Here is a 96,798-nt window from a genome sequence, read left to right as displayed (position 1 = left end):
CGGAAAAAAGAGAATTGCTCCGCAATTCTCACGGAATCCACTCCGTGAATTCCATAAAAAGCGCGGCTAGTGGGATGGGGCTGTCCCGGGTCAGGAAATCTCGAAACTGCGTCAGAATGCCTGCCACCAAGCTCACTGAAACAGCATCACCATACCACCCGGGTAAAAGGCGGTGGTCCCCTTTCCCAACTGGGAAAGGGGACCACCTATTTCCTGTTACGTGCTGAGCAATGTGCGGCCGACCGAGCGGAGCAGGGCGTCATAGCCCCGCCACAGGCAGCGCGGAGGGAATGCCACGAACACTGCCGACAGGCTACCCCAGCAGCCAGACCGGGAATCACAGAACAGGCGTAGGGCGAGACGGCATGTGAGAGGGCCTGAGGACCAGGCGGACGGGTCCAGCCCTCCCCCACCTTCCACGGGCCGACAGGCCCCGCACAGCCCCACACCCGGCCAGCGCGGCGGCCCCGCCGACGCGCAACAGACTCCAGGCGGCCCCACCCCGAGGCCGCCACCGCCACCCGCCCCGCCCCATTCCTCACCTCCCTTCAAAAAGCGCGGGTCAAGTGGCAGCAGAGGGGATGTCAGACCCCCGGACCACGCACAAGACGCCCCCTGATCAGGGGCGTTCAGAGAGCCGGCCCATGGACCCCCGCAACCTCTACCGCAACCTCTAGCGCAACACCCTGGCGCAACCTCTATCGCAACTTCTAGCGCAACACGGGGCGCAACAGTGGGCCGTGGGGTAGTTGCCCCAGGGCAGATCTGCTGTATTATGGAACATGTCAGGAAGGTGGCTCCCTCCCCGACACCGCCGAACGTTCGTCAACAGAAAGGCGTACGCGTGGAAATCGTCATCGTTAACGGCAAGGTGACGCCGGAGACTGCGAAGATCAACACTCCTCAGGCTGAGAAGGCTCGTGGGATCGCGAATTTCCTCCCTCGGCCGGAGCTGCTCCGAGACGCAGTGATCGTGCACGACCAGGACGAGAAGACCACGTCGATTCGCTTCGACACCGCAGCCGGTCCGGTCCGGGTTCTTCTGCCGGTCGCCCAGGGCTTCGAGTTCCACATCATCCACGAAAGCGACACCGGGCCCCGCATTCTCGGAACCTTCCGGGGCGCATCCCTTCCGGTGCGATCCGTCGCATTCCGCATCAGTGAATTCCTGCGGACGCGCGGACTGAAGTAAGCGGCAGTTTCGGGGGCCCGGTCCACCGGGCCCCCGAGCAAAGCCCAGCACCCACACCGATCGGAGGGACAGTCACTGTGAGCATGACGAGCATTGAGCCCGCCCACCGCGCCGCTCCGGCGAACGAGAGCGAGCGAGAGCAGATGGAGGCCGCTTTCCGGGCCGCCCTGGAACGACTCCCCCAGAACACCGGTTTCCCGCACGCCGTGCGCGAGCTGGCCCGGCCCCTGTTCGAGGTGGGATGGATTTCGGGCGTGCGGACCGGACACACCGGGCCCGCGCTGGCCGACGTGCCGTTGCCACCCCACACGTTCAACTCAGCCCTGTCCAAGCTGTGCGCTGTCATGGACGCGGAGGCCGGCCCCAGTGTCGGACAGCTGGTCAGCTACCACGGATCGCAGGAGCGCGCCCATGGGCGGTACTGGGTCACGCGGATTGAGCGCGAACTCGACCGCCGAGGGCGGGAGTCTGTGTACTACCGCCTCAGTGACTACCGGGACGGGGTGTTCGTCACCGCGCTGAGCGGGGTGCACGCGTGGAGCGTCACGGCACTGCCCCAGCACTGGCAGCGGGACACCCCGTGAGCAACTGTCACGTGTGCGACAACGGACGCATGCTGTGTGTCCGGGATCGAAAGCCTCTGTCCGTCGACGAACTCTCGCGCGTGCCTGACTGCGGCATTCTGACCGAGAGCGAGGTATGGGCGCTGCATGAGGCCTACGAGAAGCCCGAGGTGTTCGACGGGGATTGGTAGGCCCCGGAGGGTGGGGCGCGCCGGAGTTTTAATCGGTTGCCCCACTCTCAGAATTAGGTATTATGGAACCAGTTCGGAAGGGTTGGCCCCCTACCGGACCCGCCGAAGAGTTCGTCACCAGAAGGGAAGCCCCAAGTGGCTCACGAGATCGAGCAGTTCACCGACGGCACCGCCGCTTTCGCGTCCGCCAACACGAGCGCGTGGCACAAGCTGGGCACCGTCACCGACGGCGCGATGACCGCCGAGGAGGCCATGCGCATCGCGTCTCTGTCCGGGTGGAACGTGCGTCTTCTGCCCCTGACCGCGACCGAGATCACGACCGACGGAACCACGCCGCTGGAGGTGCCGCAGCACTTTGCGACCGCGCGCACGCACCCGAAGACCGGCCGCACGCAGACGCTCGGGGTGGTCGGCAGCGACTACCACCCCGTGCAGAACGAGGAGCACGCCGAGTTCCTCAACCTGCTGGCCGACGAGTCCGGCGCGCACTTCGAGACCGCCGGATCGCTCAAGGACGGCCGTCAGGTGTTCCTGACCATGAAGATGCCGCAGACCTTCACGATCGGCGGAAGTGACGACGTCGATCTGTACATCGCGGCGTTCAACAGCCACGACGGAGGCAGCGCGTTCCGCATCGTGGTGACGCCGGTCCGGGTGGTGTGCGCGAACACTATGCGCGCGGCCATCCACGGGGCCCGTTCCTCGTTCGTGGTGCGGCACACCGCCGGGGCCAAGGCCCGCATCGCGCAGGCCCGTTCCGCCCTCGGTCTGACGTTCCGGTACGCCGAGGAGTTCGAGCAGGCCGCCCAGCGCATGATCGATGCCGAGATGACGCTCAGCGAGCTGAAGTCGGTGGTGGACGAGCTGTGGCCGGTCAAGGACAGCGACCACGCCCGCGCCAAGACGAACCAGCGCCAGCGGTGGGGGGCGATTTCGAATCTGTTCGCGCACGCCGACACCCAGGCCGGTATCCGAGGCACACGGTGGGCCGGGTACAACGCGCTCACCGAGTACGCCAACCACGTCGCCCCGACCCGGGGCAGGACCGACGCCGAGAAGGCGGACGCCCGCGCCGAGCGGGTGATCAGCGGAGCGGCGAACGACCTCATGGAGAAGGCCTTCGCCCTCACCACCGTCTGACCCCCTGAACGCCGGGCGGGCACCAACTTCCCCCACGGGTGCCCGCCCGGCCCCCACCGGCCAGCACGTGGCCGAACCCGGCGCACAGGCGCCCAGGCGATCCCCGCCGGCCCCAGGCCGCGTCACGACAGCACGTCGCAGCTGCGAAGCAGCCCGCGCGCGAAGGGCACGCCGCCCGCCCCGCGCTAAGTGACGGGCGGACACCCGCCGACTACGCCGCCCACCGCCCTGCGGAAGGCTTTTCATGCGCATCCCGAAGTGGAAGATCAAAGGTGTCACCGACGACTTCACCGAGTGCGGCTGTTGCGGCCGCCGAGGACTCAAGCGCACCGTCGCGCTGATGCCGCTGGACGCCGACGAGAACGAGGACGGCACCGCCGAAGACGTCGCGTACTACGGCACGTCGTGCGCCGCGACCGCGCTGGGCTGGACCCAGAGCAAGGTGACCGACACCGCGCGCGCAGCCCAGGCGAAGCGGGAGCAACGCGACGCGTACGCGCGCATGATGATCAGCCTCTACGCCCCGGTGGAGTTCGCCCCCGTCCGCGAGAAGGCCCGGCTGTTCTACGGCCGCAACCGCAGCTTGCGGGACACGGGCGTGAAGGCGACTGAGGAAGTCGCGAAGCTGCTGGCCAACGCCCGCGCAACGCTGGCCGACACGACGACCGGCCCGGCCCGTCCGTCGCGGATCGAGGACTTCCGCCGCTACCTCGTGATCTTCAGCAGCGATCAGCAGATTCACCGTGTGCTGCACGTGCCGGACGACGAGGGCAAGCGCCAGGAGCAGGCCACCGCCGCCGCACGCCGCGCCAAGGAGATCCGGGGCAGCGTCCTGGTCGTGGCCGCCCTGGACGGCGAGGCCGCGCGCGACGTCGCGTACTCCCACCGTCTCGCCCCCGAGTGGATCGAGAAGGCCTGGCAGGACGCCCATGTCTGAGACCGCCCCCGCGCCCCTCTTGTTCATCGGTAGCCACGTCACCTACCACGGCAGCATCGCTGAGATGCACGACCGCCCCTTGTATCTCCTGCCGTGCATGTGGTTCGGACACTGCGACGCATGCTGGGAGCAGGACGACGCGTTCGGCGAGCGCCATCCGCAGGAGCGGGATCACTTCATGGTGGTCGACCTGGCCACGGACCGCCGTCTGCACCATGCCCACCGGGCGCACCTGACGCCGATCCCGCACGAGTGGCCCGAAGACGCCGTTGAGGTCAGCATCAACGGCTACCGGTACGCCGCCGCCTACACCACGGCAGGCGGGAGCGGCCGGGCCCGGACGGTGCACTTCTACACCGCCGAGGACTTCATGGGGCGCACGTGGTGCCACTTCCGGGAGCCCGCGCCCGACATCCGCCACCTGGACGAGCAGGGCCGCCGCCGTCCCGTCATCTGACCGAGTCCCGCGCGCCACCGCGCGCGGGACCCCGCCCGCCGCGCGCAGCCGGCCTCCCACCCCGTCGCCCCGCTGGAGTCACCGTGACCAACCCGCACCCCGACCAGAGCGCCCGCGCAGACCGCCGCACCCTGCCCTACCCCGGAGACGAAGCGATCACCGCCGCCCGCCACCGCGCGCACCAGGCATTCGCCCAGCTCTTCACCGCCCTCGGTGCCGGACGTCACCGCCTCACCTACGCCGCATTGGACGTCGACGGCCGGTACGCCCTGGCCAGCGCCACCGTCGACGTCACGACCGCCCCCGCCTGGCACCTGGACGCCGACCCGGACGAGTTCGCCGCCATCGAGGCCGCCGTGACGGCCGCCTTGGAGGGCAGCTGCACCGTCCTGGCCACCCTGATCGTGCAGACCGACCAGGAACCGAGCCCCACCGTCTGCGGATGGCGCATCGAGCGCGGATGGCTGCACGGCATGAACCCCGTCACCGTGTACGCCGCCGTACGGCCGTGCGCGAACAGCTCGACGCCCATTGCCAGCGTGTACCCCGCGCCGTCCCTGCCGGACCCGTCCGTCACGGGCTGAAGTCACCGGCCCAGCCCCGGGGCCGGGCCACACCCCCTGCCAACTCCCCGTTCCCGTAAGCCCGTGAGGAGACGCTTCGTGATCACCTTTGCCACCCCGTCCGCGCCGTCCCGTCCGAGGCGGACCCCGCCGGAGCCGTGCACTACAGCCTCACCGGTGCCGCCAGCGGAACCGTCCACGTGACCGCGACCAGCAGCCCCGCCCAGTGGGACCAATTCGACGCCGTCCGGGCCACACTCGGATCCGCCAGCGCACGGGAACGGCCCGCCGAGCCGCTGGTACGCATCCGCGGACGCGCCTACCAGGGCACCACGGTCAGGGTGCTGGCCTACTCCGCCGACGTGCCCTGGGGGTGGCACGACCCGATGTCCCTGGTCGACACCGACGACCGCCCCGCGCCCGAGCAGGCCAGCCGGACGCTCACCGCCATCCTGCGCGCGTGCGCCGGCGACTACGCCGCGCGCAGCGACTTCCCCAGCCTCCAGCACGCGGCCCGTCGCCACGACACCCCGCAGCTTCTGACGTGGCTCGACGCGATGATCTCGCACGCGGAACGGACGCAGGCCCGCTGGCTGGAGGAGGCCGAGGCCCACCGGGTCCAGGCCGCCCAAAGTCTCGCCGCCTGGTGGACGCTGGCCCGCTGGCTCGCCAACCGCCCGCACCCCGTCCTCGCGCTGCTGCTGGCACCGGGCCGCGAGAGCCTGGCCCACCGCGCCGCATACCTGCCGAAGTGGGCCGAGATCAGCAGGCACGCAGCCGACGAGGAGGGCCGCCGACTGACGCTCTTCCGGTCGGAGTACGAGGCACTGGCACGGCCCACCGCCGCGCCGGAGAGCGCAGAGCGCGCGTACTTCGTGGTCGGTCAGTGGACGGGTGGGGGCGACGTCGACATCTGGCACGTGGAGGAGGCCCCCGCCGATCCGGGCGAACGCGCCGACGTCCACGAGCAGCACCAGGAGGACGCCGAGGAGACCTTCGGCAGCGTCAACGTCGTGTACGCCGCCAGCCCGCAGGCCGCAGCCGACCAGGCCCGCAGGCTGGCACGCGAGACCAGCGAACGCCTCCACCGCGAGCGCACCCGCTCGTAGAAGACACCGAGACCGGACGAGTGGGGCAACCCCAAGGAAAAGCAGTTGCCTCATCCTTTGATTTCAGTATTATGGAACATGTCGCGACGCCGTTCGAAGGAGGCACCACGTTGGCATCGTTCGATCACGCCACCCCGGAACGCTGCGCCCAGCTCGGCCGCGCCCTCACCGTCGCCGGCCTCACCTGGAGCGACAACGGCCGCCAGGACGATCCCCAGTACCTGGACTACACCGTCACCGACCCGCACGGCCGCACGTGGCGGATCAGCCCCGCCACCAACTTCCAGATCGCCCCGTCCAGCCCAGGGCGGATCTGGGAGGCCAGCTGTTCAGAGCTGATGACGACCACCCCGATCCTGTCCGCCCGCCAGGTGGCAGAGCGCATCAAGGACGCCCCGGCATGAGCAGCCCACCGCCGCCGTTTCGGCCCGAGGACTTCGAAGAACCGTGCGAGACCTGTCTCGCACCGCCCGGGCAGCTCTGCCTCGCCTGGTGCGACACCGGCTACACCGCCGACGACGCCCGCCACGACGCCGAACGCCGCGCCCAGGACTCGTCATCCGCAGACGCCCACCGCCGATGGTGACCGTGACGTGACCTTTGGTCGGGGCTCATGGTCGCCCCTGCGAGGTGTTCTTGAGCGTTTCGCCCTCCCCCCACCCCGCCACGGAAAGACCCGCCGAAAGGAAATGCAGTGACGCGACCCATCTGGACGTGCCGGGACTGCGACACCAACAACGCGCGCACAGCGGACCGATGCACTGTCTGTGACCACCCACGCCCCGTATCGCGCGTGCGCGGAGCCCGCCTCTCTCGCGTAATTCGAAGCCGCGATCTGTCCTGAGCCCTGCCGTCCCGTCCGAAGGAGACCCCCATGGAACTGTCTGACCCCGCCGGCATTGAGCCCCTCGCGCACGGGATCGCCGAGCAGCTCGGCGCCCATCACTCCACGCTAGACGGCGAATCCGACCGTGCCCGGATCGTCTTCGCAGACGGCCGTGTCTGGGAACTCGTCCCCAACCGCCCCCGGACCCGGATCACCGTCACCGCGGTTCTGCCGGAGCAGGCCGCCGTGCACGGTATCGAGGTCAAACCGATCACGGTCACCGCGCAGCCCCGCCCGCGGCCCAGCGAGACCCAGACCAAGGCCACCGCCCGGCACACGGCCGACCACATCCGGCGGCGGCTGCTGCCCGCGCACACCGCCGCCCTGGCCGAGCTGAGCAAGCTCACCGCCCCGCAGCCGGCCACGCTCCAGCGCGCCGACGCCGCCCTGGCCCGGTTCCTCGACCGCCCCCAGGGCGGAGTGGCGATGTCCGAGCAGCCGGTGCGCCGCCCGCTGGGGCTGAGTGCCAGGTGTGCCGTCGCCTGGTGGCACACGCTCGACGGGCCCTCCCGCGCCGTGGCACCGTTCATGGCCGACGCCCTGCGCCGGGCCGGACTGGCGACAACGGAGCCGCACGGCAGCGGCTACGTGTTCTTCGCCGAGCCCCCGGCCAAGGAGAGCGGCACGCGGTTCCGGATCGCCCCTGCTGCCCGGGGCCAAGGGTGGGACCTGGTCGACGAGTTCACCGGCGCCTGCCTGCGCACGTACGACGACCAGGAGTGGGCCCAGGGGATCGCCGAGAACAAGAACAGAGTGGCGGACGCCGCCCAGCGCGCCGCTGTTGCGTCCCTGGACCTGCCCGGACTGTCGGAAGACCTGGTCTAAGAGGAGCAATGGCGAGCCGTGGCCGTGGAGTTGGCCACCGCCGGGCACATGCCCTATGGCCTGAGCGACGTCGACTACACGCAGACCCCGGGATTCCACATCTACCCCAGCGTGGAGCCGGGCACGGCCAAGGTGGCGCGGCTGCTGGAGCCCTGGGGGCGATCCGGCCCGGAGCCCGCTTCGAGGCCCCCGAACGCGAAGTCGAGCGCTACGACAGGGACATGGAGGCCTACGCACGGCTCCTGGACAGCCCGGGGCGAACGGCGGCCGTCAGGCTGGACGGCATCCAGGTCGCGTTCAGCGAACCGCCGACCAGGATCTGACCTGCATGGTTCAGAGTGGGGCAGCGCCGTGAAAATCGGTTGCCCCACACCCCAGATTCAGTATTATGGAACTCGTTAGAGCGGCATGAGCGAGGAGACTCCCAATGGACCTGCACGACGCGGCCGCACTGCTCACCACCCGCGCCCAGAGCGCCTACACGCTCCAGCGCGAGGCCGGCGCCGCCCTCACTCTGGGGACCCAGGGTCAGCCCCGGCGGCTGGCTCGGCTCGCCCACCGGGCAGAACGCGCCGTAGAACTGGCTGTGTTGTGGGACGGGGTCCTGCTGGAGGCCCACGGCACCGACCAGCGCGACCTTTTCCCGCTCGCCGACCCCGCGCGCCTGGTCGGCGCCGCCCGCACGTTGCGGGCCCTCACCCACGGCGGCATCACCCGCGCGTACGACCTCGCCTGCTACGACCCCACCTGTCCGGAGTTCCGCGCCTCCATCCCCGAGAGCCCGGCGCAGCACTGGGCGGCACGGCTCTTCCTCCTGCACACCAACCTGGTCGACCACTTGCCCGGCGCGCCGACCGCCACCGCCGTCCTCGCCGAGCTGCACACCCGCCTCACCGACGCACCGGCCGGAGCCGCAGCCGTCCTGGACGTGGTCACCGCCCTGCGCGAGCGCCTCGACGACGGGCCCGCGGCCGCCCGCGACATCCCCTGCCGCGCGGGCGAGATCCTCATCCGCGCTCTGGGACTGGCCGCCTTCCACGGAAGCAGCCTCACCAGCAGCGGAGGCAGCCGCACCGCCGTTGTCGTCCCCCTGGTCGATGACTGGACGATCCGCATCGACGACGAGGGCTCCGCCGACCACCCGGAGGAGGACCACGGCAGCGGCCGGGGCAGCGCGGGATGGACCGCCCGTCTGCGCGACCCGGACGGTGACGCGACCGATGTACTCCGCCGCCCCTCCTCCGACACAGCACGCGAGTGTCTCGCCGACAGCGCAGCCTGCGTCCGTCAGCTGACGCAGTGGCGTGCCGCGAGCCAGGCCAAGGGCCCTGTCCAGGGCTGACCCCGCCGTCCGCCACGCAGGAGACCACCCACCGGCCCCGCTCACGAGAGGACTTCCGCCGTGCCCCAGTCAGCCGCCCCGCTGGAGACAGCAGACCTGTCGGCGCTCGCCGACCGTCAGCAGACGTGGTTCGCCACCCGGCGCGGTCCGGTGGCCGTGCGCAGGTACGCCCGCTGCTCAGACTTCGCACGGGCCGCCGTGCGCTCCGGCAGCGGCCGGGACCGCGCCGCGCTGCTGACGCTGTACCCCGAGGCGTACCCGCTCGCGCCGGCCTGGCTGGCCGCCGTCGCCGAGGCCGCACCGGAGACGGCCGACCACCGTCGCCCGTCCGCCTCCATGGTCTCGGTACGGCTGCTCGCGCGGATGACGCCGGATCATCGCAACGGCATCCCCCGGCAGTCCGACGGGTCTGTCGGCTGGAGCGTGCCCGGTGCGTCCGCACGGATCTGGCCGGACGGCCGGATCGAGCTGCGCAGCACCACCGGGGCGGAGCTTGCCGGTCTACTGGAGGGCTCCGAGTGGGATCACTTCCGGGTGGCCGCCGTGGCGGACGCGGGCCTGCGGCTGCTGTGTGCTCCCGAGGCCCGGCACCTGACCAGCGTCGGCCAGCCGTCCGGCTGGTTCCGGCCGTCCGACCGGGGCCTGACCGGAGGAGGCCGGGAGCGCAAGGGCGGTCAGGTGTACGACGCCGCCACCGTGGCGCGCTGCTCCTGCGGCTGGAGCGTGACCGTCCCGTCGCAGCTGGGCGCCCGCGCGATGGCCGAGCAGCACCGCCGCGAGGCCACTGCCGGCGAGGCCGGGTAACTCCCCACGCCCGACGTGCGCATACCCGTACCCCGGGCCGGACCATGAAAGAGGTTCCGCCATGTCCCCCTCCGCGAAGTCTGCGCCACCCGCGCCGGCCCCCAGACCTAATCACGACCGCAGGTGCGTCGACTGCGGTGTGCCCTGCACCGAGCAGGCGACGTCCATCCCCCGCCTCCAGGGCGGAACGCGCGCCGTGTACGCCTGCTCCGTACACGCGGCCCGGCGCCGACAGGCGTCCTGACCTGCCATGTGGCGCAGAGGCAGCACTGAGAAATTCAGTTGCCCCACACCAACCATTAAGTATTATGGAACATGTCGAGTAGCTCCCTCCCGTCACCGCTGAAAGTCCGTCAACCCGCGCAAGGAGGCCAGACATGGCCACAGCGACCGAGTCCACCACCACCGACCAGGCGGCCGATGCCGTCCCCGTCGACACCGGCGAAGCGGGCCTGACCGCCGTCCTGCTCGACCCGGCCACGATCGTCCGCGACGACTGCAACGCCCGCGAGCACGACACCGAGCCCGACGAGGACCTGATCAACTCCGTCAAGGCCGTCGGCGTCCAGGACCCGGTCAGCGTCCGCCCCCGCCCGGACGGCACCTACGGCGCGTTCAAGGGCTGGCGGCGCACCCAAGCCGCGCAGCTCGCCAACGCCACCGCCGAGGCCGAGGGCCACACCGCGCGGCAGATCAAGGCGTTCATCCGCTCTGACCTGGTCAGCCGGGACGCGTGGACACGGTTCCTGTCCCTGATCGAGAACCACCAGCGCGAGGGCATGTCGGCCAAGGACACCCTCAAGGCAGCCGAACTGTCCCTGATCGGGATGGACGAGGTCGAGCAGAAGGCCGCCGCGAGCGCCCTGGGACTCAAGCGCGGCACCGGCAAACGGCTCGGCCGCGCCCAGCGGCTCGACGACGCCACCCTGCGCCGCGCGTCGGCCGGGGGTATGGACCTGGAGCAGATGGCCACGCTCGCCGAGGTCGCCGACGTGCCCGACGCTGAAAGCCGCCTGCTGCGGGCCTTGACTCGGGACCAGGCGGCCGACGACGGCGGGCGCGGCCACTGGGACCAGGAACTCGCGCTACTCAAGGCCGAGCAGAGCGACCGCACCGCCCGCAAGGAGGCCGTCGCCGCGCTGGAGCAGGCCGAGATTCCCCTGCTGCCCTCGCGAGTGCCGTACGGGGAGAAGGACACCGCCCGGCCGCTCGCGGACCTGACCACCACGCTGGGCAACCCGCTGACCGAGGACAACCACAAGGGATGCCCCGGCCACAGTGCCCGGCTGGACCCTGAGCACCGGCCGGTGTGGTTCTGCGCCGACCCGTCCGCCCACGGGCACAAGGCCCGCCCGAAGCCGAAGCCGTCGAAGACGGCCGAAGACGAGGCCAAGGCTGCCGAGCGGGCCCGGACCACCGCCTGCAACCGGGCCTGGAAGGCCGCCGCCGGTCCCCGCCAAGAGTTCGTCTCCCGCCTGGCGCGCTCCACCAAGGCCCTGCCGGAGGAGGCCTGGCAGTTCGCCGCCGGGGTCCTGCTGGACCTGCCCCGCTTCTACGGCAAGTGGGCCGGTCGGCAGGAGTCCACGGACACCGCCCAGCTGCTGGGCATGAAGCTGCCCGAAACGCCGTTCGAGCGCGTGCAGCTCTCACAGCTGGTCACCGTCTCCAAGGCACGGCTACCGCACGTGCTGTTCGCCCACGTCGCCGCCGCCTTCGAGCGCGACATGCGCGACCCGAAGGGCTGGAACGACGCCCTGATGCAGGTCCGCTTCCTGTGGGAGGACCTCACCCCCCAGCAGGCCGCCTACCTGCTGCTCCTGGAGAAGCTCGGTCAGGACGACAAGGGCTCCTACCGGCTCTCGGAGGTCGAGGAGCAGGCCCTCGCCGCCCACCGAGGCCAGGACGCCCACGCCACCGACGAGGCCTGAGCCGCACAGCCAGGCCACCCGCGCAGGACGGCCGGGCACCCACGGTGCCCGGCCCCCAACCCACGAACCTTCAAGACCACACGGAGTCCCTCATGTCCACGTCCACTCCTGCGGAACCCGCCCGGAACCAGCGAGACCAGCCGCTCACCCTTGACGTGCTGCGCCGCCTGGTCGGCAACAACTGGGCACGCCTTCCCGGCAGCACCCTGGTCGTGCTCTCCAGCGACCCCGAGGGCAACGGCTTCTCGCCATTCAGCACATACGCGCTCTCTCGCTACGTCCCCGAAGCCGACGACCTGCGAGGCGAGGTCTACCCGCTGGAAAGCGAACTCGCCCGGGACACCGAACTGCGCAGGCTCTATCCGCAGATCCCCCTGAACGCCGTCGCCGCGCTGGTGCTCTACCCGCTCGGCTGACCGGCCCCCACCCGGCCTCCCGTCCGGCGGCCGGCCTCCTCCACCGGGCGCAGACCGCCCCGGAGATCCGGGGGCAGCGCGCCGAGCGCTGCCCCCGACCCGGGCACCGCCCTCCCGTCCCTGCCCGCACCTCCCGCGAAAGGAAGCCGACTTCGATGAGCCGTGCGATCCCCGTGCGCTGCCTCGCCAGGCCTCTGGCCCGGGGACTGGTCGTGCCGTGGGTCTCCCTGATCCACAACGGGCACGCCGTATTCGGCAGTCTCGACGCCGACCGTGCCCGGCGCGCCTTCCTCCAGCGCCTGTGTCAGATCTGCTCTCAGCCCCTTGAAGAGCGGTTCTTCGTCATCGTCCGCCCTGCCGACCAGCAGCAGGGCTACTCCCCCGAACCCGCGCTCCACCCGGAGTGCCAGCCCTACACCGCGGCGCACTGCCCGATGCTCAACGGCACCGCCACCCACTACCGCTCCCGCCCACTCCTCGCCTCCCATCCCGCGGGCCGCCCCTGCACCGACCCGTCGTGCCCGTGCCCCGAGCTGACGCCGGACGAGGGGCACACCGCCCGCAGCGGACGGCCCGCCGACCGGTACGAGGCATGGATGATCGCCACCCGGCACTACCGGCTGGTGTTCCGCCAGAACGCGCCCGACGTCCCCGTCGGGATCAGCCTGAACGTGCCCGTCCTGCGCAGGCGCACCCTGCGCGAAGCCGCTCTGCCCGCCGACCACGCCGCCCTGCTCGACCTGCTGCGCACCGCCCTGGGGCTGGAGCACCCGTAGCCGCACGGGCCCGGCGCAGCCCAGCACCCCCCATCCACGTGACCCAGTCGAGGAGAAGCCGTATGCCCACCACCTACCCCGTGACCCTCCCGCCCGTTCCCGACGACCCGGAGACCACCTGGCGCGCCCGGCGCATCAGCGACACGGTCTTCGAGCGACCGGACGAGGGGTGGCCCAGTGCCACGACCCTGTTCGCGATCGACGCCTCCAGCCCGGCCGAGGCCGAACTGCGCGTCCTGGCATGGATCAACCACAGCTACGAGGACGACCTCCGACAGGCCACCGCCGCCGCCGAGCACCAGGCCGGCCCCCACCGCTGGCACGTCAGCCTCCGCATTCTCGGCGAGTTCTGACCCAGACCCGAGCACGCCACACCACGAGAGAAGGGAACCACCGTGATCATCCCCGACCCGAACAGTCCCGTGGGCAATGCCGTCATCTCACTGCACCGGCAGATGACCGATCTGGAGGAACGCGTGGGCGACTGGCCCGGCGCGGACGTCGTGGGAATCCTCGAACCGTGGCTGGAGCAGTTCGACTTCACCAACGGCCCGCAGCCGGCCGTCGTGCGCACGCCGCCGCCCGCGCCGGGGCAGGTCTGGGTGCTGCGCCGCTGGGACCGGGACGGAAACGGTGTCGGGCTCTTCGCCGACGCGGAGTGCGCTCTGGCCGAACTCGCCCGCCACGTGCGGGGAGGCTGGGCTGGCCTCCTGGGCGGCGACGGCGTCCCCGCCGATCCCTCTGCCGACGACCGCACGGCCGTGGACCTGTACTACGGGCCCAATCGCGGCAACCGCCCGGACGAGGGCTACTCGCTGTATGCCGACACCATCCGCGGGAAGGGCCGCCCGCGGATCGTGCCCCTCGACTTCCGATTCCCCGACGCCGACGCCTGCGAGCGGGCCCACCGCGACGCCGTCTTCCACGCGGGAACCCACGGCGATCTCCCCTGCCTGGAGGTCGACGGCGTCCTGGTGTTCACCTACCTCGACCACCAGGTCGGCGCCGTCCGCCTGTCCGTCCACCTCGACACCGCCCCGGACCACCTCGTCCGGCCCGACGGCACGGTGCCCCTGCGTGTCGAAGTCGAGGACACGGTCGTACTCGACGACACCGGCGCAGAGAGCGCGCCCGGGCCGCCTCTGCTGGACGCCTTGCTGAACGAGGCCGACGCCGTACAGAAGGACGCGATCCTCGCAGCGGCCCGGGCCGCCGGCCTGCTGTGGCCCTGCCCGGCCTGCCAGTGGGACAACCCGGCTGCGGCGACCTGCTGCGAAGGGCCCGGACCCTGCCGAACACCCAAGCCATCCGCAGGGGTTGAGGCGGAGCGCAAGCTCCGCGAGCCGTAGGCCGGAGCCGGCCTCGGCGGGGCAGGTGTCTCCCACCCCGGAGGAAAAAAGGGGAGTGACACCCACCATAGGTATTATGGAACTCGTTCGGATGGCTCCCGGGCACCGCCAGACAGTTCGTCGCATCGAGGAGTACCCCCATGAGCGGAGAGACCACCGCTGTCATCCGCGGCCGCGTCTACGGAACCGTGCAGCTGCGCCACACCGAACGCGGCACCCCCGCCGCCCGGTTCACCGTGGTGCAGGTCCCGCGCGAGTACGACCGAACCCGAGGACAGTGGCACGACGGCCAGCCCGTCCCGGTCATCTGCACCGTCACCGGGCCTCTCGCCCGGCACGTAGCCGAGTGCCTCACCGACACCGTCCACGTGATCGCCACCGGGAACCTGGCACTGCGCGACAACATGCTCCACCTCGACGCGGCCCAGGTCGGCGTAGACCTCGCCCACCACGTCGCCTACATCGACGACACCCTTCCCGCCGTCCTTGCCGGACGCGCCCCCGCCCCGGCAGCACGTGCAAGCGTCGCACCCGAGCCCGCGCATCGCGCCAGGCCGACCCTCCCGCCCCTCCCGCCCCGCCCGACTGCCGCTGCCGCCGCCGCACCGGCCGCCGACTGGTGGCAGTCGCAGGCGCGCAGCTCCTGGGACGCCGTCACCGCGCCCAGCCGTGCCACCCGCTGAGCGCGCTCCCGATCCCGCACCGCCCATCGCGGCAGCAGCATGCCCGCCGCCCCTTCACGGAGGTACACCGTGCCCAGCACCGCCCTGTCCGAGCGCGCCGCCCGCGCCGCGCTCGCCGTCCACTTCACCCCCCCACCAGGTCGCCGCCCCTCTCGCCCACCACTGCGCCGAGGACGTCTGGCAGAACCGGGTCCGCACCGACGCGACCGGCCGCCTGGCCCAGTACAAGCCGCGCGAGGAACTCGCCAACTCCCAGCTGACGTACCGGTTCGTCATCCCGTCGGACGACGAGTGGCCCGCCTCCCTGGCCGACCTCGGTCCCCACTGCCCCCTTGGACTGTGGGTCCGCGGACACGAGCAGCTGCCCCGGCTGACCGCCCGGGCCGTGGCCGTGACGGGCAACCGGAACGCCACCGCGCAGGCCCTTCGCCGAACAAAGGCCTTCGCCACCGCCGTCGCCGAGGCCGGGCACACGGTCACCGCCACACTCTCCTACGGCGTCGACACCACCGCCCACCGGGCCGCCGCCCGATCCGGGCGGGCAACACTCGCCGTCCTCCCGCGCGGCCTGGACCGCGCCCACCCGCACGACCACGCCCAGATGCTGACCTCCATCCCCGCGAGCGGCGGCGCGGTGATCAGCCTGTTCAAGCCCGGCACCCCGGCCAGCGGAGCAACACTGCGGGCCAGCGCCGTCCTGCTCGCCGCGCTCGTGCGCGCGGTCGTGCTCGTCGAAGCCCTGGACCACGCCGAGGCGGCGATGCACACCGCCGAGGCCGCCGCCGGCCTCCACCGGCCTGTGCTCGCCCTGCCCCCCACCGGCGGCCTGCGCGCCGACGGCAACGTGCGCCTGCTCGCCGAGCAGCGCGCCGTGCTGGTCCCGGATCCCGCGCACGCGCTCGCCGTCCTGCGCTGACAGCCCCACCGCCCCTCCGTGCCCGACCGACCGGCCGGGCACCAGCTCCCCGGAAGGAGTGACGGACAGCATGCCTCCCACCGCGTACACCCCGTCGCTGCCCGGCCTCAGCACCACCGACAGCCTGGACACCATCGTCAACTGGGGCCTGGGAGCTGACTCCACCGCCTGCCTGGCAAGGATGCTCACCGACCCCGCAGCGCACGGCATCGACCTGGAGCGCACCGCCGTCCTCTACATGGCCACCGGCAGCGTTCTCTAGCCGGTCTGCGTGTGTTGCTCTTGATCAATCCTTGTTGCGGTCCAACCAGCGCTTGGTCTCAGCCTTGATCTTGCTGTCGAGCCAGAGTTCGTCGGGGGTCCCGTTGAAGTCGCGGACGGTGTCGAGGAACGCCCGGTCCCTGCGGCCCGTGAGTTTCGGAGCGATCATGTCGAGCAGTTCATCCCACTTCTCGCGGGGCAGCTTGTCCTCCAGCCTTAGCCGGATCTTGCTGTTGGCGAAGGATCGGAGGGCGAATGCCGCCTGAAGGCCGTCGAAGCGGCCGATGAGTTCCTGGTAGGTCGGCTCCGCGTTCCAGGCCACTCCGTGCGAGTTCGTCAGGAATACATAGACGAGGTGGACGACGTAGCTGCGGGTGACCTGGGCGGGAATGTCTCCGTGGCGGCCGACGACGTCCTTCAGTCGCTGGGCCGCCGGGGGCTCCTCGTAGAAGTTGTTCCATTCCTCGTGGGCTCGCTTGAGGGCGTCCAGTGCCTGCTGGATCTCGGCGACCCGCTCGGACTCGGGAAGGTAGGCGGATCCGTCAACGAGGTCGAGCAGTTCCCGTGCTCGTGTCGCTCGGTCCAGGTCGACATTGGCGCTGAATCGGGCGAGCTTGATGCCGAACTCGTTGCGCGCGTCCTCGCTGACCATGGGCCAGAGCTCAGGCCAGAGCAGGCGGACGTTGTCGAGGACCTCGGGGGTCGCGTTCGCGGGCGTGTAGATGCCGAAGAGGCCGGCGGCCAGGTTGTCGGCCTGGTCCTGCGGCAGTCCGTCGAAGAACGTCGCGGCCTTCTTGAGCTCGTCGCTCGGCAGTCGCTTGGCTTTGACGTTGTGCAGCAGCTTGCCGATCTCGGCGACGACGTTGCGGGGCTTGAGCTGGAAGACCTCCTTGATGCAGGTCTCCAGCCACTCGGCCAGCTTGAGCCCGGTGAGCTCCTCGATGTTCGGATGCGCCGCGCTCGCGTGGTTGCGCATGTAGTTGATGTGGGCGAGCTGCTTGAAGGCAACGTCGCTGATGAGCTTGATCCTGTTGGCGGCTTCCAGCAGCTGGTAGTCACCGATCTCGGAGAGATCTTCGCGGGTCTTGAGGTTCTTGCGGCGAGCCGGGTCGGGCTCGGCCAGCTCGAAGAAGTAGTCGACGTCGAAGGCAGCGACGTGGTCCCGGAGCCGGTTAACCGTCTCGTTCCAGAGGTAGTTCAGCGCGGCGTCGAAGAGTCCCACCGACCCAGCCATGATCATCTTTGCGATGTAGGGAGCCTTCGCCCGCTCCGCGTCGGTGAGGTCCTCGATGACGCTGGGGGTGTTCCGGAGCAGGGTCTCCCTCTGTCTGGCCGCGACGATGATGTTGTCCGTGGGCAGACCCCAGTCTTCGAGGACCTGGAACATGAGGTCCTCGAACGCCTCCAGGTCCGCGCGGGCGGCCTGGACCGAGGTCTGCGGGCGGGAGACCGGCAGGTTACCGGTCGTTCTCTTGGGACTCATTGCGGATCCTTGTCCGAGTCAGGTTGCAGTTGCCTGGTTTGCGGTAGGAGTGGGCTGCGTCGGCTGGTGGCCAAGGGTCGCCCCGTGCCGGACACGCGGTTCTCACGAGAACATGTGGCTCTCGGAGTCCGGCGCCGGTCGGCACTTTGCGCCCGGCCTGAACCTGGAGCCGCTGAACCCACGACCGCGGAGTCGGGCGGGGGCAGCGCAGGTGATGACGCGCCAGTTCGGCATTCCCGATGATCAGTTTGTCGCATCAGATGCGGAGCGGGGAGGGATTTTCCCTTTTTGCAGGTCACCCGATCGAGGGGGAGCGTCTCGACTTGCCGCTGCGGCGGCTCGTCACCGCCGTTCCCGCGGCGCAAGCGGGCGGCGGGTCCGTCCGCCGGAAGGGGCGGCCCGCTGCTGCGGCGGGGTGGTGGGCAGGGCGGTGACACCCAGGGCGGCATCCCTCGCGGTGAGGGCCTCATTCCGTTCGGCCAGGGCCTCGGCCCGCCTGTGGGCCGTCGCCCCCGACATCCCGATGAATGCCGCGGCGACCCTGGCCCAGTCGCTGCCCTGGCTGCCGCAGATCCGTTCCCTGGACGTCCCGGCCGTCTTCGCCGCTCAGGACGGCAGTGAACACGGCCTCATCCCCTGGCACTTGATCGATGTGCTGTTCCTGGCGGGCTCCACCGAGTGGAAGACCTCACCGGCCGCCCGCCGCCTCGCCCTTGAGGCCCGCGAGCGCGGCCTGGCCGTCCACATGGGCCGCGTCAACTCCCGCCGGCGGCTGCATATCGCGCAGGCCTTCGGCTGCACCAGCGCCGACGGCACCTACCTCGCCTTCGGGCCCGATACCAACCTTCCCCGCCTGCTGGCCTGGCTGAACGAACTCCAGACCACCCCCACCCCGTTCCGAGACGACACATGACGACCTGGCTGCGCTACGTGGGCGCCTCGACCCCGTCCCCTCCCACGTGGCCTCCCCCATGCCCGAGGAGGCGGGCGCCTGGGTCCGCGCGAATGCCTGGACCAAAGCACTGGGCAAGATCGAGGACGCCTACCCCCACGGCTTCCACCGGTGGTGCTCGTGCGAGGCCGGTACCTGCCACCCCTGCCGCACCGGCCACCACAACCAATGCATCAGCGCAGGCGGTCCCCGCGTCGACGACCACGCCGCCATCACCGACCGGCGCGGCTTCGTCGTCGCCGTGATCCGCTACGGCCCCGGTCAGCGGCCCTGCCGCTGGATCTGCCCCTGTGCGCACGCCCCTGACGGCGGGGCCGGCGCGGCCGACACCGTCGACGTCGCCGAGGTACGGTCGACCACCCGCCGGGCGGCGACGCGCTGCTCGAAGTCCGTGTCCCCGCCACACAGGCAGCTGTCCCTCTTCGCCGGCGCCGGTCTGCCGGAGGAGGCCACGGACGGAGAGACGCCGTGATGGTCCCGAGACCTGCGCCGCTCCCGTTCGCGGACCTGCCGCTCCCCGCCTGGCGGGCCTCTCCCAAGCACTCGGTCCATGAACCGACACGCACCTGCTCTCCGGCGGCACCGTCCGCCCCCAATTCCCCGTCTGCTGCTCGCCGCACTGGAGTCGACAGGCCTGCGCATCCCACCAGCCGCCCGCCCGCCACACCCGATCTGACCTCGTACGATCTGCTCGCACCCCAGCTGTCCGGCGGGAAGGACAGCGCGGTCATGATGGCCGTGTTCATGGACGCCGCCCGCACCGCCGGCGTCGCCGACCGGGTATCTCGTACCACGCCAGCCTGGGCGTTCTGGAGTGGCCGTCCGTCGTGTTCGACGGCATCCGCTACCCAGGAGTGTCCGAGCTCGCAGCCCTGCAGAGCGCCGCGTTCGGGGTGCCCGCCGACCGGCACCTGGAGGTCACCCGGACGATGCCGGGACCGGACGGGACCCGGATGCCGCACAGTCTGCTCAGCGAGATCGCAGCGTACGGGCGGTTCCCCCGCTTGGGCAGCCCGTACTGCCGCAAGAGCGCCAAGGAGAGCGTGGTCTCCAGCGCCTGGACACCCATCGTCCGCCGGCTCGGGCGCGAACTCGGCCGGCCGGTGCGGATCCTGAAGGTCATGGGCCTGCGCAGCGACGAGGGACCCGATCGCAGGAAGCGTGCAGCCTTCCGTACGGTGCAGGCCAACGGCGCGCGGATCGTGGACGAGTGGCTGCCCGTCAAGGACTGGTCGGCCACCACCGTCAAGGAGTGGCACACCGACGCACCGGTCCCGTACTCCTGGACGTACGATTCCGTGCCCGGCGCCGGCGACTGGCTGGGCAACTCCCGCTGCTCCTGTGCGCTCTGCGGATTCGCCTCACGGCGCGACCTGCTGCTGTCCGTCAGCCGCAGGCCGCGGCTCGCCGACCTGTACGCCGAGGTCGAGCGAGTGCGGGGTGACAGCTTCCGCGCGGACTGGCGTATCACCGATCTGATCCGGCACGCCGAGCAGTGCGGTGCGCCCGACCCCGGCGTCGTCTGCCCGGACGACGAACCAGATTTCACCGTCCTCAGGGACCAGGTGCGGGCGGCGCTGAAGAAGGAGCCCCGCAAGAAGCCCGAACTGGCCCGCCGCGGCGGCCGCGCGCTGTGCGACGGCTGCACCATTCACAGCTGATACCCACCGCCCGCTGTGCCCCTCGGCACAGCGGGCACCCCTTACAGTGGTTGGAGGAGATGACCATGGAGATGAACCCCACCGCCCTGCTGCTCGACCTCACTGCCCGGGCCCAGCACGTGAGCGACCCGGACACGCTGCACAGCATGCTGGCCGCGGGCCACCGCGCCTGGTGCGAGGGCGTCGCCGACGTGCAGGCCGGCGTTGACCGGGAGAGTGCGAGCCTGTCCGACGCCCGGCTCGCCGGACGGTGCGCTGCTGCGGGCGCACCGTGGGAGCAGGGGATGACGCGCGGCGAGGCGGTCTCCGCTCTCGCGTTCGCGATATGGGACGCTTCGCCAGCCGCCATGGCCTACACGGAGCTGGGAGAGCGTGCCGCACGCTTCGGGGTGTGCCTGCTGGGCGAGGAACTGCTGTAGGCCGGTTCGGCGTCGGGCTGGACAGCAAACCCCCGCTTTTGGCATTATCGAACATGTCACGCCGTCCGGGGCGTCGGCACCGGCTTGCCGATCCTTGTTGAAGGGGCCCAGATGTCTCCCGCCGAGCGGCTCGTGGACACCGCGCAGATCGTGTCCGAGTTCGGCACAAGCAAGCCCCGGATCAGCGACTGGAGCAACAACCCCGACAGCGGCTTCCCCGCGGTCGCACACACCGAGGGCCGCAAGCGGTTCTGGCGCCACGACGAGGTCGCCGCATTCTTCGCACAGCGCGCTCCCAAGAAGCGCGCACTGCCGACCGCGGTACTCGAGGCCGACCAGGACGAACTGCTGACCAAGCGGGAGGTCGCCCGGATTCTCGGATACACCCGCACGTCGACCATCGACGGCTACTTCCGCGACCGGCCCGGATACTTCCCCGAGCCCGACGAGGACGCCGACGGCCCGATGTGGCGCCGCGGCACGATCGTCGCCTGGGCAGCCAACCGCCCCGGCAAGGGCCGGCGCAGCTCCGCACCGACGCCGGCGCTGCCCGAGGTGTCGGCGGACGGGGATCCCGACGCGCTCCTCGGCACCGCCGAGGTCGCCAGCCTGCTCGGCTACAGCAGCACGGCTTCCTTCTCCAGCGCCCTCTACCAAGGGCGCATCCCCGAACTGCCCGAACCGGACGCCCTGGAGAAAGAAGAAGGCAGCCGCGGCCGGGCCCGCAAGAAGTGGCGCCGTGCCACCGTCGTCGCCGCCGCCCGCATACGCGGGGTGCTGCCGCCCGCCGGACAGGACGAGACCGAGGACCTGGTCGGCGCCGCCGACGCGGCCCGGATCCTCGGATACAGCAACGCCGACAGCTTCATCAGTGCGCTCGGGCACGGGCTCCTGCCCGACCTCGAACAGCCCGACGGATACGAGTACCGGCGCGGCAGCGCCGGCCGTCCCCGTCAGCAGCGCTGGAAACGCTCCCGCCTCGAGGAGCTGGCCGCCCGCCGCTCCTCGACCTCCTGACCGCCGCGCGCCACGGCGCGCCGCAGGCGGGATACCGTAAGACCGCGGCTTCTGGTTTGAGGGATCGACGAACTCCCGGCGGGCCAGACGCCGCACGATGGCCGGCATGACGCGGTTCGCCACCGCGTCCCGCAGCAGCCACAGGCTGCTGCGGACCGGCCATCTCCGCTTTCCCCACAGCGCCCACAGCCCCCAGGGCCGCCGCTGCGCCCGGCCGCGGCCGCGCTTGCCCCGGCACAGCCCTGTGGTCGGGGCCATCGACCCCGACCACAGGCCCGACCACGAGGCTGTTTCCCGTTCGTGACCCTGGTCGGGGTCACGTGGTCGGGGGTTTGGTCGGGGCTCCGGGGTTTCCTCAGCAGCAACCGAAGCCCCTGATCCGAGAGAGCCACCTGCCCGTGGAAGGCGACCCCGTACCCGCCCGGCACGCTCGAAGATCCGGGGCAACTCTCCTCGATGACGCACTAGCCCGTTCCGACCGAGACCACCCCAACCCGCAGAGGATCACACCCCCATGAGCGGCACCTGGCCCTGCAACGGCTGCGGCATCACCAATGCCGACCGCGCATCGTGCGAGGCGTGCGGCACGAGCAGCCCGACCGCGACCGCTGCTGATCTCGCACAGACCGCCCTCAAGGACGCGGCGGCCGCCCGAGCGGCCCAGGTCGAGGAAGCCGCCCGCGGCAACCACCAGCTGGCCGACCATCTCGGCAACGTGGTCGATGCCCACCTCGACGACGTCCTCGCCCTGCGGCGCCTCCCAAGCGCCTGAGTCGAACCGCGAGCATTCCGCCCGGGCCGCAGGCCGGCCGCCTTCCCGAACCGCTGTCCCTTCCCGTGTGCAGAGCCACCCACCGCCCGGCTCCCAGGCCGCACGCGCGTACCGAAAGGACTCCCCCATTGACCAGCCCCGCAACAATCACTCCGGCCGCTGACCTTGCCCCCAGCCCCGCAGAACCGCTGCGCCACCAGGTCATGGCCGCGCTCGCCCAGCACCGCATGGCCACCACCAGTCAGCTGCGCCGGATGCTGCGACCCGGCGGCACACGACAGCTGCTGTCCCGCGTCCTGAACAAGCTGCGCTCCGACGGCTTCGTCAACTGCTCGATCCTGCAGGAGACACATCGCTCCCGTACCAACATCTGGTACCTGACGCAGGAAGGCTCGAATCTGACCCGCGATCTTCCCGCCCTACGGGGACGACCGCCCTACCCCATCACCTCCGCGACCGCAGCGTCGCTGAAGACCGCGCACACGCTCACCGTGCTGCGCGCCCACCTGCCCTTCGCGGAAGACGCCCGCCGGCTCGGGCACGAACACGGACCCTGGGACTGGACTCCCGAGGTATCCCACTCCATCGGCGAGGGAGAACGCATCGTGCCCGACGCCGTCATGCACTACACCGTCGTCAACGGTGAACACCGCCGCAAACTGCGCGCGTTCGTGGAAATCGACCGGGCCACCATGAGCAGCGAGCGCCTCGCCGTGAAACTCATCGACTACGCCCGGCTGTTCCGCTATGAAGCCCAGCCCGCCGGCCGCCGCAGGCCACAGGCCGCCGCCGGTCCGGCCTGGCTCCGCTGGTACCCGGTCTTTCCCCGCATCCTCTTCGTGCTCACCGGCGCCTCCCGCACCACGCTGGACAACCGGACCAGAGATCTCCAGGCGATGGTCGCCCATCACCCACTCGTAGCGGCCCTCTCCCGTGAGGTGCAACTGGGAGCAGCCGTCCTGGAAGACATCGAACAGCACAGTCCCTCCGGGTCAGTATGGGTACCACTGACCGGAGGCAAGCCCCGCCCGTGGACAGACTTGTGAGTGCCTGTTCTTGAGGCCGACATGACGTAACGGTGGTCGTGACGCTTCAACGAACGGCTCGTTGGATCTTCAAGGCTGTGAGGACGATCGGGAACTGCCAGGAACCGAACTGATGCAGCACACGTCTCCCGCACCATGATCTCTGACGAACACCACGAGCACGCGAGTTCCACCGGGCTCACCTCGCCGTCTGCGGTGACTGTGGATCCGCCGAAGGTCAACGACTACAACGGCTTCGCCGAGGCGTACACGGCCGAAAATGAAACCAACCTCATCAATGCCTACTACGAGCGACCCGCGATGCTGGCCCTCGCCGGAGAGGTGGCCGGCCGGCGGATCCTCGACGCCGGCTGCGGTTCCGGGCCCCTGTTCGCGGCGCTGCGCGACCGTGGCGCCATCGTGAGCGGCTTCGACGCGAGTGCAGGGATGCTGGAGCTGGCCCGGCGGCGGCTCGGCGACGCCGCGGACCTGCAGGTGGCGGACCTGGACAGCCCGCTTCCTTACCCCGATGACACGTTCGACGATGTAGTCGCCTCCCTGGTGCTGCACTACCTGGAGGACTGGGGGCCGGCACTGGCCGAGCTGCGACGCGTACTCAAGCCCGGGGGCCGGCTGGTCGTGTCCGTCGACCATCCCTTTGCCGTCAACCTCAGGCACCGCCAGGCCGGCCGCGAGGACGAGTACAAGTACTTCGACACCACCAACTGGACCGACGAGTGGACCATGGGCGGCCAGACCGCGCTGATCAGCCTCTGGCACAGGCCACTGCACGCGATGATCAAGGCCTTCACCGGGGCCGGTTTCCGGATCACGGTCATCAGCGAGCCGGAGCCTGATCCAGCCGCCCGCGAGCTGTTCCCCGAAGCCATCACGGCCAAGCCGCGCTTCCTATGCTTCCTGTTCTTCGTCCTGCAAGCCGACTGGCACCCGGATACTCCCACCACCACGTCACTGGAGTCAGACACCTCCCGTGGTCTGACTCCTCACGTATAGGGCCATGCGGCGGCTCGAAGATTAGTGAGTGCCTGCTCCAGATGCAGCCATGTTGGCGAGCCGCTGCTTGTTGACGCATGCGGCTTTCCTCGGGAAGAACATGATGAAGCTTCTCCTCACCGACTCCGGTATCAAGAACGCGAGCATCCAGGATGCGCTGGTCGATCTCCTGGGTAAGCCGATTGCCGAGGCCAGCGCCCTGTGCATCCCCACCGCAGGGTATGGGGGCCCCGGCGCCGATCCGGGCGGGCCATGGCGATTCATCAGCGGACGATCTCCCAGCCCCATGACCGAGCTGGGGTGGAAGTCGGTGGGTGTGTTGGAGCTCACCGCGCTGCCCAGCATCGAGGAAGCGCTCTGGGTCTCCTGGGTCAGGGAGGCCGACGTCCTGCTGGTCAATGGCGGTGACGCGCTGTACCTGTGCCACTGGATGCGGGAATCCGGGCTGACTGAACTCCTGCCGTCACTGCCCGACACGGTTTACGTGGGACTCAGCGCCGGGAGCACGGTGATGACTCCCCGCGTCGGGGAGGACTTCGTGGGCTGGAAGCCGCCCACCGGCGGCGACAGAGCGCTGGGCGTGGTTGATTTTTCGATCTTCCCGCACCTGGATCATCCGGCTTGCCCGGAGAACACCATGGCTGCGGCAGAACGATGGGCGGCCAGGATCGAGGGTCCGGCGTATGCGATTGATGAACAGACCGCTATCAAGGTGGCCGACGGCGTCGTGGAAGTGGTCTCCGAGGGCCACTGGAAGTTGTTCTAGTACTTCCGCCTGTCGGACAGCGTGGTGCCGTGGGAAAGTGAATTCCGGCCCGGAGTCCGTGGGCCGGTGCGGGTGGAGTTGCTGACCGTGAACTTGAGAACGATCAGTCCCGCTGGGCTTCGCGTGAGGCCGGCTGTCCGCTCCTGCGGGAGGACCGGCGGGTGATGCGCCTAGACCAAGCCTCACCCCCGCGAACGCGGCCCACGCCGATCACCGACCCCGACCGGATCACCCAACCGGACGTACGACGACGCGACCAACTCCGCGGAACCCTCCACGAGCACCGGCACGTCGCTCGGCCCATCGTTCGACGAGCTCCTACGTGGCCGAGCAAGCCGTGCATTCGGAGATCTTCTCCAGGCGGTAGGTGACCCTGCTCTCGCCCCAGTAGCAGCCGTCCGGGCAACTTTTGATCGTGTGGTTTCCTTCTCCCTCCCTCGCCACGTTGATCCGCTCGTCGAGCTTCATCACTCTGTCGTCACCGCTCGAGGCGTCCCAGTCGGTGAGCTCTCCCTGGAAGCGGAACTCTCCGTTGGGTACCCCGTCCCTGACGGTGATCAGCCGCTCGCTCCAGAGCTTCCAGTCGTCACTCGGCAGCTGCAGGGGGCCGTTGTAGGTCTTGGGGCTGGAGGCGTTGTCGTACGACCTGGACCAGATCACGTTGTCCTCGAAGGTGATCCTGCCGTACAGGTCGGCGCCGTAGTCGGGCTCCCCAGGGGGGTAGTCCCCGTTGTTGACGATTCGCACCTCCTTGACGGTCATGCGCCAGACCTGAGTTGAGCACTGTCGCTTCAGGAGGTGCCCGTCGGCGGCGGCCAGGACGCTGCTGGTGAGCAACAAGGCGAAGGCGGAGGGGAGAGCAAGGGCCAGGGTGCGGATTGGACGGTGCATGGCTGAGGGACTCCCATCAACTGCCGAAGTGCAGGAAGACCGGAAGGTGGTCGGACTGTCCCCCGCCGCGGTTGTGTTCCGTGCGTGCCATGGTCGGCAGCGTCAGCGTCCTGTTGATGACCGCGTAGTCGATGACGGCTCCGCTGGCGGGACGGGTGGGCTCGCTGGGGGCGACCTGGAGCGTCGTACCGCCGCCCTGCGAGGCCCAGTTGTCCGGCAGGCGGTTCCAGTCACCCGCCGCGATCCACTGTCTGCGCCCTCTGGCCGCCATCTCGCATTCGATGGCGGAGACGATGCGCGGCGCGTCCCAACCCGCACGGCCACGCCCGGTGCTGGCCTGGGCGGAGGCGTGCACGGTGAAGACATACTGGTCGATGTCGGTGGGCAGGATGCCGAGGGCCGGTCGTACGGACTGGTGGGCGGGGTTGGTGTCCCAGGCGATGACGACGTCCCGGGCGCGTTGCGCGGCGGGGACGACCATGGCGAGGTTGACCCGCCCGTTCCCGCTCGGTGACGTGTCCGTGCGCATCCAATAGAGGTAGAAGTCACCACCGCGGGAGCCGCCCGGCCGCCACAGGTATTCGGCCACGGTGCGACCGTTCTGGGTCCAGGTCCTGCCCGGCACCGGCTGCGCCGAGGCAGGGGGTGCGCCGGCCTCCTGGAGTGCCAGCACATGGCTGGTACGGGCGAGCGGATAGACCCTGGTGAGCCAGATGCACTCACCCGACGTTGAGGAGCCTTGCATGTTCCAGGACTCCACCGTGAAGGACGTCAGAACACGCGGTGTGAATCCGGCGCGGGGGGAGAGGAGACCGGTGGAACACCCCTCGGCGACAAGGGGCCTGTCGAGAACGCCGGCGTAGCCGACCCTGCCGGCCGCGGCCGCGGTGCGGGCAGCGGCAACGTCCGCGGGAGCCGTCGAGAGGAGAACGACGGCCGCGACCGAAGCCCAGCGTCCGGCACGAAATGACATCATGGCCCGGCCTTCTCTCAAGGGAGACCTGCACACATGGCGATGCGCCAGCCCGCCACAGCTGACGGTAATGCCGGGTATGCACGTGCGCATGGCGAGAGCGGTGCGTGAATGTGCCATATGGCCGGTAACCGCCAGTGGAGGGACCGACTGGCCCCCGTGCCCCTCCATGCCTGACCGCTCGCCTCGGCTTCGTCCGCCTCGCCATATGTGTGCGGCCAAGCGGTGCATGGCCCCCTGATAAGCGCCGGCTCGACCGCGTGGTCACGGAGACGAGTCCATCCGAGCCTGCACCACGGCGCGGCTGTCGGGGTACGGCCGGTCGCCCGCGTCGACCTGGGCCGACAGCAGCATCGCCATGCCCAGGACGATCGCGACCTTCACGAACTCCGAGGGCTGGAGCGAGAATCCGCCGCCCAGCACGATCCAGTTGCGGTTGCCGTTGATGGTCGCGCCGAGCGGCGTGAGCACCAGCAGCACGCCGAGGACCGAGACGCCGTAGAGGACCGGCACGGCGTTGCGCAGGGCGCGGTGGCCCAGCCAGAGGGTGCCGGTCATCAGGGCGAACCCGATGCCGAGGTTCATCAGGTGCCGGACCAGGAAGTAGGTCGGGTCGCCCTGGTTGATCGCGTTGCGGTTGCGGGTCGCGGAGTAGACGAGCAGCGAGGCAGTGCAAGGCGGTCTGTGCAGGAGCGATCTAGCCGGTGCCCGGGCAGAAGGTCATCGCCGCCGCCTGGACCACCGCGCTGGCGGTGGTCGGCGTGAGCTGACCCGGGGATCGCCTCGCGCCGTGCCCTGCCGCGCGAGGGTCCAGGCGGCAGGGCACGGCGAGTGTCACATCAGGTTTCGCGCAGTGGCCGGGCTGGGGGCTACTCACCAGGTGCGTCCTGTTCGCGTCGTCCGGGGCTGGCTGGTTACCGGGGCACGCCAGCGAGGGCTTCCACCGGGTTCATGGCATTCCCCGTCTGCAACGGCCGGCCCGGCCGGGTAGTCCAGGTCCACGGTGTGGATGACATCCAGCTGCCCGATGTGCTCGGCGGTCCCGGGATGCTCGCTTGGTGGTGCTTACGTGTCAGGAGTTCAGCAGGGTCCCTGGCAGGTCGAACTCCTTCGTGGCGCCGGTTGTCAGGTTCACCCGCGTCACTGTTTTCTCGGTGTAGACCAGCCAGCCTGCCGGGGTGGGGGTCAGGCCGAGGGCCGACGCCACGCCCTTGACGCGGGCGCGGTGGAGTTCCTTGCCGGTGGTCGCGTCGAGTTCGAGGAGCTCGGTGTCGCTGCCGGTGGACGCCGCGATCACGATGGAGGAACCGGTGGCGGCCACCGCGTCGGCCCGGCCGCCGTTCACCGAGACCGTCGTGGCAGCCGGGGTGCGGGTGACGGTCGTCTTCAGGGTGCTGGAGTGGCCGGACGTCGGGGAGCCCACGATCACGGGGTGGCCGCCCGAGCAGGCGAGGTTGTTGATGTCCACACCGTTCGGCGAAGGTACGGGGGTCACCGTGCCGTGGGTCAGATCGGCGACGTAGACCTTGGTGTCTGCGGCCAGGCAGACGGTGTCCGAGGCGGGGTCGGAGGCGGCGAGGCCGATGGTGCCGGGGATCTTGAGCTCGCGCTTGGTGGTCCAGTCGGACGGGTCCTTGACCAGCACGCTGGACGCGGCGGTTTTGCCTGAGGATGTGGTGTCCGGGAGCCCTGCCACCTCGGCGACCAGGGTCTTGCCGGGCAGGATGCGGCGTAGCCGCTCGTCGCCCGTCATGCCGTCGAGGGCGTGGTCCTTGCGGTTGACCTGGTAGCGCCGGTCCGGCTTGTCGCTCTTGCGGGGAACGGTCAGAATCCAGCGGCCGTCGGCGAGTTCGACGATGTGCGGGCTGACCGCGTCGGTGTCGTCGGACTGTTGCGGCACCACCGCGAGGCTCTCCGCTCGCGCCTTGTCAGGATTGATGCCGACGACGGTCACCAGTCCGTCCACTTTGGCGACGGCGAAGGTCGTGGATCCTTTCCAGTCCTTGCCCAGTTCGACTCCGCCCGGGCCCGAGCAGGCCGCTGTCATGGCGGTCGCGGAGCCGAGCACGGCCAGCAGGAGGGCACGCCTGTGCCTGGTTGTCTTCGTCATCGTGCGAGGCGCCATCGGGGTGGCTCACCAGTCCTTCATCGCATCAGTGGGGGACTTCGTCGCGGCTCGGCGTGCCGGGAGCAGCGATCCTGCCGCCACGACCAGCACGGTCAGCGCGATCAGGAGCAGCAGGGTGGCGGCTGACGGCAATGGCACCCAGCCCTTGACGTAGGGCGCGAGCTCCGTGCTGCTGCGCATCAGTGCCGCGCCGATTCCGGCGAGCGCCGCGCCGAGCAGTGTGCCGATCAGTGCCGCGACCGCGCCGGCCAGCGCCATTTCCGTGACCAGCATGGTCAGTACCGCGCGGGTGCGGAAACCGACGGCCTTGAGGATGCCGATCTCCTGCGCCCGCTGGCGCGAGAGCGCGCCGGTGACCGTGACCGCGGCGGCGAACGCCAGCACCGCGAGTACACCGAGCAGCACCTGGCCGACCACCTTGATCAGTTCGAGCGTCGCGGGCAGTGCGTCGAGCTGCTGTCGCAGGGTGACCGCCGGATATCCGAGCTTCTGCACCGCCCGCATCACGCTCGGCACGTCGTCCGCCGTCTTGGCGACGACGGTCAGCTGGTCGTAGCCGATCGTGCTCAGGTACCTGTCTTCCGGTTCCCCGGACCGCTGTGCCGCCCAGGTCACGACCATGGAGTCGGCCGCGTAGGCGGCGTCCGGGTCGTCCAGCTGCCAGGTGGGGTCGTAGACGCCGACGAGCCGGGCATGGCCGGTGACTCCGGTGCCCTCGCCCGGCCGTACGAACCGGGTGGTCTCGATCTCGATCTCCTGGCCCACCAGTTTGCTCAGATCCACGCCCTGCGAGGTGGCCGGGGCCACGATCTCGCCCGGCTTGAGCGGGAAGAGCTGCTTGCGTGCGGACTTGGTGACCGGCGGCGTGAGTGCCGAGCGGTACGTCGTCGCGTACAGCAGGACGGTGTCTCCGGCCTTGGTGCGGACGCCGAACGACACCTGTGCCCGGTGCTGTACGGACTCGACGTTCTCCAGCTTCGCCAGCCGGGCGGCGGTAGAGTCCGTCAGCTGCGCGGTGCCCGGGCGGTCGCCGTCGGGCTTGTCGACGGTGATGCTGCGGTTGGCGGCGCTCTCCTTGACCCCGGAGTCGGTGGCGTGCTGTGCCCGGTCGGCGATGCCCAGTGCGCCGAGGCAGACGGCGGCCGCCACCGACACCAGTGCCACCAGGCCGAACAGCCGACGGCGCAGGGCACGGACGTTGGCCAGGGCAAGTGTGAAGACGTTCATGCGGAGCTCTCCTCGGTCACCAACGCCCCCTTGTCCAGGCGGTGCACGACATCTGCCGCGTCCGACACGGCCGGGTTGTGTGTCACGAGGAGCACGGCCCGTCCCTCGTCCGCGAGTTCGCGGAACAGGCCGAGCAGCATCTCCTCGCTGTCGGTGTCCAGGTTTCCGGTCGGCTCGTCGGCCAGCACCACGGGCGGATCGTTGACCAGCGCCCGTGCGAGCGCGACCCGCTGCTGCTCGCCGCCGGACAGCTCGCTGGGCAGATGGTCGGCGCGCTCACCGAGGCCGACCCGTTCGAGGAGCGCGCGAGCGCGCGTCTCGCCGTCGGCGCGTCGGCCGAGGTACGGCAGGACGACGTTGCGCAGCGCCGAGTGCTGGGGCAGCAGGTTGTACGACTGGAACACGAAGCCGAGGCGGCTACGGCGCAGGTCGGCGAGGCCTCCGTCGCCGAGCCCCGAGGTGTCGGCGCCGTCGACGAACACGCGGCCCTGGTCCGGCTCGGTCAGCAGCCCGAGGATGTGCAGCAGCGTGGTCTTCCCGGAACCCGAGTGGCCGACCAGGGCCGTGACCTCGCCTCCCCTCACGCCGAGATCGATGCCGTGCAGAACGTCGACCCTCCTTCCCCGCAGGGTGTAGGACTTGCCCACACCCTCGGCCCGTAGCAACGCGCTCATCGAACTCCGCTCACTTTCCGTTTTCCTCGGTGCCCTTCGGCAACCAGCCCATGGCGCCGTGCAGTTGTCGGTCCAGCGTCCACACGGCCCAGGTGGTCTTGAGGTCGCAGGCGTGGTCCCCGCCCCCGACCTGGTACAGATCGGGCAGCCCGGGGCAGCCCTTGTACGCCGTGACGCCGCGCTCCAGGGCTTCACGCAGAGGCGTGTCCAGGGCGCCACCGAGCAAGGAGTAGGCCCGTACGGCCAAGGCGTAGTCGTAGACGGAGGTGAACCGGTCCGGGTTCCGGGCCCACTGCTCAAAGGAGCCGGCGGTGAGGCGGGACGGTACGGAACCCCGCTTGCCGGCGTCGGCAAGACCGACCGTAACGGTGGCTGCGGCGACCACCCCCTGCGGTGTGTCCAGTCCCCAGGTGCCGATCTGCGGCGTGCGAACCGTAACCCCGGCGTCGGCGCAGTTGAGGGTGGTGCGCTGCCATTGGCGTGCGTTCTGCTCGGTCACGGCGACAGGCAGCACTGTCGGGTCGGCGCACAGCCGCCGGGCCTCGTCGCCGGTGCCGCCGTCTGCCGCGACCTTGCGCAGGGCGGCCCTGTTGAGGCGCTCCGCGCCCTCCTGACTCACGTCGCCGGACTTCTCCTCACCGTCGAGGGCCGTGATCAGGCCGGGGTCCTGGCGGGACCAGCCCGCCAGCGACCGCAGCCGTTCGACGAAGAGGGAGGCGTCCGGGTCGCCGAGGTAGGAGTCGGGATCGCGTACGGTCCCGTCGTCGAGCCGTTCGCCCTCCAGCCGCTTCACCACCGGCGCGAACACACTGTCCGGCGATCCAGCGCCCTTCAGGACGTGGACCAGGTAGTAGAGCTGTTCGTACGGAAGAGTCGCCGCACCATCCCGCAGCACCGCCTCCCACGTCGTGCGGTCGACGTCGGGCCGCTCGCCCGCCGCCTCCTGGATCAGTACGTAGTGGTAGGTGTCGTTCAGCCGGTCCGCCCTGGTGCTGGGCGTGAGGTGCGCGAAGTCGTCCGTGTGGGGCGCCGCGATCCCGGTGAGAGCGGCAGGCACGGGCTCCTTGAGCAGGTGCAGCGCGCTCGCCAGCGCGGCACTCTGGTCGAGAGGACGATGCTTTCCGGCCAGCGAGCGCAGCCAGTCGGCGGTGACCGACCGGTCCGCAGGCGACAGATCCCCGAGCCGCCCCAGCGCCTTCAGAACGTCGAGGGCCGCCCACGTGGCGCCGAGACGGGCCGCGTCACCGTCATCACCGAGTGCGGAGTCGACATACCAACCGCCCTTCGCCCGCTGCTTGTCCACGGCCTTCGCGTCGGCCCCGCCGAGCGCCTCCGAGGCGCCGGCCTGCCGCAGCGCGATCAGCCAGTCGCGGCCCCAGAGCGACGAGGACTCCAGTGCTTCACTGCGCAGCGACGAAACCCGCGCGGCGGGCGCGCTCGTCTTGGGGTCGCGGCCCAGTTCGGACAGCGTCCGCAGCGCAAACGACTGCGCCTGGGGACCGGCCGGCTGCTCACGCAGGAAGGGCGGGTAGTAGTAGCCGTTCTCCTTGCTGACCAGCAATTCGAACTGCCTGGCCGCGGCGGATTCCTGAGGCCTGGAGTCCCCGGACGCCGATGTACATGAGGTCAGAAGAGCGGCGGACACGGCCACCCCGACAAGACGGCGTACCGGCTTTCTGTCGCGCGGCATCGCACCGAGTTTCACCGAACGCCCCCGTGCATCGTTCAACGAATTGTTTCCAAAATTCAAGTGGCCGGCTCACGCGGAAAGGCGCCACACCGCCGGGCCCTGACGGTGTGACACCTCAATTCAGCTCGAGTGATTCAGCTCAGCGACGCGGATCAGGCGGCGCCGGCGTAGGCGCACTTCTCACTGACGTTGATCGAGCTGGTCACCTGCGCCGAGCCGCAGCTGCGGGTCGACACGTACACGGTGGACCAGTTCGGGCGCATCTGACCGTATGTGTCGGAGATGTTGGCGTTGGTGTTCTTCCAGCGGACCTCGCCCAGGGAACTGCTCTTCATCGTGAGCGTGGCCTCGGGGTTCTTCGAGATCTTGATGGAGACGCTGACGCCGTGAGCCTCCAGCTCGGCGCGGTTCTGAATCCACTTGGCCTTCGCCGGGTTGCTGCCCGACATCTTCGTGGACGCCTTCCAGTCGCAGGCGCTCGAGTAGGCGCCGCAGTGCCAGGCGTTGATCGAGATCTTGTTGCCGCCCGGCAGGCCCACAATAGTGGAGGCGGAGGTGGCCTGGGCCGGAGTCGCCGAGAACGCGAGAGCGCCGACCGCGAAAGTGGCAGCAGCCCCGGACATCAGGCGCATACGTATGCTCTTATTCAATTCGTTATCTCCCCGTGAGATTTCCGAAACGGCTCTTCTTGGCCGAGCCGTCGGATACGGCGCTCAGGTCATCGTGCGCCGATTGCGGCTCCAATTAGTACATGACAAGAGTCCAGTGGCTCAACTTTATCGGTCAACGTAAAGAGTTGCCCATGTCACATGAGGGAATGGAACCGGAACACGGAAAGCTACATCACGCTGACCTCGGGATCTCGAATTGCCCGGATTCACCTGGTTGGGTCTCTTTGCAGGTAACCTCGACTTGATGTCCCGCTGGACCTGCCATAGGCCGCGTGGGCCGGTCCGGAGCATGGCGCCCGGGGCTTCCCTTTCATGTTCATGGAGGAGGACGGCTTCGCCAGAGGCGGTGGCGAGGCAGAGAGACTCGCCCTGGGTGCCTCCGCTGAACGACGGCCTGCCGGCTCGCTGCTCGCGCCAAGCCGCCGATTTGGGACCGCCCAATACCAGCCACCTACACCCGCAGACCCCGCTACAGGCACATCCGTGAGGAACGCAGCGCCTTCCCGCGGCTTGTCGCCGCTACGCGGCGTCGACTTCACACGGAACGCCTGCGGCACCAGCCATGGGCCAGGGGCAACCGCACGACCCATGCCAGGACCTCGACCAGATGCTTACCAGCGGTCCCGCCGCGGAAGGGGAGGCGGAACTGTTGAAGTTCAGCCCTGCTTGGTGCATGCCTTCTGCTTCGCCAGTCCCGACACGATCCCGGACACCTCACCGATGACGGCGTCCTTGTCCTTGATCCGCTCCGACATCGTGACCTCGGCCGAAGGGCTGCGCCCGTACGACAGGACCGTCTTCACCCCGTCGTGGGTCTTCTTCTCGTTCACGACCCAGTCGACTCCCTTCACCGACGTGCACGAAGCCGACTCCGGAACGTCAGAGATGTTCCCGCATCGGAGAACAACGTCACCGTCCCCCCATACGGCCACCCCCTTCTGCCCGGAATCGTTGCGCTCATGTCCCCCCAGCTTCTGCGGCGCCTTGCCTACCAGACCGGAACATGCGGCACTGTCACCTCCCGGAGCCCCGGACACGTTGTAGGAGCGCGACGAAGTCCCGCACGCCGCAAGAGCGGCAGCACACACAGTGATCGCACCGACCTGTGCCAAGCGTCGGCCAAAGGTCATCTCCATGAGTCATCCCTCATCTAGGTCACCCGGTTACGGGCTTTCTTCGGTCAAGGGCGCACCGCAGGACGCGGCACGCGGCACTCTCGTACGGAACACCGGCCGCGCCAGTGGCCGGGTTCAGTCCTCACGAACGCTGAGCAAGTCGCCGGGCTGGCAGTTCAGTTCACGGCAGAGGGCAGTCAGGGTGGAGAAGCGGATCGCCTTCGCGCGGTCGTTCTTCAGCACGGAGAGGTTGACCACCGTCACCCCGACCCTGGCCGCCAGTTCGGACAGCGTCATACCGCGCTCGGCCAGCAGCCGGTCCAGGTGGACCTGGACCCGGTGTTCCTCCTCCGGCGGCATCAGACCAGCCCCTCGGTGTCGGCGCGTAGCTTCGTGCCGCGCCGGAAGACCTCGCCCAGGGCCAGGATGAGGAAGGCGAGCAGGACGTACTGGCCGGTAAAGGTAGCCGAGAACGGGATCTGGCCGGCCGAGGAGGTGCCGCTCACCAGCGCCTGTGTGGTGAGCGCGGGCAGCACTGGGGAGAGGACCGCCTGCACCAGCACTGTGAGTCCCATTGCACTCAGGCGTCGGGCGTTCTTCGGTACGAAGACGTCGCCGTTGCGCAGGGTCCTGGCCATCTGAAGGAGGAGGACCAGGATGAGGAGCAGGAGCAGGCTGCCGATGACCTGCGGCAGGGCGAGCAGCAGCCGCTGGCCCAGGCCGGGGTGAGAGAAGACGAGGTCGGCCTGGTGCGTGCCGGTGAGAGTCATGCCGTTGCCGGCCGCCGCGTCGGTTACGGCGCCCGGTACCCGGGTCGTGGTCCCGACCTTGACCTCGCGGGTGTCCACCGGGTCGATGAGGCCGACCACGCCGAGCGCCGGGAGCAGCACCCCGAAGACGCCGACCAGTGCAGTGGCCAGACCCAGAGCTGCCTCCAGCAACCGATTGCCCCTCTGGCCCCACCAGGACTTCGTACCCATAGTTCCCCCTGCCCCGAGCGTATCTATCGCTTATCGATAGCATCGATAAGCGATAGTATCGATAAGCGATAGGTGCGCTGTCAAACTCAGAAGGTGATAGCGGGTCAGTTGGGCCTCATCAGAGTCCCAGGGATGGCACTACCGTTGACAGAACAGAAGATCCACAACACAAGGCGACCGCCGAAGGCCAATCAGCCCTGGATGGTCCACTCCGGCACACCCACAGACGAGCGTCACAGCACGAAGAGAGATGAATGGGCGCCATCGTGATCACGATGGCGCCCATTCCGTCGGTGCAGCTTGAGTACTTTCGTCGGCGCCCCGGCGAACCAGGTGAGGGACGCGTTGGGCATGCTCCTGGCCGATGCCGACCTGCGGCAGGCCATGGCGGAGCGGGCCCGTGCGTACGGCGGTCCGGACGCGGCCGACAGGCTCGTGGACGAGATCCTGACCGCCGCCGCACCAGCTGACCGGCTACCGGCAGATGTGGAGCGTCGGCGAGGACCGCGGTTGCCGACCTGCTCGTGCCGGCACCGTTGTGTCTCCAGTCCAACCCACCGAGCTCGCCCGCGCCCTTGACGATGAGTTCGTACCGCACCGTCAGAGCCTGCGGCCCTATCGGGACAGCCGCAGGTGCCAGCCGTCATCGTGGCGGACAAGGGTGGGAGTGTAGGTCTCGGGGGCCGGGCGGCCGGCCTGCTCCCAGGAGGTGAGCCAGCCGCGCAGGACGGCCAGGGACGGGGAGTCGGGCCGGTCGGCGAGGAGCGTGCCGTCCTGCTGGAGGACGGCGGCCGTGGTGGGGGTGGAGTGGCCGATGGCCCACAGGTCCGGGCGGAGCCCGGCCATGGTCAGCTGCGGGTCGGCGAGGTGAGCGGCGAAGGTGCGCCAAGACGGCCAGTCGACCTCTCCGGCGGCGTACGGCTCGGTGTGGGCGTCCTTCAGCAGCAGGGTGAGCGCGGTGCGGGCGCCGGTGTGCAGGTGGTCGTCCTTCTCGCGCCAGGCGATGGAGATCCACGACGGGCCGGGGACCCGCGTCTCCCCATCCACCCACCGGCCGGGCAGGTCGAGGTTGTCCTTCGGGGAGGTGGTCGCCTCGATGTACCCACCGGTGAACACCGCCTCCACGGACGGCTCCCCGCCGCGGATGCGGATCTTGGCGACCACGGTCATGTTGGGCACGGGAGCGATCGGCAGCGGGGCGACGATCAGGCCGCCGTCGGTCACCTGGTCCGCCCACGCCTTGGGCAGCAGGGGCGGGGTGCACCAGGCCACCATCCGGTCGTACGGCGCCTTGTCCGGGAAGCCGGCGGTACCGTCCGCGGCATGGCAGCGGATGTTGGCGAGGCCGCGCTCGTGGTGAATGAGGTTCGCCCACTTCACCAGGTACGTGTCGATGTCGAGGCTGGTCACCAAGCCGGTGGGGCCCGCGAGTTCGGCGAGCAGGGCGCCTGAGTAGCCGGAGCCGGTGCCGAACTCGGCAATGTTCATGCCCGGGCGGACGTCGAGGGTGGTGAGTTCACGGTGGATGACCTGCGGGTTGGAGCGGTGCGGGGTGGCGCCGCGGCCTTCGTGGTGGGTGTAGTGGCGTTCGGGGACGGTGGTGGCGGCGTCGGTGACGGCGGTCAATGCTCACTCCTTCGAGGGGCGGGGCACTCACATGCGACAACTGCTCCCGGCGGGTGAGGGACACGCGCCCGGCAGCGTGCGGGCAGGTCAGATCGTCAGGGCGGTGTGGCGGTGCCACCCGGCGGCGGTGTATTCACTGACGGGACCGTGCCCGGGCAGGTCGGCCCAGGCGTGGTACACGACCGGCGGCGGGGCGAAGCGGGCTCCAAGACACCAGTTAAGGCACTGGCGGAGCAGGGCCGCGGCGAGCACGGCACCCAACGAGGTCTCCATACAGGCGGCGCGTCCCGGCCACAGCCGGGCAGTGTGCCGCACGGCTCCCACCAGGGCCTCGGCCCGGTCCGTGCCGAGCGCGGCTCCCCCGCCCCCCAGCGCTGATCCCGTTAAGCGTTCAGGATTCACCCCGTGGAAGATTCTTACTTGGACGGGATTATTTTGTACGAATGCGGCATCAGTTGAGGGCGCCGACGCGTGCGGCAAGTCCGCGGAGTTCGGTGGTGGTACGGCCGGAGACCAATAGGCCGGAGACCAGTGATTTGACTGCGGGGCGGGCGTGGGTCTCCTCGGGTGCGTAGTGTTCGGCGGCCAGGAGGGCGCGGATACATTCGTCGCGGCGGCCCCACCGGCCGAATGCGGTGGCGATGTCGGTGTAGTAGCGGGCCCGGCGCTCGGTGCTGGGTAGGTTTCCGGGTGCCACGTCCCGGGCGGCTGCGAGGGCGGCGGAGGGGTCGCCTGCGGAGTTCTCGGCGGAGATGCGGTGGAGTTGGACGGTGGTGGGGCTGAAGCCGCCGCCGTGGTCGCGCAGCAGTACCGTGCCGCCGAGTTCCTTGGCGATGGCAGCGGCCTCGTCGGTCAGTTCGCGCATTCCGGCCGCGTCGCCGGCAGGGGCGGCGGTGTAGGCGGCGGACTGGATGAGCAGGCCGCGCTCGGCGGCGTGGTCTGGTCCGCCGGCGCGCAGGGCGGGGTGGTCTGCGGCGGTCAGGGCGATGGACATCGCCTGCTCGTGCCAGTCCGCTCGGCGAGCGAGGACGGTGAGTTGACGTGCGGCTTCAGCGACCAGCACGGCGTCGCCGCTGGCCTCGGCGGTTTGCCGGGCGCGGTCGGCGGCCATCCATCCGAGTTGCTGCTCGTCGAGCTTGATGAGCATGCGGGTTGCCAGCAGGTAGCTCTTGGGCAGCAGCACGCCGTGCTCCGGTGCGCCGCCGCCCAAGTTGCGTGCGTGGGCTGCGCAGATGAGTCGGGGCAGGCGTACGGCGAGGCTGCCGTAGCGGCAGGCGTGGAAGTCGGTGTAGGCGCGGGAGAGGTCAGTGTGCAGGGCGGCGGTAGGCGGGACGGTGATGTCGGTGTGCAGGCCGAGCATCGCGTCGCGGATGCGCCCCACGAGCAGTGCCCCAAGTGCGGCTTCGTTCCTCGGGGGACTGGCGGTGGAGGCCAGCGGGGCGCCGGCGGCCGTGGCGGCCGTGACCGCGAGGTTCGCTAGTAACTGCCGTCGCCGCATCGGATCCTCACCGTCCTGCCTTGCCGTACCCACCAGCGTAGGTGGGGGGAGGCGGGGGTAGGCGGTGGTTGGCCCGATCGCGTGCCCATGTCGAACGTCTGGCGAAGGAGTCAGACCGAGCGCCTGCGGCGCGATGTCCAGCGCGTGGGCGAAGCGCCGGAGCACCACCGTGTCCGTCAGTGGCGAGACGCCGCGCTCGTAGCGGGAGACCTGGGCTGCGGAGTAGCCGCTCAGCTCGCCGAGCTGAGCCAAGGTCAGGCCCCGCTTCTTGCGTGTTCGGCGGACCAGCTCGCCTGGATCCTCGTCCGCTGCGGGTAATGCCCGTGCTCTGACCGCGTCCATACCGTCCCCGCCCGTAGCCGAGAGGTGTGCCGTCCTCACCGTAGCGGCGCCCACCGAGCCGGGGCAGACACTTTGCACCAGATGCAAGCGGCTTTGCATGTGCTGTCAGCGCCCCTGCCGCGTGGGCGGCGAGCGAGGTGTCCTCGAAGGGCAGGTGACCCGCAGCCGGCGGGTCACCGCTCGCATGGAGGTGTGCGATGAGCACGATGCGGAGGGCCGCCGTGGTGGGACTCGGCGGTCAGGCCCAAAAGGATCACCTTCCCGCTCTGGCCGAGTGCCGGCTGGCCGAACTCGTGGGCGTGTGCGATGCGGACTCGCAGCGCACGACCGCGCAGGCCGACCGTTGGCAGGTGCCCGGCTTCACCGACTTGCCGCGCCTGCTGGATGAGGTGCGGCCGAACTTCGTCATCGCTGCGGTACCGCACCACGTCGGCCGGGAGGTCATCACCACGTGCGCCGAGGCGGGGGTTCACGTGATGAAGGAGAAGCCGTTCGCCATCGACCCGCACGAGGCAGCCGAGCTGGCCGCGCTGTGCGAGAAGACGGGGATCGAGCTGATGGTCACGGTCCAGCGGCGCTTCCACCCCCTCTACCCGGCCGCCGCCGAGCTGCTGGAGCAGATCGGCACCCCCTACCTGGTCGAGGGCCGGTACACCTTCCACTGTCCCGACCCGGCCGGCGGCTGGCGCGGCAGGGCGAAGCTCGCCGGCGGCGGGTGCCTGGCCGACATGGGCTACCACCTGATCGACCTGCTGATCTGGTATCTCGGCCTGCCCGACCGGCTCTTGGCCGACACCTCGTCCGCGGCCGTGCCCGGCGCCGACTACGACGCCGAGGACACCGCCCTGGTCCACCTCGCCTACGACTCCGGTCTGTACGGCTCGCTGCTGGTCTCGCGCTCGGTGGGACCGAAGACCGAGCGGCTGGCCGTCACCGGCCCGTACGGGACCGTCACTGTCGAGCGCGGCACCGTGCAGCGCCTGGATCCATCCGGGCAGGTGGTCGAGTCGCTGGTTCGGGAGCCGGCGTGGCCGTGTGCGCCCGCCGCGCAGATCGACTGCTTCTGCCACGTTCTGGACCGCTCCCGGCCCAACACCTCAGGCCCGGCCGCGCATCTGCCGCACGCCGCGTTCTTGGCCGCCGCCTACGCCTCGGTCACTACCGCCCGCCCCGTAGACCCCAAGGGATTCCTGGCATGAACGACTCCCCGCTCGCCCTGCTCGGCGGCGAACCGGCCATCACCGCTCCGGGCCCGCACTTCGCGTGGCCGCCGATCGAGGACGCCGACCGGCGTGCGGTCGCCGCACAGTTGGAGACGTCCGTCTCGATCCCGGACCGCTCCGGCGTCGTGGCCGAGCTGGAGGACGCGCTCGCCTCCTACCTCGGCGTCCGGCACGTCGTGACCACCTGCACTGGCACCGCCGCTCTGCACTCGATGTACGCAGCCGCCGGGATCGGCCCGGGGGACGAGGTGATCGTCCCCGCGCTCACCTTCCATGCCACCGCCACCCCGCTGTTCCATCTCGGCGCCCACCCGGTCCTCGCCGACGTCGACGACCGTGGCCAGCTAGACCTGGACGCTGCCGCCCGTCACATCACCGCGCGGACGAAGGCCGTCGTCGCCGTGCATTTGTGGGGGCTGCCCGAGGACATGGACGCGCTGGTCTCTTTCGCCAACGACCACGGCGTGATGTTGCTGGAGGACGGCTCCCACGCGCACGGCGCCACCTGGAACGGTCAGCGCACCGGCACCTTCGGCACGGCTGCGGCCTTCAGCCTCAACGGGCCCAAGCCGCTGTCCGCTGGCGAGGGCGGCTTCGTCGCCACCGACGACGCCGAGCTGTACTACCGGGTACTGCTCCACGGCCAGTACAACAAGCGGTGCCGCCGCGAGATCCCTGCCGATCACCCGCTGGGCCGCTTCGCGGTGACCGGCATGGGCCTCAAGCTGCGGATCCACCCGCTGGCCGCAGCCCTCGCACGCGCCCAGCTCTCCCGCCTGGACGGCCACCTCGCGGGGCGAAGGGTCATCGCCGCCCGCATGTGCGCAGCGCTGGAGTCGGTACCGGGGATCCGGGTGCCTCACGTGCCCGCTCCAGCGGTGCCCTCGTGGTACGCGCTGCCGCTGCGCTACGAGCCGGCCGAGCTCGGCGGCTTGCCGCTCCAGCGGTTCCTCGACGCCCTTCACGCCGAGGGCGCCACCGAGGCCGACCAGCCGGGATCCACCTGCCCGCTGAACACCCATCCGCTCTTTCAGGCCCCCGGGGACCTGCTGGCTGGCTACGCTGACCATCACAGCTTCGCCGCCGGGAGCTTCCCGGCCGCCGGGCACGTGCACAACACCACGTTCAAGCTGCCGGTGTGGAATCGCGAGGACCACGTCCGCCTCGCCGACGCCCACACCGCAGCCATCGTTAAAGTCGCCACACACGCGAAGGACTTGCTGTGAGCACCTCGACCGTCACCCCTACCCTTCTGGACGACCTCACCCGTTCCGCCGAGCTCGACGGCATCGAGAAGACGGTGGTCGGCGCCGTCATCGCCGACACGGACGGCAGGGTGCTGCTGCTGCACCGTACGGCCGACGACTATCTCGGCGGCCTGTGGGAACTGCCCTCCGGCGGCGTGGACGACGGTGAGACACTGGTCCAGGCCCTGCGTCGCGAGGTGGCCGAGGAAACCGGTCTGAGCGTCGAGGCCATCGGAGACTATCTGGGGCACTTCGATTACCGGTCCGGCAGCGGGCGGCGGACACGCCAGCACAACTTCACCGCCACGGTCACCGGTGAGACGGTGCAACTCACCGAGCACGACGACCACCTGTGGGCCGACACCGACGAACAGAGCAGGGTCTCCAGCGCCGTCCAGACCATCCTGGACACCTGGAGCCAGCAAACCTCCTGACCCACCACGCAACCAGCCAGCCGGGCCCCAGCCGCACCGCCTCCGGGCGTCTGCGGCCGGGGCCCTGAACTGTCCCGCCCAGCCCGCTGAGTGGACCAGGTCGTGGACAGCGAACTGGTCGGCGCCGGTACTCGGCCCACACCGCCCGTCCTTCGAATCCGACGACCGTGCGGACTCTCCTTTCACACTGAAATCACCTGAACTCCTGTGCGGTCCGGGCGGGTCGGGCGAGTGGCGCCAGCAGGCCGTCGCGGGCCAAAGATCCTGTTCGGTCACGAGGCTGGCGAGGAAGGTTCCGACCTCGGCCAGCACTGCGGCCCGCTCGGCGGACCCGTAGACGATGAAGTCGTCGGCTGCGGCGTCGTAGGCGCGTACGTGGCTGTGCGGGCCGGTGCAGACGAGCGCACGCGCGATTTCAGGCAGGCCGAGGCTGAGGGCACCGCACCCTCCGGAGCGGACGAGGTGCAGCAGGTCGGTGGTGACGCGCTCCCAGTCGCCGACCTTCGGCCAGTCGGCGCCTCCGCCCAATTCGCGGTTGAGCCCGTAGTCGAGGAGCCAGTCCGGCGGCGCCGGCCGGGCTGCCGCGCGGTCTGCTGCTCGACCACGCGGCGGGCGAACCGCAGCATGTCCAGATGCGAGGTCGGCTGGTTCACCTGCTCGCTGTCCTGTGCCATCGAACCTTGATCGCGTGTCACCGAAGATTGATCACTCCGGCTCCAGTCGCAGAGTGGCCTGGTGTATCCCGAACCCCTGGCAGGGCCGCTCCAGGCAGGACTACACGTCAAGCCCATTTCTCTCACCACCGCGAGTGTCCTGTATCAGATGATCTGGTCTTCGGGTGGAGCTACGACCTGTGGCGACCAGATCGGTTGAGACGCCAGGGCACTGGAAATCGCAGTCGGTTCGGTCCCCGATGGTCGGAAACCGGGTGGTTTCTCAGCGGATCTGGTTCGGCTCCGTCGTCGTTAGTTGTCCAAGCGCCGGCTCATGAGGACGTCATCGACGAACTGGCCGTCGGTCCAGCCTTCATCTTCGACCGTGCAGTGCCACGGGGCCGCAGCGCCTTGCTGTCCGCCGCTTCCCTCACCGGGCGGTCCGGACAGTGCGATGGTGAAGAGTGGCGCGCATTGGCCCGGTCGGCTGGAGTAGCAGGTCGGCTGTGGGCGTGACTGTCCCTGGGTCGATGTCCAGGTGGAAACGCTGGGCGAGTGTCGCGAGAACGAGCGCCATCTCGACCAGAGCGAAGCGCGCGCCGAGGCAGGCGCGGGGGCCGCCGCCGAAGGGGAACCACGCGTTCTCGGGTGCGGTGTCCTGTCGGCCGGCGTCCCAGCGTTCGGGGCGGAAAGCGTCGGGGGCGGGGAACCAGCGCGGGTCCCGGTGTGTGGACCATGGGCTGCACCAGATGGCCGTCCCGGCCTTGATTTCCACTCCTCCCAGGGTGGCGCCGTCCCGTGCTCTCCTGGGGGGAGTGTTCCACGCGGGTGGATATAGCCGCAGGGTTTCCTTGACGATCTGTCTGGTCCAGCTCAGCCGGTCGTAGTCGTCGAAGGCTGGTGGGCGCCCGGCGAGGACGTGGTCGAGCTCTGAGGCGAGCCGGTCCCGTGCGTGAGGGGAGGCGGACAGGAGGTACCAGCACCAGGTCAGCGCGGTGGCGGTTGTCTCGTGGCCGGCGGCCCAGAGGGTCACTGCCTCGTCGCGTACCTGCCGCGCGGTCAGTCGGCGGCCGTCGTCGTCCCGGACTGCGAGCAGCCTGCCCAGCATGTCCTCCCCTTCATCGGCCTCGCACGCTGCTGCCTGGCGGGCGCGGATGAGGCGGTCGATCTCGGCATCGACCGTTGCGACTGCTGCTAGCAGGCGTCGCCGCGCCGGTGTGCGCACCCAGGACGGCATGAGGATCCCAAGGCCGCGCACCTCGGCGGCGACCTCCCGTCCGGCGGCCGTCATCGCGTCGGCGAGTCTGTGGGACTGGTCTCCGAGATCATTTCCGAAGAGTGTGCGGGCCACGATGCGCTGGGTGAGCACGCTCATCTCCCGCCGCACGTCGATCCGCTGACCGCCCTGCCAGCCCTGTGCCGTGGCCACGGCACAGTCGACCATCGTCGTGGCGTGTCCGCGGACCTGCCGGGGACGGACGGCCGGCTGGACGAGGCTTCGCTTGTGACGCCAGTCGGGGCCGTGGCTGCGGATGACGCTGTCCCCGACGAGCCGTTTGAACGCCCAGCAGATGTCGAGGGGCTGGTAGCAGTGTTCCTCGCTGCGGAGCAGTTCCGCGATGTGCTCGGGATGCGAGAGCAGGACTATCCGCATCGGACCGAGCGACCAGGTCACGACATCCCCGAAGTCGTCGCGCAGGCGTACGAAAAATGCTAACGGGTCCTGGCCGAACGCGGGAAGACTGCCGAGCAGCGGTAGCCCACGCGGACCGGTCACGGGTACGAACGGGACAGCGGACACACCCGAGCCAACGAGCCGACGATTGAACGGACACTATGGGCCAGAACGCCTGAGGCGACAAACGTCTTGGACCAGATCGTCCGAGACCGGGGCCAGGTTGACTGAGATGAGACAGCGAGTCTCGATCGTGGTGACATCTGCAATGGTCTCGACGTGTCGCATCAGTGCGTGTGAAAGATCAGCTCGACACCTGTGCGCGCTCAGAATGTGATGCCTCGTGTCTTCCCACAGTTCCACCCAGGCGTCGCTGGAAGAGTCCGCGTCGCTCTCCGCCATGGCGTTTAAGGCCTCTGTCGCCTTCTCGAATTTGTCCAGGACCCACTTCGAGTCTGCGGGATCGTCCCGCAGGTCCGGGTAGTCGCCGAACTCCAGCCGCTCGCGGGCGCCGCTACCTTTCGTTGCTGGGATGTACAAGCCATCGTTCAGTGCCTCGTATAGGGCCGTACTCGCGTCGACACGCGCCCGCTCCGCCGCTTGGTGAAACGCTTCGGAGTCGACCGTGCCGTTTTCGAGCAGGCGAAACGTCCGCCCCAAGAGGTTGTCCCACGCGGCCATGGCCCTACGCACCTGCACGACCCGAGCAACCTGAGCACGCTGCATCTCGGACTGCCGATTTGCTTCGGCATGGGCATGAGCCGAGTCGCGCTCCGCTGACGCCTCTCGGAGCGCTCGCTTTTGCAGCTGAAGGGGCCCGTAGAACGTAGCGGTGCCTGCGACGATCGCACCGCCTAGCGCCCCCAGCAGACTGTACACCGCGTCCGACACGGTCACCCTCCGTAGTCAAGCAGCCCGAGTTCACTCAAGCATCGGTGGCACGAACTTACGGGTGGCCAAACTTCGCTGACAACGCTCAATGTTCGATGACACGGGACACTCGCTCCTCTCCGTGCGGTCGTGTCCCCACCTGCTGAAGAATTCGAACACGTGCTCTAGCCTGAGTATGCACCGTGTAGAGCACCTCACCGAAACCCAGGAGCGCGTCCTGCGCTGCATCCGGCACGCAATCGCCGACCGCGGCGAGGCGCCGACAGTGCGGGAGATCGGAGAAGCGGTCGGCATGCGCATCGGTAGCGTGCACTACCAGCTGGTCGAGCTGGAGACGAAGCAGGCGATCGTCCGCACGCCGGGCCCAGCGAGAGGGATCCGGCTCGCATGACCGGTCCGGGGCGCTACCACCTGCTGCTCACCACCAGCGGCCAGCCGATACAGCACGGCTGGTGGTGGAGCGAGGCGACCGCGCGCCGCAAGTTCGCTGGCTGGAAGGACGAGTACAGCAGCATCTCGAACGCCCAGGTCACCCTCACCGACGAGGAGACCGGCATGGTGTTGACGACCTGGCCAGAGGAACCGTGAGCGTCTGCCATCCTGACGAGGATCAAGGAGGCGACGCCATGGCCCACCGCCCGTACCCGAGCCGCGACCGTGCACGAAAGCAGCTCGACCGGCACTGCTACGAGCTGGGCCCCGCCCCACGCCGGCCACTCACGGACTTCGAGCACCAGCTCCTCGACGGCACCGCGACCATCGCCAAGACGATCGAGCCCATGACCACGTCCATCGCGCGCGACGTGCCACCTATCGACGAGTACCGCCTGTCGACACGCTGACCCCGCGGCCTCCGGCTACTCGGCCGGATCCTCCGTGGCGTGCCGGACCGCCGCCTTCACATCCCTGCTCCACCTCATGCCGGCCCTCCCCGGACGCCTTGGCGTACGCGGTAACGGCTGCATGCGCGGCCACGGTCTCCTCGCGCCAGCGGCGCCACTGCGCGTCGTGATCGCCGATCTCCTCGCAAGCGAGTTGATCAAGCCCGTTCTGGCCGACCGCCGGCGCGAGCAGCACCGCAATAAGTCCTTCAGCAGTAATCCCCACGCACGACTACGCCCCCGTCGGTCGAAGAAGGAATCGGCGGGGGCGTTGTCGTGCTCGGGCTGCGCGTTAGGGCTTGCGGTGGCGTCCGCGTCCGGGGGCCATCGGCGGCCGTCCGTCTCGGGCCGTAACCATGATCTGTGTCGCCTCGTTGCTGATGCCGTGGAGCATCCGTTGCGCGGCGGCGTAGTTGTCCACGGTGGTCACCGGCACCCACTGGTAGCCGTCCCACTCCATGATCATCCGGGGGGTGTTTCGGTCCAGGTGGGCGGCGCGCTCCGGGCCGGTGCCGAGGGTGACGGCGCGGCGTTCACCGACTGGCCGCCGGCGTGCGGCGCGGCGGTCCGCCCATTCGCTCAGCGGCTCGTCTTCCGGCTCATCCATCGCTCACCCTCCCTCGTTCTCGGGGTCAGACCTTAGCCCACGTCGCGGCCTGTCCCTCGGGTGTGACGATGAACTCGAACTCTTCCAGCGGCGGTGCGCCGTCGGTGCGCCACCGCGTCACCTTCTCTTCAACGGCGTCCCAGAGGCGTTCGGGTCCGCCCTGGCGGACTGTCCAGGTGTCGCCGTCCTGTGCGAGCGCGGCCCATGACTCCTGTTCGACGTCGAGGAGCACATGTGTCTCCCGGCCGTCCCACGTGAGGGTGACGCGCTGGGCCTGGGGGGCGGCGAGCTGGGCGACGAAGCGCGTGTTCCAGTCGTTCAGCACGTCGGGCGCGAGGGTGGCGGGGTGCTCGTGTCCGGCGTTCAGGTCGGGGAGGGTGCCCAGGGGCGGCGGGAGTTGGGGGCGGGCGAGCATGAAGGAAACTTGGCCGCCGAGGAACCGGCCGCGTGCGGTGCCGTCCTCGCCCACGGTGAGGCGGGCGAGTTCGGAGGCATACAGCCAGCCGGACAGAGTGGCGAGGATGGTCCCGCCGGGCCGGGTCTGCTCCACCCACGTGTAAGGGAGATCGACCACGCCGCAGGTGGCGATCAGCCGGTCATACGGTGCGCCGTCGGGGCAACCGGCCAGACCGTCACCCACGATCACACGCGGGTAGTAGTCGCAGGTCCCGAGGGCTACCCGGGCCGCGGCGGCAACGTCGGTGTCGACTTCCACGGACGTCACGCGGTCGTCGCCGAGCCGGTGGCACAGGAGTCCGGTGGAGTAGCCCGATCCGATTTCCAGCACCCTGTGCCCGTCCTGCACGCGTAGCTCTTCCAGCATGCGCACCACCAGGGACGGCAGGGTGCGGGACGAGGTGGGGGCGCGCAGGATCTCGCCGCGGATGTCGCGGGGGGCGATGGTGCCGGCGATCTGGGTGACCAGGGAGTCGTCGTCGTAACAGCGCTCGAGCCATCGGGGATCGTCGGGCATGACCGACCGCCATGCGGTCGGTGCGGAGCCGGGTGCGGGCTCGAAGAAGCCGCCGCTCAGGAACTCGTGCCGGGGTACCTCTTCGACGGCTGCTCGCCATGGTGCGGTGCGGAGGTGTCCGCCGGCGGCCAGCCGGTCGGCGAGCGCCAGGCGTAGGGCTTTGTCGTCGTCGCTCACGTGGTGTTCTTCCTCTCCAGCAGATCAGCCATGGCCGCGATCATGGGCAAGCCGGTCTCGGGCTCCAGCCACGCCCACTGTCCCGAAGGGTTGCACTCCAGAAACCACCATGTCCCCTCGCGGTCTATGGCGAAGTCGAAAGCGCCGAAGACCAGCCCGAAAGAGGCGAGATACCGGTACAGGGCTGCAGTCAGGTCGTCCGGGGGCGTGACGGTGGTGTAGGTGAGCCGGGTGTAGTCGGTGCGCCAGTCCAGCAGGTCCGAGTCGATCCGGACGGTGAACACGTGGCCGCCGATCACCGTGACCCTCGCGTCAGCCGCCTTGTCCACGCGCTGCTGGAACAGGTGGGCGGTGCCGGCTACCTCGTCGTCGATGTCGTCGGCGGTGACCTCGTCCACCTTCACCGTGCAGGAGATGCCCTCGGCGTCCTGGTAGAGCGGCGCGGCTAACGGCTTGTAGATCACCGGCCCATGCTGCTTGACGAATGAGCGGGCCGTGTCGGGCGTCGAGGTGATCAGGGTGGGCGGGAGCTGGAACCCGGCCGCCGCGGCGGCGGCGAGGCCGGATGGTTTGAACTCCGCGTCGCCGATGCGGTGCGGGTGGTTCACGTACAGGCAGCCCGGGAGGGAGGCGATGATGCCGCCGAGCCCGTAGCGGGCCTGGGCAACGGCGAAGCGGGCCATCTGCTGATCGAGGTGAGGGAAGGCAAAGCCGGACGGGCGGCGGTAGTACAGAGACCGTACGTTCCCGAGGTCGGCGGTACGCGACGGCGTGGTCAGGGTGCCTTGGATGCCGTCGCTGGTGATGGTGGCCGCAACAGACAAGGTGGCGGGGAAGTCCCCGGAGTCGAACCGCACGACCGGGACACCCCGGCCGTGCAGTTCGTCAATCACCAGGTCGGTTGTGGGGTCGTCCAGGTTGGTGACGACCAGGACCGGACCCGGATGCGTCACTGATCGTTGTCGTTCCCGGTGTCGCTGTCCTGGGTGGTGCCGTTGCCGTCAGGGCTCGTGCCCGTGGGCGGGTTCGTGCCAGTGCTGGTGCCGTGCCCCGGCATCACCACCGGCTGTCCGGTGGCGTCGAAATAGCGGCCGGTCTGGGTGACCGGATCCAGCTCGACGCGCGCGTAACCGGGAGCGAGCGCCGGGTAAGGCGTCATGCGGCGCAGACCCCAGGGGGCCGGGGTGCGGGCTCCTGACGGCAGCGGGGTGCCAGTCGGGACCCGATCGGAGTGAGCGAACAACGTTCCTCCCTTGGTCGGTTGTACGGCTCTTGCTGGACCCTGCCGGGCCGGGGTGTGATGAGCAAGACGGCCCAGCAGGGGGCTTGTGGGGGCCGTCCGCCCCAGGAGAGTGAGCGGACGGCCGTTGTGGTCCCGGAGGTGAGGGACCGTCCCGCGTGCTTCCACCTGCCGGCCGGTGGAAGCACGCGGGGGTGGTGCGTCCCGGTGCCGGGAGCGTGGCGGCCGGTCACCGGCCCCGGGACGTTCAGGGGGCGATGCGGGACCCGCATCGGCAGATGTGGCCACTCGTGTGGTCAGCCAGGGCAGCGGCGTCGGGGCGGCTGTAGCCGAACGACGCATGAGGGGCAGCGCGTACGTCGGTGGTGACGATCGACGCGACCAGGCCGAGCCCGACACCAACCGCACCCAGCAGGGTTGCGCCGGCGGTTCGGCCGTCCGCCTCGGGCATCCTGTGACGGCCGGTCACTGAGGGGCCTTCTTGAGCAGGATTTCGGCCCAGCAGCGTTTCCCCCACGGCAGCAGGTCTGTGCCCCAGCGGTCGGAGAGGGCGTCGACCAGGACCAAGCCCCGGCCCCCGAAGGCGTCCGAGCCGGCATGATGCAGCTCGGGCATGCAGCGACGGGACTTGTCAACCACGGCGACGCGGAGACGGTCAGGCGTCGGCTGCTCCGCGATCACCCGAACACTGTGTGAGTGGCCGTGCCGGACTGCGTTCGTGACCAGTTCGGACATGAGGAGCGCGCCGGTCTCGGCGGCTGCCATGTCCAGTCCCCAATCGGTGCACGCCTCGTGAAGTATCTGCCGGGCCGTGGGAACGCTGGCAGCCTCGCTCGCGAGGGTGATGCTCTGGCGCGGGTACTGCCCTGATCGCATCTGCTCGTCGGTCATGGTCATCGTCACGCCTTGGTCGGGACGGATAAGGGGATAGCCCCGCCCGCGTGCCTCGGAGGGAGAAACGTGCTGGCGAGGCGCCACCGGAGGGCGTTCACGGACAGCCCCTGGCAGCTGATAGTCAGTCAACGCGCAGGGAAGGGGGCGAGGAGACTCCAGAAGGTGACTCCAACTCGGAGTCACAGGTGCGGCGTTGGCCTTAACATCGGCTCCATTCACTACTCGGGGGAGTTGCAGATGAACCGTCTGTCACCGGACCCGCGTGAGGTCGTCACCGGGCTGCTCGGGGATGAACGCCTGCTCAGGGCGTGCGCCGAGCGGGACATGGGCGCAGTGTTCCGGATGCTCAATGCGCGTGGTGTCAGTACGCGGCGAATCGCTGCCGCTGCCGACATCACACAGGGACGCTTGTACGACTACATGAACGGAAAGAGCCGGGTCGAGAAGCTGACCCTCTTCGAGCAGATCGCCGACGCCTTCCACATCCCCGGTCACCTGCTGGGACTGGCTCGCCGGTCATGGGAGCCGGCGCCGGCCCGCGCGGAGCATGAGCGGGCGGACCGGCCACCGCCGGACGGTGACGACCTGGTGGCGGTGGACCACTTCCGCAGCGCTGACCGGCAGACCGGCGGTGGCCGGTTGTACGGCGCTGTCGTCCGGCACCTGTCGGACCGCGTGGCGCCCCGGCTGGTCGACATCGGCAGCGGCCCGCAGGTGTTCGCCGCAGCAGCCGCGCTGACTGAGATGGCCGGTTGGATGGCGCACGACTCCGGACACGACGACCGCGCAGCCCAACACTTCACCCGAGCACTCCCCCTGGCCCGCACCTCCGGGGACCTTCCACTCGCCGCGCACGTCGCCGCGAGCAGCAGCCACCTTGCCCTTGAAACCGGGGACGCGGCCGGGGCTGTCGGCTGGGCCCGGAGCGGGCTCGACCTGGCCGCGCAAGGGCCTCGGATTCCGGCACTGACGGCGCGGCTGCAGACCATGCAGGCACGTGCACTCGCGGCCGCCGCTCAGCGGACTCCGGCCGCCCGCGCCCTGGAGGCGGCGCGCAGTGACCTTGAAGCATCGGCCACCGCTGATCACCCGTGGCTGAGCCCGTTCGACGCCGCCGCACTGGCCAGCGAGTCCGCGCTGATCCTGCGCGACCTGGAGCAGTACGACCAGGCGCTGGCGCATGCCGAACAGGCGGTCGCCCTGCGCGAGGCGGGGCGGGCGCGGTCGCTGGCCCTGAGCCGGATCAGCCTGGTGGACATCCACGTGCGCCAGGGAGACCTGGACGCCGCGGTGAACGTAGGCCATGACCTCCTGAGCACGAGCCCCACTCTCGGTTCGGTCCGCGTGGTGCAGCAACTCGACGGGCTGCGCCGACTGCTGGAACCCCACCGCAGATACCCGCCGGTCCGGGAGTACCTGACACGGTTCGATGATGCACGCCGCGCGAGAATGCTCCTACTGGCCGATCTGATCCCGCCGCCCCCGAGAGGCACCACCACATGAGGCCGACAGCACCGGACCCCGCCGACACCGACGCCTGGAACGCCTATCTCGCGGAAGGCAACGCGAACCAAGCCCGCAAGCGCGTAGCGGCCGATGTGCTGCTGCGGGACCCATCCGGCCGCGTGCTCCTGGTCAACCCCACCTACAAACCGGGATGGGACCTGCCCGGCGGAATGACGGAGGCCAACGAGCCACCGGAAGACACCGCACGCCGTGAGCTGATGGAGGAACTCGGCCTACACGTCACCCTGCTCGGGCTGCTGGTGGTGGACTGGGTCGCCCCGCACGGCCCCTGGGACGACCAGATCGCGTTCATCTTCGACGGCGGCACCCTCGACCAAAACCAAGCCGACCGGCTACAGCCACAAGACGACGAACTGTCCGAAGCCGCCTTCGTCACGACCCCCGAAGCCTCCGTTCGCCTCCAAGACCGCATCCGGAGCCGGTTCCAGCACGCCCTGAAGGCCCTGGACGCAGGACGGCCGCTGTACCTCCGAGACAGCGAACCCGTCATCTAGACCCCAGCCCGACGGATCTTCGCGTGCGGCCCTGTGGGTAGCCGGTGCTCTGGCGTCCGCAGGAGAGAGCGTGCGTGCACAGGGAGCGTTGGGCGTCCCTCCCCCAGCCGGCGAGTTCCCCCATGGCCGCTCTTCGTGGTCGTCCAGGGCGTCGCAGCAGGCGCGGATGGCAGTTCGTTCTCGCCTGTGCAGCCAGCCACCCCGCCCTACCAACGACCGCTCAGCCTGACCAATCCACCGACTGTAGAGCGGACCTACGGATGGCTGATGTTCCAGCGCAGCCAGGCCCGCGACTACGAGACCCTGCCCGCCCGCTCCGAAGCCATGCCCCACCTCGCCATGACCGACCTGATGGCCCGCCGCCTCACCGGCGAAGCCACCATCTCCTGACACGACCCGACATCACAGGATCAAACACCAATTTCGGATGAAACATCGAGAGAAGACGACCTTTCAGCCGCCCAGGACCCGCTCCCACAGCAGCGCGTCCCGCCATTTCCCGTCGAGAAAGATCGAGGAGTGCGCGACGCCGTACGGGCTGAACCCGTTGCGGCGCAGCACCCGCTGCGAGGGCAGATTCTCCAGATTGGTGGACGCCTCAGCACGGTGCAGCCCGAGTTCGTCTGCCATCACCCGCAGTACGAGCCCGACGGCGTGCCCGGCGTGCCCTTGGTTCTGGGCGACGCTGGCGATCCAGTATCCGACGGAGGCGCGGCGCAGGTGCGGCTGCGGCAGGATGCCTCCGACGGTGACCTGCCCGATCACCTGGTCGTCGGCGAGTACCACGCCCGGCCAGACCGTGCCGGCCTGGTATCCGGCTAGTAGCCTTTCGATCCGCTCCGCCTGGCCTTCCGGGGTGAAGAAGTCGGCTGGCCGGTCCGGTTCCCACGGCCGGAAAGCCTCGCAGTCCCGCACCCGGTGCGCGGCGATCGGGGCGGCATCGGTGGGCTCTATCAGACGGATCCTGGTGCTGTTAGGCATGGGCTGATCCTCGTCGCGGTGCGTCGTGCGTCGGATGAGACCGGCCAGCCTATGCGAGCCGCAGGAGCTGTCACTTCTGGCCAACCTCGTGGTCCTCGGCCCACGGGTGCTGGGCGAAGCGCTTGTCGGGATACATCCGCATGCATGATGTACAGGAACCGCAGCAGGTGAGGTTCCTCGAACTTGGCCCCAACGGGGCCACCGTGTCCTGCGTCCACGCCGCCGTCAAGAACGGGACGGCAACCTCATAGGACGGCTGACCGCTGGAATCATCGGATCGACGCTGGAGCGATGAAGGCCCGGGCGCCCCTCGGCCCGGTTCGCCGACGCTAGTTGATATTGATGTTGAAAGTGGAGACCTTGCCGTCCGCAGCGGTCAGGGTGACCGGCCCGAAGGTGATGATCACGGCAGAAGTGCCTCCCGGCCCCCTGTAATAGCCGGTCGCCCCGGTGATCCGGACAGCCAAAGCCACGAGAGTTGAAGCAGCCTGCTCATCAGCGTTGATCTTCGGCTGGGCAAGGGCGGGATGCCCGTTGCCTTCTGCCCAGTCCCGGAAGCTGCGGGCGTCGCGGCTCATGTCGGGGAGAATGCTCTTGTTGGCCCAAGCCCACAGCCATGAGCCCGAGCCGGGGCTGAAGCTGCCGAGGATCTGCGCGGGTGCCGTCGCCGTCCTGTCGGGGAAGGTCCAGGTAATGATGCCGGTCGTCTGGTCCAGATCCCAGCGGTCCGCTGAACCCAGCCCCCAGGACATGTGGGCACGACCCAACTGTTCGATCATGTCTTCGCCCTGCAGCACCAGGATGCTCAGGTCGGCTCGCTCCCCGGCCTGACCAGCACTCTCCGCCTCATTGGCCCGCTTGAACATTCCCATGCCGCGGAGTCTGCCAGAGGTCACTGATCAGCCGTCGATGACCCCTCACACCTGACCTCTCGCCACCGACAGGGTGGGGAATTACGGGCTCTGACGCAGATCTTGTGACGTGTGGCTGTCAGTGGGCATCGCCGCCGCGGCCACCGGCCCGCTGTGGATGCAGTTGTATTGGCTCAAGCGCCGTGACCTGATCCGCCGGGCCGAGGCCGCCGGTTTCCGCGCTCTGGTCCTCACCGTCGACGCGCCCAGGGTGGCGTTCCGTGCGGCGGGAGGCCATCAACGGGTTCGCGGTGCCCCGGGCATCCGGGCGCTCAACGTGGGCAGACGACGTGATGGCCGCCTCGCACGGCAGCCGGCAGACCGACCGCGCAAAGATCGAGCACATCCCGTGGGGCATCCCGGACCAGCTCATCACCACCCGCCCATCCCGGCCCGCCCGCACCAACGGCAGCCCCCTGAGGGTGATCTACGCAGGCCGGCTGACCCCGGAGAAAGGCGGCCACGCTCTGGTGCGGGCCCTGGCCGGCGCGGCCGGCGTCGAGCTGCGCATCGCCGCCCCCAGACCCCACTTCCACGCGCTCGCCCCGCTGCTGCGCACGGCCGGGATCCAGGCCCGCTACCTGGGCTGGCTGCGACGCCCGCGGCTGTTGGAAGGCATTCACTGAACACGACGTCCTCGTCATGCCCTCGACCACGCTGGAGGCGACGGGCCTGGTCGGCCTCGAAGCACAAGCCTGCGCCTGCCCGTCCTCTACCCAGCCCGTCCCGGGCCTGCGAGAAGGACTCGGCACCACGGCGGTGGCCACCGACTTCACCCAGCCCGCCGCGGTCGCCCGGGAACTGCACCGGCTGCGAACCGACCCCGGCCTGCTGCCCGCCGTCCGGGAAGCCGGGTATGTCAACGCCGCCCGCCACCCGCTCTCGGCCACCGCCCGACTGCTGCACCACCTCGGCCAGCGACTCACCAACTAGGCTCGCGCCGCGCCCATAACCCCACCCCCAGCATCACTACGCACCGGCGGAACAGGCCACAGCGAGACCATGATCGACCGCATCGAAGCACTGCTGGACGTAGGCGTCCGCGACAAGGTCTACCCCGGAGCCGTCTGGGCCGTCGGCGACTCCTCCGGCATCTGCGCCTCCGGCACCACCGGGGTCCTGGACCCCGACGAACCAGAGGCGCGGATGCGGCCCGACACCGTCTTCGACGCCGCCAGCCTCACCAAAATCCTCACCGTCTGGTCCTCCATCGGCACCTTCTGGGGAGACAGCGTTCTCGACCTCGACCAGCCGCTGGGCGGCTTCTGGCCCGAAGTCGAAGGCCGTCCGCTCGGCGCTGTCACCGCCCGCCATCTGCTGACCCACACCGCGGGCCTCCCACTGCGGGCCCAGCTGAAGAACCTCTACGGCACAGACCCACAGGCCATCCGGGCCGGCGTGCTGCACGAAGCCCTCCACCGGCCACCCGGCGAAACCGTCGAGTACACCGACCGGGCCGCCCTCATCCTCGGCTACCTCTCCGGACAGCGCCTGGACCAGCTCGCCGACGCCCGCACCTGGCTGCCCCTCGGCATGACCTCCACCTGCTTCGGCCCGCTGCCCCCGAGACCACCGCCCGCCGCGCCCCGACCGAACTGGACCAGGACACCGACACCCACCTCAAGGGCACAGCTCACGACTTCTCCGCCCGCCTGCTGGGCGGGGTGAGCGGCATCGCCGGCGTCTTCACCATCCTCGACGACCTCACCGTCTTCCTGCGCTACATGCTGGACGCCCCCACGGCACCCAATCAGGCCGGTTTCGGAGCCGAGTGGACCTCGTACTCCCTGACCGTGCACACCGGCGGCCTTCAGCCCGCCCGGGGCCTGTTCTGGCACCCGGCCCCCGGCACCACCGACGAACAGGACGTCTGGGTCCACTACGGATTCACCGGCACCGGCATGTGGGGCTCCCCGGAACAGGTCCGGTGGGCGGTCCTGCTGACCAACAAGCTGCACCACACCCGCGACCGCCAGCCCCTAACCGACGTACGCAACACCTTCCGCCAACTGGCTCTCTCCTGAATACCTGTGGGACCCGACAAAGCCGGGCCCACACACAGTTGGCCGGTACAGCGGCCCAGAACACTCGCCCTCGTCCTCACCATCTCCCCGGACACCGTGCTACGCCATGCCGTGCCCCCGCCCGCCATCCGCCTGGACGGACACCTCACCCGTCCCGAGCCAGCCGCGGCCGACAGAGAGGCAGGCAACCCGGACGGGGACGGCGCGCCGCTGCAGACAGCGTTAGATGTACCGGACGTGCCGGTGGAAGGTGCGGCCGTTATACAGGCGACGATCGACCGGACGGCACAGTGCAGGCCGACGAACCGTGGCGGGCGCTGGAGGTCCTGGCCAGAGCAACGATGTAGAACGCTCGCGGCCGAGAGCCCGGCTTCCAGGCGGCCGGGTGCTTGCTTCATCGACTCCGCCGAGGTGGCGGGGTGACCGAAGCAAGTAGCTTCGCGGGTCGCAGTATTAGCGTGGTGCGTGGAGGAGGCTCGGCGAAGTAGGGAACACGGCACGCGTTCTTCCTGCCAACAGACCGAATAACCGAGAGGGTGAATTGTCCGTTTCCTTGGAAGAGGTAACTATCCACCCATGCACCGCGTAAATGCCCAGCTCACGGCCTGTGGTCCCCGCGCACGCGGGGTTGGTCCCGGCCTGAACACCACCCCTTCCACCTTGGAGCCGTGGTCCCCGCGCACGCGGGGTTGGTCCCGGCTCCGTGTCCTGCGTGTACCCGGACGAACTGTGGTCCCCGCGCACGCGGGGTTGGGCCCCTCTCGGCCATACGCCCGCCTCCACGCAGATCGTGGTCCCCGCGCACGCGGGGTTGGTCCCATCGACACCCTCGACGGGATCGGCTCGGTGGCGTAATCCCCGCGCACGCGGGGTTGGTCCCGGCGCGTCCGCCTGGGCCGTACCGGTCGCGCCGTGGTCCCCGCGCCCGCGGGGTTGGTCCCTTCACGCCCTGGTCGTCCACTCATCCCCTCCTGTGGTCCCCGCGCCCGCGGGGTTGGTCCCGAGGAGATGTCCGAGCTGGACGACCCGGACATGTGGTCCCCGCGCCCGCGGGGTTGGTCCCGCCGGCGCCTTCCGGGCCGCCGTCAGGAACAAGTGGTCCCCGCGCCCGCGGGGTTGGTCCCCTCCCTGTCCGGGATGGCAGTTGCTGTCCGTCGTGGTCCTCGCGCCCGCGGGGTTGGTCCCGAAGTCGTCGTCCTGGGCAAGGGCGAGGGCCGGTGGTCCCCGCGCCCGCGGGGTTGGTCCCACGACCGGGGCCAAGATCCCGTCCCGAGCGACGTGGTCCCCGCGCCCGCGGGGTTGGTCCCTCGAACTCCCACCACAGGTCGAGAGCCTGCTCGTGGTCCCCGCGCCTGCGGGGGTGGTCCCTCCAGCAGCTCCTCTGGCCGGGTGATGGACTCGTGGTCCCCGCGCCTGCGAGGGGGTCCCCTCCGGCCGACCCGGACGAGAAGGACACGAAGTGGTCCCCGCGCCTGCGGGCGTGGTCCCCTGCTCGCCCAGTTCGCCGCCCTCGACGACGAGTGGTCCCCACGCCTGCGGAGGTGGTCCCACCAGCGACGCCATGGGCAACACCGGATTCGGGTGGTCCCCGCGCATGCGGGGCTCTGGCCCCGACGTCCGCTCCTGATCGACGAGATCTTCTCCGTGGTGCCTGCGCTTGCGGGGGTGGTCCCGTCCGCCGGCAATCCCCCGCCGTACGAGGGGGTGGTCCCAACGTCGTGATCCTCTGCGCGAGCCAGTGAAGCAGGCGCCGGAGACCGACCCGCAACGCCCGCCCTTCGAGTCCGACGACCATGTGGACTCCCCTTTCAAGCAAGGCCGGTTGTTCGGATGCCTGAAATCACCTGGCTTCCTGACCCGTCCGGGAGGGTCGGGCGAGTGGGGCCAGCAGGCCGTCGCCGGGCCAAAGATCCTGTTCGGTCACGAGGCTGGCGAGGAAGGCTCCGACCTCGGCCAGCACGGCGGCCCGCTCGGCGGACCCGTAGACGATGAAGTCATCGGCTGCGGCATCGTAGGCGCGTACGTGGCTGTGCGGGCCGTTGCAGACGAGGGCGCGTGCGATTTCAGGCAGGCCGAGGCTGAGGGCGTCGCATCGGCCTGCACGGACGAGTTGGACCAGGTCGGTGGTGACGTACTCCCAGTCGCCGACTTCCGGCCAGTCGGCGCCTCCGCCCAGTTCGTGGGTGAGGGTGGCCAGCGGGATGATCTCGCCCGGCCTGCGGCCACGGGTGAGGAGGTCGTGGATACGGACGCCGTCGGGCTGGCGCACCTGCGGGTGCAGCAGGGAGGCGGCGGCCACGACGGTGGTGTTGATCTCCTGGGCGCCACCCGGGAAGTACGCCTCGTGTGCGAGCAGGAGGTAGACGTCCGGGGTGCGGTTGGCCTCGCTGGACTTGGGCTTAGTCATGGACACGGTTCCCTTCGCTAGTGAGGTGGCGGGCGTGGGGCGCGGCGTGGTCGGCTGGCAGGCCGGCGGGTACGGGCCCAGCGGGTCCTCGTGCCGGCTGGGCTGGTTCGTTTCGCTGGAGCGGGCCTCGGTGCGGATGTGCTTGAGGGTCTGGGTGACTTGGTCGGCGAGCTGGACCATCAGCCGTTCGCGGTGGATGAGTTGGGCCGAGATCGCGCGGGTGTCCTGGTCCTGGAGCAGGCCGGCGGCGTCCCACAGCAGATTGTGGCCGATCTCGGCCGAGCGGCGCAGCTCGTAGCGGTCGTTGTCGGCGTAGGCCTGGGCGAGCGAGGTCTGCAGGGCGGCGAGGCGCTGCAGGTAGCGGCAGGCAGTGGCATCTTTGACCATGCGGACGTGTTCGCTGGCCCGTTCGTCGATCCGGTCAGGGAGGTGCTCGGTGAGCAGCGGTGCGAGCAGCATCGCCGGCACCACGACGTCGGCGGGGACGCCGCGGCTCAGGGTGCACAGGGCTGCGATGAGGCTGACGGCCCCCACGGCGGCGGCGGACAGCCGCAGGGACACGGAGCTCGTGCGGTCCCAGACGATGCGGGTGGCGGGGTGCCTGGTCAGCCAGCGCACGGCCAGCCGCTGTGTCCTGGTCGCGCCCGGGGTGAGCACCCCGATTTGCTTCGGGTGTTGGGGCGGCGTGCCGTCCTCGGGCACGGTCCAGGCCAGCCACCCCCATCCGGTGCGCTCGTAGACGAGGGCGGGCTCGCAAGTGCTGGTGCATGCGGTGTCGCGGCAGACGTGGCCGGCCTGGAGCACCCTCGCCTGCTCCGCCTCCCACCGGCGGGGATCGCGGACGAAGGGACGCAGAGGCGGCTGGGGTGTCATCCGGGGCGGTGTGGGGGTCGTGTCCGTCATTCGGTGCTCGCTTCCAGAGGATCGGTCAGGGCGGAGGTGCAGGTGGTGCAGCGGCCGTCGCCGTCGGGGTGAGCGCGGCGAGGGGTTGGTCCTGGGCAGGTGCGGCACGGCGGCCAGTCGAGGCAAGCCGGGCAGAGGTCTTCGCCGGGGGCGGTCCCGGGGCGGCCGCAGCCCGCGCACTCGACGAGGACCCGGTGAGTGAGGGCTTCGCTCACGGTGCGTGCGGTCGGCGCCGACGACGACCACCGGGTTGGGGCCGCGAACGGCTCCCGTGGCGAGTACTCGTCATGGCTGCGGGCGGTGGTGGCGGGTGGCGGGTAGGCCTGGGCGGCGCGGAGCCGGGCGGCGATGATCGCGCCGACGGTGGTGCGTACCGGGGTCGGCAGCGGCCGGCCGGCGATGACGTGCCGCAGCTGCTCGCTGCTCCAGCCGGCTTCCAGCATCACGGTCACGACGCGGCCCTGGTCGGTCAGCGCCTGTCCGGTCAGGAGGAGTTCGGGGCGAGCTGCTCCGAGTCCGAGCAGGAGTCGGATCCCCGGGTGCATCTCATCTGCCGTCGGCACGGCCGGCACGGCCGGTTGGGGCTTCGGGGTATCCGGCCCGTCCGTCCGCCCGGATGCCCGCATCGCGTCGATCGGGCACGGACGGAGGGGACTGGTGTTCTGCTTGCTGGTCTTCTTTCTCTTGGTGTTCTTAGTAGGGCGATTAACCGACGTCGGGTTATCCACCGGTGGAAAACCCGACATCGGTTGCGACCTGCTGTTTTGCAGGCTCGGCAGGTCGGTGATGAAGTACGCGGCCGCGCCGAGGGTGCCGTCCGGGTTGCGCTCGCGTTCCCTCAGTAGGAAGCCGTGCTTCTGAAGCTCCTTGAGCCCGCTCTTCACGGCCGCCTCGCCGTCGCGGCCGCGGCGCGCCAGTTCGGTGACGGTCATCCGCCAGCCGTCCCGGTGCGTGCTGATGAGTCCGAACAAGCCCTTCGCCTTGAAGGACAACCGGGGATCGCGGAACAGGCCGTTGGCGATCTGGGTGAACTGATCGGCCGCCATCACCCCGCGCCTGATCCCCGCCACGAAGCCGCTCATCGCCGCGCCCCCGATGCGGAGCGCGCATGGCAGCCGAGGCCCCGCATCCGAGCCGCCGTGGTGAGGCGGCCGACGGTCTCGGGTGCGCGGGAGGGCGTGTGTTCCATGCCTTCAGGTCACCCGTCGACCCCGACCACGCCGGCGGCCACGAGCCCCGACCATCGGTCACGATCCGGCAACTGCAGCCGCCGAGCTGCCATGGTCGGGCCCGTGGTCGGGCCGACCACGCGCCCTCGGCCGGGTGCGCAGCCGTTGTGCAGCCCGATTGCGGAGCCGCCAACGGTCCGTGCGCAATCGGGCTGCGCAACGAGTCGAGGATCGTGCGCATCGGATTGCGGGGGCTGCGCAGTCCCCTTAGGAGTGCCCCGGTCTTCTCGTCCCCCCGTCCTGCTCCACCGCACGTACCCGTTGCGGGTGCGGGCGGCGCGCATCGGCTCCCCGGTGCGCGAGGTGCGGCCCGGCGTGTGGTCACGCGGCGGTCCTCAGCCGTACCGCGAGCACCGCTCAGTCCCAGTCCGTGGTCTGGCCTGTGGTCGGGCCGACCATGAGCCAGACCACGGACTTCGTAGCCGCATCGTGACCGTGGTCGGGGTCCCGTGGTCGGTGGTCGGGTCGGGGCCGGCCGGTTTTCTCAAGGTCAGCAAGATTCGTTCTGACCTGGGAGTTTGACCATGTCCCCTGGCATGCAGACCTCGGAGAGCCAGGCTGGTGCTCCGATGGCGGCCGGCGTGGCTCTGGAGGCGATGCGGCGCCGCGTACGCCTCTCACGCCTAGCGGTCTGGACCGTGATCGCGGCCGGCCCCATCGCCCTGTGCATCGCCATCGCCTCCACCCCGACCACGGTCCGGGCGGCCACCGAGGCCAAGCCGACCATCGTGCGCACCGCCGCGGCGGCCGACCCGGGCGGCTATGCGCAGCTGTTCGTCAGCGCATGGCTACGCAGCAGCGCCGATAACGCGACCACTGCGCAGGCGCGGCTTGCGCAGTCACTCACGCCGGACGTCGACCTTCCCACCCCGGCCGCCGACGCGCACTCCGGGCCGCAGTCCGTCACAGCGGTGCGCAGTGCGCAGAGCGGGAGTGGCGACTGGTTGGTGACGGTGGCTGCGCAGTACGCCGACGGCTCCGTGCGCTACTACACGGTGCCAGTGGCCGCCAGCCGCGACGGCGCCTCGTTCACCGTGACCGGCGCGCCTCACTCGAGGCAGGCGGCCAGGCCTTCCACGCCTTCAGTGTCTCCCGCACGGTCTACGCAACCGTGCGGGCATGCCCGGCAAGCGCGGCCAAGACCCGCCGTGTACGCGAGGTGTCCACGGTGCCGACAAGAACCGTCCGAAATCCTCGTGAGCCCCTGGAACAGGGGCGCCGGAAGAGGGAAACCTGTCTGCTTTCGCTGCGTGACGCACGCGCAGTCTGGATCATGGGAGCGTGGAGGATTGGTCCGACTGCTTCGATCCCGACGAGTTGCGCATCCGTCTCGACGTGGCGCTGGAGGAGAACGCAGAGCTACACGAGGAGATCGCCCGGCTCAGAGCTGACAATGCCCGGCGGTGCAGCCTCCTCGGCCGAGACGTCAAGACCGTAGCTGCCGACATGCCGTCTGTTTCCAAGCCCGTCCCGGCACCGCCACCAACCGGGGCCGGTGGGCTGCCGTATGCGGATGCCTCCTCCAGCGCCGAAGTGAAGATCGTCCTGTTCAGGGCCCTGTTCGCAGGCCGCGAGGACGTTTATGCCAAGCGGTGGGTCAGCGCCAAGTCCGGCCGGACCGGCTGGAGCCCGGCCGAGGACAACCCGTTCGACAAGAGCAAGGCCGACGAGGACCGTGTGTTCTGGCCGCTGACCGACGAGACCATCTTCCGTCACCTCGACCCGACCCAGCAGGGGCGCAACGAGCTGCACGTCGGCCTGTATCCGCTGCTGGCCGACGACACCTGCCGCCTGTTGGCGTGCGACTTCGACGGCAAGAACGGCAGCGACTGGCGCGCCGATGCGAGCGCGTACGTCACGGCCTGCCACGAGACGGGCATCCCCACCGTCCTCGAGATCTCCCGGTCCGGGAAGGGGGCGCATGTATGGACATTCTTCACCGCCGCAGTCGCGGCGGCCACCGCCCGCGCCCTGGGGATGGCACTGCTGCGCCAGGCGATCGACGCCCGCGGGCAGATGGCGCTGTCCAGCTACGACCGGCTCTTTCCCGCTCAGGACTTCCTGCCGAACAAGGCGAAGGGCAGCGTCCGGTTCGGCAACCTGATCGCGCTACCGCTCCACGGAGTCTCCCGCGCCAAGGGCACCACCGTCTTCGTGGACCCCGACACCTGGGAGCCATACCCAGACCAGTTCGCCCACCTGTCGCTAACCGCCCGGCTGACCCCGGCCGATGTGGAGGCGCTCGCAGGCGAGCTGGGCCCAGTCAAGGCAGGTCCGTCCCCGACCACCCCTCAGTTGGGTGCCCGGCCTCGCCGCAAGGCCCTCGGCAAGGCGCCCGCGTGCGTTGAGGCCCGGCTCTCGGCGATGCTGGCGATCTCCACGACCGGGCTGCCGCCGCAGCTGCTGGCCGCGCTCAAGCACGCCGCGTCGTTCCACAACCCGGAGTTCTACCGCAAACAGAACCAGCGCTTCTCCACCTTCAACACCCCGCGTCTCGTCTGCTGCTTCGACGCCTCCGATCCCGACTGGCTCAAGCTGCCCCGGGGCCTGGCAGACGAGGCCGCCCAGCTCATCACCGCCGCCCGGGGCGCCCTCACCATCACCAGCGACCTGCCCGAACCCGCCCCGATCACCGCCCGGTTCATCGGCGTGCTCACCCCCACCCAGCAGCAGGCCGTGGATGCGATGGCCAAGCACCCGGCGGGCACCCTGGTCGCGCCGCCCGGCTCCGGCAAGACCGTCATGGCCTGCGCCCTGATCGCCCGCCACCGCACCCCGACCGCGGTGATTGTGAACCGGGCGGAGCTGCTGACCCAGTGGCAGGAACGGCTGGCCGGCTTCCTGGACTTGGGCGACGGGCACGTCGGCTCGCTCGGCGGGGGCAAGGACCGCCGCGGCCACATCGTCGACCTGGTCATGCTGCAGACGCTGTCTCACCGCGACGCGCCCGACGGCCTGCTCGACGGGTACGGACTGGTCATCGTGGACGAGTGTCACGCCGTGGGGGCGCCCGGCGCCGAAGCCGCGATCCGCAGAGCAAAGGCGCCGCGATGGGTCGGCCTGTCGGCGACCCCTTACCGGGCGGACCAGATGGACCCGGTGATCACGATGCAGTGCGGCCCGATCCGCCACGAGATCGACGACGCCAGCGCCTTCGCCAAACACCTCATCGTGCACCCCACCACCTTCATCACCGACGAACCGGGCACCGACGGCGCCTCGATCCAGGCCATCTACAACGAACTCGCCCACCACGACGCCCGCAACCAGCTCATCGCAGCGGACATCGCCGACGCCACCCGGCGCGGCCGGTGCAGCCTGGCCCTGACCAACCGCGTCGAACACCTCCACCAACTCGCCAAAGCCCTCCAACCACACGGCATCACCCCGCTCGTCCTGCATGGCGGCATGCCGCCGACCGAGCGCACCCGAGTACGTGCCGCCCTGGCAGAGGAACACCAAGAACCCCTGGCGCTGCTGGCGATCGACAAACTCGCCGGCGAAGGCTTCGACGCACCGCGCCTCGACACCCTCTTTCTCACCAGCCCCATCTCGTTCAAGGGACGCGTCATCCAGCAGGTCGGCCGGATCATGCGCAACACCGAAGAACGCAAGTCCCACGTCGAGGCCCACGACTACCTCGACGCCGACGTCCCCCTGCTGGAACGCATGCACCACAAACGCCGCCGCATCCTCGAACGGCGCGGATTTACAACGACCGCCCCCGACAATCTCCCGACCAGACCCACCCGCGCTCCCGTCCCCGCCGCCCGTCAACCACGCCCTTCGGCCGTGGCCCCGAGCGTGGCGGAGGTACGGGCCTGGGCCCGCGAACAAGGCATGGACGTACCACCGCGCGGAAGACTCCGCGCAGAAATCTGGGACGCCTGGCACACCTCCCACCCCACCACGAACGGGCAGGACACCCACCTCACTGCATAGCCGGTGAACCCCAGCCGGCGAGATCGGCGATCATCAAAACGATGGATACCTCACTCGCTGTCACCGACTCGACCGAGGAGGAGCCACCGAGTGCTGACCAGCCACCAACACTGTCGCCGCTCACCACGCCCGGATTCCCGCGCTTCCGCAGGACCCAGTGCCAACAAAGTCAGTCACGTCGGCTGCCCCCTTCCTCCTGCGGTCGACGGCTTGGTCCGGGCGCTCACCGCGCCGCAGAGCGCCGAGGTCAGGAAGTCGATGTCTTCGGCCGTCGAGGTCAGCGCAGGGGCGACGACGGCGCCTTCGCTTCTGGGGTGGCCACCGGCGCCGGTGAACGGGTAGAAGAACACGTCGCGCTTCTCGGCCTCCTGCATCAGGGGCCAGAGCAGACCGGGCGCGAGTTCCACTGCATACAGGTGGCCCTGGCCCCGGACGTCGCGCACCGGCCGCAGGTCGGCAAGGCTCGCAGGGACGCGCCGCACGCGGCTCGGGCCCCAGCCGGAATCGGCCAGGGCCCGAGCGGTTATGGCTGGTTAACGGTCAGACCTTCACGAGGTCGTAGGTGCCGGTGCCGTCCGGCCTTCCGCTGCTGTACTGGCGCAAGAACTCGTTGTAGGTCGGCACGACGACAACGACCTTCGGGAACACGGCGGTCATCGGCAACTCCTGGGTCAGGGGTCGGGAACGGTTCAGCGGTTACCGGCGCTCGGCGGTCGCGGAGCGCTGATCGCACTCCAATGGCTGGGGCCTACGCCCTCTTCTGCCGTAGGTCGTGGCCGGTGCTGATGGCCGTGGCGGCCAGGAGGCCCAGTGCCGTGCTCTCGGCCAGGGACCCTGGATGAGGAGCGGTCCGGGCCATGGCGAGGAGGTTCTGGCTCGCGGCGAGGGTCAGTCCGGTCCCGATGTGCAGCAGGGCCGTGGACAGCCGGCGTGTGGTCGGCAGGGCGGCGGTTCGAGCGATGCGGGCGACGAGGACGCACAGGCGGAGTGCGACGAATCCGAGCGTGAGCCAGTAGGAGGTGACCGCGGCTGTGTCGGCGAAGCCGGTGAGGTGTTCGGCCGTGCCGCTCCATGCCGTCAGGCACAGGGCGACGACCGCGGCGGTCGGAGCGGCCAGGGTGCGGACCGCCGCGGCGGTCATGCTGCGGAGCGCTGCGCCGCTCAGCGGGGGAAGTGGTGCGGCGAGACCGATGCCGAGCAGGAGCGGGGCGAGCCAGAGGCTGGTGGCGGGGTGGTGGATGTCGGCCGTGAGGGTGGTGGAGGGTTCGGCCGAGCGCAGCAGCAGTCCGGTGGCCGCGGTGAGCGCGAAGAGGGCGACGGTCACCACACGGCGGGTCTGCCCGGTGCACGTCTCGGGCCAGTCGCCGGGGTGCAGCCAGAGGCGCGCGGCCCCCGCGAGGGTGTCGGGCCAGGACCGGATTCCGGAGGCGGACACCTCGTGACGGATGTCCTCGCCCCATCGCTCGCGCACGGCCGGTGGGTAGAGCCGGGTCAGGAGCGTGGCCGCGTTCATGCCGGGTTGACCCCGAGCGCGCGCAGGCCGGCGGCGGAGATCCGGGCCATCTGCTGGAGTTCGGCGCGCAGTTGGTCGCGGCCGGCGTCGGTGATCTGCATGGTGCGGTGGCGTTCCTGGGGGTCGGCCGCTTCGTCCGCAGGCTGGATCAGCCCGCGCCCCTCCAGTCGGGACAGCGCGCCGTAGAGACTGCCGGGGCCGAGTCTGCGGCCGGTGAGCTCTTCGATCGCGGTGTTGATGGCGTATCCGTGCAGCGGCCTGTCCGCGAGGACGGTGAGCGCGAGCATCTGGGCGTCGTTGCTGTGCATGAGCCTCCTTCCCTCCGATCCACATACTACGAGCCGCGATACTACTTGTCACGTAGTACGAGGTGCGTACTATGGTGGGTCATGGAACACGTGATGGAGAACGGCAGGGCTTCCTCGGCCGTGGTGTGGGCGAGCCTCGGCGCGGCCGGTGTGTTCGAGGCGTTGACGGTGCTGGAGACCCAGGACAAGACGGTCAGGGCTGCCAGCCCGTGGCAGGACGACCCGTACGACGTGGTGGTGTCCCTGGCTCAGTTTGCGGTGCCGATGCTCGCGCTGGTGATCGCGTTACGGCTGCTCGTGTGGCGGGCGCCGGGCGGCGCGGACCGGGCGCGGCAGACGGTGCGTGCGGCGGGGGCGATGGTCACGCTGGTCGGGCTCACGGTGGTGTCCGAGTGGGCCGCGGTCATCGCCAGGACGCCTGCCTCATCGTCGGGGACATGGTCATCGGTGCTGATCGGCGGGCTGGTCGTCAATTCCGTACTCACCGTGGCGGTCGCGGTGTTGCTCGTGAGAGGCCGCCGAGGGCACAGTCCGGCCGACCCATGGCGGCATGACTGGCTCGGCGACGCCGTCTTCCTCTGCCGACGGATTCCCGTACTGCGGCGCTGGGTCGGTCCAGACGCAGCGGTCTGGGTGCGCCGTCGCGCGATGACGGTGTTCGTCGCGCTGAGCACGCTGGCCGGGGCGGCCCTCACCAGTGCGCAGGCCACCGGCGAACGCTGGACGGATCCGCTGCTCATCGCCTGGTTTCTGGTCGACGCAGCGACCTCCAACCTCGCGTTCTGCGTGATCAGCAACGCGGTCGCGGGATTCATCGCCCGGCCGGCGCGTACCCGGCCCCGCCGTATCGCCGAGGTATCGGTGGTCGCCGGATGCGTCGCGATCAGTGTGGCGACGGCGTTCCGCGACGCACTGTGGCCGATGTTCGGGACGGGATCGCTGACGTCCGTGCCGTCCTTGGTCGCCCTCACACTCGGCGCGGGTCTGGCCACCTCTCTCGTCACAGCCGCGCTCCTGCTCGCCTGCTTCCCGTACGGCTCCTTTGGCTTGCGCCGCCGCTTCGGCGCGGCCGCCACTCACCTTCGACGACCGGACAAGCACCGGTGAAAGGCGTGACAATGCACCTGTTCACACCGCAGGAACAGGCAACACCTGCGATCTGCGCCCGCGAGCTGTCCAAACGGTACGGACGCAAGCAGGCCGTCAGCGGGCTCAGCTTCGCCGTGGAAGCCGGCCAGATTTGCGCGTTGCTCGGCCCGAACGGGGTGGGCAAGACCTCCACGATGCGAATGCTGGTCGGCCTGTCGTCCCCGGACACCGGCAGCGCGAGCATCCTGGGCGAGCCGGTCGGCCTGGGCGCGGACGTACTGCGCAGAGTCGGCGTGCTCATCGACGGCCCGGCGTTCGTGCCGCACCTCACCGGCCGGGCCAACCTGCGGCTCCTGTGGTCGGCGACACGACAGGCATGGCCGCCCCCCGCTCTGGACGACGCCCTGGACCTCGCCGGGCTCGGCGAGGCGCTCGACCGCAAGGTCAAGGGCTATTCGATGGGGATGAAGCAGCGGCTGATGCTGGCCCAGGCCCTGATGCGCGAGCCGGACGTGCTGATCCTGGACGAGCCGGCCAACGGACTGGACCCCGGCGAGGTCCGGGCCCTGCGCGAGTACCTGGGGGAGCTGGCCCGACGAGGGGCCGCTGTGCTCGTCTCCAGCCATCAGCTCGCCGAGGTGCAGCAGCTGGCGACCCACGTCGTCGTGATGAACCACGGCCGGCTGATCGCCGCGGGTCCGATGGACGAACTGCTCGGCGCCGCCGGCACCTACCGCCTCCGGGTGGACGACACCGAGAAGGGGGCCGCCGTGCTGCGCGCACTGCCCGGCGTCGCGTCGGCCACGACGCAGCGGGACGAGGTCGTCGTCACGGCCCCCGGTGTGTCCTCCCGCGACCTGGTACGCGCGCTGGTCACGGAGGGCATCGGCGTCACCTCCGTGCAGCAGGAGAGCAAGTCCCTGGAGGAAGCGTTCCTGACCATGACCGAAGGAGCCGGCGAGCATGCTGCGCGTTGAACTGATCACCCAACTACTGCGGATCCGCAGCCTCGTCGTACTCGCCTGTCTGGCCGCCGTCCCCGTACTGTCCGGCTTTTCGTACGCATCCCAGGCGGGGCATCGCAACGGCCATCAGACCGGCCTGTTCGGCGCCTCCCCCTACTCTGCGCTCAACCACGCCATGGCGAGCATGGCGTTCATCGAACCGCTGCTCCTGCCGATCATGGTGGCTCTGCCGGCTGCCGCGATCGCCTCGTCCGACCGGGAGTGGGGAACCCTGCGCTACCTGTACGTCGCGCCCGTAAGCCGAGCACGCCTGCTGGCGGCCAAGCTCGGAGCTCTGGCCGTTGTGACCGCGATCGCCACCATGTGTGTGCTGACGGCCGGCCTGCTCGCCGGCGTTGCCATCTACGGCTGGCACCCGTTCCACATCATCGGCGCTGCGAATCTCACCGGCGGCGAGACGGCCACCCGGGTCCTGTCGGCGACCGGCTACTGCCTGCTGTGCATGCTGAGTATCGCAACGATCGCGTTCGCCATGGGACTTCTCCTGCCCCGCGGCATCGAAGCCCTCGGCGCCGTCGTCGTCTTCGTGATCGCTGCCGGCATCCTCAACCGCGCGCATGCACTGCACGCCGTGCAGGTCGTCCTGCCCGTGCACTACTGGCAGGACTGGACCCACCTCTTCGACCCCTCCGGGACCGCCCACCTCGGCACCGGCATCGTGGCGCAGGTGGCCACGATCACCCTGGCCACCTGCGCCGCCGTTCTCGTGCTCGTCCGCCGGGACCCCGCGGCATGACAACCGGTTCGCTCCTGATGCCCGAGTTCCGCGACGAGCCCGACCACGGCCATGCGACGAGCGACTATGCCTCGGCCACGACGATGAAGAACGTCACCGCCGCGAGAAAAGGGCCCCGAGTGAGATGGCTCAGCCAGGCTTTCGCCGCCTGGTCGCTGAAGTAGCCGGCCTCGACGGCGCGCAGGGTGGTGCGTTCCAGGCCGAGGATCTTGTCCGCGACCTGGACGTCCCGGAAGACCGGTGTGACAGGGATGACCGTGGGCACGGTGAAGCCGCTCTCGGTCGCCAGGCGCGCCAGTTGCCTGCCGATCCCCGCGTTGCGGACCACCCGTTCGGCCACATGGCGGGTGTAAGCGCGCGTCAGGTCGCTGTCCGGGTGGTCGACGGCCAGGGTTTCCCAGTCGGGCTCGCCCATGACCAGCCGCCCGCCCGGCCGCAGGACCCGGCGGATCTCACCGAGCGCGGTCAGGGGATCGGTGACGTGCTGCAGGACCCGGTCCGTGCGGGCGCGGTCGACGGTGTGGTCGGGCACCGGCAGGTCGTGGATGTCCGCGTGCCGGACGTCCACCATGGCCTGACCGGCAGCGCGTGCCCTGGCAGCATCCACCATGTTCTGGTCATGGTCGATGCCGATGACCGCGCCGGTCGAGGTGACTACTTGGGCGAGCTGCTCGAGGTCGGCGCCGGGACCGCAGCCGAGGTCGAGCACCCGGTGTCCGGCACGCAGGTCGAGTGCGTCGAGCATCCGCCGCTTGTAGGAGCGGCCGAGATCGCTCATGGCGAGCCGGTCGAGATAGCTGACGGGATCGGGCCTGTCCGTCTCGAACGCAGATGATGTCATGCGTCCCAGTCAACCAACTGCCCGGTCGACTATAGGGGTTGTATCGCGACAGAATATGGCTCGGCCGCTCAAACCATAGCGACGTGCTACTCAGGATCAGTGTCTTCGTTGAAATTGCCCAGATGCACAGGCCGCCGGTCAAGATCATCGGTCGCCAGCACATCCGCCAGCAGAGAGGCCATCTTCTTCGGCCGAACGGTCTCCGCGGTGCTGGCCAGTTCCGATATCGACCACCAGCGATGCCCATAAAGGGCCTCTTCCGTCCGGATATTCATCCCGCGCGCCTCTCCGGGAGTGACCCGGGCAAGACGGTATTCCTCATACTGGTCAAAGCCCCGGCCATCGACGCTGAAGATCGCCTGCCGGGTCCAGACGACGGGGCTCAAACGCCCGACAGGAAGAGACAGCGCCGTCTCTTCCCAGCCTCACGCGCAGCGGCCTGAAGGTAATCCTCGCCGTCCTCGACGCCACCACCAACGGTGAACCACCATCTCGCTCCCGGACTGCGCGGATCACGACCGCACAGCAGCAGCAGACGATCATCGTCGTACCAAGAGAACCCGGGAAGTCCACCGCTCCGTCAGCGTCATCAACCCCGATGCTATCCACGGATCACATGATGAGAAGAACGACTTGACTCTCCCGCGGAGGGAGACATGAAGGTGGGGTCATGGACGGCGGCACCCTTTACTCGATCGGTGAACTGGCTCGGCGCACCGGGCTGACGGTCAAGACGATCCGGTTCTATTCCGACCGCGGCATCGTGACGCCGGCCGATCGCACCCCTGCCGGATACCGCCGCTACGGCCCGGACGCCGTCGCTCGCCTGGCCCTGGTCCGGACACTGCGCGAACTCGGCCTCGGCCTCGACGTGATCCGGCGTGTCACGAACCAGGAACTTACGCTCGCCCAAGTCGCCGCCGAGCATGCCGCCGCCCTGAACGTGCAGATCAGCATCCTGCGTCTGCGACAAGCGGTGCTGACCGCCGCGGCCGGACGCGAGCCCACCTTCGAGGAGATGGAGCGCATGCAGCAGCTCGCCACGCTGTCCGAAGCCGAGAGACACCGCTTGACCGGCGAATTCCTCGACGTCGTCTCCGACGGCCGGCATGCCGTGTCCGGCCGAGCGGCCGTACTGCGTTCCATGACCCCCGAGCTGCCCGACAGCCCCACACAGGAACAGGTCGAGGCATGGGTGGAGCTGGCGGAGCTGTCCCTGGACCCCGGGTTCCGTGACGCCATGCGAAACCTGGTCGACGACCACCTGGCCGATCTGCCTGACGGCGACGGCACGCCACCTCGTCCGGACGTCGTCGCCGTCGCCCGCGAACATGTGGAAGCGGCCGTGAGATCCGGAGTCAACCCCGACTCACCGCAGGCCGGTCCCGTGATCGCGACGCTCACCGCGGAGTGCGCGCTCGCGGTCGGCCGCCCCGACGACGCCCAGCTGCACGGCTGGCTGTTGCACCGGCTGGAAGCCGCGAACAGTCCACGCAAGGACCGGTACTTCGAACTGCTCGCCGTGATCAACGGCTGGCCTGCCCCGGAACCGCTGGCGCCACTGATCGACTGGTCCGTCCAGGCCCTGAGCGCGCGAGCGGCCCGATGACGCAGCCGACGAACAGGATCGTCGTCCGGCTGGAGACGGACGCCGCACAGTCGTCGACCGCTCTCCTGCTGCGTCCCTGGCGGGCGGCGGACACGGCCGGCCTGGGCGAGCTGCACCGGGATGACTCCCTGCGCCGCTATACGAGTTCCGGCATCGACGACGAGGCCGGCGCGGCACGGTGGGTGCGCGAGCAACAACGGGGGTGGGAGACCGGTGACCGCTTCGCGTTCGCCGTCGTAGAGCCCGAAGCCGCCGGTGGCGAGGGGCAATTGACGGGCCACATCGTCCTCAAGGGCCTTGCCCCAGGCACCCCGACCGCCCAGGTCGGCTACTGGACCGCGGCGTACGCGCGCGGCCGAGGAGTCGCCTCCCGCGCGCTGCGGACGCTCACCGACTGGGCCCTCACCACCTTCGCCGGTGACGGACTGACACACCTGGAACTCCTGCACCAAGTGGACAACCCCGCGTCATGCCGTGTCGCGCAGAAGTGCCGGTACGAACTGACCGAGCTCCTGCCCGCGGCACCGCCCGCATATCCCCTCAACGGTCACCTTCATGTGCGCGCAACCTTTGAGCAGCGGGCAGGCCGGCAGGGCCAGGCTCAAGCCGACGGGCGAGCGATCTTCGCGAACAGACAGTGACCAGCGCGGCGCTGCCGTGGCCACTGAGAATCACATACCGAGGGATTAGGGTGCCTTTCTTGGCCCAACCCTGATGCGTTCTCAGGCCGCAAGGCCGAGTAGCGCGGTGGCGCCCTGGCTTGACCGGTAGTGATCGGAGGCGGCGGTGCTGGCGCAGCCAGTTCGGCGCATGACGCCGATCGCGGGAGTGCGCACGCTGGCCAGAGCGCGGGGTGCGGTGCGCTGCCGGTTGATCGACTCTTTGCGCTCCGGTAGTAATGCTGGGTGATACGTGGCAACAAGATCGGGCTGCGTGCCCGGCATGAGGCAGATGTCCCAGTACTGCACACCGTGCTCTACAACGATGTGGCGACCCGGTCGCGCCAGGACCCTCGGCCCTGGAAGCCGATACCACCAGAATCGGCCCACTCCCCCTACGCGGTGGTCGGCCCGTCGGACCAGACAGTTCCCTTCTCGGTGGTGGAACTCGCTTCGGAGGACCTGGTCGGCGCCGCCGGACTATGGGGCATCGACATGCACAACCGGTCCGCGCACCTGGGGCTCTCGCTGCTCCCTGACTTCCGCGGCCGTGGGCTCAGCTCCGACATCGTCCGAGCGTTGTGCGAGTACGGGTTCGCGGTACTGGGACTGCAAAGACTGCAGGTGGAGACCCTCGCGGACAACGCTGCGATGATCGCGGCGGCGAAGAGGGCGGGGTTCACGATCGAGGGCACGTTGCGCAGCGCGGCCTGGGTATACGGAACGTTCGTCGACAAGGTTGAGCTCGGCCTCCTCGCTCATGAGTGGACTCCGTACCATGACTGACCTGGGACACGTCGCCTGGCCGCCCGCCCCGATCAAGACCGGGCGGCTCCTGCTCCGTGAGCCCGAGGCCCGAGACCGTGCAGCGTTCATCGAGCTGCTCGCGTCGCCCGAGGTGCACACCTACCTCGGCCGCCCCCGCCCGCGTGACGAACTTGAGCGCGAGATGCCCGGGGTGCCCGAGCGGTGGCCCGGGAGTTTCGTCGTTGATCTCCACGGGGCGATGATCGGCCAGATCCTGCTCAGGAGAGCACCAGAGCACCATCGCCCGGCTGCCGCGGGGAAGGCCGATCTCGGCTACCTGTTCCTGCCGCGAGCGTGGGGATTCGGGTACGCCGCCGAAGCGTGCGCGGCGGCACTCGACTGGTTCGACGACGTCCTTCCCGGTGAGCCGGTGGTACTCGCCACCCAGACCGCCAACGTCGGCTCGATGCGCCTCGCGGCAAAGCTGGGGTTCACCGAGGTCGAGCGGTTCCACGCCTGGGACGCCGAGCAATGGCTCGGCCTGCGCTCCCCGGTCACACCCCCCGCTTGAGCTCGTACCTGGAAGGGCGGTCTGCTGGCCGTCAGTCCTCGTCGTCCTCGACGGCGTCAGGGTCCCGGAAGAGACGCAAGCCCTGGCCGGGGCCGCTGCCCTGCATGTTGAACGGGTAGCGGCCCAGCAAGTCGATGTGCCGGTCCTTGAGCGGGGAGAGCCGGGCCGACGTCCTCGTCCTTGATGCCGGGGCCTTCGACGCGGAGCTGGGCGACCACGCCGTCCAGGTAACGGGTGTTCCAGGACCACGGCGTTGAGGACGAGACCCAGACTGGCCAACTGGTCCTCCTGGCCCTCGCGGTAAGCCTGGCGGATCTGTCCCCGGCCGCCGTGGCAGATCGCGCGGGCCAGGCGGCGGGACTCCTGCACGGTCAGCTGCCGGTTCATCAGCCGGCGGTAGGTGTCATCGACCGGGTCGGCCAGCGCGAGGTGCACGGTCTTGTCGATCCGCCCGTACTCGGCGAACGCGGCGCCGAGCGGGGTCGGGTGGCCCCGCGGCCGAACATCCGAGCGGTCCGACAACGGGCCCGCCGACGCCGCGCGCACACTGATCTCCCGTACCGTCACCCTCGTACGACAGCTGACCGAGCGGGAGCACCCGCCCCGGCTGTGGGTCCTCGGTCATGCAGGCCGGAGCCCCTTGTCCATCGCCGCCGTGCGCGGACTGTTCAGGACGGCGGCTTACGAACATCCCGAACTGCGGGCCACTGTCCTGGAGGTCGCGGAGGAGGGCATGCCGTACACGGCTGTCGTCGGCGAGCTCCTTGACGAAAGCCAGCCGCCAGCCGAGATCGCCCTGCTGCCCGAAGGGCGCCACGTCGCCCAAATGCTCAACGGCCCGGGCTCCGTTGGTACCGGCACCGCCGCGAGTGCCACGCCACCGGTACCGCCCGGCGCGGCCTACCTGGTCACCGGCGGCCTGGGCGGACTCGGTCTCCTCACCGTCGAATGGCTCGCCCGACGCGGCGCGGGCCGGATCGTCATCAGCGGCCGCTCCGCACCCATGACGGCGGGGTTGCCGGCAGCCAGCCGACGGTAGATCGCGACCGCCTGCTCGATGGGGGCCAGGGCCTCACCTGCCAGATCACAATGGCCGAACCCGCAAAGCACGCCCACCCGAGCACCGGCTTGAGGGTTGGGGAGGACGTTGGTGACACAGCAGGAGATTGCGGCGGTGGGGGTCACCGCCTCACCCACACGCCCCACCTCCGCCAGCACGCTGCCGAGGTCGGAAATCCTGGTCCGGTTCGCGTGTCGACCTGCATATCGATCTCGACGCCTCCAAGGGCCGCCGTTCGGCTCTGGAGTCGGCGCTGCGCGACGCGATCCCAGCCTCGGCGACGTCACGCGAGGCTTGCACGGCTTGCTGGCTGTTGGTGAGGGCCTCATTAAAGACGGGCGGGCCCGGGCCGCTGGCCTCTCGAGCCGCCGCCGATCCGCCCGGGCGCACCCGCCCGCCCGGCCCCGGGTCGCGTAGGGTCGGGCCGGGGCCCGTGGTGCGGACCGCTGGGACGACAGGGGGTTCATGTGGGTGCGCCGATCGACGGAACGGTTCGGCTGCGGCCGGTCCGCGAGGAGGATCTGCCGGTCCTGGAAAGCTTCTTGACGGACCCGGAGGCCGCCGGTCCGTTCCAGTGGTACGGCTGGTCGGACCCCGGCCGCTGGCGGCGCCGCTGGGCCGAGGACGGCCTGCTGACCGACGAGGGCGGCCAGCTGGTGGTGGACACCGGCGGCGGCGCGCTCGGATTCGTCGCCTGGCGCCGGACCAGCGCGGGGCGCACCCCGTACTGGAACGTCGGCGCGCAACTGCGGCCCGAGGCGCGCGGCCGGGGCATCGGCACCGCCGCGCAGCGCCTCCTGGTCGGCTACCTGTTCGCGCACTCTCCCGTCGTACGGCTCGAAGCGGACACCGAGACTGGCAACATCGCCGAGCAACGATCCTTGGAGAAGGCCGGGTTCACCCGCGAAGGCGTGATGCGCGCCGTGGGGTTCCGCGACGGGCAGTGGCGGGACGCGGTGCGGTACGCGGTGATACGAGGAGACACCGCGCGGCCGGACACGGCCGAAGGGCCGGAGTCCGGCCACGCGTGACCGCCTCCGCCCGGTCCTGTCGCCCGGACAGGTTCTCGTCGTGCTCAGTAGGTGTTTTTGATCCTGGGCCCGGAAGCGAGCCTGACGAGGGACGCTGCGGAGTTTTGGTTCAGCGATCTTGTGCAGCCTGAAGGGCTGCCAGCAGGATGGGCGTGGCAGAACTCAGCGGAAGGCAGGCAGTTGTGGCTGGTCATTGGGTGAAACTCGAACTTGACGTTGCCGGGTTCGATCAGGACCGCTTCGAGCAGTATGTGACGAAGTGCCATTCCCAGGGCCTGCGCTTCACGACTCTCGCCGATCTGGGAGACACGCCGGAGCATCGTAGGGCGCTGTATGAGCTCAACAAGGAGTGTGCTGCCGACATACCGGAAAGAGGAGAGTTCTATTCCTTTGATGAGTATGTGGAGCGGCGCTTTAAGGTGGCGTCCTACGACCCGCGTGGGGTCGTGATCGCCTTGGACGGCGAGGCCTGGGTGGGTATGGCGGCGACATCGAAACATGAGGATTTCATGTTCAACGAGATGACTGGCGTGAGAGCCGGGTATCGAGGTCAAGGCATCTCGATCGCCATGAAGACGTTCGGGATGACGTTCGCCGAGGAGTGCGGAGCGAGCAGGGTCCGCACCTTTCATCATCCGGCCAACGCGAGCGCGATCGCCATGAACCGGAAGATGGGCTTCGTCGACACGGTCGACTGAACGACACCCATCGGGCCTCGGTCACCCAGACTTCGACCACTGACTGGCGCGGGAGCTTTTGCGGGTGAGGCGTCGGGTCATCATGGTGACGAGTGCCCAGCCCAGGTGGCCTTCGGAGTGCTGGGGCAGACGTTCGCAGTCGCGCGCGTCACCAACGACAGCGTACGGTCTTCGGCGCGGCCGACCGCATGCGTGGCGCCCCGCCGCAGGCGGCGCGGCGGAAACGCCACGAACACTGCCGACAGGCTGCCCCAGCAGCCAGATCGGGAAGCACAGAACGTGTGTACGGGGCACGACGGTCAGCCGGCGCAACTCGCTCATGGGCGCAGGGTGGAGGTGTACTGGCTCCTGCTGTCGCCCAAGTAGTTGTCGTCGTAGGCGCCCTTCGGGGTGAGCAGCCAGTAGGAATCCACCATCGGCTCGAAGTGCCACGTGCCCGTGTAGGCGGTCTTGCTGAAGGTGACGTGCAGGTAGACATGGCCGACCTTGCCGGAGGCGACCTTCACCCCCTGGGTGCGGGGCGTCCTGCCCACCGCTCCGCACCGTTTACACGTCGATGGACGTCGCAACTGTCACGTCGTAGGACGCCATTTGGGAGCGCGAGTGTGAACTCCGGTCACATCCAGGGACGTACAGGGATGGTTACTCATGGGGAGAGTCTCACTGATGGGCCATACCCCCTTCAATCAGCACTTCTCTTGAGCAGCGACCCGTGTCGGCAGGAAACCCTGCACCTTCCCCCTCGAACCGAATGACCGATATGCCGCTTCCGCCCTCCCGGAAGGCGTCGCTCCACCCCACTCCGCGAGCCTCGCGGTTGGCGTGATCTCTACGTACTCGACGCATTTGGCGTTGACCAGGTCACGCCATTCCTTGAAGAGTGCACAGGCGAATGAAACGTCATCAAGGCTCACTCGGAGGGCAAATGCAAAACAGTCGCAAAGTTGCAGTGGTGCTCGCTATAGCGGCGCTTACGGGAGGTCTTCTGACCGCTTCGGCCCATGCACAGGGGAACACGCTGAACGGCCTCACAGTCAACGACTCCGCGATATCGGGGATCCATTCCTTCGTGCGGAGCCATCCGCAGTCGTTCGGAGGTTCCTACCAGGACGAGAAGACACACACGGTGCACGTGCTGACTGTGCCGGGATCAGACACGGCAACAGACATGGCCGGGCTCACCAGTGCAGCCAGAGCCCAGATCTCCGCCGCGCCCGCCGCCTCGCGTGACCACGCGTGGAAGGTGGTAACCGAGACGGCACGTTACAACCTGAAAACCATCAACAGTGTGCGAGACCAATTAACGGCCGCCTCGTCCGACTTCGCCGCACGCGCTGGGAACAACCTCACGGTCTGGTATTCCGACCCTCTGACAGACAGCGTGCGAGTCGGGGTCTCGAAGGTAACCCCCGAACTGAGGAGAGCCGCGGAGGCGGAGTTCGGCGACAAGGTGACCCTGTTCCAGGAAGCGCGTCATCACTCGATGGACAAACTCACCAGGATCAACCGCGCACCGAGCTTCCAACGTGTCGCAACCGGATCAAAGAACGGCCAGGCAGCCGCGCGTTCCACTGCAGCGACTGCTACCCGACTCCTGGACTCCGCCCCGTACGCGGGCGGCGACCGGATCGTCTCCCAACAGGTGATCAACGGCGGCAACTACATCGTGCAGTGCACCGTGAACTTCGACTTCACCATGAACAGCGGATCACCCTCCATGGGAACGGCCGGCCACTGCGGAGCCACGGGGATCTCCTGGCAACAGGGTTACTACGACGGCTCAGCCAAGACCATCCACTACACGGGCACCATGGGCAAGACATACACGAGGCAGTGGGGCAACAACAGGACAGACGCGGAACTGCTCAACGACACAGGAAACTCCCACGGCTTCTGGACGCAGGTCTACATCGACAACACGACACTGAGCGACGTAGGGAGCGTGGATCCCGCATCCGTGGGTGAGCGGTCTTGTTCGGACGGCTCCTTCACCGGGCAGAACTGCAGCGGGACCATCTCTGCCGCCGACGTCTGCGAGAACATCAACGACGACGGGACCATCTTCAAGGTCTGCAATCTCGACATCGCGAAGTCCGGAACCCGGCTGGTGCAGTCCGGCGACAGTGGCGGCCCCGTCTACCTCGCCAACGGCCACACCGTGCATCCCCAGGGCGTCATCAGCGCCGGCTCCACCAACGGCCTGGAGCTGGACTTCTCCGACATGGGCTTCGTGGACATCACGATGGGCGGCTACCCAGAGCCCACGCACTGAGCATGCCTCCGCGTCCCGGGATGAATGGAGCACCAATCCCGGGACGCGGAACCGGAAGAAACGCGATCACGTCAAACCCGTGCTCCGACAACGTTCACGCAGAAGGGCAGGACAGTGAGGCTCCGAACAGCAGGCTCGTGCATCGCCACAGCGCTGCTTCTGCTTTCCATCGGCGGGTGCGGCAAAACCACGACTCCAGCAGGGAGACCTTCATCCCCGAGCGGAGGCCCCACCGTGCACACACTGCCGGTCAATCCTGCCACCGCCCAGAAACTGGCCATCCTGTCGAACACAGACGCACGCAGCCTCACCGGCATGACCTGGCGCACGCTGCGTGTCCCCAGCGCAGGGAAACCCCTGGAGATGTCCGTTCACGTGCCGCCCTGCATGACCGTCCGAGGCGTTCACCTGCAGCACCAAGGAAACAACGTGCAAGTTGCGGCTCTCGGAAGTGCGCCCGCCGGGAACGCCCGGTGCACTCAGAGCGACAGGTGGCTGATAGCCGCAGTGCCCTGGTCGGCATCGCTACCTGACAAGGTCGTTCACGCTCCCGTGCCGGACAGCCCGGCATCCTGAGCCAATCCAAAGAGACCGGCTACGCGCTGCAGAAGGCCACCCGCCAAGCCATGGCCACCCAGGACAGGACGAAGAACACGAAGACATCCGCTCCAAGCTGAAACGCCTGGCCGCCAGGGGCATCCTCACCGAACCCGAACCCGGCCTGTTCGCCCCGCCCGGCGCTTGACCCCCATCACGCACCGGCGACCAGCAGCCCTCACCCAAGCTCAACCGTGAAACGGACAACAGCTCACATCCCGCACTCTCAGATCGGTGTCATTTCCTCAGGCTGTCCAGCAAGCTGCGCCGGGCCTCATGACCCTGCATCGGCGGCCATCCGTTCCATCCACTCCCGCACCTTCACTGCTCGGTCGATGCGGCTGACGATGTCCTTCTTGGACGCCGTGTCCAAGGTCTCCGGGATCATGTCGAAAGTGTCGGGAAGGACGTCGAGCAGACCCCAGATCTGTTCGCCGGTGCTGACGGTGAGCAGTTGCTGGCACCTCCACTGCAGCGGCGTCTCGGGACGGTGCGTGAGCCGCTGCACGAGTGTCGGGAACAGATAGTGCGTCGCCTCTGCAGCGAGGTGCTCTCGGAGCCAGTCGACCGGGAGCCGCTGGCTGAAGCCGTGCATGGCGGCCTCCTCGGCCAGGTCCAGGAGCTGAGCTGTGTCGACGGCTCGGACAGTGCGGGGAAGGGTCGGGGTCATGTTGAGATGATGGCAAGAAGCCCCGCGGCGCCGAGAGGTCAGCGGGGCCGGGATGCGATCTGCTGACGGGCAGGACCCCAGACATCCTCGAACTCCTCGGAGCTGAGTTGTTCGGGGTTGTGGCCTTCCCATTCCGAGACGGGCAGCTCGGCTGTGATCCCGAACTTGCTGCCGTACTCATCGAGGCAGCCGGCGTCGCGGGCCCGCTGCCACTCGGCGAGGGAGGCAGCTGATCAGCTCAGGCCCTTCGAGTTCGACCTGCCGGACCACCCAGCCTTCGGCGTCGACCTCGAAGTAGAACCAGGTGTCTTCCTCGTCCCAGTAGCAGCGCATCCATGTGGTCACCAGGCCATGATGCCGTGCCAGATGCGCCGTGCTAATCCGCTTTGTCTCATGGTTGAGCGATGAATCCTGCGGATCGGTCGAGCTGGAAAGGAGAACCGACCCGGGTCGGATCCCAGCCTTGATCCCGTGCCTCTCGAATGCTGGCAGCAACGTGAGCCGGGCGAATGGGCTCCGTCTCGATGCCCACCCAGTTACTGGGATGGGCCTGGCCGCTTGTGACGATCAGGGTCGTGCCCGGCTGGCTGCCACTGGCCGCTTCGACCGCGTAGATGATCGGTGTCCAGCAGAGTCCCTGCATGTAGGAGGGCTTCCTGCGGATCCGCCAGCGGTACTCGATCCCGTCAACGGTTATGCGCCGGGAACCCTTCATGTTCAGCGCCATCTTCCCTCCTTCACTGTTGGACTCTAGCGCCGTGCAACAGGTCCGCCTCAACCAGAATCTTCCGGGCTGCTGTGACGACGCGTTTCCCGAAGGGGGTCAGCTTCATGGCAGTGCTGCACATGGCCGTTCAAAGTGGATCTGCGTGGCCTGCCGGAGGTCGTGACCGCGCGGCGGCGGTGGGTACGGGTGTCGCGGCGTGCGGGACGGGCTGATGCGGAGACGGAGCGGGTGTTCGGCCCCGCGTATGCGGTGATGCGCCGGTGATGGGACCAGGGACCGTATGGGGAGCAGGAGAAGGTCCGCCGCGCCGGCTACCCCGGATCGCCTGTATCTTCTGGTCACTTCATCAGCGAGTCTGCGTTGACGGTTCGGGTCGTGCCGTTGCTCAGAGTGAGAGTGAGAGTGCCGGCCAGCAGGCCGTGAGGATCGCTGTCCGGCCACCAGGCGGTCCACCGGCCGTACGGCAGTGTGCGGATTTGCCGCACCGTGGCGTGGACGGTGCGTCCGTGGTCGCGCACGGTGATCTCCTTCACGCCGGAACCCATCGACCCGACCGCGTAATGAAACCGGGCCGAGCCGCTCCCCCGGGCTCCCTGCGCGTCCAGCGTGATGCCGTCCGCGGATACCGCGACCGCCGGGCTGATGGCCATGGCCACGCCGGAGCCGTCCGATCCAGCCAGGCAGTACGCTGCGTGGCCGTGTCGCGTGACGATCATGGAGGCGATCGTTCCGCGGATGTCCACGTTACTGAGCTCACCTGGCCCTCCTTCCCCCGAAGCTCCCTTCGTCTCCCTGAGGCACCAGACCAGAGAGGGGGAAACCGTGCTGCCTGCATCGTTCACGTCGCTCGCAGTGTCGGTCCAGGTGGCCACTTCTGCTGCCGGCAGCGGTCCGGAGCCGCCCTGCCGGGGCGGATCAGCCGTCACGGACAGCAGGACAGCACCCGCGGCGAGTGCGCCGGCCACGGTGAACGTCACGCGTCGCACGAACGGGCGGCGGAACGCGGCGACCACTGGGCGGCCGGGCTGCTCCGTGTCGCTCAGAACGGTCCGCAGCAGCCGCTTCTCACGATCCAGGTCGGCGGCGGAGGGTTCGGTGCGCGGTGCGGCATCGAGCTCGGCGAGACGGGAGAAAAGGTCGCGCTTCATGAGGGCTCCTGTCAGTGCGTCAGGGAGAGGGCGGGCGATGCGGGGACTGCGGCGGTGTGAAGACGGCCGGCAAGGCGCCGCTTCGCCCGCGTGAGGCGCATGGCGTAGGCCGCGCGGGTGCAGCCGAGGACCGTGGCCGCGTCCCGGGCGTCGAGTGCCTCCCAGACGTGCAGCGCGAGGACTTCCTGGTCGGCCGCAGTGAGTGACCGCCAGCCGGCAACGAGGTCCATCCGGCTGTCCACCTCGGCCGTCACATCGACCGCCGGTTCGTGGCAGCCAGCCGCGGTGGTTTGCTGAATATGCACCACGAGTGCGGACTGCCGGCGCCTGCCGCGGTCCGCGTTCAGCATCACGTTGCGTGCCGCACCGAACAGCCATGGCCGCGGGTTCCCCGGAAGCTCGCGTCGGCGGCGCCACGCAGCGAGAAACGTCTCGCCCACGATGTCGTCGACGTTCATCGGGTGGGCGCGGCGGCGTACGAACCGCAACACGTCCTCATAGTGAGCCCGGTACACCTCCGTGAACTGGGCCTCGGTATCGATGGGCATGGCTTCCTTCCGTAGCACCTGCCCCTACATGTCCATCACCGGCACAACTGCAACAGGCCCAAACACACGGGATTTCCGGACCGCATGATCTCGGAACCGAACCATCCGACCGGCCGTTTCACACACAAAGATCAGCAGCCAGGACCCCTCGCGTCCCCAGCCAACGCGGCAAGACCAGACAGGCAACCGCAGACGCGCGCAGAAAGTGGACCTGCGTGTCATCGGCCGGCGCGCGGATCCGTGGCGGGCACTGCAGAGTGCATGCCCGAGGAGACCGTGTCTGGTACGTCCCGTGCCGGTGAACTGGGAGCTCGGAGGCGGCAGGGGCGGCCCGCGAGGGCTCAGTCCGTGAGACCGTCGCGCAGCAGGCGCCGGGCCACCTCAGTGCGGGCCGCGGCAAGTTCCGTGGGATCCGCTCGGTCCGGCGGGCCTGCGGCACCACTGCTGCCGCCACGGGCTCCCCGACGAGCAGGCAGGCGCGCCGCAGATGGGTCGGCGGGTGGGTGGCGTCGACCTGGTGCCCGCGCAAGGCTCCGGCGCGTCGCTGCCGTTCGTACTCGTGCTCCGGGACGGACGCCGCGAACGCGGTGAGCAGCCCCCACAACTCGTCGGCTCGGGCCGTGGCCTCCCGGGCGGACCTCGACCCGCCGAGGGCGGCACGGTTGGCCTCGTTGCGCAACAGGACGCCGAGCGATCCGGAGATGAGCAACCGGTCCATGAGGCCCACCGCCGCCTGCGTGGAAGCGGTGCGGGCGGCCAGCCGGTCGGCGAGGTACTCGGCCCGCATCCCGGCCCGCGACGTCAGCCGAACGAGCACTACCAGCACCCCACGAACCAGCAGGCGTGGCACCACGTAGAGGGCATTGACGGCCGTCTCGATCGCGCACGGGTGCGGAAGCGGCCGGAGGGTGTGGTGCCAGAGAGACAGGGTCCGCACCGCCGTGCCCACCACCAGGCCGTTGCGCGTGTCGCCGTTGGCGTAGTGGGCCAGCTCGTGGCCGAGCAGCGCGATCCGCTCCTCAGGCGTAAGGACCTCCCACAGCGGCATGCCCAGCACCAGCAGCCGCCGGCCGCGCACACCGTACGTCCTGACGCCGGCGTTGATGCTCCCGTCCACGGCGATCGCGTGCACCCCCCGGGTGCCGACCGCCTGCGCCACCTCGTCTACCAGGGCGAAGAGCTCAGGCGCGTCGGCCCGCAACAGCACGGGCCGATCGTCGGGCAGGCGGCGAACCCTCGGAGCTAGCGCCCAGGCCAGCACCACAAGCACCAGACCCGCCACCATGCCAGGGCCACCCCAGCCCGCCACCACGCACCAGACACCGCCGACGGCGAACGCGAAAGTGACAGCGTGCACGGTCAAGGCGAGCGCAGTGGCCGTCACCGCCGAGGCGTCGCGCCGCGGGCGCGGTTCCCGTCCGCTCCGCATCTCGGCGAGCAGCTGCTCGCCGTGTCGTCGGGCCAGGGCGCGCTCAGCGCGGTCCAGCCGCCCTGTGTCCGGTCGCGGCTCCTCAGGGTCCACGTTCCAGTCGCAGGCGGCGCACCAGACGGCGAACCGGCTGTCGCCCCGGATCTCCGTGCCGCATTCCGGGCACGGCTGTGTCTTCTCTCTGGCGATATCGGGCGTCACGGTTTCCCCCTCCTCTGCGGCCCCTCCCCGAGCCGCTACCTGCTGGTACCGGGCAGATCTGATCACGCGGCGGGACCCGCGGTGAAGGCTCGGTCGTCCCAATGGACTGAACCGTGATCCCTCCGCAATCGTCCCCAGAGGCGGCGCAGCGGCCAATGACTGTGATTCGGATCATCTAGCGGACCAGAAGAGGGAACTGAGAGCCCGTCAGTTTCGTGGTGTGTACCAGGGCACCAGGCGCACGAGGAGGTCGAGGGTGTGACGGGCTGCAGTGCGGGTGGCGGTGGTGGGGGCGAAGGCTGAGGCGAGGGCGAGGGTCACGGTGATGGCGCCGAGCGCGCCGGTGACGGCGGTCAGGAGGCTCTCCAGGTGGCCGGGGTGGTGGAGAGCGCCTGCGATGGTGATGGTGAGGAGCACGGTGGTGAGGGCGATGGCCATCCGGGTGTGCGCGGGGCAAGCCGGCCGCATGCGTGGCGCCCCGCCGCAGGCGGCGCGGCGGAAACGCCACGAACACGCCCGGCGCACTACCCCAGCAGCCAGATCGGGAAGCACAGAACGTGTGTGCGGGGCACGAGGGGCAGCCAGCGCATCCGCTCATGGGCGCAGGGTGGAGGTGTACTGGCTGGCTTCGTTCATGTCGAACCCGTGAACAACTGACGACGCAACTCGGGTTCTGGCTCAGGTTGTGGAACGAGCCAGAACCCCAGTTTCGACAGCACGGAGCGGTCCGGAATCTTCGAACGACGGTGGCCTGATGACACCTGTCAGACCTCAGGCCTAAGGTGTGCCGGTGATCTTCAGAAGGAATCAGAAGGCCGCGGACCTGGCCGCCGTCATGTCAGAGCTGGAGCAGGCAGTGGCCGCTCGCGACGGTGGCCGCACCGAGCGTGCGTTCAACGCGGCGATGAGTGGTCTGCAGTCGGCGACGGGTACCGAATGCATACCGGTGGGACCCCGGTTGGCCGCGCTACTCCCTGCCTTTCCGCCCACCGGTCCGCGCCCGATGCTGGCGACGATGGCCGGCTTCTGCGTGGAACGCGGTGCCGATCCGGCGGCCTGTGCGGAGCCGGTCCTCGACGGCACCCACCGGGACCTGCTCGATGCACTGGAGTTCGCCCGCCGCTGGGCCGCCGCCGCCGGCGGTGCCGGGGACGAACTGCCAGAGGCCGACGAGAAGATCATCGACGACGCGCTGATGGCCCGGCTGGGTGGCGAGGCGCACGAGGCGTTGCGGCTGGCGCTGGCCTGGTGCTCGGTCGAGCAGTGGCAGCCCCCCGCGCTGGCCGTGCTGTGCCGCAGCACCGAGGTGCGCCGTCGGCACGCATCCGCGCTCCTCCCCGCCTGCCGTGACCTGGCGGCCCTGGAGCGGCACGACCTCAAGTGCCTGGCCTACGCGCTGGCGATCCTCGACGACGAGCCCCTGGTGGTGTTGCACCGGCCCACCGGGACCGGGTTCGAAGTGCGCATCGGCGGCATCGGGGACAACTTCCAGTTGCACACGCTGCTCGCCCACGTGCTCGTCGGCGGCGGCCACGTGCCCGGCACCGCACCGTCGGCGGACAGCGTCCGCCTGGCCACGGACCCCGAGCCCGCCCAGGGGCGCACCGACGCCGTCGCGACCGGGGCCTTCGAACTCCTCGCCCCGGACGGGGAGCGGATCTGGAACGAGGGGCTGCCCGACGACATCCCCGTTGTGGAGGGACGCCGCCTACTCGTGCTGGACGAGCCGATGTACCCGCGCAGTTGGAACGCCGACCGGTTCTTCCCGATGCTCCCGGGGACGGCCGAGCTGACCCGTGTGCTGTCCGCCGACGAGGTCCAGACCTGGTTCACCTACACCTGCTGGACGTCCTGACCCGGTCGCCCGGCGCCACCGCTGGGCGTCGGCTGCTGCCGCGGCCAGAGGGTGGGAGTCAGCGCGCGGAACCCCAGCGTCCTCCGGCCTGCGGCAGGACACTGCAGGCGTCGATCGGGCCTGGGCTGTCTGGGGCGGTGGACTGCCCCGTGCTGCGCCGGCTGGTGGGCGGGATACCGGTAGCGGAGGGGCGGCGCAGCCTCAGACTGTTCGCGCAACGGGTGCTCCCGGCGCTGGAGGATCGAGCCGGGCGATGAGCGTACGGCCGAGCCGCTGGAGTTCCTCGTCGTGTTCGACGCTTCGGAATCTGCCGCCACGCCGGTTCAGGGCCGGTTGCTCGCGGAGCAGGGGCAGGGCCGGTGCCGCGAGGGGGCCGATGCGGTTCAGGCAGGCCATGACGTGGTTGGCCGTCGCTGGGTTCTGGGCCATGGCCTGCAGCAGGGTGTCCAGGACGGCCGGTGCCTCAGCTTCGCCGCCGATCTCCCAGAGTGCGGCCGCGCAATGCACGCGAACCCATTCGTAGTCGTGCGTCAGGAGGTTCCGCAGGCGTGGCAGGGCGTCGGAGGCGGGCGGTCCTATCTCGCCGAGCAGAGCAGCCGCGTCACGGATCCGGAAGGTGATGCGGTCGTCGAGGAGGTCGAGCAGGAGCGGCATGACTTCGGCCAGGTCACCGCCGAGGGCCCACAGCGCGGCGACGGCGGCAGGTCGTACCTGCGCGTCGGTGGCGGTGGTCAGCGACCGGATCGTGTCCCGTGCGCCGGTCGCCGCCGGGCCGAATGCCCCCAGTGCCTTCAGGGCTGATCGCGTGACGCCGTATTGGTCATGGCGCACTGCGGCGCCGAGCGTGTGCACAGCCGTCGGTACCGCGGCCGGGTCGGCCAGCGCGGCCAAGGCGGAGAGGATGGCGTTGGCGCTCATCTCGGTGCGCTGCTGGGAGAGGTCGATCCGGCGCAGGTGGTCGCAGAGCCGGGGCAACAACTGGTCCGCCGCCTGCGGGAGATGCTCTACGACCTGGATCGCGCGCCAGGCGTCGACGTCGCTGTCCAGCGCGGCCAGCAGACTCGGCAGTGCGCGTGCGTCGCCGAGGCGCGCCAGGGCCCGGACGGCCTCCTGGTGGCTTCTGCGCAGCCGCGCATCCGGTGCGGCCCATACGTGAGGGCCGTGGGCCGCGCGTTGGGCGTCGATGCGCGGCGAGTGCCTCCCGAGCCGGGGCGGCGATCGGGTGGCAGGACTCCAGGACGGCCGCAGCCTCGGCGGCGACCTCCTGGTCGGCCGTGGTGAGCCGGTCGGCGACGAGCAGGAGGAGCCGGGTGTGGTCTCCGCGCCAGGTCCGGATCAGCTCCCCGCTCATACGGAGCGCGTCCAGGCGCGAGCCGGGGTCGGGGCTGCTCACCGGTGCTGTGGCGATCATCGAACTGCTCCGGGAGTAGCGACTCCTCAGCCCACGCCTGGCCAGCCACCGAGCGGACCCTGGGCTGGTCTTGGCGTCATGGTGGAACGTCCGCGACCGCGAACCCCCACCCTTTGAGGCGCACCTTGAGGAGGCTGTCGACGGGCTGACCGGCAGGGGCGGCATTGGCTTCAGGCGGGTGGTAAGGCGGTGAGAAACGGCTGGTGACGGAACTGGGGGGTGTGTGGACACCATCGACTGATCTGTGAGAACCAAACCGGTCAAGATAATCCTTGGGTGTCTGGTGCTTCTGTGTGTGCTCGGCACCGCGATCGCACTCGGAAGTGTGCTGAGCGCATCAGGCGGCGGTAGAAAGGCCGCCGCGAGCGCCTCGGCGACCGCCGACCCGGCCGAGACACAAGCGCCTGATACGCCTGGCACAGGTCCGGCGATGCGTATGGACAGTCTGGACGGCCCGGTGACGCCGCACGAGATCAAGTCGTTCACGGCACACGTCCAGACTCTCACCCCGGCCTCCGACAACATGGGCAACAACTGGGCTCAGGGCCGCAGCGGGCAAGCGGTCAAAGCCATGGGAAGGGTTTACGAGATCTCGCATGACACAGCGGTACTCGACCGGATGATCGGCTTCTGCGACGCCGTGCTCTCCGAGCGTGACGACCTCGCCTCCGGCCCGGTCGGCCGGCACACCGTGTGGACCGGCGAGGTCGCCCCCGCCTGGCCGAACGATGTCACCGCTCAGCCCATCGGCACCGGTGGCGAGCAGGGCGACCCGGTCGGTCACCTCGGCAACTGTGCCCGGCAGATCCTCCTGACGCCCGCGATCTGGCACCACCGTGTGCCGACCGGCGACCCGCACGGGTACGGCGCCACCTATCTCGACCGGGCAAAGAAGTTCGTCGCGGAAGCCGACGTCGCCGTCGACAAGCACATCCTGGCGCGGCTGCTGGACGTCTCCCGCGGCAACCGCCAGTACTTTGCGGCGGATTCGCCCTACCAGGGCGGCAAACCGGTGCCCTGGAACCAGCAGATGATGTTCGACTACGGCTTCTCCGACCTGGCGATCGACCACCAGATCCTGGGCGACGACGCTCCCCGCGTCGCCCGCTACGACCAGTTGGTCAAGGCCAGCGTGGACTGGTTCTTCTCCGCAACCCGCACGTACACCGATCCCAAGGGCAAGCCCGCCTATGACTGGGGCTACTCCCCGTCACAGGCGACCGGCGAGGACTCCAACCACGGCAGTCTGGACTGCGCCGGCCTGTACCAGCTGTACCTCACCGGCAGGTACGGCATCACCCCGGCCATGATGACCCCGCTCGCAGACATGTTCGTCGACGTGATGACCAAGGGGCCGCACAAGTACGCCGGACGCGTCGACGGAACGAACGGCCAGGGCCACGGATCCGCCACCAGCTACCTCCGTGACGGCTTCCTCCTCCTCGCCGAGTTCCGTCCCGACGCGTACCACGCGATGCTGACCGAGGCACTGCCCGGTGGCGGTACCACGAACATCGGCTCGTTCTCGGATGCCCTGGTGCTGAAGAGCCGCCGTAGCCGTCACCATTGAAACCGGTTCCGATCAGCCCGGAGAAGCCGGAGCGTAGGCGGTTCCGGATCGCTGAGGAGATCGTCGGTGTCCCTGCCGACCCGAGTCCGTCTCCGGCCTGATCGCCTGCGCGGTGCGTCACCTGGACCCCAGCAAATCCGCGGCTTCCAGAGCCAAGTAGCGCCCGCGCCAGCCGTCTTCCAGGGCAAGTTGTACTGCTCTGACTTCAGCGCACGTGACGAGGTTGCGGATGGCGTCCCGCCGAGTGGTGTAGCCGGTCGAGCGTCGTGAACGCGCGGGTGTCTGCTCGGGGCGTGCACCCGCTGTCCTTGAGTGCTCCCTGAACATGGGCAGGCCACACCGACGTGCACGCCTGCGCGATGACGCCCCGCCCCGGATGCGCCGGGGCGGGGGTTTCAGCTGTGCGGAGGCGTTAGCTGAGGGTGTTGATGACGATTTTGCCGCGGAGGTGGCCGGCGTCCAGGAGGTGGTAGGCGTCGGCCGCGTTCTCCAGCGGGAATACGGCTTCGATGGGCATGGTGATGGTCCCGTTCTCGATCAGCGGCAGTACTTCGGCCATGGCCTGGGGGATGGGAAGGATCTCGGTGGAGAAGTGCACGCCGTGTTCGGCCGCGCGCAGGTCGGCGATGGTGATGACCTTCGCGGGGTTGCCGGTCAGGTCGATCGATGCGGGCAGTACTCCGCGTCCGGATGCGTCCAGGACCGCGTCGACGCCCTGCGGGGCTGCGGCGTGCACTTGCGGGGCCAGTTCGTCGTGGTAGGAGAGGGGGATGGCGCCGAGGTGGCGCAGGTAGGCGTGGTTGGCCTGGCTCGCGGTGCCCAGGACGGTGGCGCCCTGCAGGCGGGCGAGTTGGACGGCCATCAGCCCGACGCCGCCGGCGGCGGCGTGGATCAGAAGGGTCTGCCCGGTGCGCAGGTCGAGCTGGCGCAGGGTGCGGTAGGCGGTCTCGGTGGCGACCGGCAGTGCCGCGGCCTGCTCGAAGGTGAGGGATCCGGGTTTGGCGACGATGTCGTCGGCCCGGGCCAGGGCGTGGGTGGCGATGGCGTCGAGTTCGGCGGTGCGTCCGAACACCGCTTGCCCCACGCTCCACTCGGTGACATCCGGGCCGAGCGCGTCTATCTCGCCGGCCATCTCGATCCCGAGCGGCGCGGGTGCGGCGGGAGCGGTCTGGCCGGGCGCGAACAGGCCCTGGCGCATCTTGGAGTCGCGGCCGTTGGCGCCGGCGGCGTGGATGCGGATGCGGACCTGGCCGGGGCCGGGCTCGGGCACGGGCATCTCGGCGAGTTCGAGTACTTCGGGCCCGCCGTAGCGGGAGTGTTGCAGGCGACGGGCCTTCGGGGTCGGGGTGGTCATGAGCCGGCTTCCTGTCTTGGTGTTCGGGTGGGTTTCGCGGTGTCCGGTCAGGCGGGCAGGGCGGGGTAGTCGGTGTAGCCGTGCTCGTCGCCGCCGTAGTAGGTGGCCGGGTCGGGGGTGTTGTAGGGGCCGCCGGCCGCGAGGCGGTGGGGCAGGTCTGGGTTGGCCAGGAACAGCGCGCCGAAGGCGAGGATGTCCGCGGTGCCGTCCTCGATCAGGGCGAGCGTGTCCGGGCCGGTGGGGTCGGGGTGGGTGAACGGGTTGAGGATGAACGCCGACGGCCAGTTCTTGCGCAGGTGCGCGGTGAGATCGCGGTCGGGGCCCTCCACCAGGTGCAGGTAGGCCAGGCCGAGCGGGGCCAGGCGCTCGGCCAGGTGGCTGTAGGCCTCCTGCGGGTCCGGCTCGGCGATGTCGTTGAAGGGGTTTCCCGGGGAGATCCGGAAGCCGGTGCGGTGGCCGCCGACCGCCTCGGCCACGGCTGTGGCCACCTCCACGGCGAAGCGGGCGCGGCGCTCGGTCGAACCGCCCCAGTCGTCGGTGCGCTGGTTGGTGTTCGGCGCGAGGAACTGGTGGATCAGGTATCCGTTGGCGCCGTGGAGCTCGACTCCGTCGAAGCCCGCGGCGATCGCGTTGCGCGCGGCGTCGGCGAAGTCTGCGATGGTCTGGGCGATGTCGTGTTCGGTGAGCTGTCGCGGGGTGACGAACTCGGCCATGCCCTGGCCGGTGAAGACCTGGCCGGTAGCGGCGAGCGGCGAGGGGCCCACCGGCGTCAGCGCGTCAGGAAGCAGGCTCGGGTGTCCGATGCGTCCGGTGTGCATCAGCTGCGCGAAGATCACGCCGCCTTCCCGGTGGACCGCGTCGGTCACCCGGCGCCAGGCCACGACCTGCTCGCCGGAGTGCAGGCCCGGAGTGGCCGGGTAGCCCTGGCCGACCACCGAGGGCTGAATGCCTTCGGTGACGATCAGTCCGGCGCTCGCGCGCTGGGCGTAGTAAGTGGCCGTCAGGTCGGTCACGCTCTGGCCCGGGCCGTGGGCGCGGCTGCGGGTCATCGGTGCCATGGCGATGCGGTTGGCCAGCCGGTGGCCGCCGAGCTCGATCGGGTCGAAAGCAGTAGTCATGATCGGTGTCCTTGTCGGAGGCGAGCGATTTACTTGTCCGAACAAGAGAATTGAGTCGACGCTTCCATCGCGGCATGTGATGTGCATCACGTGACTGGGATAGCATCAGCTAGAGTGGTTGGGGTGCGGCTTCCGCACCGCCGGGCATCGCAGCCACTGTGATTGTTGATCAGACAAGGAAAGGCGGCCCCGATGAGCGAGCAGCCGACGCGCCAGGCCACGACGACATCGACGGTGCCAGTGCCCGCCTCGGCCCGCACCGGGCCGATCAGCCACGCGATATTCCGCGTCGCACGGTTGCACCGAATGATCGCCGGACAGCTCCTGCGCCCCACAGGCCTGCACACCGGTCAGGAGCTCGTCATGATGCGCCTGTGGGAACTCGGTCCCCAGCGGCTCACGGACCTGGTGAACCTGCTCGACTCCGACGCCGCCACCATGACCCGCACCATCCAGCGCCTGGAGAACGCCGGCTTCGTCCGTCGCCGCCCCAACCCCGAAGACCGCCGCGCCGTACTCGTGGAACCCACGGCCGCAAGCCACGCACTGCGCCGCGAAGTCGAACGCATCTGGGCCGAACTCGAGCAGGCCGCCGTCGGAGACCTGACCACCGATCAGCAGACCGAAGCACTGGCCGTACTGCAACGCATCGAAGACAACCTCGCGCGCTCCGCAGCCGGCACCACCCAGGCATGAGGCAGCCCCGACCCACGGGCCCGACATTCGCTCGGTGGTCGGCCACGCCCACGACAACGCCCTGATGGAGTCGAACATCAACCTACCGGGCAGCCGCAAAACCCCTGGTCACAGCCGTCATCTGAGCTCTCTGCCGAACCCGGGGCGGTTCACGGGCGCCGAAGGCGCGGGGTGGGGCAGTAACGCTCGCCGGCCGTCCACTCCAGCTTGTGCGGATCCGCCCGGCCCAGCGGCCCCGGCCGGGTCGCGCGGCTGCCGGCTCCCGCTCAGACCCGGTCGAGGAGCGCGAACGGCAGGACCCGACCGAGCCAGGCCTCGGACTCGTCCAGGGACCAGCCGAGATCGTCAGTGCGGACGAAGTAGGCCGCATTGCTCAAATAGATCCAGAGCACGTCGGCGGCCTTCGCGGCGTCGAGGTCCGCACGGAGCGATCCCATCGCGGCCAGGCGGCCGGCAGCCAGGTCGAGGCCCGCTCGCAGGCTCTCGTGCGCCAGTCGCTGACTCTCACGGACGTTCGCCTCCTGCGGCGCGGCCGCCGCCACCTGTCGCATCAGATCCGACCACTGCTCGAATTTGAGCCGGGTGGCGTGAATCAGGAAGCCGATCAGATCCCCGGGCCCGTCGATCGCCTCGATCCGAGCCAGGATCTCGGGCATGTCCTCGGCGTCGACGCCGGATTCGATCAACGTGCGCAGGAGTCCGTTCTTGCCGCCGCCGACGGCGTAGACCGTCGCGGGCGCCACCCGCGCGGCGGTGGCGATGTCCTCGACCTTCGTCCCGAAATATCCCCTGCGCACGAACAGCTCACGGGCCGCGTCCAGGACCGCCCGTCGGGTCGCCTCGGCGTATTCGGCCCGCCGGCTCTTCGGAGGGGCGTCGCGGGGTGCAGGGGTCATAGCGCAACCCTAGCTGCTATCGTTCACTAGAGTCGACTCTGCTGATCACGTCATGCTTGATAAATCACTGATGACTAGATTGGATAAGCCGTGCCACACCACTCGCTCGTCGTCCTGACGGACCTCCGCGAGCTCATTGATGAGATCGCGCCCGACCAGCGGCCCCTGCCCACGCCCTGTCCGAAGCTCGACGTCGGCGCCCTGCAGGGGCATCTGCGCGGGTGGCTGGCCGTGTTCGCCGCCGCGTTCGCGGACCCGGACGGCGATGAGCGCCCCAGCCCCGATCACTACGGCGACTCCCTGAATTCCGATGAGCTGATAGCAGAGATCGAACGCGTGACGACGGCGACGCGGGAAGCGCTCGATCAGGGCCTTGAGACCAGGACGGTGAATCTCCCCGCGCTCGGCGGCGCGTTGCCCGGGACGGTCGCCCTGGACTCCCTCGCCATCGAAGTGATCGGTCACTGCTGGGACCTCAGCCGCGCCACCGGCGCGCCCTACGAGCCGGATCCGTCACTGGTGGAAGCGGTGCTGGCTTCGACGAAAAAGATGATTCTGCCCGAGTACCGCGGCCCGGGGATGCCGTTCGGCGCCGAGGTGATCGTGGCCGACGCCGCCGCCCCGCTCGATCGGTTCGTCGCCTTCCTCGGCCGCGATCCCGAGTGGACGCCATGACACCCCGACGGCCGAGGAAAATGCTGGCAGCAGGGGGCTGCCGCATCAAGATCATCCCGTGGCGGTGAAGGGGGTTGAGGAACATCCATGTCAGATCGTGCGCTAAGTGGTCGATTCCGGAAGTCCTTCGGGGGTTGATCACGCTGCCAGCGCGGCGGAGGATTCTTCCTGGTGATCGGCGGTGTGCCGGTCGAGCCTGGCCAGTAGATCGTCCAGGTCGGTGGTGGTGAACCTCCACTGGAACGGCTGTGCCGTGGCGTTGTAGCGGTCCTCGAATGCTTGGAGCCGGTTTCGGACCTCGTCGAGGTCTGTGAAGTCGTTGGGTGAGACGACCTTGCGCTGCACGATGGAGAAGAAGATCTCTATCTGGTTCAGCCAGGAGGCGTGGACGGGTGTGTGGACCATGACGGCGTTCGGGAACCGGGAGGCCAGCCGGTCGATGGCCAACCTGCCGCGGTGCGAGGAGCCGTTATCGACGATGAAGAAGACCCGGTTCGCGCTGGCGTAGGGTTCGTTGCCCATCACCTGCTCAACGAGTCTCATGAACGGCGCGATGCCTGTGTGCTGTTCGCAGCGGCCGAAGACCTCGGCCCGGTGGATGTCGTAGGCGGCCAGGTAGGCCAGGGCTCCGCCGCGCCCGTAAGTGTGGTTGACGCGCATCGAACGGGCCTGGCCCGGGGCCAGGGTGGGATGGCAGCGGCAGCGGGCCTGGATGGAGGTCTCCTCGTCCGCGGAGATGACGTACTCGCCCTCTTCGAGCGCGGTGCCATCGAAGATGCGCGCGTACAGGTCCAGGACCTGCCCAGCCGTGGCGCGGAAGTTCGGGTCGCGGATGAAGATCCAGGAACGGTGCTGCCAGGGCTTGAGTGCGTCGTCCCTGAGCCAGCGGCGCACAGTGGAGGCGGAGATCGTGTCGGTGACAGCCCGGGTGACGGCCTCGCGCGCGAGCTCGGGGCACGACCAGCGCGAGAGCGGGGCTCCGGACTCGGTGGGCAACTGGCAGGCCAGTGCTTTGACTTCGGCGATCTGCAGCGCGGTGAACGTCGGAGGCCGCCCCGACCGCTTGCGGTCGGCCAGGGCGGGCACCCGGCCGGCCGCGAATCGGCCGCGCCAGCGGCGCACGGTGTCCACGTGCAGGTGGGTTTCGGCGGCGATCCGGGCGTTGCTGCGGCCTCGTGCTGCCAGGAGCACGATCGTCGCCCGCTGGCGTGCCTGGTGCGGGGTCTTGTGGCCGTGGGCCAACTTCTTGAGCCGGTGGCGTTCGGCAGCGGTCAGTTCCAAGGGCACGGCGGAGCACACGGGCATGGAAGGAGGGCGGCCCATCTATCCATGGTGGAGAACGAAGTGGCGGGGCCGGCTTCCCACAGGGGCCGTCGGCTCGCCAGGGCCGCAGCCTGAGCATCAGACCCCGTGAACCTTTCAGGGCAGAGCCGAATTACTCGTCAGGCGTTGGCGTGAACACCGATACCACCGCAGACGGTGAGGTTGTCGCCGGTGATGTAGCTGGCGGCGTCCGAGGCGAGGAAGGCCACGGCTTCGGCGATGTCGGCGGGAGCGCCGACGCGGCCGAGCGGGACGCCTTGAGCCCAGGAGTCGATCATTTCCTGGGAGACACCCATCTTGCTGTAGGCGGGGGTGTTGATGATTCCCGGGCTGACGGCGTTGACGCGGATGCGGCGGGGGGCGAGTTCGAGCGCGAGGGACCGCATGAGGGGCAGCAGTGCGCCCTTGGCAGCTGTCATCGCGGCCCCGAGCCCTTCGGCGGCGCCCACGGTGAATACGACCGAGGCGCCCTCGTTGAGGAGCGGCAGCGCCTTTTGCAGGGTGAAGAAGTTTCCCTTGACGTTGATGTCGAACAGGGCGTCGAAGGCGACTTCGTCGGTTGATTCGATCGGGCCGGGGCGGGAGATGCCCGCGTTGAGGAAGAGCAGGTCGAGGGAGCCGAGTTGCCGACGCGCCTGGTCCATCGCCTGGTCGATGTCCGGCAGGGATCGTGCATCGGCCCGGACAGCCGTGACGTCTTCGGGAAGTCCGGTGTCGGTGACATTGCCGAGGCCGGTGACCATGACGCGGTAGCCGCGGGAGTGAAGCAGTTCGGCGGTCGCCTTGCCGATGCCGCTGGTTCCACCGGTGATCAAAGCTGTGGGTGCAGGCATGATGCGCTCCTTTGCGTACTTCTGGGCGGGGGGTGAGCAGCTCTGTCCGTGGGCAGTGGGCGGTGTCGCGCCACCGCCGCTGGCAGCGTACGACAGTCTGGCAGTGACTGCCAGACGTGATGTGACTGTCGGCCTGACAGTGCTGGGCTAGTCTGGTGGCATGAAGCAGGAAGCCAAGTCAGCGACGGGCGCACCGACCACGCTGTGGGACCGGACACGGCAGCTGGCTTCCCAGGAGATCCTGGAGACGGCGCTGCGCCTGTTCACCGAGCAGGGCTATGACGAGACGACCATCGCCCAGATCGCCCGGGAGGCCGGCGTCTCCCAGCGCACCCTCTTCCGCTACTTCGGCGCCAAGGAAGACCTTCTCGGCGGCGGCCAGGACCGGTTCGGGCAGGTCCTGATGGACACGATCAGCGAACAGCCCGCCGACGCCGGTGTCTGGGAGGCCCTGCGCGCAGGGGTTGCTGCCGTACTGGCCTTGCACGACAGCCGAGAACAGGCCCTGGAGCGGTTCCGCCTCCTGCACAACACCGCCTCGCTGCGTGCTGGTTGGCTCGAAAAGCGACTGCGGTTCCAGGAGAACCTGCTGCCGCTCATCGAGACCCGTATGGACGCAGCTACCGGCAACGAGAGTGCGAAGGCCCGCGCGGTGATCGCGACGGCGTTCGCATGCCTGGATGCCGCATCGATGACGTGGGTCACCAACGACGGCAAGGGCGAAATCATGGACCTATACGACGAGTGCATGGCTGCGGTGCGCGGCTGACCCGCAGCGGCCAACCAGCCCGGAAACCGTGGACGGAAACTGGGCACATCCGCTGCCACAGACCAGGTCCACATCCGGATCCCCCAGCTGGCGTGCAGATGGGCCACGCTGGCGTCATGCGCAACGACACCGGTGGCACGTCCGCTCCGCCACCTGGACTCCATAAGACGAGTGCTCAAGTCAACCCCCGAAGGACTTCCGGAGCCGACCACTAAGGGCTCGTAAAGAATCAACGCGGTGGTTT

General features: G+C 69.4%; 100 protein-coding genes, 8 pseudogenes and 1 CRISPR repeat array. Of the genes and pseudogenes, 59 read left to right on the top strand and 49 right to left on the bottom strand.

The annotated features are described in order from the left end of the window. The first annotated feature begins 844 nt into the window (after nt 1-844). The 20 genes from BIV25_RS11040 to BIV25_RS10945 all read left to right on the top strand — a co-directional run bounded on the left by BIV25_RS11040 (nt 845) and on the right by BIV25_RS10945 (nt 16,339). Nucleotides 845-1,192, top strand: coding sequence for a hypothetical protein (locus tag BIV25_RS11040; protein WP_071372050.1), 348 nt, complete (start codon nt 845-847; stop codon nt 1,190-1,192). 83 nt (nt 1,193-1,275) lie between these two features. After that, complete coding sequence (locus tag BIV25_RS11035; protein ID WP_143076614.1) at nt 1,276-1,776, top strand: hypothetical protein; 501 nt, start codon at nt 1,276-1,278, stop codon at nt 1,774-1,776. A gap of 305 nt (nt 1,777-2,081) precedes the next feature. Continuing rightward, nucleotides 2,082-3,086, top strand: coding sequence for a DUF932 domain-containing protein (locus BIV25_RS11030; protein WP_071372048.1), 1,005 nt, complete (start codon nt 2,082-2,084; stop codon nt 3,084-3,086). A 244-nt stretch (nt 3,087-3,330) separates the two neighbouring features. Continuing rightward, entirely contained in the window at nt 3,331-4,023 is a 693-nt protein-coding gene (locus tag BIV25_RS11025; protein ID WP_071372047.1) for a hypothetical protein, read from the top strand. Then, nucleotides 4,016-4,480 (top strand): hypothetical protein, encoded by a 465-nt coding sequence (locus tag BIV25_RS11020; protein WP_143076613.1) that lies wholly within the window; start codon nt 4,016-4,018, stop codon nt 4,478-4,480. The genes BIV25_RS11025 and BIV25_RS11020 overlap by 8 nt, the downstream gene beginning before the upstream one ends. A gap of 83 nt (nt 4,481-4,563) precedes the next feature. Further along, nucleotides 4,564-5,064, top strand: a complete 501-nt coding sequence (locus BIV25_RS11015) for a hypothetical protein (RefSeq protein WP_071372045.1) — start codon at nt 4,564-4,566, stop codon at nt 5,062-5,064. 137 nt (nt 5,065-5,201) lie between these two features. Beyond that, entirely contained in the window at nt 5,202-6,152 is a 951-nt protein-coding gene (locus BIV25_RS11010) for a hypothetical protein (RefSeq protein ID WP_071372044.1), read from the top strand. 110 nt (nt 6,153-6,262) lie between these two features. Continuing rightward, complete coding sequence (locus BIV25_RS11005) at nt 6,263-6,556, top strand: hypothetical protein (protein WP_071372059.1); 294 nt, start codon at nt 6,263-6,265, stop codon at nt 6,554-6,556. Then, a complete protein-coding gene (locus BIV25_RS11000; RefSeq protein WP_071372043.1) occupies nt 6,553-6,738 on the top strand; it encodes a hypothetical protein in 186 nt (61 codons plus the stop codon). Before BIV25_RS11005 ends, BIV25_RS11000 begins: the two co-directional genes overlap by 4 nt. 288 nt (nt 6,739-7,026) lie before the next feature. Next, nucleotides 7,027-7,863 carry a hypothetical protein gene (locus BIV25_RS10995; RefSeq protein ID WP_071372042.1) on the top strand — a complete coding sequence of 279 codons (837 nt, stop codon included), beginning with the start codon at nt 7,027-7,029 and terminating at the stop codon, nt 7,861-7,863. A gap of 427 nt (nt 7,864-8,290) precedes the next feature. Then, entirely contained in the window at nt 8,291-9,205 is a 915-nt protein-coding gene (locus BIV25_RS10990) for a hypothetical protein (protein WP_071372041.1), read from the top strand. Nucleotides 9,206-9,265: 60 nt separating this feature from the next. Beyond that, entirely contained in the window at nt 9,266-10,009 is a 744-nt protein-coding gene (locus tag BIV25_RS10985; protein WP_071372040.1) for a hypothetical protein, read from the top strand. Between the two features lie 377 nt (nt 10,010-10,386). Further along, the gene (locus tag BIV25_RS10980; RefSeq protein ID WP_071372039.1) at nt 10,387-11,937 is read left to right on the top strand and encodes a ParB/RepB/Spo0J family partition protein; all 1,551 of its coding nucleotides are present in this window, start codon (nt 10,387-10,389) and stop codon (nt 11,935-11,937) included. 92 nt (nt 11,938-12,029) lie between these two features. Continuing rightward, nucleotides 12,030-12,353 carry a hypothetical protein gene (locus tag BIV25_RS10975; protein WP_071372038.1) on the top strand — a complete coding sequence of 108 codons (324 nt, stop codon included), beginning with the start codon at nt 12,030-12,032 and terminating at the stop codon, nt 12,351-12,353. A 155-nt stretch (nt 12,354-12,508) separates the two neighbouring features. Beyond that, nucleotides 12,509-13,129, top strand: a complete 621-nt coding sequence (locus BIV25_RS10970; RefSeq protein ID WP_177235235.1) for a cell envelope biogenesis protein OmpA — start codon at nt 12,509-12,511, stop codon at nt 13,127-13,129. 62 nt (nt 13,130-13,191) lie between these two features. Next, the gene (locus BIV25_RS10965) at nt 13,192-13,482 is read left to right on the top strand and encodes a hypothetical protein (protein ID WP_071372037.1); all 291 of its coding nucleotides are present in this window, start codon (nt 13,192-13,194) and stop codon (nt 13,480-13,482) included. A gap of 42 nt (nt 13,483-13,524) precedes the next feature. Next, complete coding sequence (locus BIV25_RS10960) at nt 13,525-14,478, top strand: hypothetical protein (RefSeq protein WP_071372036.1); 954 nt, start codon at nt 13,525-13,527, stop codon at nt 14,476-14,478. A gap of 140 nt (nt 14,479-14,618) precedes the next feature. Then, nucleotides 14,619-15,161, top strand: a complete 543-nt coding sequence (locus tag BIV25_RS10955) for a single-stranded DNA-binding protein (RefSeq protein WP_071372035.1) — start codon at nt 14,619-14,621, stop codon at nt 15,159-15,161. After that, complete coding sequence (locus BIV25_RS10950; protein WP_071372034.1) at nt 15,148-16,077, top strand: DNA-processing protein DprA; 930 nt, start codon at nt 15,148-15,150, stop codon at nt 16,075-16,077. The genes BIV25_RS10955 and BIV25_RS10950 overlap by 14 nt, the downstream gene beginning before the upstream one ends. A gap of 70 nt (nt 16,078-16,147) precedes the next feature. After that, entirely contained in the window at nt 16,148-16,339 is a 192-nt protein-coding gene (locus tag BIV25_RS10945) for a hypothetical protein (RefSeq protein WP_071372033.1), read from the top strand. 24 nt (nt 16,340-16,363) lie between these two features. On the opposite strand, the gene BIV25_RS10940 is transcribed toward BIV25_RS10945, so the two are convergent. Further along, nucleotides 16,364-17,821, bottom strand: a complete 1,458-nt coding sequence (locus BIV25_RS10940; RefSeq protein ID WP_177235234.1) for a hypothetical protein — start codon at nt 17,819-17,821, stop codon at nt 16,364-16,366. 457 nt (nt 17,822-18,278) lie between these two features. Between BIV25_RS10940 and BIV25_RS10935 the strand changes: the two genes are divergently transcribed. The 9 genes from BIV25_RS10935 to BIV25_RS10890 all read left to right on the top strand — a co-directional run bounded on the left by BIV25_RS10935 (nt 18,279) and on the right by BIV25_RS10890 (nt 25,447). After that, nucleotides 18,279-18,734 carry a hypothetical protein gene (locus BIV25_RS10935; protein ID WP_177235233.1) on the top strand — a complete coding sequence of 152 codons (456 nt, stop codon included), beginning with the start codon at nt 18,279-18,281 and terminating at the stop codon, nt 18,732-18,734. Nucleotides 18,735-18,738: 4 nt separating this feature from the next. Beyond that, complete coding sequence (locus BIV25_RS10930) at nt 18,739-19,245, top strand: DUF6248 family natural product biosynthesis protein (protein WP_305729319.1); 507 nt, start codon at nt 18,739-18,741, stop codon at nt 19,243-19,245. 382 nt (nt 19,246-19,627) lie between these two features. Beyond that, a complete protein-coding gene (locus tag BIV25_RS10925) occupies nt 19,628-20,434 on the top strand; it encodes a phosphoadenosine phosphosulfate reductase (protein ID WP_256255745.1) in 807 nt (268 codons plus the stop codon). 65 nt (nt 20,435-20,499) lie between these two features. Further along, on the top strand, nt 20,500-20,853 hold the full coding sequence (locus BIV25_RS10920) for a hypothetical protein (RefSeq protein WP_071372029.1): 354 nt from the start codon (nt 20,500-20,502) through the stop codon (nt 20,851-20,853). 111 nt (nt 20,854-20,964) lie between these two features. Beyond that, nucleotides 20,965-21,870 carry a hypothetical protein gene (locus BIV25_RS10915; protein WP_071372028.1) on the top strand — a complete coding sequence of 302 codons (906 nt, stop codon included), beginning with the start codon at nt 20,965-20,967 and terminating at the stop codon, nt 21,868-21,870. A gap of 514 nt (nt 21,871-22,384) precedes the next feature. Then, nucleotides 22,385-22,642 (top strand): hypothetical protein, encoded by a 258-nt coding sequence (locus tag BIV25_RS10905; RefSeq protein WP_071372026.1) that lies wholly within the window; start codon nt 22,385-22,387, stop codon nt 22,640-22,642. A gap of 203 nt (nt 22,643-22,845) precedes the next feature. Then, nucleotides 22,846-23,688, top strand: a complete 843-nt coding sequence (locus BIV25_RS10900; RefSeq protein WP_079176571.1) for a replication-relaxation family protein — start codon at nt 22,846-22,848, stop codon at nt 23,686-23,688. Between the two features lie 135 nt (nt 23,689-23,823). Next, nucleotides 23,824-24,681 (top strand): class I SAM-dependent methyltransferase, encoded by an 858-nt coding sequence (locus BIV25_RS10895; protein WP_079176570.1) that lies wholly within the window; start codon nt 23,824-23,826, stop codon nt 24,679-24,681. A 103-nt stretch (nt 24,682-24,784) separates the two neighbouring features. Further along, complete coding sequence (locus BIV25_RS10890) at nt 24,785-25,447, top strand: Type 1 glutamine amidotransferase-like domain-containing protein (protein ID WP_071372056.1); 663 nt, start codon at nt 24,785-24,787, stop codon at nt 25,445-25,447. 318 nt (nt 25,448-25,765) lie between these two features. On the opposite strand, the gene BIV25_RS10885 is transcribed toward BIV25_RS10890, so the two are convergent. From BIV25_RS10885 to BIV25_RS10820, 14 genes and pseudogenes are all read right to left on the bottom strand, one after another. Next, nucleotides 25,766-26,338 carry a hypothetical protein gene (locus tag BIV25_RS10885; RefSeq protein ID WP_071372024.1) on the bottom strand — a complete coding sequence of 191 codons (573 nt, stop codon included), beginning with the start codon at nt 26,336-26,338 and terminating at the stop codon, nt 25,766-25,768. A 16-nt stretch (nt 26,339-26,354) separates the two neighbouring features. After that, nucleotides 26,355-27,083 (bottom strand): hypothetical protein, encoded by a 729-nt coding sequence (locus BIV25_RS10880; protein ID WP_143076612.1) that lies wholly within the window; start codon nt 27,081-27,083, stop codon nt 26,355-26,357. Between the two features lie 513 nt (nt 27,084-27,596). Next, nucleotides 27,597-27,977: pseudogene (locus BIV25_RS10875) on the bottom strand (FtsW/RodA/SpoVE family cell cycle protein); the annotation flags it as partial. 406 nt (nt 27,978-28,383) lie between these two features. Beyond that, entirely contained in the window at nt 28,384-29,421 is a 1,038-nt protein-coding gene (locus BIV25_RS10870) for a hypothetical protein (protein ID WP_079176569.1), read from the bottom strand. A 24-nt stretch (nt 29,422-29,445) separates the two neighbouring features. Continuing rightward, entirely contained in the window at nt 29,446-30,666 is a 1,221-nt protein-coding gene (locus tag BIV25_RS10865) for an FtsX-like permease family protein (RefSeq protein ID WP_071372021.1), read from the bottom strand. After that, the gene (locus BIV25_RS10860; protein WP_177235231.1) at nt 30,663-31,340 is read right to left on the bottom strand and encodes an ABC transporter ATP-binding protein; all 678 of its coding nucleotides are present in this window, start codon (nt 31,338-31,340) and stop codon (nt 30,663-30,665) included. Before BIV25_RS10860 ends, BIV25_RS10865 begins: the two co-directional genes overlap by 4 nt. Before the next feature lie 10 nt (nt 31,341-31,350). Next, on the bottom strand, nt 31,351-32,901 hold the full coding sequence (locus BIV25_RS10855) for a hypothetical protein (protein WP_079176568.1): 1,551 nt from the start codon (nt 32,899-32,901) through the stop codon (nt 31,351-31,353). Nucleotides 32,902-33,182: 281 nt separating this feature from the next. Then, nucleotides 33,183-33,662: a hypothetical protein gene (locus tag BIV25_RS10850; protein ID WP_071372018.1), complete on the bottom strand. Its 480-nt coding sequence runs from the start codon at nt 33,660-33,662 to the stop codon at nt 33,183-33,185. A 695-nt stretch (nt 33,663-34,357) separates the two neighbouring features. Then, on the bottom strand, nt 34,358-34,831 hold the full coding sequence (locus BIV25_RS10845) for a DUF3515 family protein (protein WP_256255747.1): 474 nt from the start codon (nt 34,829-34,831) through the stop codon (nt 34,358-34,360). A 120-nt stretch (nt 34,832-34,951) separates the two neighbouring features. Then, complete coding sequence (locus BIV25_RS10840; RefSeq protein ID WP_071372016.1) at nt 34,952-35,176, bottom strand: helix-turn-helix transcriptional regulator; 225 nt, start codon at nt 35,174-35,176, stop codon at nt 34,952-34,954. Beyond that, nucleotides 35,176-35,757, bottom strand: coding sequence for a DUF2975 domain-containing protein (locus tag BIV25_RS10835; RefSeq protein WP_256255743.1), 582 nt, complete (start codon nt 35,755-35,757; stop codon nt 35,176-35,178). Before BIV25_RS10835 ends, BIV25_RS10840 begins: the two co-directional genes overlap by 1 nt. Nucleotides 35,758-36,411: 654 nt before the next feature. Further along, the gene (locus BIV25_RS10830) at nt 36,412-37,422 is read right to left on the bottom strand and encodes a protein-L-isoaspartate O-methyltransferase (RefSeq protein ID WP_071372014.1); all 1,011 of its coding nucleotides are present in this window, start codon (nt 37,420-37,422) and stop codon (nt 36,412-36,414) included. Between the two features lie 87 nt (nt 37,423-37,509). Continuing rightward, nucleotides 37,510-37,824, bottom strand: a complete 315-nt coding sequence (locus tag BIV25_RS46770; RefSeq protein WP_177235230.1) for a lasso peptide biosynthesis B2 protein — start codon at nt 37,822-37,824, stop codon at nt 37,510-37,512. A gap of 49 nt (nt 37,825-37,873) precedes the next feature. Continuing rightward, entirely contained in the window at nt 37,874-39,262 is a 1,389-nt protein-coding gene (locus BIV25_RS10820) for a helix-turn-helix domain-containing protein (protein ID WP_079176565.1), read from the bottom strand. Nucleotides 39,263-39,459: 197 nt separating this feature from the next. Between BIV25_RS10820 and BIV25_RS10810 the strand changes: the two genes are divergently transcribed. From BIV25_RS10810 to BIV25_RS10800, 3 genes are read left to right on the top strand one after another with little or no spacing between them, the layout of a single operon-like run. Beyond that, entirely contained in the window at nt 39,460-40,461 is a 1,002-nt protein-coding gene (locus BIV25_RS10810; RefSeq protein WP_071372010.1) for a Gfo/Idh/MocA family protein, read from the top strand. Beyond that, nucleotides 40,458-41,711: a DegT/DnrJ/EryC1/StrS aminotransferase family protein gene (locus BIV25_RS10805; protein WP_071372009.1), complete on the top strand. Its 1,254-nt coding sequence runs from the start codon at nt 40,458-40,460 to the stop codon at nt 41,709-41,711. The genes BIV25_RS10810 and BIV25_RS10805 overlap by 4 nt, the downstream gene beginning before the upstream one ends. Next, the gene (locus BIV25_RS10800; protein ID WP_071372008.1) at nt 41,708-42,166 is read left to right on the top strand and encodes an NUDIX hydrolase; all 459 of its coding nucleotides are present in this window, start codon (nt 41,708-41,710) and stop codon (nt 42,164-42,166) included. The genes BIV25_RS10805 and BIV25_RS10800 overlap by 4 nt, the downstream gene beginning before the upstream one ends. Before the next feature lie 1,083 nt (nt 42,167-43,249). On the opposite strand, the gene BIV25_RS10795 is transcribed toward BIV25_RS10800, so the two are convergent. Beyond that, a complete protein-coding gene (locus tag BIV25_RS10795; RefSeq protein ID WP_256255742.1) occupies nt 43,250-44,596 on the bottom strand; it encodes a cytochrome P450 in 1,347 nt (448 codons plus the stop codon). 57 nt (nt 44,597-44,653) lie between these two features. Continuing rightward, nucleotides 44,654-45,175 carry a hypothetical protein gene (locus tag BIV25_RS10790; protein WP_143076611.1) on the bottom strand — a complete coding sequence of 174 codons (522 nt, stop codon included), beginning with the start codon at nt 45,173-45,175 and terminating at the stop codon, nt 44,654-44,656. A gap of 385 nt (nt 45,176-45,560) precedes the next feature. On the opposite strand from BIV25_RS10790, the gene BIV25_RS10785 reads away from it, so the two are divergent. The 3 genes from BIV25_RS10785 to BIV25_RS10775 are packed head-to-tail and all read left to right on the top strand — an operon-like array spanning nt 45,561 to nt 46,227. Then, a complete protein-coding gene (locus tag BIV25_RS10785) occupies nt 45,561-45,776 on the top strand; it encodes a LexA family transcriptional regulator (protein ID WP_256255741.1) in 216 nt (71 codons plus the stop codon). Then, entirely contained in the window at nt 45,773-45,973 is a 201-nt protein-coding gene (locus BIV25_RS10780) for a hypothetical protein (RefSeq protein WP_071372004.1), read from the top strand. Before BIV25_RS10785 ends, BIV25_RS10780 begins: the two co-directional genes overlap by 4 nt. A gap of 38 nt (nt 45,974-46,011) precedes the next feature. Beyond that, nucleotides 46,012-46,227: a hypothetical protein gene (locus BIV25_RS10775; protein ID WP_071372003.1), complete on the top strand. Its 216-nt coding sequence runs from the start codon at nt 46,012-46,014 to the stop codon at nt 46,225-46,227. 331 nt (nt 46,228-46,558) lie between these two features. On the opposite strand, the gene BIV25_RS10770 is transcribed toward BIV25_RS10775, so the two are convergent. The 5 genes from BIV25_RS10770 to BIV25_RS10750 form a co-directional block, all read right to left on the bottom strand. Continuing rightward, nucleotides 46,559-46,873, bottom strand: coding sequence for a DUF6087 family protein (locus tag BIV25_RS10770; protein ID WP_071372002.1), 315 nt, complete (start codon nt 46,871-46,873; stop codon nt 46,559-46,561). Nucleotides 46,874-46,898: 25 nt separating this feature from the next. Continuing rightward, a complete protein-coding gene (gene tgmC / locus BIV25_RS10765) occupies nt 46,899-48,023 on the bottom strand; it encodes an ATP-grasp peptide maturase system methyltransferase (protein WP_071372001.1) in 1,125 nt (374 codons plus the stop codon). Beyond that, entirely contained in the window at nt 48,020-48,976 is a 957-nt protein-coding gene (gene tgmB, locus BIV25_RS10760; protein WP_071372000.1) for an ATP-grasp ribosomal peptide maturase, read from the bottom strand. Before tgmB ends, tgmC begins: the two co-directional genes overlap by 4 nt. Then, a complete protein-coding gene (gene tgmA, locus BIV25_RS10755; protein ID WP_071371999.1) occupies nt 48,973-49,266 on the bottom strand; it encodes a putative ATP-grasp-modified RiPP in 294 nt (97 codons plus the stop codon). Before tgmA ends, tgmB begins: the two co-directional genes overlap by 4 nt. Before the next feature lie 462 nt (nt 49,267-49,728). Beyond that, nucleotides 49,729-50,160, bottom strand: a complete 432-nt coding sequence (locus tag BIV25_RS10750; RefSeq protein WP_071372054.1) for an ATP-binding protein — start codon at nt 50,158-50,160, stop codon at nt 49,729-49,731. 234 nt (nt 50,161-50,394) lie between these two features. On the opposite strand from BIV25_RS10750, the gene BIV25_RS10745 reads away from it, so the two are divergent. The 3 genes and pseudogenes from BIV25_RS10745 to BIV25_RS10735 all read left to right on the top strand — a co-directional run. Beyond that, nucleotides 50,395-51,660: a helix-turn-helix transcriptional regulator gene (locus BIV25_RS10745; RefSeq protein ID WP_071371998.1), complete on the top strand. Its 1,266-nt coding sequence runs from the start codon at nt 50,395-50,397 to the stop codon at nt 51,658-51,660. After that, complete coding sequence (locus tag BIV25_RS10740) at nt 51,657-52,178, top strand: NUDIX hydrolase (RefSeq protein WP_071371997.1); 522 nt, start codon at nt 51,657-51,659, stop codon at nt 52,176-52,178. Before BIV25_RS10745 ends, BIV25_RS10740 begins: the two co-directional genes overlap by 4 nt. A 243-nt stretch (nt 52,179-52,421) precedes the next feature. After that, nucleotides 52,422-52,568, top strand: a pseudogene (locus BIV25_RS10735) (IS5/IS1182 family transposase); the annotation flags it as partial. 63 nt (nt 52,569-52,631) lie between these two features. On the opposite strand, the gene BIV25_RS10730 reads toward BIV25_RS10735, so the two are convergent. Continuing rightward, on the bottom strand, nt 52,632-53,159 hold the full coding sequence (locus BIV25_RS10730) for a GNAT family N-acetyltransferase (protein WP_071371995.1): 528 nt from the start codon (nt 53,157-53,159) through the stop codon (nt 52,632-52,634). Between the two features lie 329 nt (nt 53,160-53,488). After that, a complete protein-coding gene (locus tag BIV25_RS10725) occupies nt 53,489-54,031 on the bottom strand; it encodes a DUF6882 domain-containing protein (RefSeq protein ID WP_071371994.1) in 543 nt (180 codons plus the stop codon). A gap of 157 nt (nt 54,032-54,188) precedes the next feature. On the opposite strand from BIV25_RS10725, the pseudogene BIV25_RS46760 reads away from it, so the two are divergent. The 4 genes and pseudogenes from BIV25_RS46760 to BIV25_RS46755 form a co-directional block, all read left to right on the top strand. After that, nucleotides 54,189-54,278: pseudogene (locus tag BIV25_RS46760) on the top strand (alpha-hydroxy-acid oxidizing protein); the annotation flags it as partial. A gap of 109 nt (nt 54,279-54,387) precedes the next feature. Further along, nucleotides 54,388-55,003, top strand: a pseudogene (locus BIV25_RS49185) (glycosyltransferase family 4 protein); the annotation flags it as partial. 69 nt (nt 55,004-55,072) lie between these two features. Further along, entirely contained in the window at nt 55,073-55,738 is a 666-nt protein-coding gene (locus tag BIV25_RS10710) for a serine hydrolase (RefSeq protein WP_079176563.1), read from the top strand. Continuing rightward, entirely contained in the window at nt 55,735-56,094 is a 360-nt protein-coding gene (locus BIV25_RS46755) for a serine hydrolase (protein ID WP_079176562.1), read from the top strand. Before BIV25_RS10710 ends, BIV25_RS46755 begins: the two co-directional genes overlap by 4 nt. Nucleotides 56,095-56,701: 607 nt before the next feature. After that, nucleotides 56,702-57,767: a CRISPR direct-repeat array (repeat unit 29 nt; unit sequence GTGGTCCCCGCGCCCGCGGGGTTGGTCCC). Nucleotides 57,768-57,934: 167 nt separating this feature from the next. On the opposite strand, the gene BIV25_RS52640 is transcribed toward BIV25_RS46755, so the two are convergent. Both BIV25_RS52640 and BIV25_RS10700 read right to left on the bottom strand, forming a co-directional pair. Beyond that, nucleotides 57,935-59,404, bottom strand: coding sequence for a hypothetical protein (locus tag BIV25_RS52640; RefSeq protein ID WP_256255740.1), 1,470 nt, complete (start codon nt 59,402-59,404; stop codon nt 57,935-57,937). Further along, nucleotides 59,401-60,480, bottom strand: a pseudogene (locus BIV25_RS10700) (hypothetical protein); the annotation flags it as partial. The gene BIV25_RS52640 and the pseudogene BIV25_RS10700, both read right to left, overlap by 4 nt. Before the next feature lie 1,434 nt (nt 60,481-61,914). Between BIV25_RS10700 and BIV25_RS10690 the strand changes: the two are divergent. After that, entirely contained in the window at nt 61,915-64,575 is a 2,661-nt protein-coding gene (locus tag BIV25_RS10690; RefSeq protein ID WP_177235229.1) for a DEAD/DEAH box helicase family protein, read from the top strand. 173 nt (nt 64,576-64,748) lie between these two features. On the opposite strand, the gene BIV25_RS10685 is transcribed toward BIV25_RS10690, so the two are convergent. The 3 genes from BIV25_RS10685 to BIV25_RS10675 form a co-directional block, all read right to left on the bottom strand. Further along, nucleotides 64,749-65,057, bottom strand: coding sequence for a hypothetical protein (locus BIV25_RS10685; protein ID WP_143076610.1), 309 nt, complete (start codon nt 65,055-65,057; stop codon nt 64,749-64,751). A 266-nt stretch (nt 65,058-65,323) separates the two neighbouring features. After that, nucleotides 65,324-66,088, bottom strand: a complete 765-nt coding sequence (locus BIV25_RS10680) for a hypothetical protein (protein WP_071371988.1) — start codon at nt 66,086-66,088, stop codon at nt 65,324-65,326. Next, the gene (locus tag BIV25_RS10675) at nt 66,085-66,396 is read right to left on the bottom strand and encodes a PadR family transcriptional regulator (RefSeq protein WP_071371987.1); all 312 of its coding nucleotides are present in this window, start codon (nt 66,394-66,396) and stop codon (nt 66,085-66,087) included. The genes BIV25_RS10680 and BIV25_RS10675 overlap by 4 nt, the downstream gene beginning before the upstream one ends. A gap of 81 nt (nt 66,397-66,477) precedes the next feature. Between BIV25_RS10675 and BIV25_RS50935 the strand changes: the two genes are divergently transcribed. The 3 genes from BIV25_RS50935 to BIV25_RS10660 are packed head-to-tail and all read left to right on the top strand — an operon-like array spanning nt 66,478 to nt 69,246. Next, on the top strand, nt 66,478-67,503 hold the full coding sequence (locus BIV25_RS50935; RefSeq protein ID WP_071371986.1) for a hypothetical protein: 1,026 nt from the start codon (nt 66,478-66,480) through the stop codon (nt 67,501-67,503). Between the two features lie 11 nt (nt 67,504-67,514). After that, nucleotides 67,515-68,462 (top strand): ABC transporter ATP-binding protein, encoded by a 948-nt coding sequence (locus BIV25_RS10665; RefSeq protein WP_071371985.1) that lies wholly within the window; start codon nt 67,515-67,517, stop codon nt 68,460-68,462. Continuing rightward, nucleotides 68,449-69,246 carry an ABC transporter permease gene (locus BIV25_RS10660; protein ID WP_071371984.1) on the top strand — a complete coding sequence of 266 codons (798 nt, stop codon included), beginning with the start codon at nt 68,449-68,451 and terminating at the stop codon, nt 69,244-69,246. Before BIV25_RS10665 ends, BIV25_RS10660 begins: the two co-directional genes overlap by 14 nt. 64 nt (nt 69,247-69,310) lie before the next feature. Here the strand turns inward: BIV25_RS10660 and BIV25_RS10655 are convergent, their stop codons facing one another. From BIV25_RS10655 to BIV25_RS52625, 3 genes are all read right to left on the bottom strand, one after another. Continuing rightward, a complete protein-coding gene (locus tag BIV25_RS10655) occupies nt 69,311-70,087 on the bottom strand; it encodes a methyltransferase domain-containing protein (protein WP_071371983.1) in 777 nt (258 codons plus the stop codon). Nucleotides 70,088-70,173: 86 nt separating this feature from the next. Continuing rightward, nucleotides 70,174-70,473 (bottom strand): hypothetical protein, encoded by a 300-nt coding sequence (locus BIV25_RS52630; protein WP_256255737.1) that lies wholly within the window; start codon nt 70,471-70,473, stop codon nt 70,174-70,176. Then, nucleotides 70,470-70,613, bottom strand: coding sequence for an NUDIX domain-containing protein (locus BIV25_RS52625; RefSeq protein ID WP_256255746.1), 144 nt, complete (start codon nt 70,611-70,613; stop codon nt 70,470-70,472). The genes BIV25_RS52630 and BIV25_RS52625 overlap by 4 nt, the downstream gene beginning before the upstream one ends. Nucleotides 70,614-70,757: 144 nt before the next feature. On the opposite strand from BIV25_RS52625, the gene BIV25_RS10645 reads away from it, so the two are divergent. Both BIV25_RS10645 and BIV25_RS10640 read left to right on the top strand, forming a co-directional pair. Continuing rightward, nucleotides 70,758-71,696, top strand: coding sequence for a MerR family transcriptional regulator (locus BIV25_RS10645; protein WP_071371982.1), 939 nt, complete (start codon nt 70,758-70,760; stop codon nt 71,694-71,696). After that, nucleotides 71,693-72,337, top strand: a complete 645-nt coding sequence (locus tag BIV25_RS10640; protein WP_071371981.1) for a GNAT family N-acetyltransferase — start codon at nt 71,693-71,695, stop codon at nt 72,335-72,337. The genes BIV25_RS10645 and BIV25_RS10640 overlap by 4 nt, the downstream gene beginning before the upstream one ends. An 81-nt stretch (nt 72,338-72,418) precedes the next feature. Here BIV25_RS10640 and BIV25_RS50930 read toward each other — a convergent pair whose 3' ends face one another. Next, a complete protein-coding gene (locus BIV25_RS50930) occupies nt 72,419-72,664 on the bottom strand; it encodes a hypothetical protein (protein WP_177235227.1) in 246 nt (81 codons plus the stop codon). Between BIV25_RS50930 and BIV25_RS10635 the strand changes: the two genes are divergently transcribed. Both BIV25_RS10635 and BIV25_RS10630 read left to right on the top strand, forming a co-directional pair. After that, the gene (locus tag BIV25_RS10635; RefSeq protein ID WP_071371980.1) at nt 72,602-73,141 is read left to right on the top strand and encodes a GNAT family N-acetyltransferase; all 540 of its coding nucleotides are present in this window, start codon (nt 72,602-72,604) and stop codon (nt 73,139-73,141) included. The two genes, BIV25_RS50930 and BIV25_RS10635, sit on opposite strands and share 63 nt — an antisense overlap. Next, nucleotides 73,134-73,673 (top strand): GNAT family N-acetyltransferase, encoded by a 540-nt coding sequence (locus BIV25_RS10630; RefSeq protein ID WP_071371979.1) that lies wholly within the window; start codon nt 73,134-73,136, stop codon nt 73,671-73,673. The genes BIV25_RS10635 and BIV25_RS10630 overlap by 8 nt, the downstream gene beginning before the upstream one ends. A 31-nt stretch (nt 73,674-73,704) precedes the next feature. Here BIV25_RS10630 and BIV25_RS52620 read toward each other — a convergent pair. Next, nucleotides 73,705-74,174: pseudogene (locus BIV25_RS52620) on the bottom strand (Tn3 family transposase); the annotation flags it as partial. A 232-nt stretch (nt 74,175-74,406) separates the two neighbouring features. Between BIV25_RS52620 and BIV25_RS54065 the strand changes: the two are divergent. The 3 genes from BIV25_RS54065 to BIV25_RS46740 all read left to right on the top strand — a co-directional run bounded on the left by BIV25_RS54065 (nt 74,407) and on the right by BIV25_RS46740 (nt 76,462). Then, nucleotides 74,407-74,712: a KR domain-containing protein gene (locus BIV25_RS54065; RefSeq protein WP_143076615.1), complete on the top strand. Its 306-nt coding sequence runs from the start codon at nt 74,407-74,409 to the stop codon at nt 74,710-74,712. A gap of 488 nt (nt 74,713-75,200) precedes the next feature. Next, nucleotides 75,201-75,764, top strand: coding sequence for a GNAT family N-acetyltransferase (locus BIV25_RS10620; RefSeq protein ID WP_256255735.1), 564 nt, complete (start codon nt 75,201-75,203; stop codon nt 75,762-75,764). 152 nt (nt 75,765-75,916) lie between these two features. Beyond that, a complete protein-coding gene (locus BIV25_RS46740) occupies nt 75,917-76,462 on the top strand; it encodes a GNAT family N-acetyltransferase (RefSeq protein ID WP_256255734.1) in 546 nt (181 codons plus the stop codon). 317 nt (nt 76,463-76,779) lie between these two features. Here the strand turns inward: BIV25_RS46740 and BIV25_RS10610 are convergent, their stop codons facing one another. Beyond that, the gene (locus BIV25_RS10610) at nt 76,780-76,995 is read right to left on the bottom strand and encodes a hypothetical protein (RefSeq protein WP_143076609.1); all 216 of its coding nucleotides are present in this window, start codon (nt 76,993-76,995) and stop codon (nt 76,780-76,782) included. A gap of 635 nt (nt 76,996-77,630) precedes the next feature. On the opposite strand from BIV25_RS10610, the gene BIV25_RS10605 reads away from it, so the two are divergent. Beyond that, entirely contained in the window at nt 77,631-78,734 is a 1,104-nt protein-coding gene (locus BIV25_RS10605; RefSeq protein ID WP_177235228.1) for a S1 family peptidase, read from the top strand. 871 nt (nt 78,735-79,605) lie between these two features. On the opposite strand, the gene BIV25_RS10600 is transcribed toward BIV25_RS10605, so the two are convergent. From BIV25_RS10600 to BIV25_RS10580, 7 genes and pseudogenes are all read right to left on the bottom strand, one after another. Then, the gene (locus tag BIV25_RS10600; protein WP_071371975.1) at nt 79,606-80,001 is read right to left on the bottom strand and encodes a hypothetical protein; all 396 of its coding nucleotides are present in this window, start codon (nt 79,999-80,001) and stop codon (nt 79,606-79,608) included. 38 nt (nt 80,002-80,039) lie between these two features. Beyond that, nucleotides 80,040-80,334: pseudogene (locus BIV25_RS46730) on the bottom strand (hypothetical protein). Nucleotides 80,335-80,392: 58 nt separating this feature from the next. After that, a complete protein-coding gene (locus tag BIV25_RS46725) occupies nt 80,393-80,728 on the bottom strand; it encodes a hypothetical protein (protein ID WP_079176558.1) in 336 nt (111 codons plus the stop codon). A 338-nt stretch (nt 80,729-81,066) separates the two neighbouring features. Continuing rightward, the gene (locus BIV25_RS10595) at nt 81,067-81,705 is read right to left on the bottom strand and encodes a hypothetical protein (RefSeq protein ID WP_256255733.1); all 639 of its coding nucleotides are present in this window, start codon (nt 81,703-81,705) and stop codon (nt 81,067-81,069) included. Nucleotides 81,706-81,887: 182 nt separating this feature from the next. Then, a complete protein-coding gene (locus BIV25_RS10590) occupies nt 81,888-82,424 on the bottom strand; it encodes an RNA polymerase sigma factor (RefSeq protein WP_071371973.1) in 537 nt (178 codons plus the stop codon). Nucleotides 82,425-82,542: 118 nt separating this feature from the next. Then, complete coding sequence (locus BIV25_RS10585; protein ID WP_371273011.1) at nt 82,543-84,054, bottom strand: M48 family metallopeptidase; 1,512 nt, start codon at nt 84,052-84,054, stop codon at nt 82,543-82,545. 207 nt (nt 84,055-84,261) lie between these two features. After that, entirely contained in the window at nt 84,262-84,522 is a 261-nt protein-coding gene (locus BIV25_RS10580; protein ID WP_143076607.1) for a hypothetical protein, read from the bottom strand. Nucleotides 84,523-84,844: 322 nt separating this feature from the next. Between BIV25_RS10580 and BIV25_RS10575 the strand changes: the two genes are divergently transcribed. Further along, entirely contained in the window at nt 84,845-85,909 is a 1,065-nt protein-coding gene (locus BIV25_RS10575; RefSeq protein WP_256255732.1) for a hypothetical protein, read from the top strand. A 201-nt stretch (nt 85,910-86,110) separates the two neighbouring features. On the opposite strand, the gene BIV25_RS10570 is transcribed toward BIV25_RS10575, so the two are convergent. Further along, entirely contained in the window at nt 86,111-86,884 is a 774-nt protein-coding gene (locus BIV25_RS10570; protein WP_071371970.1) for a HEAT repeat domain-containing protein, read from the bottom strand. Nucleotides 86,885-86,956: 72 nt separating this feature from the next. After that, nucleotides 86,957-87,037: pseudogene (locus tag BIV25_RS54305) on the bottom strand (hypothetical protein); the annotation flags it as partial. 713 nt (nt 87,038-87,750) lie between these two features. Between BIV25_RS54305 and BIV25_RS10565 the strand changes: the two are divergent. Continuing rightward, entirely contained in the window at nt 87,751-88,890 is a 1,140-nt protein-coding gene (locus tag BIV25_RS10565) for a hypothetical protein (protein ID WP_143076606.1), read from the top strand. A 412-nt stretch (nt 88,891-89,302) separates the two neighbouring features. On the opposite strand, the gene BIV25_RS10560 is transcribed toward BIV25_RS10565, so the two are convergent. Next, complete coding sequence (locus tag BIV25_RS10560) at nt 89,303-90,244, bottom strand: NADP-dependent oxidoreductase (RefSeq protein WP_071371968.1); 942 nt, start codon at nt 90,242-90,244, stop codon at nt 89,303-89,305. A 47-nt stretch (nt 90,245-90,291) separates the two neighbouring features. Then, complete coding sequence (locus tag BIV25_RS10555) at nt 90,292-91,362, bottom strand: alkene reductase (RefSeq protein ID WP_071371967.1); 1,071 nt, start codon at nt 91,360-91,362, stop codon at nt 90,292-90,294. A gap of 192 nt (nt 91,363-91,554) precedes the next feature. On the opposite strand from BIV25_RS10555, the gene BIV25_RS10550 reads away from it, so the two are divergent. Continuing rightward, complete coding sequence (locus BIV25_RS10550; RefSeq protein WP_071371966.1) at nt 91,555-92,058, top strand: MarR family winged helix-turn-helix transcriptional regulator; 504 nt, start codon at nt 91,555-91,557, stop codon at nt 92,056-92,058. Between the two features lie 266 nt (nt 92,059-92,324). Here the strand turns inward: BIV25_RS10550 and BIV25_RS10545 are convergent, their stop codons facing one another. Next, the gene (locus BIV25_RS10545; protein WP_071371965.1) at nt 92,325-92,954 is read right to left on the bottom strand and encodes a TetR/AcrR family transcriptional regulator; all 630 of its coding nucleotides are present in this window, start codon (nt 92,952-92,954) and stop codon (nt 92,325-92,327) included. A 90-nt stretch (nt 92,955-93,044) separates the two neighbouring features. Here BIV25_RS10545 and BIV25_RS10540 point away from each other — a divergent pair, with 90 nt between their 5' ends. Continuing rightward, nucleotides 93,045-93,629, top strand: a complete 585-nt coding sequence (locus BIV25_RS10540; protein WP_071371964.1) for a TIGR03086 family metal-binding protein — start codon at nt 93,045-93,047, stop codon at nt 93,627-93,629. 138 nt (nt 93,630-93,767) lie between these two features. On the opposite strand, the gene BIV25_RS10535 is transcribed toward BIV25_RS10540, so the two are convergent. Together BIV25_RS10535 and BIV25_RS10530 are read right to left on the bottom strand one after the other, a co-directional pair. Beyond that, nucleotides 93,768-94,952: an IS630 family transposase gene (locus BIV25_RS10535; RefSeq protein WP_256255731.1), complete on the bottom strand. Its 1,185-nt coding sequence runs from the start codon at nt 94,950-94,952 to the stop codon at nt 93,768-93,770. Nucleotides 94,953-95,071: 119 nt separating this feature from the next. After that, nucleotides 95,072-95,785, bottom strand: a complete 714-nt coding sequence (locus BIV25_RS10530) for an SDR family NAD(P)-dependent oxidoreductase (protein WP_071371962.1) — start codon at nt 95,783-95,785, stop codon at nt 95,072-95,074. Between the two features lie 160 nt (nt 95,786-95,945). Here BIV25_RS10530 and BIV25_RS10525 point away from each other — a divergent pair, with 160 nt between their 5' ends. Beyond that, on the top strand, nt 95,946-96,554 hold the full coding sequence (locus BIV25_RS10525) for a TetR/AcrR family transcriptional regulator (RefSeq protein WP_052286387.1): 609 nt from the start codon (nt 95,946-95,948) through the stop codon (nt 96,552-96,554). Nucleotides 96,555-96,798: the final 244 nt, after the last annotated feature.

The organism is Streptomyces sp. MUSC 14, from assembly GCF_001866675.1.
Taxonomy (GTDB): Bacteria; Actinomycetota; Actinomycetes; order Streptomycetales; family Streptomycetaceae; genus Streptomyces.
The sequence above is the reverse complement of the archived record's forward strand: the minus strand, read 5'-3'. Positions and strand labels throughout refer to the sequence as shown.

Excerpts from the sequence above, each read along its gene's own strand:
- BIV25_RS10550 (WP_071371966.1), top strand. The coding sequence starts at position 91,555 with ATGAGCGAGCAGCCGACGCGCCAGGCCACGACGACATCGACGGTGCCA.
- BIV25_RS10545 (WP_071371965.1), bottom strand. The coding sequence starts at position 92,954 with ATGACCCCTGCACCCCGCGACGCCCCTCCGAAGAGCCGGCGGGCCGAA.
- BIV25_RS10995 (WP_071372042.1), top strand. The coding sequence starts at position 7,027 with ATGGAACTGTCTGACCCCGCCGGCATTGAGCCCCTCGCGCACGGGATC.
- BIV25_RS10590 (WP_071371973.1), bottom strand. The coding sequence starts at position 82,424 with ATGCCCATCGATACCGAGGCCCAGTTCACGGAGGTGTACCGGGCTCAC.
- BIV25_RS11025 (WP_071372047.1), top strand. The coding sequence starts at position 3,331 with ATGCGCATCCCGAAGTGGAAGATCAAAGGTGTCACCGACGACTTCACC.
- BIV25_RS10940 (WP_177235234.1), bottom strand. The coding sequence starts at position 17,821 with ATGAGTCCCAAGAGAACGACCGGTAACCTGCCGGTCTCCCGCCCGCAG.
- BIV25_RS10965 (WP_071372037.1), top strand. The coding sequence starts at position 13,192 with ATGCCCACCACCTACCCCGTGACCCTCCCGCCCGTTCCCGACGACCCG.
- BIV25_RS10865 (WP_071372021.1), bottom strand. The coding sequence starts at position 30,666 with ATGAACGTCTTCACACTTGCCCTGGCCAACGTCCGTGCCCTGCGCCGT.
- BIV25_RS10990 (WP_071372041.1), top strand. The coding sequence starts at position 8,291 with ATGGACCTGCACGACGCGGCCGCACTGCTCACCACCCGCGCCCAGAGC.
- BIV25_RS10980 (WP_071372039.1), top strand. The coding sequence starts at position 10,387 with ATGGCCACAGCGACCGAGTCCACCACCACCGACCAGGCGGCCGATGCC.
- BIV25_RS10740 (WP_071371997.1), top strand. The coding sequence starts at position 51,657 with ATGAGGCCGACAGCACCGGACCCCGCCGACACCGACGCCTGGAACGCC.
- BIV25_RS10890 (WP_071372056.1), top strand. The coding sequence starts at position 24,785 with ATGAAGCTTCTCCTCACCGACTCCGGTATCAAGAACGCGAGCATCCAG.
- BIV25_RS10750 (WP_071372054.1), bottom strand. The coding sequence starts at position 50,160 with ATGACCATGACCGACGAGCAGATGCGATCAGGGCAGTACCCGCGCCAG.
- BIV25_RS10770 (WP_071372002.1), bottom strand. The coding sequence starts at position 46,873 with ATGGATGAGCCGGAAGACGAGCCGCTGAGCGAATGGGCGGACCGCCGC.
- BIV25_RS54065 (WP_143076615.1), top strand. The coding sequence starts at position 74,407 with ATGCCGTACACGGCTGTCGTCGGCGAGCTCCTTGACGAAAGCCAGCCG.
- BIV25_RS10945 (WP_071372033.1), top strand. The coding sequence starts at position 16,148 with ATGCCTCCCACCGCGTACACCCCGTCGCTGCCCGGCCTCAGCACCACC.
- BIV25_RS10840 (WP_071372016.1), bottom strand. The coding sequence starts at position 35,176 with ATGCCGCCGGAGGAGGAACACCGGGTCCAGGTCCACCTGGACCGGCTG.
- BIV25_RS10645 (WP_071371982.1), top strand. The coding sequence starts at position 70,758 with ATGGACGGCGGCACCCTTTACTCGATCGGTGAACTGGCTCGGCGCACC.
- BIV25_RS10560 (WP_071371968.1), bottom strand. The coding sequence starts at position 90,244 with ATGACCACCCCGACCCCGAAGGCCCGTCGCCTGCAACACTCCCGCTAC.
- BIV25_RS10725 (WP_071371994.1), bottom strand. The coding sequence starts at position 54,031 with ATGGGAATGTTCAAGCGGGCCAATGAGGCGGAGAGTGCTGGTCAGGCC.
- BIV25_RS10565 (WP_143076606.1), top strand. The coding sequence starts at position 87,751 with ATGCGTATGGACAGTCTGGACGGCCCGGTGACGCCGCACGAGATCAAG.
- BIV25_RS10920 (WP_071372029.1), top strand. The coding sequence starts at position 20,500 with ATGGAGATGAACCCCACCGCCCTGCTGCTCGACCTCACTGCCCGGGCC.
- BIV25_RS10630 (WP_071371979.1), top strand. The coding sequence starts at position 73,134 with ATGACTGACCTGGGACACGTCGCCTGGCCGCCCGCCCCGATCAAGACC.
- BIV25_RS10880 (WP_143076612.1), bottom strand. The coding sequence starts at position 27,083 with ATGCAAGGCTCCTCAACGTCGGGTGAGTGCATCTGGCTCACCAGGGTC.
- BIV25_RS10580 (WP_143076607.1), bottom strand. The coding sequence starts at position 84,522 with ATGCGGCCGGCTTGCCCCGCGCACACCCGGATGGCCATCGCCCTCACC.
- BIV25_RS10895 (WP_079176570.1), top strand. The coding sequence starts at position 23,824 with ATGATCTCTGACGAACACCACGAGCACGCGAGTTCCACCGGGCTCACC.
- BIV25_RS10525 (WP_052286387.1), top strand. The coding sequence starts at position 95,946 with ATGAAGCAGGAAGCCAAGTCAGCGACGGGCGCACCGACCACGCTGTGG.
- BIV25_RS10730 (WP_071371995.1), bottom strand. The coding sequence starts at position 53,159 with ATGCCTAACAGCACCAGGATCCGTCTGATAGAGCCCACCGATGCCGCC.
- BIV25_RS46725 (WP_079176558.1), bottom strand. The coding sequence starts at position 80,728 with ATGGCGCTGAACATGAAGGGTTCCCGGCGCATAACCGTTGACGGGATC.
- BIV25_RS52640 (WP_256255740.1), bottom strand. The coding sequence starts at position 59,404 with ATGACGGACACGACCCCCACACCGCCCCGGATGACACCCCAGCCGCCT.
- BIV25_RS10600 (WP_071371975.1), bottom strand. The coding sequence starts at position 80,001 with ATGACCCCGACCCTTCCCCGCACTGTCCGAGCCGTCGACACAGCTCAG.
- BIV25_RS10605 (WP_177235228.1), top strand. The coding sequence starts at position 77,631 with ATGGCCGGGCTCACCAGTGCAGCCAGAGCCCAGATCTCCGCCGCGCCC.
- BIV25_RS10900 (WP_079176571.1), top strand. The coding sequence starts at position 22,846 with ATGGCCGCGCTCGCCCAGCACCGCATGGCCACCACCAGTCAGCTGCGC.
- BIV25_RS10870 (WP_079176569.1), bottom strand. The coding sequence starts at position 29,421 with ATGACGAAGACAACCAGGCACAGGCGTGCCCTCCTGCTGGCCGTGCTC.
- BIV25_RS10885 (WP_071372024.1), bottom strand. The coding sequence starts at position 26,338 with ATGCACCGTCCAATCCGCACCCTGGCCCTTGCTCTCCCCTCCGCCTTC.
- BIV25_RS10785 (WP_256255741.1), top strand. The coding sequence starts at position 45,561 with ATGCACCGTGTAGAGCACCTCACCGAAACCCAGGAGCGCGTCCTGCGC.
- BIV25_RS10970 (WP_177235235.1), top strand. The coding sequence starts at position 12,509 with ATGAGCCGTGCGATCCCCGTGCGCTGCCTCGCCAGGCCTCTGGCCCGG.
- BIV25_RS10710 (WP_079176563.1), top strand. The coding sequence starts at position 55,073 with ATGATCGACCGCATCGAAGCACTGCTGGACGTAGGCGTCCGCGACAAG.
- BIV25_RS11020 (WP_143076613.1), top strand. The coding sequence starts at position 4,016 with ATGTCTGAGACCGCCCCCGCGCCCCTCTTGTTCATCGGTAGCCACGTC.
- BIV25_RS10860 (WP_177235231.1), bottom strand. The coding sequence starts at position 31,340 with ATGAGCGCGTTGCTACGGGCCGAGGGTGTGGGCAAGTCCTACACCCTG.
- BIV25_RS10905 (WP_071372026.1), top strand. The coding sequence starts at position 22,385 with ATGAGCGGCACCTGGCCCTGCAACGGCTGCGGCATCACCAATGCCGAC.
- BIV25_RS50935 (WP_071371986.1), top strand. The coding sequence starts at position 66,478 with ATGGAACACGTGATGGAGAACGGCAGGGCTTCCTCGGCCGTGGTGTGG.
- BIV25_RS10845 (WP_256255747.1), bottom strand. The coding sequence starts at position 34,831 with ATGACCTTTGGCCGACGCTTGGCACAGGTCGGTGCGATCACTGTGTGT.
- BIV25_RS10780 (WP_071372004.1), top strand. The coding sequence starts at position 45,773 with ATGACCGGTCCGGGGCGCTACCACCTGCTGCTCACCACCAGCGGCCAG.
- BIV25_RS10665 (WP_071371985.1), top strand. The coding sequence starts at position 67,515 with ATGCACCTGTTCACACCGCAGGAACAGGCAACACCTGCGATCTGCGCC.
- BIV25_RS10915 (WP_071372028.1), top strand. The coding sequence starts at position 20,965 with ATGTCTCCCGCCGAGCGGCTCGTGGACACCGCGCAGATCGTGTCCGAG.
- BIV25_RS11000 (WP_071372043.1), top strand. The coding sequence starts at position 6,553 with ATGAGCAGCCCACCGCCGCCGTTTCGGCCCGAGGACTTCGAAGAACCG.
- BIV25_RS10530 (WP_071371962.1), bottom strand. The coding sequence starts at position 95,785 with ATGCCTGCACCCACAGCTTTGATCACCGGTGGAACCAGCGGCATCGGC.
- BIV25_RS10805 (WP_071372009.1), top strand. The coding sequence starts at position 40,458 with ATGAACGACTCCCCGCTCGCCCTGCTCGGCGGCGAACCGGCCATCACC.
- BIV25_RS10555 (WP_071371967.1), bottom strand. The coding sequence starts at position 91,362 with ATGACTACTGCTTTCGACCCGATCGAGCTCGGCGGCCACCGGCTGGCC.
- BIV25_RS10680 (WP_071371988.1), bottom strand. The coding sequence starts at position 66,088 with ATGAACGCGGCCACGCTCCTGACCCGGCTCTACCCACCGGCCGTGCGC.
- BIV25_RS10675 (WP_071371987.1), bottom strand. The coding sequence starts at position 66,396 with ATGCACAGCAACGACGCCCAGATGCTCGCGCTCACCGTCCTCGCGGAC.
- BIV25_RS10535 (WP_256255731.1), bottom strand. The coding sequence starts at position 94,952 with ATGGGCCGCCCTCCTTCCATGCCCGTGTGCTCCGCCGTGCCCTTGGAA.
- BIV25_RS10850 (WP_071372018.1), bottom strand. The coding sequence starts at position 33,662 with ATGCGCCTGATGTCCGGGGCTGCTGCCACTTTCGCGGTCGGCGCTCTC.
- BIV25_RS10975 (WP_071372038.1), top strand. The coding sequence starts at position 12,030 with ATGTCCACGTCCACTCCTGCGGAACCCGCCCGGAACCAGCGAGACCAG.
- BIV25_RS10745 (WP_071371998.1), top strand. The coding sequence starts at position 50,395 with ATGAACCGTCTGTCACCGGACCCGCGTGAGGTCGTCACCGGGCTGCTC.
- BIV25_RS10820 (WP_079176565.1), bottom strand. The coding sequence starts at position 39,262 with ATGGACGCGGTCAGAGCACGGGCATTACCCGCAGCGGACGAGGATCCA.
- BIV25_RS10660 (WP_071371984.1), top strand. The coding sequence starts at position 68,449 with ATGCTGCGCGTTGAACTGATCACCCAACTACTGCGGATCCGCAGCCTC.
- BIV25_RS10810 (WP_071372010.1), top strand. The coding sequence starts at position 39,460 with ATGAGCACGATGCGGAGGGCCGCCGTGGTGGGACTCGGCGGTCAGGCC.
- BIV25_RS10775 (WP_071372003.1), top strand. The coding sequence starts at position 46,012 with ATGGCCCACCGCCCGTACCCGAGCCGCGACCGTGCACGAAAGCAGCTC.
- BIV25_RS10655 (WP_071371983.1), bottom strand. The coding sequence starts at position 70,087 with ATGACATCATCTGCGTTCGAGACGGACAGGCCCGATCCCGTCAGCTAT.
- BIV25_RS11035 (WP_143076614.1), top strand. The coding sequence starts at position 1,276 with ATGACGAGCATTGAGCCCGCCCACCGCGCCGCTCCGGCGAACGAGAGC.
- BIV25_RS10790 (WP_143076611.1), bottom strand. The coding sequence starts at position 45,175 with ATGGCCGCGTGGGACAACCTCTTGGGGCGGACGTTTCGCCTGCTCGAA.
- BIV25_RS10955 (WP_071372035.1), top strand. The coding sequence starts at position 14,619 with ATGAGCGGAGAGACCACCGCTGTCATCCGCGGCCGCGTCTACGGAACC.
- BIV25_RS10640 (WP_071371981.1), top strand. The coding sequence starts at position 71,693 with ATGACGCAGCCGACGAACAGGATCGTCGTCCGGCTGGAGACGGACGCC.